Annotated in this window: 103 protein-coding genes and 6 tRNA genes (1 of these 109 only partly in view); 30 read left to right on the top strand and 79 right to left on the bottom strand. The window is 63.7% G+C overall.

The window, feature by feature from the left end; all coding sequences use genetic code 11:
- The 3 genes in view from C2L66_RS06400 to tsaB are tightly spaced (each overlapping or abutting the next) and all read right to left on the bottom strand, a layout consistent with a single transcriptional unit that may run on beyond the window.
- Positions 1-744 carry the 5' portion of a uracil-DNA glycosylase gene (locus C2L66_RS06400; protein ID WP_060601301.1) on the bottom strand. 282 nt of this gene lie to the left of the window's left edge, so only the first 744 of its 1,026 coding nucleotides appear in the window; the start codon lies at positions 742-744; the stop codon falls past the left edge of the window.
- Complete coding sequence (gene rimI, locus C2L66_RS06395; RefSeq protein ID WP_054934449.1) at positions 731-1,225, bottom strand: ribosomal protein S18-alanine N-acetyltransferase; 495 nt, start codon at positions 1,223-1,225, stop codon at positions 731-733. The genes C2L66_RS06400 and rimI overlap by 14 nt, the downstream gene beginning before the upstream one ends.
- Complete coding sequence (tsaB, locus tag C2L66_RS06390; protein ID WP_060601310.1) at positions 1,222-2,112, bottom strand: tRNA (adenosine(37)-N6)-threonylcarbamoyltransferase complex dimerization subunit type 1 TsaB; 891 nt, start codon at positions 2,110-2,112, stop codon at positions 1,222-1,224. The genes rimI and tsaB overlap by 4 nt, the downstream gene beginning before the upstream one ends.
- A 157-nt stretch (positions 2,113-2,269) precedes the next feature.
- Between tsaB and C2L66_RS06385 the strand changes: the two genes are divergently transcribed.
- The 3 genes from C2L66_RS06385 to aceA all read left to right on the top strand — a co-directional run bounded on the left by C2L66_RS06385 (position 2,270) and on the right by aceA (position 6,342).
- Positions 2,270-2,539 (top strand): acyl-CoA-binding protein, encoded by a 270-nt coding sequence (locus C2L66_RS06385; protein WP_035991348.1) that lies wholly within the window; start codon positions 2,270-2,272, stop codon positions 2,537-2,539.
- Between the two features lie 421 nt (positions 2,540-2,960).
- Positions 2,961-4,640, top strand: coding sequence for a DEAD/DEAH box helicase (locus C2L66_RS06380; protein WP_060601313.1), 1,680 nt, complete (start codon positions 2,961-2,963; stop codon positions 4,638-4,640).
- 394 nt (positions 4,641-5,034) lie between these two features.
- On the top strand, positions 5,035-6,342 hold the full coding sequence (gene aceA / locus C2L66_RS06370; protein WP_060601316.1) for an isocitrate lyase: 1,308 nt from the start codon (positions 5,035-5,037) through the stop codon (positions 6,340-6,342).
- A 314-nt stretch (positions 6,343-6,656) separates the two neighbouring features.
- On the opposite strand, the gene C2L66_RS06365 is transcribed toward aceA, so the two are convergent.
- Positions 6,657-7,091, bottom strand: a complete 435-nt coding sequence (locus tag C2L66_RS06365) for a universal stress protein (protein WP_007580518.1) — start codon at positions 7,089-7,091, stop codon at positions 6,657-6,659.
- A 252-nt stretch (positions 7,092-7,343) separates the two neighbouring features.
- Positions 7,344-8,246, bottom strand: a complete 903-nt coding sequence (locus C2L66_RS06360) for a LysR family transcriptional regulator (RefSeq protein WP_060601318.1) — start codon at positions 8,244-8,246, stop codon at positions 7,344-7,346.
- A gap of 151 nt (positions 8,247-8,397) precedes the next feature.
- Between C2L66_RS06360 and C2L66_RS06355 the strand changes: the two genes are divergently transcribed.
- Positions 8,398-9,186: a haloacid dehalogenase type II gene (locus C2L66_RS06355; protein WP_060602716.1), complete on the top strand. Its 789-nt coding sequence runs from the start codon at positions 8,398-8,400 to the stop codon at positions 9,184-9,186.
- Between the two features lie 73 nt (positions 9,187-9,259).
- Positions 9,260-10,852, top strand: a complete 1,593-nt coding sequence (gene aceB / locus C2L66_RS06350) for a malate synthase A (protein ID WP_054934442.1) — start codon at positions 9,260-9,262, stop codon at positions 10,850-10,852.
- 105 nt (positions 10,853-10,957) lie between these two features.
- Here aceB and C2L66_RS06345 read toward each other — a convergent pair whose 3' ends face one another.
- On the bottom strand, positions 10,958-11,365 hold the full coding sequence (locus tag C2L66_RS06345; protein WP_060601320.1) for a gamma-glutamylcyclotransferase family protein: 408 nt from the start codon (positions 11,363-11,365) through the stop codon (positions 10,958-10,960).
- Between the two features lie 48 nt (positions 11,366-11,413).
- Positions 11,414-11,908: a ribonuclease E activity regulator RraA gene (gene rraA / locus C2L66_RS06340; protein ID WP_054934440.1), complete on the bottom strand. Its 495-nt coding sequence runs from the start codon at positions 11,906-11,908 to the stop codon at positions 11,414-11,416.
- A gap of 217 nt (positions 11,909-12,125) precedes the next feature.
- Between rraA and C2L66_RS06335 the strand changes: the two genes are divergently transcribed.
- Positions 12,126-12,965, top strand: coding sequence for an AraC family transcriptional regulator (locus C2L66_RS06335; protein WP_054934439.1), 840 nt, complete (start codon positions 12,126-12,128; stop codon positions 12,963-12,965).
- Positions 12,966-13,020: 55 nt separating this feature from the next.
- On the opposite strand, the gene C2L66_RS06330 is transcribed toward C2L66_RS06335, so the two are convergent.
- The 7 genes from C2L66_RS06330 to gltX all read right to left on the bottom strand — a co-directional run bounded on the left by C2L66_RS06330 (position 13,021) and on the right by gltX (position 15,940).
- On the bottom strand, positions 13,021-13,485 hold the full coding sequence (locus C2L66_RS06330; RefSeq protein WP_035990767.1) for a GNAT family N-acetyltransferase: 465 nt from the start codon (positions 13,483-13,485) through the stop codon (positions 13,021-13,023).
- 181 nt (positions 13,486-13,666) lie between these two features.
- A tRNA-Asp gene (locus tag C2L66_RS06325) sits at positions 13,667-13,743 on the bottom strand.
- 77 nt (positions 13,744-13,820) lie between these two features.
- Positions 13,821-13,896: transfer RNA gene (locus C2L66_RS06320), tRNA-Glu, on the bottom strand.
- Positions 13,897-13,962: 66 nt separating this feature from the next.
- A tRNA-Asp gene (locus tag C2L66_RS06315) sits at positions 13,963-14,039 on the bottom strand.
- Positions 14,040-14,116: 77 nt separating this feature from the next.
- A tRNA-Glu gene (locus C2L66_RS06310) sits at positions 14,117-14,192 on the bottom strand.
- A 142-nt stretch (positions 14,193-14,334) separates the two neighbouring features.
- Positions 14,335-14,410 (bottom strand) — tRNA-Ala (locus C2L66_RS06305).
- Between the two features lie 120 nt (positions 14,411-14,530).
- Positions 14,531-15,940, bottom strand: a complete 1,410-nt coding sequence (gltX, locus tag C2L66_RS06300) for a glutamate--tRNA ligase (RefSeq protein ID WP_054934438.1) — start codon at positions 15,938-15,940, stop codon at positions 14,531-14,533.
- 375 nt (positions 15,941-16,315) lie between these two features.
- Between gltX and C2L66_RS06295 the strand changes: the two genes are divergently transcribed.
- Positions 16,316-17,332, top strand: coding sequence for a patatin-like phospholipase family protein (locus C2L66_RS06295; protein WP_409372580.1), 1,017 nt, complete (start codon positions 16,316-16,318; stop codon positions 17,330-17,332).
- A gap of 100 nt (positions 17,333-17,432) precedes the next feature.
- Here the strand turns inward: C2L66_RS06295 and C2L66_RS06290 are convergent, their stop codons facing one another.
- From C2L66_RS06290 to C2L66_RS06270, 5 genes are all read right to left on the bottom strand, one after another.
- Positions 17,433-18,104 carry a C40 family peptidase gene (locus C2L66_RS06290; protein ID WP_060601321.1) on the bottom strand — a complete coding sequence of 224 codons (672 nt, stop codon included), beginning with the start codon at positions 18,102-18,104 and terminating at the stop codon, positions 17,433-17,435.
- 162 nt (positions 18,105-18,266) lie between these two features.
- The gene (locus C2L66_RS06285) at positions 18,267-19,886 is read right to left on the bottom strand and encodes an ABC transporter ATP-binding protein (RefSeq protein WP_054934436.1); all 1,620 of its coding nucleotides are present in this window, start codon (positions 19,884-19,886) and stop codon (positions 18,267-18,269) included.
- Positions 19,883-21,034 carry an ABC transporter permease gene (locus C2L66_RS06280; RefSeq protein WP_405083823.1) on the bottom strand — a complete coding sequence of 384 codons (1,152 nt, stop codon included), beginning with the start codon at positions 21,032-21,034 and terminating at the stop codon, positions 19,883-19,885. The genes C2L66_RS06285 and C2L66_RS06280 overlap by 4 nt, the downstream gene beginning before the upstream one ends.
- Entirely contained in the window at positions 20,988-22,028 is a 1,041-nt protein-coding gene (locus tag C2L66_RS06275) for a microcin C ABC transporter permease YejB (protein WP_035990757.1), read from the bottom strand. Before C2L66_RS06275 ends, C2L66_RS06280 begins: the two co-directional genes overlap by 47 nt.
- A 50-nt stretch (positions 22,029-22,078) precedes the next feature.
- A complete protein-coding gene (locus C2L66_RS06270) occupies positions 22,079-24,013 on the bottom strand; it encodes an extracellular solute-binding protein (RefSeq protein ID WP_060601324.1) in 1,935 nt (644 codons plus the stop codon).
- 109 nt (positions 24,014-24,122) lie between these two features.
- Between C2L66_RS06270 and fabI the strand changes: the two genes are divergently transcribed.
- Positions 24,123-24,914 carry an enoyl-ACP reductase FabI gene (gene fabI, locus C2L66_RS06265; protein ID WP_035990752.1) on the top strand — a complete coding sequence of 264 codons (792 nt, stop codon included), beginning with the start codon at positions 24,123-24,125 and terminating at the stop codon, positions 24,912-24,914.
- A gap of 103 nt (positions 24,915-25,017) precedes the next feature.
- Here fabI and C2L66_RS06260 read toward each other — a convergent pair whose 3' ends face one another.
- From C2L66_RS06260 to cysS, 7 genes are all read right to left on the bottom strand, one after another.
- Positions 25,018-25,377, bottom strand: coding sequence for a hypothetical protein (locus C2L66_RS06260; RefSeq protein WP_054934435.1), 360 nt, complete (start codon positions 25,375-25,377; stop codon positions 25,018-25,020).
- Between the two features lie 453 nt (positions 25,378-25,830).
- Positions 25,831-25,924, bottom strand: a tRNA-Ser gene (locus C2L66_RS06255).
- 208 nt (positions 25,925-26,132) lie between these two features.
- Positions 26,133-27,383, bottom strand: coding sequence for an aspartate kinase (locus C2L66_RS06250; RefSeq protein ID WP_054934434.1), 1,251 nt, complete (start codon positions 27,381-27,383; stop codon positions 26,133-26,135).
- A 487-nt stretch (positions 27,384-27,870) separates the two neighbouring features.
- Entirely contained in the window at positions 27,871-29,289 is a 1,419-nt protein-coding gene (gene tilS / locus C2L66_RS06245; RefSeq protein ID WP_060601326.1) for a tRNA lysidine(34) synthetase TilS, read from the bottom strand.
- Positions 29,290-29,341: 52 nt separating this feature from the next.
- Positions 29,342-30,313, bottom strand: a complete 972-nt coding sequence (locus C2L66_RS06240) for an acetyl-CoA carboxylase carboxyltransferase subunit alpha (protein ID WP_054934431.1) — start codon at positions 30,311-30,313, stop codon at positions 29,342-29,344.
- A gap of 136 nt (positions 30,314-30,449) precedes the next feature.
- Positions 30,450-31,499: a DNA-3-methyladenine glycosylase family protein gene (locus C2L66_RS06235; RefSeq protein WP_060601330.1), complete on the bottom strand. Its 1,050-nt coding sequence runs from the start codon at positions 31,497-31,499 to the stop codon at positions 30,450-30,452.
- 47 nt (positions 31,500-31,546) lie between these two features.
- On the bottom strand, positions 31,547-32,944 hold the full coding sequence (gene cysS, locus C2L66_RS06230; protein WP_060601333.1) for a cysteine--tRNA ligase: 1,398 nt from the start codon (positions 32,942-32,944) through the stop codon (positions 31,547-31,549).
- A 250-nt stretch (positions 32,945-33,194) separates the two neighbouring features.
- Here cysS and C2L66_RS06225 point away from each other — a divergent pair, with 250 nt between their 5' ends.
- From C2L66_RS06225 to C2L66_RS06210, 4 genes are all read left to right on the top strand, one after another.
- Positions 33,195-34,016, top strand: a complete 822-nt coding sequence (locus C2L66_RS06225) for a tetratricopeptide repeat protein (RefSeq protein WP_054934428.1) — start codon at positions 33,195-33,197, stop codon at positions 34,014-34,016.
- Between the two features lie 82 nt (positions 34,017-34,098).
- Complete coding sequence (locus C2L66_RS06220) at positions 34,099-34,680, top strand: peptidylprolyl isomerase (protein ID WP_035990737.1); 582 nt, start codon at positions 34,099-34,101, stop codon at positions 34,678-34,680.
- A 239-nt stretch (positions 34,681-34,919) separates the two neighbouring features.
- On the top strand, positions 34,920-35,414 hold the full coding sequence (locus C2L66_RS06215; protein ID WP_035990735.1) for a peptidylprolyl isomerase: 495 nt from the start codon (positions 34,920-34,922) through the stop codon (positions 35,412-35,414).
- A 65-nt stretch (positions 35,415-35,479) separates the two neighbouring features.
- Positions 35,480-36,280, top strand: a complete 801-nt coding sequence (locus tag C2L66_RS06210) for a UDP-2,3-diacylglucosamine diphosphatase (RefSeq protein WP_035990733.1) — start codon at positions 35,480-35,482, stop codon at positions 36,278-36,280.
- 48 nt (positions 36,281-36,328) lie between these two features.
- Here the strand turns inward: C2L66_RS06210 and cysE are convergent, their stop codons facing one another.
- Both cysE and C2L66_RS06200 read right to left on the bottom strand, forming a co-directional pair.
- Entirely contained in the window at positions 36,329-37,141 is an 813-nt protein-coding gene (gene cysE / locus C2L66_RS06205; protein WP_060601336.1) for a serine O-acetyltransferase, read from the bottom strand.
- Positions 37,142-37,404: 263 nt separating this feature from the next.
- Entirely contained in the window at positions 37,405-38,223 is an 819-nt protein-coding gene (locus C2L66_RS06200) for an RNA methyltransferase (RefSeq protein ID WP_176052555.1), read from the bottom strand.
- A gap of 364 nt (positions 38,224-38,587) precedes the next feature.
- On the opposite strand from C2L66_RS06200, the gene C2L66_RS06195 reads away from it, so the two are divergent.
- The 4 genes from C2L66_RS06195 (at position 38,588) to C2L66_RS06180 (ending at position 44,838) form a co-directional block, all read left to right on the top strand.
- Complete coding sequence (locus C2L66_RS06195; RefSeq protein ID WP_054934426.1) at positions 38,588-39,391, top strand: inositol monophosphatase family protein; 804 nt, start codon at positions 38,588-38,590, stop codon at positions 39,389-39,391.
- A 138-nt stretch (positions 39,392-39,529) separates the two neighbouring features.
- The gene (lplT, locus tag C2L66_RS06190) at positions 39,530-40,828 is read left to right on the top strand and encodes a lysophospholipid transporter LplT (RefSeq protein ID WP_060601339.1); all 1,299 of its coding nucleotides are present in this window, start codon (positions 39,530-39,532) and stop codon (positions 40,826-40,828) included.
- A gap of 115 nt (positions 40,829-40,943) precedes the next feature.
- Positions 40,944-43,622: a DNA mismatch repair protein MutS gene (mutS, locus tag C2L66_RS06185; protein WP_060601343.1), complete on the top strand. Its 2,679-nt coding sequence runs from the start codon at positions 40,944-40,946 to the stop codon at positions 43,620-43,622.
- A complete protein-coding gene (locus C2L66_RS06180; RefSeq protein WP_054934424.1) occupies positions 43,609-44,838 on the top strand; it encodes a hypothetical protein in 1,230 nt (409 codons plus the stop codon). The genes mutS and C2L66_RS06180 overlap by 14 nt, the downstream gene beginning before the upstream one ends.
- Positions 44,839-44,963: 125 nt before the next feature.
- On the opposite strand, the gene C2L66_RS06175 is transcribed toward C2L66_RS06180, so the two are convergent.
- On the bottom strand, positions 44,964-45,515 hold the full coding sequence (locus C2L66_RS06175) for an FKBP-type peptidyl-prolyl cis-trans isomerase (protein ID WP_054934423.1): 552 nt from the start codon (positions 45,513-45,515) through the stop codon (positions 44,964-44,966).
- A gap of 32 nt (positions 45,516-45,547) precedes the next feature.
- Here C2L66_RS06175 and C2L66_RS06170 point away from each other — a divergent pair, with 32 nt between their 5' ends.
- A complete protein-coding gene (locus tag C2L66_RS06170) occupies positions 45,548-46,795 on the top strand; it encodes a cupin domain-containing protein (protein ID WP_060601346.1) in 1,248 nt (415 codons plus the stop codon).
- Between the two features lie 231 nt (positions 46,796-47,026).
- On the top strand, positions 47,027-47,302 hold the full coding sequence (locus C2L66_RS06160) for a hypothetical protein (protein WP_079482153.1): 276 nt from the start codon (positions 47,027-47,029) through the stop codon (positions 47,300-47,302).
- A gap of 271 nt (positions 47,303-47,573) precedes the next feature.
- On the opposite strand, the gene C2L66_RS06155 is transcribed toward C2L66_RS06160, so the two are convergent.
- From C2L66_RS06155 to C2L66_RS06145, 3 genes are all read right to left on the bottom strand, one after another.
- Positions 47,574-49,835: an ATP-dependent DNA helicase gene (locus C2L66_RS06155; RefSeq protein WP_060601347.1), complete on the bottom strand. Its 2,262-nt coding sequence runs from the start codon at positions 49,833-49,835 to the stop codon at positions 47,574-47,576.
- A 69-nt stretch (positions 49,836-49,904) separates the two neighbouring features.
- Positions 49,905-50,123 carry a DUF465 domain-containing protein gene (locus tag C2L66_RS06150; RefSeq protein ID WP_035990715.1) on the bottom strand — a complete coding sequence of 73 codons (219 nt, stop codon included), beginning with the start codon at positions 50,121-50,123 and terminating at the stop codon, positions 49,905-49,907.
- A gap of 102 nt (positions 50,124-50,225) precedes the next feature.
- Positions 50,226-51,224 (bottom strand): colicin transporter, encoded by a 999-nt coding sequence (locus C2L66_RS06145; RefSeq protein ID WP_082670350.1) that lies wholly within the window; start codon positions 51,222-51,224, stop codon positions 50,226-50,228.
- A 162-nt stretch (positions 51,225-51,386) separates the two neighbouring features.
- Here C2L66_RS06145 and C2L66_RS06140 point away from each other — a divergent pair, with 162 nt between their 5' ends.
- Both C2L66_RS06140 and tnpC read left to right on the top strand, forming a co-directional pair.
- Positions 51,387-53,723, top strand: coding sequence for a Tex family protein (locus C2L66_RS06140; RefSeq protein WP_060601351.1), 2,337 nt, complete (start codon positions 51,387-51,389; stop codon positions 53,721-53,723).
- 290 nt (positions 53,724-54,013) lie between these two features.
- A complete protein-coding gene (gene tnpC, locus C2L66_RS06135) occupies positions 54,014-55,435 on the top strand; it encodes an IS66 family transposase (protein WP_060601355.1) in 1,422 nt (473 codons plus the stop codon).
- A gap of 666 nt (positions 55,436-56,101) precedes the next feature.
- On the opposite strand, the gene C2L66_RS06130 is transcribed toward tnpC, so the two are convergent.
- From C2L66_RS06130 to ndk, 18 genes are all read right to left on the bottom strand, one after another.
- On the bottom strand, positions 56,102-57,988 hold the full coding sequence (locus tag C2L66_RS06130) for a potassium transporter Kup (RefSeq protein ID WP_054934415.1): 1,887 nt from the start codon (positions 57,986-57,988) through the stop codon (positions 56,102-56,104).
- Positions 57,989-58,034: 46 nt separating this feature from the next.
- A complete protein-coding gene (locus C2L66_RS06125; RefSeq protein WP_054934414.1) occupies positions 58,035-58,262 on the bottom strand; it encodes a hypothetical protein in 228 nt (75 codons plus the stop codon).
- 25 nt (positions 58,263-58,287) lie between these two features.
- The gene (locus C2L66_RS06120) at positions 58,288-58,872 is read right to left on the bottom strand and encodes a phosphoribosyltransferase (protein ID WP_035990707.1); all 585 of its coding nucleotides are present in this window, start codon (positions 58,870-58,872) and stop codon (positions 58,288-58,290) included.
- Between the two features lie 2 nt (positions 58,873-58,874).
- Positions 58,875-60,221: an adenylosuccinate synthase gene (locus C2L66_RS06115; protein WP_054934413.1), complete on the bottom strand. Its 1,347-nt coding sequence runs from the start codon at positions 60,219-60,221 to the stop codon at positions 58,875-58,877.
- Positions 60,222-60,441: 220 nt separating this feature from the next.
- Complete coding sequence (locus tag C2L66_RS06110; protein WP_054934412.1) at positions 60,442-61,605, bottom strand: ATP phosphoribosyltransferase regulatory subunit; 1,164 nt, start codon at positions 61,603-61,605, stop codon at positions 60,442-60,444.
- 249 nt (positions 61,606-61,854) lie between these two features.
- Positions 61,855-62,046 (bottom strand): DUF2065 domain-containing protein, encoded by a 192-nt coding sequence (locus tag C2L66_RS06105; protein ID WP_007580434.1) that lies wholly within the window; start codon positions 62,044-62,046, stop codon positions 61,855-61,857.
- A gap of 43 nt (positions 62,047-62,089) precedes the next feature.
- The gene (gene hflC, locus C2L66_RS06100; protein WP_054934411.1) at positions 62,090-63,007 is read right to left on the bottom strand and encodes a protease modulator HflC; all 918 of its coding nucleotides are present in this window, start codon (positions 63,005-63,007) and stop codon (positions 62,090-62,092) included.
- Between the two features lie 11 nt (positions 63,008-63,018).
- Positions 63,019-64,407: an FtsH protease activity modulator HflK gene (hflK, locus tag C2L66_RS06095; RefSeq protein ID WP_060601359.1), complete on the bottom strand. Its 1,389-nt coding sequence runs from the start codon at positions 64,405-64,407 to the stop codon at positions 63,019-63,021.
- Between the two features lie 30 nt (positions 64,408-64,437).
- Complete coding sequence (hflX, locus tag C2L66_RS06090) at positions 64,438-65,682, bottom strand: GTPase HflX (protein ID WP_082434031.1); 1,245 nt, start codon at positions 65,680-65,682, stop codon at positions 64,438-64,440.
- A gap of 58 nt (positions 65,683-65,740) precedes the next feature.
- Entirely contained in the window at positions 65,741-65,977 is a 237-nt protein-coding gene (gene hfq, locus C2L66_RS06085; protein ID WP_007580427.1) for an RNA chaperone Hfq, read from the bottom strand.
- Positions 65,978-66,167: 190 nt separating this feature from the next.
- Positions 66,168-67,508: a ribosome biogenesis GTPase Der gene (gene der / locus C2L66_RS06080; RefSeq protein ID WP_054934408.1), complete on the bottom strand. Its 1,341-nt coding sequence runs from the start codon at positions 67,506-67,508 to the stop codon at positions 66,168-66,170.
- Between the two features lie 397 nt (positions 67,509-67,905).
- A complete protein-coding gene (gene bamB, locus C2L66_RS06075; protein WP_054934407.1) occupies positions 67,906-69,051 on the bottom strand; it encodes an outer membrane protein assembly factor BamB in 1,146 nt (381 codons plus the stop codon).
- 68 nt (positions 69,052-69,119) lie between these two features.
- Positions 69,120-69,746: a tetratricopeptide repeat protein gene (locus tag C2L66_RS06070; RefSeq protein ID WP_060601362.1), complete on the bottom strand. Its 627-nt coding sequence runs from the start codon at positions 69,744-69,746 to the stop codon at positions 69,120-69,122.
- 76 nt (positions 69,747-69,822) lie between these two features.
- On the bottom strand, positions 69,823-71,166 hold the full coding sequence (hisS, locus tag C2L66_RS06065; protein ID WP_060601366.1) for a histidine--tRNA ligase: 1,344 nt from the start codon (positions 71,164-71,166) through the stop codon (positions 69,823-69,825).
- A gap of 31 nt (positions 71,167-71,197) precedes the next feature.
- Positions 71,198-72,499 carry a flavodoxin-dependent (E)-4-hydroxy-3-methylbut-2-enyl-diphosphate synthase gene (gene ispG / locus C2L66_RS06060; protein ID WP_060601368.1) on the bottom strand — a complete coding sequence of 434 codons (1,302 nt, stop codon included), beginning with the start codon at positions 72,497-72,499 and terminating at the stop codon, positions 71,198-71,200.
- 124 nt (positions 72,500-72,623) lie between these two features.
- Positions 72,624-73,721 carry a helix-turn-helix domain-containing protein gene (locus C2L66_RS06055; protein ID WP_060601371.1) on the bottom strand — a complete coding sequence of 366 codons (1,098 nt, stop codon included), beginning with the start codon at positions 73,719-73,721 and terminating at the stop codon, positions 72,624-72,626.
- Between the two features lie 209 nt (positions 73,722-73,930).
- On the bottom strand, positions 73,931-75,079 hold the full coding sequence (gene rlmN / locus C2L66_RS06050) for a 23S rRNA (adenine(2503)-C(2))-methyltransferase RlmN (RefSeq protein WP_054934402.1): 1,149 nt from the start codon (positions 75,077-75,079) through the stop codon (positions 73,931-73,933).
- A 108-nt stretch (positions 75,080-75,187) separates the two neighbouring features.
- Positions 75,188-75,613 carry a nucleoside-diphosphate kinase gene (gene ndk / locus C2L66_RS06045; protein WP_054934401.1) on the bottom strand — a complete coding sequence of 142 codons (426 nt, stop codon included), beginning with the start codon at positions 75,611-75,613 and terminating at the stop codon, positions 75,188-75,190.
- A gap of 314 nt (positions 75,614-75,927) precedes the next feature.
- Here ndk and C2L66_RS06040 point away from each other — a divergent pair, with 314 nt between their 5' ends.
- Positions 75,928-76,626 carry a Bax inhibitor-1/YccA family protein gene (locus C2L66_RS06040; RefSeq protein WP_035990678.1) on the top strand — a complete coding sequence of 233 codons (699 nt, stop codon included), beginning with the start codon at positions 75,928-75,930 and terminating at the stop codon, positions 76,624-76,626.
- Between the two features lie 92 nt (positions 76,627-76,718).
- Here C2L66_RS06040 and C2L66_RS06035 read toward each other — a convergent pair whose 3' ends face one another.
- From C2L66_RS06035 to C2L66_RS05990, 10 genes are all read right to left on the bottom strand, one after another.
- Positions 76,719-77,492: an MBL fold metallo-hydrolase gene (locus C2L66_RS06035; protein ID WP_054934400.1), complete on the bottom strand. Its 774-nt coding sequence runs from the start codon at positions 77,490-77,492 to the stop codon at positions 76,719-76,721.
- Positions 77,493-77,500: 8 nt separating this feature from the next.
- A complete protein-coding gene (gene bamC, locus C2L66_RS06030) occupies positions 77,501-78,649 on the bottom strand; it encodes an outer membrane protein assembly factor BamC (protein ID WP_035990674.1) in 1,149 nt (382 codons plus the stop codon).
- 104 nt (positions 78,650-78,753) lie between these two features.
- On the bottom strand, positions 78,754-79,662 hold the full coding sequence (gene dapA, locus C2L66_RS06025; protein WP_060601374.1) for a 4-hydroxy-tetrahydrodipicolinate synthase: 909 nt from the start codon (positions 79,660-79,662) through the stop codon (positions 78,754-78,756).
- Positions 79,663-79,704: 42 nt separating this feature from the next.
- The gene (locus C2L66_RS06020) at positions 79,705-80,322 is read right to left on the bottom strand and encodes a class I SAM-dependent methyltransferase (protein ID WP_060601376.1); all 618 of its coding nucleotides are present in this window, start codon (positions 80,320-80,322) and stop codon (positions 79,705-79,707) included.
- On the bottom strand, positions 80,322-81,524 hold the full coding sequence (locus tag C2L66_RS06015; RefSeq protein WP_054934397.1) for a tryptophan--tRNA ligase: 1,203 nt from the start codon (positions 81,522-81,524) through the stop codon (positions 80,322-80,324). The genes C2L66_RS06020 and C2L66_RS06015 overlap by 1 nt, the downstream gene beginning before the upstream one ends.
- Positions 81,525-81,533: 9 nt before the next feature.
- Positions 81,534-82,196 (bottom strand): site-2 protease family protein, encoded by a 663-nt coding sequence (locus C2L66_RS06010; RefSeq protein ID WP_054934396.1) that lies wholly within the window; start codon positions 82,194-82,196, stop codon positions 81,534-81,536.
- A gap of 47 nt (positions 82,197-82,243) precedes the next feature.
- Positions 82,244-82,879 carry an L-threonylcarbamoyladenylate synthase gene (locus C2L66_RS06005; RefSeq protein ID WP_054934395.1) on the bottom strand — a complete coding sequence of 212 codons (636 nt, stop codon included), beginning with the start codon at positions 82,877-82,879 and terminating at the stop codon, positions 82,244-82,246.
- Between the two features lie 86 nt (positions 82,880-82,965).
- On the bottom strand, positions 82,966-83,796 hold the full coding sequence (locus tag C2L66_RS06000; RefSeq protein ID WP_054934394.1) for a 3',5'-nucleoside bisphosphate phosphatase: 831 nt from the start codon (positions 83,794-83,796) through the stop codon (positions 82,966-82,968).
- Between the two features lie 87 nt (positions 83,797-83,883).
- Positions 83,884-84,780 (bottom strand): alpha/beta fold hydrolase, encoded by an 897-nt coding sequence (locus C2L66_RS05995; protein WP_060601379.1) that lies wholly within the window; start codon positions 84,778-84,780, stop codon positions 83,884-83,886.
- 79 nt (positions 84,781-84,859) lie between these two features.
- Positions 84,860-85,714, bottom strand: coding sequence for a ferritin-like domain-containing protein (locus C2L66_RS05990; RefSeq protein WP_060601382.1), 855 nt, complete (start codon positions 85,712-85,714; stop codon positions 84,860-84,862).
- A 235-nt stretch (positions 85,715-85,949) separates the two neighbouring features.
- On the opposite strand from C2L66_RS05990, the gene C2L66_RS05985 reads away from it, so the two are divergent.
- The 3 genes from C2L66_RS05985 to C2L66_RS05975 all read left to right on the top strand — a co-directional run bounded on the left by C2L66_RS05985 (position 85,950) and on the right by C2L66_RS05975 (position 88,000).
- The gene (locus tag C2L66_RS05985) at positions 85,950-86,474 is read left to right on the top strand and encodes a gamma carbonic anhydrase family protein (RefSeq protein WP_054934391.1); all 525 of its coding nucleotides are present in this window, start codon (positions 85,950-85,952) and stop codon (positions 86,472-86,474) included.
- 62 nt (positions 86,475-86,536) lie between these two features.
- Positions 86,537-87,487, top strand: coding sequence for an Hsp33 family molecular chaperone HslO (hslO, locus tag C2L66_RS05980; RefSeq protein ID WP_054934390.1), 951 nt, complete (start codon positions 86,537-86,539; stop codon positions 87,485-87,487).
- A gap of 129 nt (positions 87,488-87,616) precedes the next feature.
- A complete protein-coding gene (locus C2L66_RS05975; RefSeq protein ID WP_054934418.1) occupies positions 87,617-88,000 on the top strand; it encodes a hypothetical protein in 384 nt (127 codons plus the stop codon).
- Positions 88,001-88,125: 125 nt separating this feature from the next.
- Here the strand turns inward: C2L66_RS05975 and ftsB are convergent, their stop codons facing one another.
- From ftsB to C2L66_RS05930, 9 genes are all read right to left on the bottom strand, one after another.
- Positions 88,126-88,554, bottom strand: coding sequence for a cell division protein FtsB (gene ftsB, locus C2L66_RS05970; protein WP_035990653.1), 429 nt, complete (start codon positions 88,552-88,554; stop codon positions 88,126-88,128).
- 157 nt (positions 88,555-88,711) lie between these two features.
- Positions 88,712-89,995 (bottom strand): phosphopyruvate hydratase, encoded by a 1,284-nt coding sequence (gene eno, locus C2L66_RS05965; RefSeq protein WP_035990651.1) that lies wholly within the window; start codon positions 89,993-89,995, stop codon positions 88,712-88,714.
- 138 nt (positions 89,996-90,133) lie between these two features.
- On the bottom strand, positions 90,134-90,988 hold the full coding sequence (kdsA, locus tag C2L66_RS05960; RefSeq protein ID WP_054934389.1) for a 3-deoxy-8-phosphooctulonate synthase: 855 nt from the start codon (positions 90,986-90,988) through the stop codon (positions 90,134-90,136).
- Positions 90,985-92,646 (bottom strand): CTP synthase, encoded by a 1,662-nt coding sequence (locus tag C2L66_RS05955; protein WP_054934388.1) that lies wholly within the window; start codon positions 92,644-92,646, stop codon positions 90,985-90,987. The genes kdsA and C2L66_RS05955 overlap by 4 nt, the downstream gene beginning before the upstream one ends.
- A 251-nt stretch (positions 92,647-92,897) precedes the next feature.
- Entirely contained in the window at positions 92,898-93,692 is a 795-nt protein-coding gene (locus C2L66_RS05950; RefSeq protein WP_060601385.1) for an alpha/beta fold hydrolase, read from the bottom strand.
- Between the two features lie 50 nt (positions 93,693-93,742).
- Positions 93,743-96,265: a DNA internalization-related competence protein ComEC/Rec2 gene (locus C2L66_RS05945; RefSeq protein WP_060601388.1), complete on the bottom strand. Its 2,523-nt coding sequence runs from the start codon at positions 96,263-96,265 to the stop codon at positions 93,743-93,745.
- A 97-nt stretch (positions 96,266-96,362) separates the two neighbouring features.
- Positions 96,363-97,151, bottom strand: coding sequence for a TatD family hydrolase (locus C2L66_RS05940; RefSeq protein WP_054934386.1), 789 nt, complete (start codon positions 97,149-97,151; stop codon positions 96,363-96,365).
- A gap of 34 nt (positions 97,152-97,185) precedes the next feature.
- Entirely contained in the window at positions 97,186-97,929 is a 744-nt protein-coding gene (gene lolD / locus C2L66_RS05935; RefSeq protein ID WP_054934385.1) for a lipoprotein-releasing ABC transporter ATP-binding protein LolD, read from the bottom strand.
- Positions 97,922-99,175: a lipoprotein-releasing ABC transporter permease subunit gene (locus C2L66_RS05930; protein WP_054934384.1), complete on the bottom strand. Its 1,254-nt coding sequence runs from the start codon at positions 99,173-99,175 to the stop codon at positions 97,922-97,924. Before C2L66_RS05930 ends, lolD begins: the two co-directional genes overlap by 8 nt.
- 327 nt (positions 99,176-99,502) lie before the next feature.
- Between C2L66_RS05930 and C2L66_RS05920 the strand changes: the two genes are divergently transcribed.
- The 5 genes from C2L66_RS05920 to C2L66_RS05900 all read left to right on the top strand — a co-directional run bounded on the left by C2L66_RS05920 (position 99,503) and on the right by C2L66_RS05900 (position 107,094).
- On the top strand, positions 99,503-100,603 hold the full coding sequence (locus C2L66_RS05920) for a hypothetical protein (protein ID WP_060601393.1): 1,101 nt from the start codon (positions 99,503-99,505) through the stop codon (positions 100,601-100,603).
- A gap of 28 nt (positions 100,604-100,631) precedes the next feature.
- Positions 100,632-102,338 carry a single-stranded-DNA-specific exonuclease RecJ gene (gene recJ, locus C2L66_RS05915; RefSeq protein WP_060601395.1) on the top strand — a complete coding sequence of 569 codons (1,707 nt, stop codon included), beginning with the start codon at positions 100,632-100,634 and terminating at the stop codon, positions 102,336-102,338.
- A 915-nt stretch (positions 102,339-103,253) separates the two neighbouring features.
- Positions 103,254-104,358, top strand: a protein-coding gene (prfB, locus tag C2L66_RS05910; RefSeq protein WP_098021540.1) for a peptide chain release factor 2 whose coding sequence is annotated in 2 segments (ribosomal slippage) — positions 103,254-103,334 and positions 103,336-104,358 — 1,104 coding nt in all. Because the reading frame shifts where the segments join, the coding sequence is not laid out codon by codon here.
- Between the two features lie 103 nt (positions 104,359-104,461).
- A complete protein-coding gene (lysS, locus tag C2L66_RS05905; RefSeq protein ID WP_035990631.1) occupies positions 104,462-106,003 on the top strand; it encodes a lysine--tRNA ligase in 1,542 nt (513 codons plus the stop codon).
- A 326-nt stretch (positions 106,004-106,329) separates the two neighbouring features.
- Entirely contained in the window at positions 106,330-107,094 is a 765-nt protein-coding gene (locus C2L66_RS05900; protein WP_060601396.1) for a glycine zipper 2TM domain-containing protein, read from the top strand.
- A 130-nt stretch (positions 107,095-107,224) separates the two neighbouring features.
- Here the strand turns inward: C2L66_RS05900 and iscX are convergent, their stop codons facing one another.
- The 10 genes from iscX to C2L66_RS05850 all read right to left on the bottom strand — a co-directional run bounded on the left by iscX (position 107,225) and on the right by C2L66_RS05850 (position 114,291).
- A complete protein-coding gene (gene iscX / locus C2L66_RS05895) occupies positions 107,225-107,422 on the bottom strand; it encodes a Fe-S cluster assembly protein IscX (protein WP_007586799.1) in 198 nt (65 codons plus the stop codon).
- Positions 107,423-107,437: 15 nt separating this feature from the next.
- Positions 107,438-107,779 carry an ISC system 2Fe-2S type ferredoxin gene (fdx, locus tag C2L66_RS05890; protein ID WP_054934380.1) on the bottom strand — a complete coding sequence of 114 codons (342 nt, stop codon included), beginning with the start codon at positions 107,777-107,779 and terminating at the stop codon, positions 107,438-107,440.
- A gap of 176 nt (positions 107,780-107,955) precedes the next feature.
- Positions 107,956-109,827, bottom strand: coding sequence for a Fe-S protein assembly chaperone HscA (hscA, locus tag C2L66_RS05885; RefSeq protein WP_060601399.1), 1,872 nt, complete (start codon positions 109,825-109,827; stop codon positions 107,956-107,958).
- A 103-nt stretch (positions 109,828-109,930) separates the two neighbouring features.
- Positions 109,931-110,458: a Fe-S protein assembly co-chaperone HscB gene (gene hscB / locus C2L66_RS05880; RefSeq protein ID WP_054934378.1), complete on the bottom strand. Its 528-nt coding sequence runs from the start codon at positions 110,456-110,458 to the stop codon at positions 109,931-109,933.
- A gap of 112 nt (positions 110,459-110,570) precedes the next feature.
- Positions 110,571-110,894 (bottom strand): iron-sulfur cluster assembly protein IscA, encoded by a 324-nt coding sequence (gene iscA, locus C2L66_RS05875; RefSeq protein ID WP_007586809.1) that lies wholly within the window; start codon positions 110,892-110,894, stop codon positions 110,571-110,573.
- A gap of 148 nt (positions 110,895-111,042) precedes the next feature.
- Positions 111,043-111,459, bottom strand: a complete 417-nt coding sequence (gene iscU / locus C2L66_RS05870) for a Fe-S cluster assembly scaffold IscU (RefSeq protein WP_054934377.1) — start codon at positions 111,457-111,459, stop codon at positions 111,043-111,045.
- Positions 111,460-111,518: 59 nt separating this feature from the next.
- Positions 111,519-112,742 (bottom strand): IscS subfamily cysteine desulfurase, encoded by a 1,224-nt coding sequence (locus C2L66_RS05865; RefSeq protein WP_035990621.1) that lies wholly within the window; start codon positions 112,740-112,742, stop codon positions 111,519-111,521.
- Positions 112,743-112,809: 67 nt separating this feature from the next.
- Positions 112,810-113,334, bottom strand: a complete 525-nt coding sequence (iscR, locus tag C2L66_RS05860; protein WP_007586816.1) for a Fe-S cluster assembly transcriptional regulator IscR — start codon at positions 113,332-113,334, stop codon at positions 112,810-112,812.
- Between the two features lie 110 nt (positions 113,335-113,444).
- A complete protein-coding gene (locus C2L66_RS05855) occupies positions 113,445-113,972 on the bottom strand; it encodes a low molecular weight protein-tyrosine-phosphatase (protein ID WP_060601402.1) in 528 nt (175 codons plus the stop codon).
- A 106-nt stretch (positions 113,973-114,078) separates the two neighbouring features.
- The gene (locus tag C2L66_RS05850; RefSeq protein ID WP_054934375.1) at positions 114,079-114,291 is read right to left on the bottom strand and encodes a hypothetical protein; all 213 of its coding nucleotides are present in this window, start codon (positions 114,289-114,291) and stop codon (positions 114,079-114,081) included.
- Between the two features lie 274 nt (positions 114,292-114,565).
- On the opposite strand from C2L66_RS05850, the gene C2L66_RS05845 reads away from it, so the two are divergent.
- Positions 114,566-115,108: a hypothetical protein gene (locus C2L66_RS05845; RefSeq protein WP_060601404.1), complete on the top strand. Its 543-nt coding sequence runs from the start codon at positions 114,566-114,568 to the stop codon at positions 115,106-115,108.
- Positions 115,109-115,111 lie beyond the last annotated feature (3 nt).

Here is a 115,111-nt window from a genome sequence, read left to right as displayed (position 1 = left end):
GACCTCGTCCGGTTCCGGATTGCGGTTGCCAGGCGGCCGGCACTTGATCACATTGGCGATGTAGACGTTCGTGCCGCGCGCGAGATCGAGCGATTGCAGCATGTTGTCGAGCAGCTTGCCCGCCTGACCGACGAACGGTTCGCCCTGCTTGTCCTCGTTCTCGCCTGGCGCCTCGCCGATCAGCATCCAGTCGGCTTCGCGATCGCCGACGCCGAACACCGTGTTCGTGCGCCGCTCGCATAGACGGCAGCGTTCGCATGCCGACACGCGGGCTTCGAGCGCGGGCCAGTCGAGCGTATCGATGGCGGGCTGCGCGGGGCTGTCCGCTCTGGCTTCGACCTCGGACGCAGGCGACGGCGGTTCGGCGGGAAGGTCGTCGAACCAGGCGAAGTCGTCGTCGGCCGGCGGCGATGGCGTGTCGGCTGCGGGCGGCGGCGCGCGGCGGGATTGGGGTGCATGCGCCCCTTGCGCTTCGGCTCGCGCAACGGGTTTGATTGCAGGCTCAACGATGTCACCCGGCATTGCAGTGTCCGATTGCGCTTCGATCGGACCCGTTGCTTCCGCGCGAACCGCCTGGTTGCTATCAGCCGCCTCCCTATCGGCGCGCGCAAGCGGCGCTTGGCTCGCCACGGCATCGGCGGAGATTACGGGTGGAGGCTGGTCTGCCGCGCCTTGCGTGATCCCGCGACGCACCCACATCGGCGCCAGGCCGAGTTCTTCCATTGCAGATTCATGCAGCGCCATCTGCGCCCTCCTTTGCGAAACTGAAACGCATGACGATGGCGTCCTCCCGGCTGCGATGCCGCGCCGGATAATAGTTCTTGCGACGGCCAATCGACGTGAAGCCAAAGCGCTCGTACAGCTTGATCGCGCGATGGTTCGACGGCCGCACTTCGAGCAGCATGCCCGCGAGCTTCTCGCCGCGCGTGATGCGCACGGCTTCGCGCAGCAGTGCGAGCCCCGCGCCCGCATGCTGCGCCACGGGCGCGACACACAGGTTCAGCAGATGCATTTCATCGACGACGGGCATCAGCACGCAATAGCCGATCAGCGTACCCGTCACGTGCCGCAGGCACATGCCAAAGTAACCGTTGCGTAGCGAGTCTTCGAAGTTGCCCCGGCTCCATGGAAATTCATACGCGAGCTTTTCGACGGCGGCGACCTCATCGAGATCGCCCTCCGTCATTGGCGACATGTAGCGGTCCGCCAGCAACACACCACTCATCGCGTGCCCTCGTCGTGCGCGGTTTGGGCCGACCGGCCCGTTTTATCCGTTTTACCCGATTGATCTGCTTTACCCGGCTGGGACTCGTTGCCCGGCTGACCCGTCAGCGCTGCCGCGGCCCGCACTTGCGCCGCTTTCGCGGCCATGCGCTCTTCCGTGGTCTGCGCGACCTTGTCGCGGATGTATTCCGGCGCGGCCTGGTCGGCGGGTAGCGTGCGGCCCGCGCGGAACGCCCGCAGCGCGGCGAACGCAACCGGCAAGGCGTGCGGCACGGCTTCCCGATCGACGCTGCGCGCCGCCGACGCCGCCGTCAGTCGCTCGCCGAACGCAGCTGCGGCATTGCCCGCGAGCGTGAACGGCTGATCCGGCAACGTCAGCGCATCCGGCGCGCCAAGCGACGCGGGATGAACCGTGCGCCATTCGCCCGCGCCGTCGTCCCACGCGTAGTCGGCCCAATAGACCTCGTCCATGCGGGCGTCGAGCGCGGCAAGCACGCGCGTCACCGACGGATCGCGCAGCCGCGCGCTTTCGGCACACGCGAGCAACGTGCCGACGGGCACCACCGGGCAGTCCAGCCCGAACGCGAGGCCCTGCGCGACGCCCGTCGCGGTGCGCAGACCCGTGAACGAGCCGGGACCAGCACCGAACCCGATCGCGTCGCAATCGGCGAGCGCGAGGCCCGCTTCGTCGAACAGTTCGCGGATCGCGGGAAGAAGCCGTGCGCTGGAGACCGCGCCCGTCGCCTCGTGGCGAGTCCACACACGCGGCGCGGACGCAGGCGCGCGCGGACCGGCCGGTGACGCAGCGTCGGCGGATTCGGCGGACAGGAGTGCGACCGAGCAGAATTCGGTCGAAGTATCGAGGGCAAGCAGCACGGTTTTCGTCATGACCGCTATTGTAATGCGGCACCCTGCGTCGCCGGATGCGAACAAAAGCCCATCCGCGCCCGGCGTTTGGAAGGATCGCTCCATCCCCGCGTGACCGCGCGCCGCGCGTCGCTTGTTATGATCGACGCCCTATCTCGAATAAAGCATGGAGAATCTGATGAGCGACGTGGACGGTCTCTTCGCCAAGGCACAGGAAGACGTGAAGCAACTGCCGGAGCGTCCGGGCAATCTCACGCTGCTGCGCCTGTACGCGCTCTTCAAGCAGGCCACCGACGGCGACGTGCACGGCGACAAGCCCGGCTTTACGGATATCGTCGGCAAATACAAATACGACGCGTGGGCCGCGCTGCAGGGCACGCCGCAGGAAACCGCGCGCCAGCAATATGTCGAGCTGGTCGAGTCGCTGAAAAACGGCACGGCGGCCTGATACGGCTCGCATTGAAGGCACGGCTGAGCATCTATTCGTCCCACGAATCAGCCATCTTCGTTCAGAAAGTTCTTAATGGTGGCGCGGTGCAGCAAAATTCGGTACAATGCTGACTGCGCTTCACCGCTTATGTCCGGCCTGTTCCGGCGACGCTGCGGAAAAGCGTCTCGTAGCGTTTTGCTCCAATCCAGTTTAGAACCTGTCCCCTCCTGCATGGCCCTACGGGCCGTCAAGTCCAGGCTGGCGGCACGCCAATTCCGGCATGTCGCATTCGATACAGCTTCTAACGAGAAACTCGCCTTCATTGTTGCGAGTTGCCCCCGTTTTTCGATTTGCTCGCTGATTTTTTGCTCGCTGAATCCGACGACTTGGGTATGCCGATTGGCGCCGACGTGTTATTTCCCATGTTTCAAGGATTCTCATGACTTCGAGCAATACCACCAGCCCGCTGAACGCCATCGCCGAACAAGCCCTCGGTCTCGACACGCCGGAAACGGCCGTGCAAGCCGTTGAAGCTGAAGGCCCGACGTTCGCTGAGCTGGGTCTGTCGGCGGATATCGTCTCTGCGCTGACGGCAGCCGGCTACAAGACGCCGACGCCCGTCCAGCAGCGCGCCATCCCCGCCGGCATCGCGGGCCGCGATCTGCTGGTCTCGAGCCCGACGGGTTCGGGCAAGACGGCGGCGTTCATGCTGCCCGCCATCGAGCGTTTCGCACAGCTGCAAAAAGCCCAGGCCAGCCAACCGCGCGAGCCGCGCAGCGACAGCGCCGCGGGTGGCCGTGGCCGCCGTCCGATGCCCGTCGCGCGTCCGGGCCTGCTCGTCCTCACGCCGACTCGCGAACTCGCGATGCAGGTGACGACGGCAGCGTCCACGTACGGCAAGCACCTCAAGCGCCTGCGCACCGTCAGCATTCTGGGCGGCGTCGCCTACGGCCAGCAGCTGATGCTGCTGGCGAAGAACCCCGAAATCCTGGTCGCCACGCCGGGCCGTCTGCTCGACCATCTGGAGCGCGGCCGCATCGACCTGTCGCAACTGCAGATGCTCGTGCTCGACGAAGCCGACCGCATGCTCGACATGGGCTTCATCGACGACATCGAGACGATCGTCGCCGCGACGCCCGCGACGCGTCAAACCATGCTGTTCTCGGCCACGCTCGACGGCAAGATCGGTTCGCTGACGGGCCGTCTGCTGAAGGATCCGGAGCGTATCGAGATCGTCCAGCGCATGGAACAGCGCACGAACATCGCGCAAACCGTGCACTACGTCGACGACCGCGATCACAAGGATCGTCTGCTCGACCATCTGCTGCGCGCCGACGGCCTCGACCAGGCCATCGTCTTCACGGCGACCAAGAGCGACGCCGACTCGCTGGCCGGCCGTCTGGCCGATGCCGGTTTCGAATCGGCTGCGCTGCACGGCGACCTGCCGCAAGGCGCGCGTAACCGCACGATCCGCGCGCTGCGCGAGCGCCGCGTGCGCGTGCTGGTGGCTACCGACGTCGCTGCGCGCGGCATCGACATCCCCGGCATCACCCACGTGTTCAACTACGACCTGCCGAAGTTCGCCGAAGACTACGTGCACCGTATCGGCCGTACGGGCCGCGCGGGCCGGTCGGGCATCGCGGTGAGCCTCGTGCATCACGCGGAACAGGGCGCGCTGAAGCGCATCGAGCGTTTCGTGCGTTCGCCGCTGCCCGTCAACGTCGTCGAAGGCTTCGAGCCGCGTAAGTCACCGCCGGCCAACGGTCGCGGCGGTTTCGGCGGCGGCCGTGGCCGTCCGGGCGGCGGCAATGGCGGCCGACGCTTCGGCAGCGGCGGCGGCAAGCCGGGCTACGCTGGTTCGCGTGACGGCAACGGCGGCGGCTATGGCGCCCGTGAAGGCGGTAATGGCGGCGGCTTCGGCGCGCCGCGCGAAGCCGGCAGCGGGGGTGGCCGCAGCTGGGGCAACAAGCCGGCAGGCGGTTCGCGTGAAGGCGGCTTCGGCGGCGGTAACCGCGAAGGCGGCTATCGCGGCGGCAATCGCGAAGGCGGTTTCTCGCGCGACGGCGGTTACGGCGCTCGCCGCAACGACGGCCCGCGCAACACGCGCCGCGGCGACTGATTGTCCGCACGGGCGCCCTCACGGCGCCCGGTACGCACTGGCGAAAATCTGCTGCATCCCGAAAAACCGACGTTCCGGCGTCGGTTTTTTTTCGTCCCGGCCGTTATTTCACGATGCGAAAAATTTTTTTGCGTCGTAAAAAATCGTGTTGCACGGCACAACAAGCGCTGTTGCAACATGGAAAATTTCATTTCTTATTGTGAAATAACTAACGTAACCCGTTGAAAAACATCAAATAAAAAACACCGAAAAAGCTTCGATGGTGTCTGGCCCACCCAATGCCTTTTGCCTAGACTCTTATATAAGACTTCACGAAACGGAACGCCACCGGCGGTCTCGCCTCGCGGAGGTCACGAGTCCAGCGAACCCTCTTACAAGGCAAAAGGAGCACACCATGACGCGCAACGAACAGGCACAGCAGCTTCAACAGCAATGGGAAACGGACAACCGCTGGAAAGGCATCAAGCGCGGCTTCACGGCGGACGACGTGGTGCGCCTGCGTGGCTCGCTGCAAGCCGAACACACCATCGCCCGCCGCGGTGCTGAAAAGCTGTGGAATGACATGCACGAGCAGCCGTTCGTCAACGCGCTCGGCGCGCTGACGGGCAACCAGGCGATGCAGCAGGTCAAGGCCGGCCTGAAGGCGATCTATCTGTCGGGCTGGCAGGTCGCTGGCGACGCCAACGTGGCAGGCGAAATGTATCCTGACCAGTCGCTGTATCCGGCGAACTCGGTGCCGCTCGTCGTGAAGCGCATCAACAACACGCTCACACGCGCTGACCAGATTCAATGGTCGGAAGGCAAGAATCCCGGCGACGAAGGGTATATCGATTACTTCGCGCCGATCGTCGCGGACGCGGAAGCCGGTTTCGGCGGCGTGCTGAACGCGTTCGAACTGATGAAGGCGATGATCGAAGCGGGCGCGGCCGGTGTGCACTTCGAAGACCAGTTGGCGTCCGTCAAGAAATGCGGCCACATGGGCGGCAAGGTGCTCGTGCCCACCCGCGAAAACGTCGCGAAGCTGACGGCCGCGCGTCTGGCCGCCGACGTCTGCGGCGTGCCGACCGTGCTGATCGCCCGCACCGACGCGGAAGCCGCCGATCTGATCACGTCGGACGTCGATGACAACGACAAGCCGTTCCTCACGGGCGAACGCACGGTGGAAGGCTTCTTCCGCACCAAGCCGGGCCTCGAGCAAGCCGTATCGCGCGGTCTCGCCTATGCGCCGTACGCCGACCTGATCTGGTGCGAGACGGGCAAACCCGATCTCGAATACGCGAAGAAATTCGCCGAAGCGATCCACAAGCAGTTCCCCGGCAAGATGCTGTCGTACAACTGCTCGCCGTCGTTCAACTGGAAGAAGAACCTCGACGACGCGACGATCGCCAAGTTCCAGAAGGAACTCGGCGCGATGGGCTACAAGTTCCAGTTCATCACGCTGGCGGGCTTCCACGCGCTGAACTACTCGATGTTCAACCTCGCCCACGGCTATGCGCGCCAGCAGATGAGCGCGTTCGTCGAACTGCAGCAGGCCGAGTTCGCCGCCGCCGAAAAGGGCTTCACGGCCGTGAAACATCAGCGCGAAGTCGGTACGGGCTACTTCGACGCCGTCACGCAGACGGTTGAGCGCGATGCGTCGACGACGGCCCTGCACGGTTCGACGGAAGACGAACAGTTCTTCGACAACAAGAAGGTCGCCTGAAACGTCTGCCGTCCTCCGACGTCGACGGGTGTCAGCGGCAAGAAGATACGCGCTTCTCACTCGCAGCATCGTAAAAAACGGCCCCGAAGAGGGCCGGTTTCCAATACTTCCAGGGAGGAAGTTCGGGTGGTCTGTCCATGACGCCCGATATGAATGAGACGAATCTGAGAGAACCGAAAGGACGCATTCGTCGGTCAGCCCGATCAAGGCTGCCGACGTCATGAATTCGCGCGCCGGCGATCCGCTGGCGCGCGTTTTTCAGACACACCGGGCGAAGACCCGGCATCCACAAAGACGACGGCCGAGAGCGCCGATCACCGATACACAATCACGGGAATTTTCGTATGTGTGAGCACGCGCTGCGTCTCGCTGCCGATCAGCAGACTCCCGAGCCCCCGCCGCCCATGCGACGCCATGAAGATCACGTCACAGCCGCCCGACTCGGCCGCTTCGATGATGCCCAGATACGGCGACGGATGCACGCTCGTCTGGCTCGTGCATTCGACACCCGCACCGCGCGCGGCCTCCTCGACTTCCTGCAGATGCTGGCGCGCTTCGCGCTCGCTGCGGTCCTGGAAGTCCACGGGCGGCTCGATCACGACTTCGGAAAACGGCGAGTACGGATATTGCGGCAGGCACGCGTACGCAGTCACGCGCGCGCCGACGGCCTGGGCGAGATCGATCGCCCCGTCGATCGCCTTCTTCGACAGGTCCGAACCATCCGTCGGAACGAGGATGTGCTTGAACATGGTGCCCTCCGTCGTCGACTGCAGGTGTGGAATGCGCGCGCATGCGATTCGCGTCTCGCGGCCTGGCAAGCAGGAACGCGAATACCGGTATGCGCGTGCAACCGCCTGCGCCGCAGCGGTCGCGATGCCGCGCGGCGGGCCGTCAAAACGATTGTAGTGCGCCGAAAAGTCGCGCAAGCGGCGCGTGCGGGCATGTCCGCATATCGGAAACCCGCGCGCCATCTGGGCTTCGCAGCACGGCGCGCGCCGCGCTCAGCCCCAATACGCGGGATTGCCGTACGTATGCTTGAGGAAATCGAGAAAAAGACGCACGCGCAGCGGCAGATGCCGCCGTTGCGGGAACACCGCGTGAATGCCGATGGGCGGCGCGGCGAATTCGTCGAGCACGCTGACGAGGCGCCCCGCCGCGATGTCCATGCCGACTTCCCACCACGAGCGCCACGCGAGCCCATAGCCTTCCAGACACCATTCGTGAAGCACCGCGCCGTCCGAGCATTCCATCGTGCCCGACACCTTGATCGTGACGACCTTGTCCCCCTGCTGGAACACCCAGCCGCGCTGCTGGTTCGCGCTTGCGCCGAGCGCGAGACAGTTGTGATGCGCGAGATCGGCGAGCGTCTGCGGCGCCGCGCGGTGCGCAAGGTAAGTCGGCGATGCCACGCATACGCGCTTGTTCTCACCGAGTCTCAACGAGACAAGCGACGAGTCAGGCAATTCGCCGAGCCGTATCGCGCAGTCGAATCCTTCGTTAACGAGATCGACCATGCGATCGGACAGATCGAGAGAAATCGACACGTCGGGATGCGCGACGGTGAACGCGGGCACGAGCGGCGCGACATGCCGCCGCCCAAATCCTGCCGGTGCCGACACGCGCAGATGGCCGCTCGCCTTCACGCCGCCCGCCGACACGCTCGCCTCGGCATTCTGCATGTCGTGAATGATGCGCTGACAGTCTTCGAGAAACGCCGAGCCTTCGTAGGTCAGCGTGATACGGCGCGTGGTGCGCACCAGCAACTTGACGCCCAGCCGCTCCTCGAGCGCGTCGATGCGACGCCCAATGATGGCAGGTGCGACGCCTTCGGACTGGGCCGCCGCCGACAGGCTGCCACGCGCCGCGACGGTCACGAAGGTCTCGATCTGTTTGAATCGGTCCACGGCGGATGATGGCGCGCGTCGATCGCGCACGAATAAGAAGTGGCGTCAGATTAGGTTGATGAAAGTAAAAGATCAAGTGATCTTTAGAGTCTTTTTTAGCACAAGCCGTCACGAATAGAATCGATCCTGACCTCTGATGGAGCGCAAGGCAATGTCGGCCACAACGACACTCTTACCCAAGGCAGTGATTTTCGACGCATACGGCACGCTGTTCGACGTGCATTCCGTCGTCGCTGCCGCGGAGCAGATGTTTCCGGGCCACGGCGATGCGCTTTCGCAGTTGTGGCGGCAAAAACAGATCGAATACACGCAGCTGCGCACGGCCTCCGATCCCGCCGGCGCACGCTACCAGCCGTTCTGGAACATCACGCTCGACGCGCTCCGTTTCTCCGCGCGCAAGCTCGGCCTCGCGCTGAACGCGGCGGGTGAAAAACGCCTGATGGACGAATACGCGTGCCTGTCGGCATTTCCCGACGTGCTGCCCGCGTTGCGCCAATTGCGCGACGCGCGCACGGCGGGACGCCACGCGCCGATCGGTCTCGCGATCCTGTCGAACGGCAACCCGCAAATGCTCGACATCGCGGTGAAGAGCGCAGGCATGTCGGGACTGTTCGATCACGTGCTGTCGGTCGACGCCGTGCGCGCATTCAAGCCTGCGCCCGCGACCTATGCGCTCGGCACGCAGGCGTTCGGCGTGGCCGCGCGCGAGATCGTATTCGTGTCGTCGAACGGCTGGGACGCGAGCGGTGCGAACTGGTTCGGCTACACCGTGTTCTGGTTGAACCGCCAGGGCGCGCCCGCCGAAGAACTCGGCGTCACGCCGCACGGCACAGGCACGAGCATGAGCGATCTGATGACGTTTATCGAGCACCAGACGCCGCCCGCAAAACCAGCGAAACGGGGGGCAAGCCGCCCCGCGCGCCACAGCCCTGGCACGTGACGGCAGCCAACCCCGTGAAGCAACGCAGTGGCATCACCACGCATTTTTGAAACTGACCGACCAAGGAGAAATCATGGCGAACACGTTGTCGCTCCCGCAGGGCATGAAAATTACCGGTGAGATCAAGCCCGGCTTCGAAGCGATTCTGACGCCGCAAGCGCTCGAGCTCGTTGCCAGCCTGCACCGGACGTTCGAGCCGCGTCGCCAGCAACTGTTGAAGGCGCGCGCCGAGCGGGCCCAGCGTCTCGACGCGGGCGAGCGCCCCGATTTCCTCGCGGAAACGAAGAACATCCGCGAAGCCGACTGGACGATCGCCCCGCTGCCGCAGGACCTGCAATGCCGCCGCGTCGAGATCACGGGTCCCGTCGACCGCAAGATGATCATCAACGCGCTGAACTCGGGCGCGGACTCCTACATGACCGACTTCGAGGATTCGAATGCGCCGAGCTGGGACAACCAGATCACCGGCCATATCAACCTGAAGGAAGCCGTGCGCCGCACGATCGCGCTGGAACAGAACGGCAAGTCGTACCAGCTGAACGACAAAATCGCGACGCTGATCGTTCGGCCGCGCGGCTGGCACCTCGACGAGAAGCATGTGAGCGTCGATGGTCAGCGCGTGTCGGGCGGCATCTTCGACTTCGCGTTGTTCCTGCATCACAACGCGAAGGAGCAACTGTCGCGCGGCACCGGCCCCTACTTCTATCTGCCGAAGCTGGAGAGTCATCTCGAAGCGCGCCTGTGGAACGATATCTTCGTCGCCGCTCAGGAAGCCGTGGGGGTGCCGCGCGGCACGATCCGAGCGACTGTGCTGATCGAAACGATCCTCGCTGCGTTCGAAATGGATGAGATCCTGTACGAACTCCGTGAACACAGCTCGGGTCTGAACGCTGGGCGTTGGGACTACATCTTCTCTGCAATCAAGAAGTTCAAGAACGACAAGGACTTCTGCCTGGCTGACCGTTCGCAGATCACGATGACCGTGCCTTTTATGCGCGCGTACGCGTTGCAACTTCTGAAGACGTGCCACCGCCGCAAAGCGCCTGCCATCGGCGGCATGAGCGCGCTGATTCCGATCAAAAGCGATGCGGCCGCGAACGACAAGGCGATGGCAGGCGTACGCTCGGACAAGGCACGCGACGCGACGGACGGCTACGACGGCGGCTGGGTTGCGCACCCGGGACTCGTGCCCATCGCGATGGAAGAATTCGTGAAGGTGCTCGGCGACAAGCCGAACCAGATCGGCAAGCAACGCGTCGACGTCCAGGTGACGGGCAAGGATCTGCTCGATTTCCGTCCGGAAGCGCCCATCACCGAGGCAGGACTGCGCAACAACATCAACGTCGGCATCCACTACCTCGGCTCGTGGCTCGCGGGCAATGGCTGCGTCCCCATTCACAACCTGATGGAAGACGCGGCGACGGCGGAAATCTCGCGCTCGCAGGTCTGGCAGTGGATCCGCTCGCCGAAGGGTAAGCTCGACGATGGCCGCAAGGTGACGGCCGGACTCGTGCGCGAACTGACGGCGCAGGAACTCGACAAGGTCAAGGCCGCGATTACTGGCGATACGAAGCCGTACGATCGCGCCGCGCAGATCTTCAGCGACATGTCGACGTCGGAGAATTTCACCGAGTTCCTGACGCTGCCGCTTTACGAAGAACTCTGAGCAGCACCACTGCTCGATGGTTGACCGACCGGGATGGCCTGGCGGGCGTCATGCCTGCTGGGCCATTCTTTTATCGACTGCGTCCTGCCGATTGCGGCGCGGCCCTTAGCGCCCGTTCGAACGCCGATGCTCGACCCAATCGCCGCTGCGTATCTCCGGCAGTCCTTTGACAGCGTCCCGCTGCACGGGATAGTAACGGCACGTGACGGGCGTGCCTTGGACGTCGACGGTCACTTCACGCGGCATGAACAGCCCCTCGATGCCCGGATACACCTGCTCGATCTCATCGAGCACGGCGACGAGTTCGTCGTCGATCGCGTAGACGTCGCCGCGCACGTGCACGCCGGCGTCATCGGGCACCAGGCCCGGGTACGCGCCGAAATCGAACAAACGACCGCGCAAGGTCGCCGGGCCGACCAGCGTCGGCGAAGCGATGTCGTTACGCGCCGCCGCCGCGCCAATGTCATTGATCTCACCGGCACGCAACGTGCCATATACAAAGACGTTTTGCATCAGTTCACTACTCTCCGTTCAGACACCATCCATTCATGACGCGACGCCTTACATGAGCGGTGCGCTCGCCGCCAGCACCCCGTCGCCGTCGGCATACACCCATTCGCCCGGCCGCACGGCCGAGCCGGGCAAACGCACGGGCACATCGCGCTCTCCGCCGCCGCGCTTCTCGCTGCGCTGCGGATGGGTCGCGAGAGCGACGATGCCGATGTTGCATTCGTTCAGTTCGAGCACGTCGCGCACGCAACCGAACACGACGATGCCTGCCCAGCCATTCTTCTCGGCAAGCTTGCCCAGATTGCCGCCGACCAGCGCGCAACGCAGACTGCCGCCTCCGTCGATCACCAGCACACGGCCTGCGCCCTTTTCTTCGAGCGTGGCGCGCACCAGCGTGTTGTCTTCGAACACCTTGAGCGTGACAGCCTCGCCGCCGAAACATGACGCGCGCCCGAAACGGCTGAAGACGGGATCGAGCACGCGCAACGTGCCGGCGGCGAGCTGATCTTCGTGCGCGTCGCACAAGTCGGCTGTGGCAAAGTTCATGAGCTTCTCCCGTTGACGAAAGGAATCGGGAGCATTATGCCGTGCCATCTTTTCGATGTCGCATCGTCCATTCGGCCAATGTTCGGATGACCTGCACGACCCTACAATGACAAGCGTCATACGGCAGATTCGCTGCCGCCCACTCCGCTACGCCATGACTGAAGCCGCCCCATCCACTACCCGCGCGACGCCGCCCGCCATAAATGCGTCCGCCGAAATGTCGACACGCGTCGATTTCGCCGACATTCCGCCGGAGTTCGCGCCCACCCCGACGCATCCTATCCGCGTGCGCTCGCGGCCCATGCCGGCTGGCGTGCGCATCGCGCGGCACACCCACGCGTGGGCGCAAGTCGCGTATGCGTCGCGCGGCGTACTGCGGGTGGGCACGTCCGGCACGACGTGGATGGTGCCGCCGTCGCGCGCAATCTGGGTGCCGCCGTACGTGCTGCACGAAGTGACCATCGTCGAAGAGGCCTTTCTGCGCACGCTTTATGTCAACGAGACGGTCGTGCCGCCGGGACTGGACGCGTGCCGGGTCGTCGAAGTCTCGGGGCTGCTGCGCGAGGTCATTGCCTCGCTGGACACGCCCGGCTTGCCACCCGACCGCGAACGCCTGCTCGGCTCGCTGGCGCTCGACGAAATCACCCGGTCGCAGCCTCTGCCGCTATCCGTGCCCATGCCGACGGAAAAACGTCTGCGTGCGTTGTGCGAGGCGGTGCTGGCCGATCCCGCGAATACGGAGTCACTGGAGCGATGGGCGTCGACGGCGGGTGCGAGCACGCGCACCATCGCGCGGCTTTTTCGTCAGGAACTTGGGGTGAGCTTTTCGCAATGGCGTCAGCAAGCCGTGCTGGCTCGCGCGATCCCCTTGCTCAGTCAGGGGCGGCCGCTGTCGCACGTCGCGCGGGAGCTGGGCTACCAGAGTCAGAGTGCGTTTTCCGCGATGTTCCGGCGCGCGTTCGGCGAAAGTCCACGGGCATTCATGGTGCGAGGCGCGGAGCATAGGCGTGACGAACGGGAGCGGGACGAAGACGACGATCAGGACGAACAGCGTTGATCAAATGGGCTGCCGCGACGAGCGGAAGTACGCAGTCGATGCGCCCGCAACGTCCTCAGACGCGCCGGGCCATGTGCCGGATCGAGCCGAGCTGCGCGAGTCGTGGGCCGGCGAGCCGGTAGCCCATCCGTTGATAGAGTCGCGCCGCAGGGTTGTCGACGAATACGCGCAGTTGCAGTTCGGAGAGACCGCGGGCGCGCGCCCAACGGTGCGAGGTATTCAGCAGATAGGTTCCCGCGCCGCGCCGCCGATGCCCCTCGGCGATCTGCACGTCGCGGATATGCAGCGAGTCACCCTCTTCGGTGATGCGCAACACGCCGATCCGCTCGCCGTCCGCTTCGAGAATGAAATTTTCCGACTCCCGCCAGCTCGCCAGAAACAGATCGCTGCGCCACACGAGGTGATGCCGGCGGTAGTACCCGCCCATGTTGTTGCGCGTCAGCGCCTCGGCGAACGAGAAGTCGTCCATGCTGGCCTTGCGCAAATGGAAGGGAGATGGATCGTCAGTCGGGTCGAGCATCGTGCAAGGACGAAAGAGTCGGTCCGCTCAACGTTAAGACACGCGGACCTCGCTGGCAATGGCTGTTTGCCCCACGGCGGCGCACCCGGCGACCTGGCTGCCTTTGCAAGCGGTGTCGAATGGTAAGCAAGATAAGCGCAAAACAAAAAGCCCGCTGACAATTCAGCGGGCTTCTTATTTCTGGCGGAGCGGACGGGACTCGAACCCGCGACCCCCGGCGTGACAGGCCGGTATTCTAACCGACTGAACTACCGCTCCAGTCTTGCTACCTGACTTGCGAGCGTCGGTTACTTCTCGCAAGCGCATTACCTGAATTTCAAGCAACGCCAGTATTTTGGCGTCCCCTAGGGGATTCGAACCCCTGTACTCACCGTGAAAGGGTGATGTCCTAGGCCTCTAGACGAAGGGGACAACATACTTCATATGCTACTGCTTACACCTTTAACGAAAAAGCCCGCTCACCGAACGGGCTTAATCTGGCGGAGTGGACGGGACTCGAACCCGCGACCCCCGGCGTGACAGGCCGGTATTCTAACCGACTGAACTACCACTCCAGTCTTGCTACCTGACTTGCGAGCGTCGGTTACTTCTCGCAAGCGCATTACTTGAATCTCAAGCAACGCCAGTATTTTGGCGTCCCCTAGGGGATTCGAACCCCTGTACTCACCGTGAAAGGGTGATGTCCTAGGCCTCTAGACGAAGGGGACATAATCTTTTCAGATCTGTCTCGTTCTTGCAGCTAACTTCATTCATCAGCAGCGAAGACCGCCATTCTAACAACTTTACTACCGTTTGTGAAGTCTTTTTTCTACAACTTCCGGCTAACCGGAAGACTTCACTCTGCTCTGATGGTGGAGGTAAGCGGGATCGAACCGCTGACCTCTTGCATGCCATGCAAGCGCTCTCCCAGCTGAGCTATACCCCCTTGCAGAACAGAAGCGAGATTGTAGTGAGCAAATTTCGCTTTGTAAATACCTCTTGAGTCGCTTTCTACAATTTTTTTGCGAGGCCGCGCAACGATCTCCGGCGGCCCCGCTTCGCCTGTTCAGGCAAGCGCCTTTTCGATGCGGCTCACGACCACGTCGCGACCGAACAGCATCAGCACGCTATCGATGGACGGCGTATGCGTCGTGCCTGCCACCAGCAGACGCACGGGCATCGCGAGCTGCGGCATCTTCAGTTTGTGCGCGCCGAGCGTCGCCTTCAACGAGGCGGCGATACCCTCCTTCGTCCACTCGCAGGTCTTCAATGCCGTAGCGAGATCGGCGAGCGCGGGACGCACGACGTCCGTCACATGCTGTGCGAGCGCGTCGGCATCAGGATTCGGTTCGCGATAAAACATCGCGGCGTTGTCCACGATCTCCTTCACCGTCGACGCGCGATCCTTCATCAGCCCGATCACCGCCGCCAGATCCGCGCCCTTCGCGAGCGTCGCTTCGTCGATGCCGAGCGCCGCGAAGAACGGCTTGCTCAGATCGGCGAGACGCGCGTTGTCCGCTTCCTTGATGTAGTGGTTGTTCAGCCAGTTGAGCTTGGCGTGGTCGTACTGAGCCGGCGACTTACCGAGGTGCTCGAGATCGAACCATTCGATCAGTTGCTCGCGCGAAAAAATCTCCGCGTCGCCATGCGACCAGCCCAGACGCGCGAGATAGTTCAACACGGCCTCAGGCAGATAGCCCGCGTCGCGGTAGCCCATCACGCTCATCGCGCCATGCCGTTTGCTCATCTTCTCGCCCTGCTCGTTCAGCACGGTCGGCAGGTGCGCGTAGACAGGCGGCTCGGCGCCGAGCGCACGCAGGATATTGATCTGGCGCGGCGTGTTGTTCACGTGGTCGTCACCGCGAATCACGTGCGTGATCTTCATGTCGAGATCGTCGACGACCACGCAGAAGTTATAGGTCGGCGTGCCGTCCGGACGCGCGATCACGAGATCGTCGAGTTCTTCGTTCGAGATTTCGACGCGGCCCTTCACGGCATCGTCCCACGCGACCACACCCGTCAGCGGATTACGGAAACGCAGCACGGGTTCCACGCCGGCGGGCGGCTCGGGCAGCACTTTCCCCGGCTCGGGACGCCACGTGCCGTCATAGCGCGGCTTTTCGCCCGCGGCACGCTGACGCTCGCGCAACGCGTCGAGTTCTTCCGTCGACATGTAGCAGGGATACACGAGCCCCTGCTCCTGCATCTGCTTGAGCACCTCGCGATAACGGTCCATGCGCTGCATCTGGTAGAACGGACCTTCGTCGTAGTCGAGGCCGAGCCATTGCATGCCTTCGAGAATCGCGTCGACGGATTGCTCGGTCGAGCGCTCGACGTCGGTATCCTCGATACGCAGCACGAACACGCCCTTCGTTTTGCGCGCAAACGCCCACGGATACAGCGCAGAGCGAATGTTGCCGAGGTGAATGAAGCCGGTGGGGCTCGGTGCGAAGCGGGTGCGAACGGGAGTGGTCATGTGCGGTAACTCGGAGGCAGACGCCTGCGCCGGCGAACATCGAAGCCAGGCGCGGCAACGGAAACGGATCGCGCCCGGCGACGGTGACAACGCCTGCCGACGGCGCGAACGCGATTGAAAAAGAGAGACGAATTATACCCGTCGAATACTGACAACATGGGTTTGCAGGCGCGTCCGGCAGCGCGCCGGAAGGCATAAGCCGAAACATCGGACCGAGGATGCCGTCGGTACACGAGACTGACCACTGCACATGTAGACGGTTTCCTCAACCGTTTGTCGCCCCATGTCTGCTTTGCATTATGATGTGCGCGCGCTGCCGTCCTGCTCTCCGCCGGCTCCGTGCAGCGCACCAAGGATCGCCGCCGGCGATCGCTTTTGCATGACCCGCGGCACGACACTTCCGCCTGGACGTCGGCGCCGTCGCTGGAGAATTCGTTGAAACCGTCATCGCCACGCTTGTCCCGCCGCACGTTCTCGATTGCCGCGGCCTCCGCTGTTCTCTCCGCCTGCGCGTCGACGGGCAACAAGCCCGACACGGTCACGCCCACGCCCACGCCCAGCACCGCGTCCATCCCGCCGACGCCGACCGTCAAGCCAGAACGGCCGCTGCGCATCGGGCTCGCGCTCGGCGGCGGCGCGGCGCGCGGCTTTGCGCATATCGGCGTGATCAAGGCACTGGAGGCGCGCAACATCCGGATCGATCTGGTGTGCGGGACGAGCGCCGGGTCGGTGGTCGGCGCGCTGTATGCGTCGGGCCTGAACGGTTTCGCGCTCAACAAGCTCGCGCTGACGATGGACGAAGCGTCGATCAGCGACTGGGCGATGCCGTTTCGCACACGCGGCTTTCTGCAAGGCGTCGCGCTACAGAACTATCTGAACAAGACGCTCGACAATCGCCCGATCGAAAAGATGGCGAAGCCGCTCGGCGTCGTCGCGACGGATCTGAAAACGGGCCAGCCGATTCTTTTTCAGCGCGGCAACACGGGCATCGCGGTGCGCGCGTCGTCGAGCGTGCCGTCGGTGTTCGAGCCGGTGAAAATCGGCGGGCACGAATATGTCGACGGCGGTCTCGTCAGCCCGGTGCCGGCGTCGTTCGCGCGCAAGATGGGCGCGGACTTCGTGATCGCCGTCGATATTTCCGCGCGACCCGAAACGGCGCTCACCGAAAGCTCGTTCGACGTGCTGATGCAGACGTTTACCATCATGGGTCAGACGATCAAGGCATATGAGCTAGACAAATACGCCGATGTCGTGATCCGTCCGAATCTGAACGCGATGAGCGGCACCGACTTCGGACAACGCAATGCGGCGATTCTGGCGGGCGAGGAAGCCGCCGCCCGTATCGCGCCGGAACTGCTGCGCAAGCTGGCGGCGGCGCGCGCGACCGCCTGAGCGGCGGCGGCCTCATACGCGAAAACGGGCGCGGCAAAACAAAAGGCCCGCTTCAGATGAAGCGGGCCCTTCTTTTGAAACCAGTCAACCGACGATCGTCTTAGTTGCTGCCACCGATCGTCGCGCTCACGCGTTGGCGCAGCTCCTGCTGCTGCGGCACCGTCGATTCGATACGACGCGCGCCCGTGAAGCGCTTTTCCCAGTAACCGTCATCCATGTCGTCGACGCGGATCGTGCTGCCTGTAGAAGGCGAATGCACGAACTTGTTGTCGCCGATGTAAATGCCGACGTGCGAGAACGTACGGCGCATCGTGTTGAAGAACACGAGGTCGCCCGGCTTCAGGTCGGAAACCCGAACCTTCTCGCCGACCCGGCTCATTTCTTCTGCGCGGCGCGGCAGTGCCATGCCCAGCGTGTCCTGGAACACGTAGCGCACGAAGCCACTGCAATCGAGGCCGGAATCCGGCGTGTCGCCACCCCAGCGGTAACGCACGCCAATCATGTTGAGGGCGCCGACCACGACATCACCCGCCTTGCCGGCCATGCCGGACAAAAACGAACGAGCGCCACTCTCGGAATTCGAGGCAGCGCTTCGCGTGCTTTGTGTGGTGGAGGACACGGAACTCGACCCGGAAGAGGTCGAGAATGAGGCATTCTGGTTAAAGCTGCTTACTTCATCGGCGAAAGCGCCGGGAGCTGCGGCCATCAGTACGCCAATGAACATCCCGGCGACGACGCGCGTGCAAGCCTGGGTTAGGTTTTGGTGCTGCATTGGTCTGGTGGTTGGTCTTGGTTAGGGCTTGGGGTGCGGCGGTAGTTTTTGCCTGAAAATCAACAGGCTAGGAAAAAAGTTTGGTCGATACTAGCCAGTAAGTATTCCAATGTCAAAACAAATAGAAAAAAACAATGACTCGTCGCACCCAATTGGTGAATGTCAAGTCGTCAAGGCCGCTTTCAACAGCTTACGTGTGTAAGGGTGACTCGGTTCCGCAAAGATCCGCTCGACCTCGCCCGTCTCCACGATCGCCCCGTTCTGCATCACCGCGACGCGATGCGCCATGGCGCCGATCACGGCCAGATCGTGGCTGATGAACACGAACCCCAGGTTGTATTTGCGTTGCAAACCCGCGAGCAGCTTCAAAACCTGTTGCTGGATCGAGACGTCCAGCGCGCTCGTCGGCTCGTCGAGAATCAGGATGCGTGGCTCCAGCACCAGCGCACGCGCAATCGCAATGCGCTGCCGCTGTCCGCCGGAGAATTCGTGCGGATACCGCTGCAGCGCCGTCCGGTCGATGCCCACTTCGCGCAGCACGCCGATCACCTTGTCGCGCCGCGCCTCGGCATTCAGCTGCGGGCGATGCAGCGCGAGCCCTTCGCCGACGATCCGTTCGATCGTCTGCCGGGGTGAAAGTGAACTAAACGGGTCCTGAAAGACGACCTGCATATTCGAGCGCAGCGTCGTCTGCTCGCGCCCCCGATAGCTGCCGAGCGCCCTGCCCTGAAAATCGATTGCGCCGTGTGAGGTTCTTTGCAGGCCGAGCAGAGCCATCGCAAGCGTCGATTTTCCCGAGCCCGACTCGCCGACGATACCCAGGGTTTCGCCCTGCCGCACCGACACCGTCGCGTCGTTTACCGCACGAAAGCGCCCCGAATGGAACCAGCCGGCGATGCCCGGCAGTTTCGTCCTGAAATCGACGCACACGTCGCGCGCGTCGAGCAGCACGGGGGCGATCGGCAGCACGGGCACGACGGTGCGCTCCGGGCGGCTGCGCAACAGCCGCTCGGTGTACGGATGCTGCGGCGATGCGAACAGGGTGTCGACCGGCCCGCTCTCGACGAGCACGCCCTTCTCCATCACCGCGACGCGTTGCGCGAAGTGGCGTACGAGGTTCAGATCGTGCGTGATCAGCAGCACGGCCATGCCGCGCTTTTCGGCTTCCTCGCGCTGCAGTTCGAGCAGCAGTTCGACGATCTGCGCACGGATCGTCACGTCGAGTGCCGTAGTCGGCTCGTCGGCGAGCAGCAGGCGCGGACGGCACGCGAGCGCCATCGCGATCATCGCGCGTTGGCGCTGGCCGCCCGACAACTGGTGCGGATAGCTGTTCACGCGCTTGCCCGGCTCCGTGATGCCCGTGCGGTCGAGCAGCGCCACGGCGCGCTTGCGCGCCTCATTGGCGCTGACGCCGTCGTGCAGCACGATGGTTTCCGCGATCTGGTCGCCGACCGTGTAGAGCGGATTGAGCGCCGTCATCGGCTCCTGAAAGATCATCGCGATATCGGAGCCGCGCATTCCGCGCATTTCGCGCTCGCTCTTCGCGAGCAGATCTTCACCGTCGAAGCGCACCACGCCGCTCGTCTGCGCATCGTTCAACAGACGGAGGATAGACAGCGCCGTCACGCTCTTTCCGGAGCCCGACTCGCCGACCAGCGCGACGCGCTCGCCACGGCCGATCGTGAGCGACACATCGTCGACGGCCACCGTGTCGCCGAAGGTCACGCGCAGATGTTCGAGTTCGAGCAGAGGCCCGTCGTGTTTCGTCGCGCCTGGCCTCACTGGTTGCCTCCCGCCTTCATCGCATCGGAGATACGCGTGTCGAGCGCGTTGCGCAGCGCGTCGCCCATGAACGTCAACAACAGCAGCGTGACAACCAGCACGCCGAACGTCCACATCGAGATCCACCATGCATCGAGGTTCGCCTTGCCTTGCGCGAGCAGTTCGCCGAGGCTGGGCGTCGGCGGCGGCACGCCGAGACCGAGAAAATCGAGGCTTGTCAGCGCGAGGATCGCGCCGCTCATGCGAAACGGCAGGAACGTGATGACGGGCGTCAGACTGTTGGGCAGTACATGCCGCCAGATGATCTGCCAGTTCGACAGGCCCATGGCACGTGCGGCGCGCACGTAGTCCTGCTGCCGGTTGCGCAGAAACTCGGCGCGCACGTAGTCGGCAAGGCCGATCCAGCCGAACAGCGACAACAGCACGATCAGCAGGATGAAGCCCGGCTCGAAGATCGACGCGAAGATGATCAGCAGATACAGCTCCGGCATCGCGCTCCAGATTTCGATCAGACGCTGCCCGAAGATGTCCGTCTTGCCGCCGAAGTAACCCTGCACGGCGCCCGCCAGCACGCCGAGCACCGTGCCGATAAAAGTCAGCACCAGCGCGAACTCCACCGACACGCGAAAGCCGTACACGAGACGCGCGAACAGATCGCGGCCCCGGTCGTCGGTGCCGAGCCAGTTGTCGCGCGAAGGCGGCGCCGGATTCGGCCGCTTCGAAAAATAGTTGAGCGTGTCGTAGTAGTAGCGGTTCAGCGGATAGATCGCGAAGTTGCCCGGCGCGTCGATGCGCTGCTTGACGTACGGATCGAGATAGTCGGCGGGCGTCGGGAAGTCGCCGCCGAAGGTCGTCTCCGCGTAGTCCTTCACGAGCGGGAAATAGTAGTGGCCGTCGTAGCGCACGACGACCGGCTTGTCGTTCGACCACAGCGGCGCGGCAAGGCTCGCCGCGAAGGCGACGACGAACACGATCAGACTCCAGTAGCCAAGCCGCTGCTGCCGGAAACGCAGCCACACCCGGCGTGCCGGCGACGGCGATACGAACGCGCGCACCGGCTGCGCGCGCGACACTTCGGCATCTGTACGAACGCGGCTCAAATCAGCGCTCCAGTTGTTCGAATTGAATGCGTGGATCGACCCACACATAGCAGAGATCGGAGACGAGCTTGGTCGCGAGTCCGATCAATGTGAAGAGATAGAGCGTGCCGAGCACGACGGGATAATCGCGCCGCACGACCGACTCGTACGACAGCAGCCCGAGGCCGTCGAGCGAGAACAGCGTTTCGATCAGCAGGCTGCCCGTGAAGAACGCGCCGATGAACGCGGCCGGAAAACCAACGATCAACGGCAGCAGCGCGTTGCGGAACACGTGCTTCCATAGCACGCGCCGCTCGGACAGCCCTTTCGCGCGCGCGGTCAACACATACTGCTTGCGGATTTCGTCGAGGAACGCGTTCTTGGTGAGCATCGTGACGACGGCAAAACTGCCGACCACGGAAGCCACGATCGGCAACGTGATGTGCCACAGGTAATCGAGAATCTTGCCGAAGAAGCTCAGCTGATCCCAGTTGTCGGACGTGAGATTGCGCAGCGGAAACAGTTGCAGGAACGAGCCGCCGCCGAACAGCACGAGCAGCAGCACGCCGAGCACGAAGCCGGGAATCGCATAGCCGATCAGCACGACGAGGCTAGTCGCGACGTCGAAGCGCGAGCCGTTGCGCACCGCCTTCGCGATGCCGAGCGGCACCGATATCAGATACGTGAGGAAGAACGTCCACAACCCGATGCTGATCGATACGGGCAACTTCGACACGATCAGCGACCACACGCTTTGATGCCGGAAATAGCTTTGCCCAAGATCGAAGTGAGAGAAGCGCTTGAGCATCAGCCAGTAGCGTTCGAGCGGCGGTTTGTCGAAGCCATACAGTGCCTTGAGTTGTGCGATCTGCTGCGCGTCGACACCGCTATGGGCGCGCAGGCCGAATGGCGCGCCGCCTTCGGCGGTACTGCGCCGCAACTCGTGCACCGCCTGCTCGACGGGCCCGCCCGGCACGAACTGGATCACGACGAAAGTCAGCGTGAGGACGCCGATCAACGTCGGGATCATCAATAGCAGACGTTTGAGGATGTAGCTCCACATGGCGGCCGTCCAGAATCAGAAGTACATGTTGGGGTACGCGGTCAGCGCGCTCATTGCGGCGTGGCGAACCACCACATCGAGGTGATCCATCCCTCCGCCGTATAGTACAGCGGCAAGGTCGACGGCCACGCCATGCCGCGCTTGAACGCCACGCGATGCGTCGCGCTGTACCAGTGCGGGACCATGTAGTAACCATTGATCAGCACGCGATCGAGCGCGTGCGTGGCATCGACGAGTTGTTCGCGGGTTTGCGCGCCGACCAGCGCGCGCAGGATCGCGTCGACGGCGGGCGATTTCAACCCGATCAGATTGCCCGAGCCCGGTTCGCCCGCAGCCTTGCTGCCGAACCGGTCGATCATGTCCGCGCCCGGCACTTGCACGTCGGGAAAACGGATGGTCGTGACGTCGAAATCGAACGCGTCGAGGCGCTTCTGGTACACCGCGAAGTCCGCCGTACGCGTGCGCGCATCGATACCGAGCTTCTTCAGATTGCGGATGTAGGTGGCGTAGACCGGGTCGAACGTAGACGACGAGCCCGAGTCGTCGAGTATCTCGAACACGAACGGCTCGCCCTTCGCGTTGCGCAACGCGCCGTCGCGATACGTCCAACCGGCCTGCGCGAGCAGCGCGCGCGCTTCGAGCAGATTCGCGCGCAACGAACCGGGCGGGTCCGTGTCGGGTTGTTTCGGCGGCACGCCGAACACGCCCGGCTCGAGCTGCGCGCGCCATGGTTCGAGCAGTTTCAGTTCGCCCGGCGACGGCAGACCTTTAGCTTGCAGATCCGTATTGACGAAGTAGCTGTCGATCCGCCTGTACTGGCTGTAAAACAGTTGCCGGTTGAGCCACTGGAAGTCGAGCGCGAGATCGAGCGCCTTGCGCACGCGCACGTCCGAGAAAAGCGGCCGGCGCTGGTTCAGGATGAAGCCCTGCATCCCTGTGCCGTTATGTTGCGGAAACTCGCGCTTGATCAGTTCGCCGCTGTCGAATCTCTTGCCCACGTCGCGGCGCACCCAGTTACGCGCGACGTACTCGACGAGCGCATCGTATTCGCCCGCCTTGAACGCTTCGAGGCGCGCCGTCGTATCCGAGTAGAGCTTGTAGTTGATACGCTCGAAGTTATACATGCCGACGCGCACGGGCAGCTTGTCGCCCCAGTACTTCGGATCGCGCTTATACGTAATCGTGCGGCCGTTGTCGTAGCTCTCGATCAGATACGGCCCGCTGCCGATCGGCTTTTCGAACGCGAGCTGGTCGAACGCCGTGCGGCGGCCGTCCGGCTTCATGCCCCACTTGCGCGAGAACACGGGCATGCCGCCCGCGAGCAGTGGCAACTCGCGATCGTGCTGCTTGAATTCGAAGCGCACCGTCGCCGGATCGACGATCACGACGCGCGCGATCTCTGCGAAATACGCGGCGAATTGCGGCGCGGCCTGCGGGCTCTTCAACGTATCGAACGAGAACTTCACGTCTTCGGCCGTGACAGGATCGCCGTTCGAAAAACGCGCGCGCGGATTGATGTGGAAAGTCGTGGACAGGCCGTCCGGCGCGACGGCGACGTCGTCTGCCAGCAGGCCGTAGGCGGACGCGACTTCGTCGGCGCTGCCCGTCGTCAGGCTCTCGAACAGCAGGCCGATGCCGGGCGCCGCGCTGCCGCGCATCGTGAACGGATTGAACTTGTCGAAGCTGGTCGAGCGGTCGGGATTCGCGAGCACCAGCGTGCCGCCGCGCGGGGCGTCGGGATTGACGTAGTCGAAGTGCTTGAAGCCGGGCGGATACTTCGGATTGCCGTACTGCGCGATCGCATACGCTGCCTGCGCATGCTGCGCCGTCACGGACGACAAGGCGAGCAGCGAGGCGACACACGCGGCGAGCACGGCGCGCGGCGTCGCATCGCAACGGATACGCGGGAGGGAACGCAACAGCGGACGAATCAGAGTGCGCCATCTCCGGCGTGGCGCTTCAACCCGTCGCGTGCCTGCGGTCATAGGTGCCTTGTTGGTCGGTGGGCAGTTGCAATGTGAGAGAATTCTACCCAAAATCCCGCGCGTTCCCGCACTCTGTCATCGCGGCGCACTGACCTCATTAGGAGAATCCATGGGCATCCTCGCTGGTAAACGAATCTTGCTGACGGGCCTGCTGTCGAACCGTTCGATCGCGTACGGTATCGCGCAGGCCTGCAAGCGCGAAGGCGCAGAACTCGCGTTCACGTATGTCGGCGACCGCTTCAAGGATCGCATCACCGAATTCGCGAACGAATTCGGCAGCAATCTGATCTTCCCGTGCGACGTCGCCGACGATGCGCAAATCGACGCGCTGTTCACGTCGCTGAAAACACACTGGGACAGCCTCGACGGCCTCGTTCATTCGATCGGCTTCGCGCCGCGCGAAGCGATCGCCGGCGATTTCCTCGACGGCATGACGCGCGAAAACTTCCGCATCGCGCACGACATCTCCGCCTACAGCTTCCCCGCTCTCGCGAAGGCTGCGCTGCCCATGCTGTCGAACGACGCGGCGCTGCTCACGCTGTCGTACCTCGGCGCAGAAAAAGCCATCCCGAACTACAACACGATGGGCCTCGCGAAGGCATCGCTCGAAGCGAGCGTGCGTTATCTCGCCGTGTCGCTGGGCGGCAAGGGCATTCGCGTGAACGGCATTTCGGCAGGCCCGATCAAGACGCTCGCGGCAAGCGGCATCAAGGGCTTCGGCAAGATTCTGGATTTCGTCGAGGGCAATGCGCCGCTCAAGCGCAATGTCACGATCGAACAGGTCGGCAATGCAGCCGCATTCCTGATGTCGGATCTCGCTGCCGGCGTGACGGCTGAGATCATGCACGTCGATAGCGGCTTCAGCGCCGTGGTCGGCGGGATGGCCGCCGTCGCCGAGTAAGCACGCGCGCTGATGCGCGTGCACGCGTCGTTGCGCGTGCAACCAGAAAAAAAACCGCCCCTCGGGGCGGTTTTTTGTTGGGCGCATGCGACCCAGTGCGGGATCAATGCCAGCCGTTGTGACGGCCGTTGTCCCAGTGGTCGTGACCATGGCCACGATCGTAGCCGCCGTGATGACGATAGTAGTCGTCGCGGCCCCAGTAGCGGCGGCCATCCCAGTAACGATCGCCGTGCCAGCCGATCACGATGGCAGGTCCAGCCACGACGGGCACCGGCTGATACGGCTGATACACGACGGGCGGCGGCGGGGGCGGCGGAGGCGCATACACAGGCGCCGGCGCGACGTAAACGGGAGCGGGAATACCGATGTTGACACCGACGTTCAGTCCCCCAGCCATCGCCGCACTCGACGCGCTAATCGCGAGCACGCCAGCGATCAACGGGATAAGACGCGTGGACTTCATGGTTTCACCTTTCTTTGCGGGAGTTGTGTTTATCGACTGCTTGATTCGAATATAACAAAGCGACGCTTAACGCGTATTTCAACTTTGTAATAACTGATGCATAACTTCGCGTCGCAAGGCGCTTCGTAACGTACTGTTACATGCGATGGTATTTGGTGATATGCCCAGCGCTTGCACTGTTGCGTGCACGCACATTTCGCGCGCTCTTTGTCGGTTTCTTTGCGATTTGCAAACGGCAGACAGTTCGTTTGGTTATCCCAAACAAAAAGACATCCCACGTAAATCGCGTGAATGGCGCATTCATCGCGAACGCAATTCACCAATACCGATGTTTACGGGCAATGGAATGAAAAGTTGAGCCTGAACGGAGAAAATCACGCAGGCAAATGAAACAGGCGCGCAAAAAACAAAACCCCGCAGAGCCGCAGCTCTACGGGGTTCCACCGCCATTTCTGGCGGAGACGGAGGGATTCGAACCCTCGATCCAGGTTTTGGCCCAGATGCTCCCTTAGCAGGGGAGTGCCTTCGACCTCTCGGCCACGTCTCCCAAACTTTCGCTTGCGCCAGGGAGGCAGCGCAACGAAGCCAAGATAATAGCGGGTTCGAAGGCCCAGGTCAATTTTTACTTCACACTTTTTGTGCCTGAAACGTCATTTCGATGACATCTCAAAGACCCGGCGCAACAACACCCGCTTCACCTTCACCAACCTTCACACACATGCCCTTCGCCGCAGCGAACGGACATGTCGTGCACATCACGCCTGGTCGAGTTCGAATGCCTTATGCAGCGCGCGCACGGCGAGCTCCATGTACTTCTCGTCGATCAGCACCGAGATCTTGATTTCCGACGTCGAGATCATCTGAATGTTGATGCCCTCTTCCGACAACGTGCGGAACATCTTGCTTGCGATGCCCACGTGCGAACGCATGCCGACGCCGACCACCGACACCTTCGACACCTTCGGATCGCCAAGCACCTGCTCCGCACTCACGTGACCCTTCACCTGGTTCGTGAGGATCTCCATGGCGCGCTGATAATCGCCGCGACCGACCGTGAACGTGAACGCCGTTTTGCCTTCGACGCTCTGGTTCTGGATGATCATGTCGACATCGATATTCGCATCGGCAACCGGGCCGAGGATCTGATATGCGATGCCCGGCTTGTCGGGCACACCCATCACGGCGATACGGGCTTCGTCACGCTGAAACGCGATTCCCGAGATGACTGCTTTTTCCATGGTTTCGTCTTCTTCAAAAGTAATCAGGGTGCCCGACTTCATTTCTTCGTCGAGCGACATCAGCGGATCGGTCAGGCTGGACAGCACGCGCGTCTTCACCTGATATTTGCCGGCGAATTCCACCGAGCGGATCTGCAGCACCTTCGAACCGAGGCTGGCCATTTCCAGCATTTCCTCGAACGTCACGCGATCCAGACGGCGCGCTTCTTCGACCACGCGCGGGTCCGTCGTGTACACGCCGTCGACGTCCGTATAGATCAGGCATTCGTCCGCTTTCAGTGCCGCGGCAACCGCGACGGCCGACGTGTCCGAGCCGCCACGGCCGAGCGTCGTGATGTGGCCTTCGGGGTCGATGCCCTGGAAGCCCGTGATGACGACGACCTTGCCTTCGTCGAGATCGCGCAGCACGCGTTCGCCGTCGATGTCGCTGATACGCGCTTTCGTGAATGCGCTATCCGTTTTGACGGGCACTTGCCAGCCGGTATAGCTGACGGCATCGACGCCTGCGTCATGCAGCGCGATGGACAGCAGGCCGACGCTGACCTGTTCGCCCGTCGACGCGATCATGTCGAGTTCGCGCGGGCTGGGCTGGGGCGAAATCTCTTTCGCGAGACCCAGCAGGCGGTTCGTTTCGCCGGACATCGCCGAAGGCACGACGACCATCTTGTGGCCTGCCTTGTGCCATTTCGCGACGCGCTTCGCGACGTTCTTGATGCGCTCGACCGAGCCCATCGATGTGCCGCCGTATTTGTGTACGATGAGTGCCATTGTCGTTCTGAACTGAAGGGAAACTGATACGCCAACCGGCGCGCGCCGGGCGCGCTGGAGACGGCCGCACATGAAAGCACAGGGCACAACGTTCGGGAACGACGGCGCAGTGTGGCGGCGCAGATGCAGCGTGCGTAGGGTACGCGCGGATTTGCCGGGTTTGCTTTTTTCCGGCCCTGCCGAAACCTGCCGGTAAACAGGGCTGACGGACGCTAACGGGGTGGCTAACGGCTTGGAGCGCGCCCCGGATGTCCGCGTAAGAACAGCCAGGTAACACGACAAAAAGCGAGTCGGGCAAACAAGTTACCCTACCTGATCGGCAATAAAAAGACAAGCCGCAATCCGGGCAAAGGCCGTTGCAAATGCTTGTCGTAGAAGGATTTGCGGCGATTGTTGCGCGCGCATGACAATGTCCGTCCGGCCGGTCGGGCGTCGGCCGCGGGCGACGCGGAGGTCCGTCAAACGGAATGCGCGCCTAACGCGCGCGTTACGCGAGCGTCAGATCCTCGCGCCAGTCGATCCGGATGTAACGCGCGCCCGCAGGCTGAGCCGGGTCGAAGCGCGCGGCGCGGTTGACGCCGATCAGCGGCACGAACAGCAGTGCGTCACCGGCGAAAAGCAATGGCACGTCGCGCTTCCACGACGGCACGCCGCGCTCCTGAAACAGATTCTTCAACGTGCGGCTCGGGCCGTTCGCGACGCAGCGCAGCCGTTCGCCGCCGCGGCGCGAGCGCGCAATGAGCGGCGCGCGCGTGAGCGCATCGGCGGGAATCGCGTCGGGCGAATCGGCGCTCGCATCGCCGAACACAAACGTGCCGCGCCACTGCGGCAAACGCCACACGCTTTGCCCTTGCCATACGAGCACGCTTTCGGCGCGTTCGACGAGTGCCGTTTCGTCGGCGGGATCGGCGCTGTCGCCCGCTTCCCAATAGACCTGCCCGCGATAGCTGCGCAATGCCTGGCCGGCGTGATCGACTCGCAAGCTGTGTGCATCGCCGATCGCGCGCAACTGCCGCAGCGCATCCGTCAGACGCGCAGTCGATGCAGCGGGCAAGGCGAGCGTGCGCATCCAGTAACGCAGCAGATTCGCCGCGCGATCGTCGTCGAGCGCGAGCAGCGCGTCGCGCGACAATGCGCCCTCTTCTTCGCCACGAGCCGTTTGCAGATCGATGCGCGCAAGCTCGTCGAGCAGGCGCTGCGCCGAAGCCGCGTGCGCCGCCGTGCGGGCGAGCGCATCGCGGAAGCCCGGAAAATGGACGGCGAGCGACGGCAGCACATCGTGACGCAGCGCGTTTCGCGCGTAGCGCGTGTCGGTGTTCGACTCGTCGTCGATCCAGCGCAGATCGCGCGCGTGTGCGTATTGCTCCAGTTGCGCGCGCAGCAGATGCAGCAGCGGACGCACCCTTGGAACGGACGCGCCGGACGGCAGATATTCCGGCGCCATCGCCGCCAGCCCCGCAAGCCCTGCTCCGCGCAGCAGTTGCAGCAGCACGGTCTCCGCCTGATCGTCGGCATGCTGCGCGAGCCACAGCGTGCGCACGTCATGCTGCGCGCAAAGCGCATCGAGCGCACGATAACGCGCGTCGCGCGCCGTGGCTTCGAGGCTCAGACCGCTCGCGCGTGATACGTCGACATGAAGCGACGCAAACTCGACACTGCGTTCCCGCGCAAACGCGTCGCAATGGGCAAGCCATGCGTCGGCATTGGCGCTCAGACCGTGATGAACATGAAACGCGAGGCAGCGCGACGCACCAGCGACACGCACTGCGGCATCGAGCAACACCGTCGAATCGACGCCGCCGCTAAACGCAATCGCGATGCGCGCATCGTCGGGCAAGGCAGCAAACGCAACGCCGACCGCATCGAGAACGAGGCGGTCGGCGGGCGTGTCAGCGGAGGGAGTCACGGTGTGACGGCGCTTGCGGTACGCAAGGCGCCTTCGAAAGAGAACGCAAGGCTTACGCGCCCGGCGTCGTTTCCTTGAACTTGCCGTAGGCCATCAGGCGTTCAAAGCGGCGTTGACGCAGATCGTTCGTGCTCATGCCCTGGAACTGGCGCAGCGAATCGGCGAGCGCGCGGCGCAGCAACGCCGCCATGCCCTTCGGATCGCGATGCGCGCCGCCGAGCGGCTCATTCACGATCTTGTCGATCAGGTTCAGCGCCTTCAGCCGATGTGCAGTCAAGCCCAGCGCTTCCGCCGCTTCCGGCGCTTTCGCGGCGCTCTTCCACAGAATCGACGCGCAGCCTTCCGGCGAGATCACCGAGTACGTCGAGAACTGCAGCATCAGCACGCTATCCGCGACGGCGACGGCCAATGCGCCGCCCGAACCGCCTTCGCCGATGATCGTCGAGATGATGGGCGTCTTCAATTCGGCCATCACATACAGATTGCGGCCGATCGCTTCGGACTGGCCGCGTTCTTCCGCGCCGATGCCGGGATACGCGCCCGGCGTGTCGATGAACGTGAAGAGCGGCAGGCCGAACTTCTCGGCGAGACGCATCAGACGTTCAGCCTTGCGATAGCCTTCGGGGCGCGGCATGCCGAAATTGCGCAGCGCGCGCTCTTTCGTGTCGCGGCCCTTCTGATGACCGATCACCATGCACGGCTGGCCGTTGAAACGCGCGAGGCCGCCGACGATCGACAGGTCGTCCGCATACGAGCGGTCGCCATGCAGTTCGTGGAAATCGGTGAACAGTTCGTTGATGTAGTCCTGCGTGTACGGACGCTGCGGATGACGCGCAATCTGCGAAACCTGCCACGGCGTCAGGTTGGTATACAGATCTTTCGTGAGCTGCTGGCTTTTCTTCGACAGCCGCTCGATCTCTTCCGAAATATCGACGGCCGAATCGTCCTGCACGAAGCGCAATTCTTCGATTTTCGCTTCGAGCTCCGCGATCGGCTGCTCGAAATCCAGAAAGGTGGTCTTCATTGGTTTTTAATCCTTCGACTTACCGGCAGCGCGTATTCTAACCGCGCGCGCCCATGTCAAAACCGTCTCGAATCTATCAATTTTACCAAATCGATAGATTCCGACGGTTTTTGCCTTCTTGCTTCAATGCTTCGCTTCAGCCGCCGGCCGGCGCGGGATCGAGGCTGCGCCACATGTACCAGGTCGCGACGGTGCGCCACGGCTCCCAGTTCGCGGCGACTTCACGCGCTTCGCTGCGCGTCACCGGCTCACCGCTGAAATAGTTCTGGCTGATCGCGTGGATCAGATTCGGGTCGTCGAGCGGCAGCACGTCCGGACGCGACAGATCGAAAATCAGGAACATTTCGGCCGTCCAGCGGCTGATGCCGCGAATCTGCGTCAGTTCGGCGATCACGTCCTCGTCTTCCATCGACGTCCACTTGCCGACGTGTAATGCACCCGAGACGAAGTGATGCGCGAGATCGAGAATGTACTCGGCCTTGCGCTTCGAGACGCCGCAGCTCATCAGATTGTCCTGGCCGAGCTTGATGATCTGTTGCGGCACGAGCTTCGGACAGGCGGCGACGATGCGCTGCCACATCGACTGCGCGGACGCGACGGAAATCTGCTGGCCGATCACCGAGCGCGCGAGCGTGACGAACGGATCGGCGCGGCTCGACAGATGCACGGGACCGAACTTCGGGATGAGCTTCTTCAGAATGCGGTCGCGCTTGACGAGATCGGCACAGGCCTTGTCCCAATACGCCGGACGCGTGACGACGGACGACTGCGGGTCGCCCTGCACGGCCTGTTCGCTTTCCGCCGACGGCACGGCCGCGCGCAGCTTGCGCACCGTTTCGCCCTCGCGGGTTTCGTGCGCGAGCTCCTGCAGATCGCCTGCGAGTTCCGCTGGCAGCGACCCGTTGCCCTTCGCGTGCGCGGCCCGCGCGCGCGACGGCTTCACAGCGGTTGCTTCGGGCAGGTCCGCGCCGTTGGGCAGGTGTCGGGACGACGACTGCTTTGCCAGCGCGCCGTGCGAACCCGTCGTTTTGCGCGGGCCATGCAAACCCGCCTTGGCGCCTTTCGCCGACGCCGATTTCACCGCCACCTTCGCTGCGCCGCTTCGCGCCCGTACTGCCTTTACCTTAGCTGCCGCGTTTGATTGAGACGTGGCCCGTTTAGCCGGCGTCTTCGTGGCCGTTGCCATCCTGCCTCCTGCCTGGCGAGTCGATCAGTGGGAAGTGCGAGGTGCGCTCAAACGCGCCGCCACTCGGTCAACCCGCCCGGTTTGTCTTCGAGCGCAACACCGGCATCCAGCAATTCCTTGCGGATCCGGTCTGCCTCGGCGTAGTCCTTTGCCTGCTTTGCGGCGACGCGCGCGGCGATCTTCGATTCGATCGCTGCGACATCGAGCGCACCCTCGCTTTCGCTGCCCGCCGCCTGCTGCAAATAGGCGCGCGGTTCGCGCCTGAGCAATCCGAGCACCAGCGCCAGACCGTGCAACTGACGGGCCAGCGCGGCATCACGCGTGCGGTTCACTTCGCTCGCCAGCTCGAACAGCACCGACACGGCAACAGGCGTATTGAAGTCGTCGTTCATCGCCGCGCGAAAACGCTGCGCGTGCGCTTCGTCCCAGTCGATCTCGCCCGCTTCCGGCGGCGTGTCCTTCAGCGCGGTATACAGACGCGCAAGCGCGCTGCGCGCATCGTCGAGATGCGTGTCGCTGTAGTTCAGCGGCGAGCGGTAATGCGCGCGCGCAATGAAGAACCGCACGACTTCGGCATCGTACTTCGCGAGCACCTCGCGGATCGTGAAGAAGTTGCCGAGCGACTTCGACATCTTCTCATTGTCGATCTGCACGTAGCCGTTGTGCATCCAGTAATTGACGAAGGTTTGATGTGTCGCGCCTTCACTTTGCGCGATTTCGTTTTCGTGGTGCGGAAACTGCAGGTCCTGGCCGCCGCCATGAATGTCGAAATGTTCGCCGAGCAGCGTGCAGCCCATCGCCGAGCACTCGATGTGCCAGCCAGGACGGCCGCGCCCGTACTTCGAATCCCAACCGGTGTCGGCGGGCTCGTCGGGCTTCGACTGCTTCCACAGCACGAAGTCGAGCGGGTCCTGCTTCGCGTCGTTGGCGGCGACGCGCTCGCCCGCGCGCAGGTCCTCGAGCGACTTGCCCGACAGCGCGCCATAGTTCGCGAACTTGCGCACCGCGTAGTTCACGTCGCCGTCGGCGGCCTGATACGCGTAGCCGTTCTGCTCGAGCTTCTCGATCATGCCGAGCATCTGCGGAATGAAGTCCGTCGCGCGCGGCTCGAGATCGGGCCGCTCGATGCCGAGCGCGTCCGCATCCTCGTGCAGCGCCGCGATGAAGCGGTCCGTCAGCGCGCGGATCGACTCGCCGTTCTCGACTGCGCGACGAATGATCTTGTCTTCGATGTCGGTGATATTGCGCACGTAGGTGACCTTGTAGCCGAGCGTGCGCAGCCAGCGCTGCACGATGTCGAATACGACCATCACCCGCGCATGGCCCACGTGACAGTAGTCGTACACCGTCATCCCGCAGACATACATACGCACTTCGCCTTCATGAAGCGGCACGAAATTTTGCTTGTCACGCGCGAGCGTGTTGTAAATGCGCAGAGATTCCATAGAGACGATGCGTGGGCCGAAAGAAATCCGCTTGGTCTTCGTTCATACCGCGCCCGAAGCAATCATGCAACTGCATGCTGTACGAACACGGGCGGTGCGGCATGACTGACAGCCGTCGCGCAACGGCGCGGGATCAGGCTGACGTCAAGGCGGAGACGACCACGAGTGGCGAAAAGACAGTCTGTGGTTCGACGGAACGCGCAGACCTTTTGTTAGAATGGGTCGGAGTATAACATCCCGACCTGAGCCTATGAAACACTCCAGCGGCCGCGCGCGAGGCGCCACGCCCCTCTTCGCGACGGCGCTCCGCTCGACGCTACGCCCGATTTCCGGCATCTCGTTCCGTGCGGGTGCCCGTCCGGGTTTGCTCGCGGCGCTGAGCACGGCAGCGGGCGCGACCTGCTGCGGCCTCGCCCTCATGGTCCTGCCTGCCGCGCCCGCCTTCGCGCAGAAAACGCCGACCGTCGCACACGGTCCGGCCGTGCGCGACGCGACACCCGACGCCGACGCGTCGATCCAGCAGAAGAACTGGACGGCCGCGCTCACGCAGCTCGATGCGCGCATCGCGACGAATCCGCGCGACGCGCAAGCCAAGTTCAAGCGCGCCACCGTGCTTGCGCGTCTGAACCGCGACGACGAAGCGATCGCCGCATTCACTGAACTCACCGAGACATTCCCCGAACTGCCCGAACCGTACAACAACCTCGCTGCGCTCTACGCGAAGCAGGGCCGCTATACGGAAGCGCGCGCCGCGCTGGAAACGGCCGTCAAGGCGAGCCCCGGCTACGGCCTCGCGTACGAGAATCTCGGCGACCTCTATCTGCGCATGGCGGATCAGGCGTATCGCCGCGCACAAAATCTGGGCGCAGGCAACGGCACGACAACGCAGCGCATCGCCGACATCGAGAAAATCGTCACGCCGCGCAAGACGCCCGTGACGAAGACCAGCCAGCCGGCTGATACCGGCTACACGAATCGCGCCATGCAGAACGTTACCGAGACGCCCGGTTTCACGTTCGGCGGCCCGAACGGTTCGCTCGCGACGCCGCCGTACGTTGCACCATCGCAGTGAGCGCCGGCACGCATGCCTTCAGGCAGCGCGCCTGTCGACGTCTTTCATCTGAGTTCACCCTGTTTTCACCCCGAGGATTTACATGAAATGGTTGATGTTGGCGCTCGGCAGCGCCGCCCTGATCGCGAACGCACCGGCTTTTGCGCAAAACGGATCACAGGCTGCGCATCCGTCCGTTCTCTTGAAGACGTCGGAAGGCGATATCCGCGTCGAGTTGTATCCTGAGAAAGCGCCGAAGACGGTTGCCAATTTCCTCGACTACGTGAAATCCGGTCAATATAACGGGACGATCTTCCATCGCGTGATTCCCGGCTTCATGGTCCAGGGCGGCGGCTACACGACGAGCTATGCGGAAAAACCGACGCGCGCGCCGATTCCGCTCGAAAGCCGCAACGGCCTGAAGAACATGACGGGCACGATCGCGATGGCACGCACGAGCGACCCGAATTCTGCCACCGCGCAGTTCTTCATCAACACGGTCGACAATGCGGGCCTCGACTATCCGAATCCGGACGGCAACGGCTACGCGGTGTTCGGCAAGGTCACGTCGGGCATGGACGTCGTGAAGAAGATCGAGGGCACGCCGACCACCTCGCGCGGCCCGATGAGCGATGTGCCGCAAAAGCAGATCGTGCTCCAGTCGGCGACAATCGTCGGTAAGTAACCCGGCAATAAGCCAGGAACAGAATTTGGCAATGAAGCGGCCCTGCGGACCGCGAGAAGGCGCTCGGTAGCACACGGGCAAACGAAGCATTTGCAAACAGGGTGACGCGCACGCCGCCGGCAACTCGATGCACGGCGCCAGCGCGGCACCGAACTAACCATGCCACGGGCGCAGGCCGATGGCCGCACAGACGGCGATGCACCGCGCCCTCCACTCACCTAGACCCAAAGGAAATCATCATGGTTGAACTGCACACGAACCACGGCGTCATCAAGCTGGAACTGGACGCAGAGAAGGCGCCGAAGTCGGTTGAAAACTTCCTCGCCTACGTGAAGGCCGGCCACTACGACAACACGGTGTTCCATCGCGTGATCGACGGCTTCATGATCCAGGGCGGCGGTTTCGAGCCCGGCATGACGCAGAAGCCGACCAGCACGCCGATCGCCAACGAAGCGAACAACGGTCTGAAGAACGTGAAGGGTTCGATCGCGATGGCGCGCACGAACGACCCGCACTCGGCGACGGCTCAGTTCTTCATCAACGTCAACGACAACGACTTCCTGAACCACTCGTCGCCGACGCCGCAAGGCTGGGGCTACGCGGTGTTCGGCAAGGTCGTCGAAGGCCTCGAAGTCGTCGACGCGATCCGCAAGGTGAAGACGGGCTCGAAGGGCTTCCACCAGGACGTGCCCGTCGACGACGTGATCATTGAAAAGGCCGTTGTCGTCGAGTAAGAGAATTACTCATACGAACAGCCTATTCTTTAAGAAGCGCTGAGCAACTAGAGAAGCACACTTCCATGCTGCAAGAGACGCCGCTGCGAAGCGTCGCTGCGGGCGTGCCTGGCGAGGGCAAACGCCCGCACGCGGCGCGCCCGTTTTTCTTTATCGCCGACCTGCATCTGAGCGAGGCGATCCCACAGACGGTCCACGCGTTCGAGCATTTCATCCGCGTGACGGCCGAGCATGCGGATTCCGTTTTTATTCTCGGCGACCTGTTCGAATACTGGATCGGCGACGACATGCTCGCCGAACCTTTTCCCGCCCGCATGGCCGCGCTGATGCACACGCTCTCGGAGCGCGGCATCGCGCTCTACATCATGCACGGCAATCGCGACTTCCTTCTGGGCAAGCGCTTCATGAAAGCGGCGGGTGCCATCTGGCTGCCCGATCCGTTCGTCATCACCGCGTTCGGCACGAAAATCGCGCTCACCCACGGCGACGCGCAATGCACGTCGGACCGCAAATATCAGCGCTTTCGCGGCTTCGCGCGCAACCATTTCGCGCAGTGGCTGTTTCTTGTGTGGCCGTATCGCTGGCGTAAGGCTCTGGCGGAAAAAATGCGCAGGTCGAGTGAAGCGGGACGCCAGCGCCCCGTATCGCCGCGTTACGACGTGACGTCGGAAGGCATCGCCGCGCTCTTCAAGAAGACGAAGACGGCCACCATCATTCACGGCCATACCCACAGGCCAGCGCTGCATCATGAAAAAGGCGGTATGCGCTGGGTGTTGCCCGACTGGGATCTCGACCACGGCGAGCGTCGCGGCGGTTATGTACGCATCGATTCCGAAGGGATCAAGGCGCTGCGGCTGGACAAGTAGTCGTTTTCACCCTCTTTCCCCTCCCCGCACCCTTCGATCTGGCGCCGCTCAGCGCGCCGTTTCCTCGACCTTCCCCTCGATCGCCGCCGACAGACGGCGCAGATCGAGCAATGCCGCGTCCGCGCCATGCAGCGCTTCAAGGCTGGCGCCGAGCCGCTCGAGCGCCGCGACGACTTCGTCGATGCGCTGCGATTGCGTCGACGCGTGATTGACCAGCCCATGAATGGCAAGCGAGACGGGATCGTCGGCATTCGGCGTGATGCCGTACGCGCAGAACCCCGGGCGAGCCGTCGTCGCCTTGCCGTCGGCGCCCGCGGGTGCGGGAGCCGACGTCACCGACGCCGTCGCCGGCATGATCACGCGCGCCGGATTGCCGACGGCCGTGCCGCCTGCCGGCACCGGCTTCACGACGACCGCGTTCGAGCCGATCTTCGCGTCCGCGCCAATCGTGAAGCCGCCGAGCACCTTTGCACCCGCGCCGACGATCACGCCGCGCTCCAGCGTTGGATGGCGTTTCGCGCCGCGCGTGAGCGACGTGCCGCCTAGCGTGACGCCCTGATAGATCGTGCAGTCGTCGCCGATTTCCGCCGTCTCGCCGATCACGACGCCCATGCCGTGGTCGATGAATACACGCCGCCCGACTGTCGCGCCCGGGTGAATCTCGATCCCGGTCATGAACCGGCCGAACTGCGACACGAAACGCGCGATCCAGCGGCGGTTGGCGCGCCAGCAGGCATGCGCGACACGGTGGAATATCAGCGCGTGCAGGCCCGGGTAACACGTGAGGACTTCCCAGGCGCTGCGGGCGGCGGGATCGCGCTCGCGGATCGTGGCGATGTCTTCGCGGAGTCTCGTGAACATGGCAGTGAGGCTGTCGTAGGGATTGATCGCCGCCGCGCATTGCGCGGGGAGCGGGCCGCCGGTGCGTGCGCCGTCGCGTCCGCGGTTACGGGCGCGATCATGTGCATTCCAGCCGGCAAGCTTTGCTTATGACGTTTCGGGCCATTGTAGGGCGAATGCGCGGAACCTGCCGGAAGCCCACGCGGACGACAAGGTTTGCGCTTTCGCGGAAAGCGAAGGCCGCCGCGCACGCGGCTGCGCCCGGCATGAGACGCGCGCGCCGCTCAACGCTCGTCGCCGTCGCGCCCTTTCGCCTTCAGCAGAATGTGCTTCGCAATTCCACGCACGATGTTGACCTCTTCACGCTCCAGACCCGAACGCGCGAACAGCCGCCGCAAGCGCGACATCAGTTTTTTCGGGTTGCCGGGATCGAGAAAGTCGAGCGCGATCAGCGCGTTTTCGAGGTGCACGTACATGCGCTCGATTTCGTCGCTCGCGGCGAGCGTGCCCGCGCCGCCCGCCACCGGCTCCGATCCGTCGCTGTCGACCAGATAGGCCATGCGCAGTTCGTACGACAGGACCTGAATGGCCTGCGACAGATTCAGCGAGCTGTACGCAGGATTGGCGGGAATATGGGCGAGCGCGCTGCACCGCTCGACGTCTTCGTTGGACAGCCCCGTGCGCTCGTTGCCGAACACCAGCGCGATATCGCCATGCACGGCGTGTTCGCGCGCCTGGGTCGCGGCCGCGCGCGGCGCGAGCTGGGGCGGCCCGTATTCGCGCGCGCGCGCCGTCAGCGCCAACGACCAGTGCGCGCCCGACAGCGCATCGGCGAGCGTCGGCACGACATGGGCGGACGCGAGCACGTCGTCCGCGCCGGAGGCCATCGCGATCGCCTCGGGGTCGTTTTTCACGTCCGCCACGCGCGGCGACACGAGAACGAGCCGTGAAAAGCCCATGGTCTTCAACGCGCGCGCCGCCGCGCCGACGTTGCCGGGATGACTCGGCTCGACGAGCACGAAACGCGTCGACGTGAAACCGCCGCCGATGCTGGAACTGTCGGAAGCGATACTGGAGGAAGGCGAAGCAGGGGTTTGAACCACGATGAGCTTTGGAAACGAGGAAACAGTAATGTTAGCGCCAACCCGCCGCCTCTTTCCATCTGCCGACCGGCCGATGCCGTACCGGGCGAACGTCATAGGCCCGGTTGCCTGCGCGCGGGTCCGCCCCAACCGCCTCGAAACGGCGAGACTCAGGTAAAATCCCGATATTCGCGCCGTGCCACATTGTCTCTCACGGGGACATCGGCCACGGCGCACCGCTCTTCTTCAATTTGTCTCCGTCGACGGAATGTGCTGCCAGATTTCGACTCAATCGTGTCGGGCGCCCGTTTCGCATGATTAACAGCTTATTTTCAGCTCAACACCGGGCAGCCGCCGTGCGCGTCCGGCACAAGGATCCAGACTCATGCATCCCATGCTCAATATCGCTGTCAAGGCCGCTCGCCGCGCCGGGCAGATCATCAACCGCGCGTCGCTCGATCTCGACCTCGTGCAGGTCAGCAAGAAGCAGCACAACGATTTCGTCACGGAGGTCGACAAGGCGTCCGAAGCCGCCATCATCGAAACGCTGACCACCGCCTACCCCGATCACGCAATCCTCGCCGAAGAGTCCGGCGAATCGGGCAACGAGTCCGAATTCCAGTGGATCATCGATCCCCTCGACGGCACCACGAACTTCATCCACGGCTTCCAGTATTACTGCGTGTCGATCGCGCTTGCGCACAAGGGCATCATCACGCAGGCAGTCGTCTACGACCCGACGCGCAACGACCTGTTCACGGCCTCGCGCGGCCGCGGCGCGTATCTGAACGACCGGCGCATCCGCGTCGGCCGCCGCGACCGGCTCGCCGACAGCCTGATCGGCACGGGCTTCCCGTTCCGCGAAAAAGACACGCTCGAAGCGTACACGCAGCTCTTCGCCGACATGACGAAGGCTTGCGCGGGCCTGCGCCGCCCGGGCGCCGCAGCGCTCGATCTGGCGAACGTCGCGGCGGGACGCCTCGACGGTTTCTTCGAGCAAGGCATCAGCGCGTGGGACATGGCGGCGGGCAGTCTGCTCGTCACGGAAGCGGGCGGCCTGGTCGGCAATTACACGGGCGACTCGGACTTCCTGCATCTGCATGAGATCGTCGCCGGCAACCCGAAGGTGTATGCGCAGATGATTCCGATTCTGTCGCGTTACACCAAGACGAAAGAGCAGGCAGCTTAAGACGCTGCGTGCGGTTGAAAGCGGCCTCGGCCGCTTTTTTCTTTTTGGGCTCGCGACTCGCGATACATCGCGCACCTCATCGGCACACCCGCATCACATCCACGGCAAAATTGCGGGCGCTGTGTTTCAATCGGGACCATGAAGAAAGGTTTCTACACGATCATCGCGGCGCAGTTCGTGTCGTCGCTCGCCGATAACGCGCTGCTGATCGCGGCCATTGCGCTGCTCACCGAGATCCGTTCGGCTGCGTGGATCACGCCGCTGCTGCAGATCTTCTTCACGATTTCCTACGTGCTGCTCGCGCCGTTCGTCGGCGCATTCGCCGACGCGCTGCAAAAGCGCCACGTGATGTTCATCTCGAACGCGCTGAAGGCGTGCGGCTGCCTGCTGATGATCGGCGGCGTGCATCCGATGATCGCGTACGGCGTGGTCGGCTTCGGCGCAGCCGCGTACTCGCCCGCGAAGTACGGCATTCTCACCGAGCTGCTGCCCGCCGACCGGCTCGTCGCCGCGAATGCGTGGCTCGAATCGGCGACCGTGCTGTCGACCATCGTCGGCACGATGCTGGGCGGCGCGCTGATCAGCACTTACGCGTCGCGTTTCGTGCAGCACGCGCATTGGCCGCTGATCCATTCCGCCGCGGACCTCGCGATGCTCGCCGTGATGATCACCTATGCGATCGCGGCCGCGCTCAATGTCGGCATTCCCGACACGGGCGCGCGCTATCCGAACCGGTTGACGGAGCCGGGCGAACTGGTCGGCGAATTCGTGCGCTGCTTCAACGTGCTGTGGGCCGACCGTCTCGCGCAGATCGCGCTGTGGGTCACGACGCTGCTGTGGGGCGGCGCGGTCACGCTGCAACTGCTGGTGCTCAAATGGGCCGACGCGAATCTCGGGCTGTCGCTGTCGAAAGCGGCCGTCATGCAGGGTGTGGCCGGCCTTGGCATCGCCGTGGGTGCCGCCGCCGCCGCCGCGTGGATTCCGTTGCGCGCGTCGCTCAAAGTGTTGCCCGTCGGTCTGATCATGGGTGCCGTGACCGTCGCGATGGCCTTCTACAACAAGAACCTGTTTCCGCCCGGCGCGGGTCTGCGCGTCGGTGAACTCTTTGCGCCCGCGTACATCATCTTCGCGTATCCGCTGATGGTGCTGCTCGGCGCGCTGTCAGGCTTTTTCATCGTGCCGATGAACGCGATTCTCCAGCATCGCGGCGCAACCCTCCTCACTGCCGGCCACTCGATCGCCGTGCAGAACTTCAACCAGAATCTCGCCGTGCTGCTGATGCTCGGCGCGTACGCAATCCTGCTGACGGCGAAGATGCCCGTGCAGTGGATCATCACCGTGTTCGGCGTGTTCATCACGGGCATGATGTGGCTTGCGCAGCGGCGCAGCGCCGCGAACGCGCACAAGGTCGACATGCGCGCGCTGATCGAAGAATGAACGAAGCGTACGCGCGTCTGTCAGGCGACGGCAACCTGGCCATCCGGCCAGGTTCGCTCGGCGCGTCGGCGGGTTAAACTCACGCCCTGAACAGTCACGCAAGAAAGACACGAGGATGGGCACTCAAACCGCAGCCGCAAGCGACAACGCGCAACACACCCCCATGATGCAGCAGTATTTGCGCATTAAAGGGGAGCATCCGGGCACGCTCGTGTTCTACCGGATGGGCGACTTCTATGAACTGTTCTTCGACGACGCCGAAAAGGCCGCGCGCCTGCTCGATCTGACGCTCACGCAGCGCGGCGCGTCGGGCGGCAATCCGATCAAGATGGCGGGCGTGCCGCATCACGCCGTCGAACAGTATCTGGCGAAGCTCGTCAAGCTCGGAGAATCGGTCGCGATCTGCGAGCAGATCGGCGATCCCGCGACCTCGAAGGGCCCCGTCGAGCGCAAGGTCGTGCGCGTGGTGACGCCTGGCACGCTGACGGACGCCGCGCTGCTGTCCGACAAGAACGACACGTATCTGCTTGCCGTGTGCGCAGGCCACAACCGGCGCGGCGTCGTGAACACGATCGGCCTTGCATGGCTCAATCTGGCAAGCGGCGCGCTGCGCCTCGCGGAAGTCGCGCCCGATCAGGTCGCGGCCGCCCTCGAGCGCATCCGCCCTGCTGAAATTCTCGTTGCCGACGCGCCGTCGTCAAACGATGCGAACGCGTGGACAGTGCCCACCGGTTTCGGCGCGACGACGCGCGTGCCCGTCTGGCACTTCGACGTCGCCTCGGGCACGCAGCGGCTGTGCGATCAACTGGAAGTGGCGGGCCTCGACGGCTTCGGCGCGCATTCGCTGTCGAGCGCGTGTGGCGCGGCGGGCGCGCTGCTGCTGTACGCGGCGGCGACCCAAGGCCAGCAGTTGCGCCATGTGCGCAGCCTGAAAGTCGAATACGAATCGGAGTACATCGGCCTCGATCCGTCCACGCGCCGCAATCTCGAACTGACGGAAACACTGCGCGGCACGGATTCGCCCACGCTCTGCTCGCTGCTCGATACCTGCTGCACGACCATGGGCAGCCGTCTGCTGCGTCACTGGCTGCACCACCCGCCGCGCGACGCGTCGTTCGCGCAGGCGCGTCAGCAGGCGATCGGCGCACTGCTCGACGCGCCGCCTCAAGCCAGCCTCGACGGGCTGCGCAGCGCGCTGCGGCAAATCTCGGATATCGAACGGATCACCGGGCGGCTCGCGTTGCTGTCGGCACGTCCGCGCGATCTGTCGAGCCTGCGCGACACGTTCATCGCGCTGCCCGAACTGCGCGCGCAACTCGCCGCCGTGACGGCCGCTGCCGATTCGCTCGCGCGCATCGATACGGCGCTGGTGCCGCCCGCCGACTGCGTTGACCTGCTGAAGCGCGCAGTCGCGCAAGAACCCGCTGCGATGGTGCGCGACGGCGGCGTGATCGCACGCGGTTACGATGCGGAACTCGATGAACTACGAGATATTTCGGAGAACTGCGGACAGTTCCTGATCGATCTCGAAACGCGCGAACGTGCGCGCACGGGCATCGGCAATCTGCGCGTCGAATACAACAAGGTGCATGGCTTCTATATCGAAGTGACGCGCGGCCAGACGGACAAGGTACCCGACGACTATCGCCGCCGCCAGACGCTGAAGAACGCCGAGCGCTACATTACGCCCGAGCTGAAAACCTTCGAGGACAAGGCGCTGTCCGCGCAGGAACGCGCACTGTCGCGTGAGAAAGCGCTGTACGACGCGCTGCTGCAATCGTTGCTGCCGTTTATCGCCGACTGCCAGCGCGTTGCGTTGGCGCTCGCCGAGCTCGATCTGCTCGCCGCCTTCGCCGAGCGCGCCCGCGCGCTCGACTGGGTTGCGCCGAGCTTCACGCCGACGGGCGGTATCGATATCGAACAGGGCCGGCACCCCGTGGTCGAAGCGCAGGTCGAGCAGTTCATCGCCAACGACTGCGTGCTCAACGCCGAACGCAAGCTGCTGTTGATCACCGGCCCGAACATGGGCGGTAAATCGACGTTCATGCGTCAGACCGCGTTGATCGCGCTGATGGCCTACGTGGGCAGCTACGTGCCTGCGCGGCGCGCGTCGTTTGGTCCGATCGACCGCATTTTCACGCGCATCGGCGCAGCCGACGACCTGGCGGGCGGCCGCTCCACCTTCATGGTTGAGATGACGGAAGCCGCCGCCATCCTGAACGACGCAACGCCGCAAAGCCTCGTGCTGATGGACGAAATCGGGCGCGGCACGTCGACCTTCGACGGCCTGGCGCTTGCGTGGGCGATCGCGCGGCATCTGCTTGCGCACAACAACTGCCACACGCTGTTCGCAACGCACTATTTCGAACTGACGCAATTGCCTGCCGAATTTCCCCATGCGGCGAACGTGCATCTGTCGGCAGTTGAGCATGGGCACGGCATCGTGTTCCTGCACGCCGTCAACGAAGGTCCCGCTAACCAGAGCTACGGCCTGCAGGTCGCGCAACTGGCGGGCGTGCCGAACGCGGTGATTCGCGCGGCGCGCAAGCACCTCGCCTATCTGGAGCAGCAGTCGGCGGCGCAGCCCGCGCCGCAACTCGATCTGTTCGCGGCGCCCCTTGCGGTACTCGAAGATGCCGACGACGAGCCGCCCGCGCCGGCAATCGATCCCGCCACGCAGGCGCTCGTCGAACGCCTGCGCGAGATCGACCCGAACGACCTGCGCCCGCGCGACGCGCTCGACCTGCTGTTCGAACTGCATGAACTGGCCAAGTCGCCAGATGCGCGACACTGACGCGCGCGATCGCCACGCGCCGCCCCGCCTTCGCCGCCGCTCGCGCAACGCAGCGCGCGCGATCGCGTTGGTGGTCGCGCACGCGGTCGCGCTCTCGCTCGCGGCGCCCGCGCGCGTGTCGTTCGCCAGGGAACCCGCGCCGCCTTACGCGTTCGCGGTCATCGGCGGCACGCTGCAAAGTCCCGCCGACGAAGCGCTCACGCAGCGGCTGCTCGACGCGATCGGCCGCGATTCCGACGTGTCGTTCATCGTCTATGACGGCAACCTGAAAAGCAGCAAGGAAGCCTGCCGCGATTCGCTGTTCGAGACGCGCCATACCCTGCTCGAAACTTCGAAGCCCGCGCTCGTCTTCATTCCCGGCCAGCACGACTGGACCGATTGCGGCACCGCCGAGGCAGGCGGCTACGATCCCGTCGAGCGGCTCGATCTGCTGCGGCAGACGCTCTTCGCCGATGCATCGTCGATGGGACAAAATCCGATTCCGCTCGCTCGCGAAAGCGAAGTGTCGCGGTTTCGGCCGTATCGCGAGAATGTGCGCTGGCTCGTTGGCGATACGGTGTTCGTCGGACTGAACGTGCCGGGCCCGAACAATCATTTTCTGTATGCGGGCGGGCGCAACGGCGAGTTCGAAGACCGTGTGATCGCGAATGCGTTCTGGCTCGATCACGCCGCCGAGTACGCAAAGCGCCGCGGCGCGCGTGCAATCGTCGTGCTGGTTCAGGGCGACTTCGATCCCGAGCGTTACGAGCGCCCCGAGCGCTTCGCGTGGCTGCGCTTCGGGCATCGCTCGAAGCGCGATGGATTCATGGAATTCAAGCGCAGTCTGGTGAAGCTGGCCGAGACGTTTCGCGGCCCGGTCGTCGTGATTCATCAGGATGACGACAGATCGCATACCGGCTTCATGATCGACCAGCCGCTGCGCAACGATAAGGGCGATCTGGTGACGAATCTGACGCGTATCGCATTCGCGCCGCGCAGCCCTCAGAACCAGTGGATACAGATCGATGTCGATCTGCAGAAGCGGCCTCCGTTTCGCGTGACCGTGCGGGATGTGCCGAAGAATCTGCCGCTGCCCGCCGCGCCCACCATGCCGTCGCACAACGAAAACGCCGTACCGCCGATGCCACCGTCGATGCCCGCCGTGCCCGACTCCGCACCCGCTTCCGAGCTGCCGCCCATCCTGCCCGAACCGTCGCGCACGACGCCGCCGGATTAGGGCAACGGCATCAGATACCACGGTACGGCGCTGCGGCACCGCAGATGCGACAACGGGCGCTTACGCGCCCGTTTCGTGAACTGCTTCGCCGCCCGCCCTCGACCCGGGAGCCGACACCTGCAAGCTCAGTGTAGCGTGGGCCGGGACGGTTCCGCGTCGTCGCCGTCGTCTTCATCATCGTCTTCGTCGACGATTTCGAGGCCGCTCGCACCGTGTGCATGCTCGTGCTGGATTTCGTCTTCCGTCGCTTCGCGCACGTCCTTCACGGTCAGGCTGAAACGCAGCGCCATGCCCGCGAGCGGGTGATTGCCGTCGAGCACGACCTTGTCTTCGGCTACGTCGGTGACCGTGTAGATCAGCGAGTCCAGGTCTTCGTCACCCTCTTCCGGCGTGCCTTCGAACTGCATGCCGACTTCGAGCGGCTCGGGGAAACGGCTGCGCGGCTCGATCTTCACGAGTTCAGGATCGTATTCGCCGAACGCGTCGCCCGGTTCCAGCTGGATCTGGGTTTCGAAGCCGGGCTCATGGCCGTCAAGCTCTTCCTCGATCTTGGGGAACGTGCCATCATAGCCGCCGTGCAGATAAACCATCGGCTCGTCGCTTTCCTCAATCAGATTGTCTTGCGCATCCGACAGTTTGTAAGCGACCGATACGACGGTGTTCTTTGCGATTTTCATTCGATTCTCCAGATTACGACTCACATTATACGATGCCCGTGCGGCCCCCTGACTACACCGCTGGCAAAGCTGCAGCGCGTTCCTCTTCGACTCCCGTCTCCGCTTCTTCCGCGCCTGCGCCCGATCAGCCCGCGTCGTTGCTGGGCAATCTGACGCCCTCGCAATTCATGCGGCGCTACTGGCAGAAAAAGCCGTTGCTGATCCGCCAGGCCATCGCGGATATCGCCGCGCCGCTCACGCGCGACGAACTGTTCGAACTGGCCGATCAGGACGAAGTCGAGTCGCGCCTAATCACGCACTTCCGCAAAAAATGGCAGCTCGAACATGGTCCATTTGCTGCAGACGAATTGCCTTCCGTCAAACAGCGTGCGTGGACCTTGCTCGTGCAAGGCGTCGATCTGCATAACGACCGCGCGCGCGCACTACTTGACCGTTTTCGCTTTGTGCCCGACGCGCGCCTCGACGATCTGATGATCTCGTACGCGACCGACGGCGGCGGCGTCGGTCCTCACTTCGACTCTTACGATGTCTTCCTGTTGCAGGTTCATGGCAAGCGTCGCTGGCGCATCGGCGCGCAACGCGATCTCTCGTTGCAGCCCGGCCTGCCCCTGAAAGTTCTACAACGCTTCGAGCCAGAAGAGGAATGGGTACTGGAGCCGGGCGACATGCTCTACCTGCCGCCCCACATCGCCCACGACGGCGTGGCCGAAGGGGAATGCATGACGTGCTCGATCGGCTTTCGCGCACCGTCGACGGCCGAACTCGCCGCGCAGTTCCTGTATTACCTTGCGGAGCGCGGCGAAGCGGCCGGCTCGCCGGAAGGCGCCGCGCTCTATCGCGATCCGCAGCAGCCGGCCGTCGCGACGCCCGCGGCACTGCCCGCCGCGCTCGTCGACCGGGTGGGCGCGATCCTTGCTAAGATCGACTGGACCGAGAAGGACGTGTCGTCGTTCCTCGGTACGTATCTGAGCGAGCCGAAGCCAAGCGTCGTGTTCGATCCGCCCGCGCGACCGCTCGATGAAGCGCGTTTCGTCAAGCGCGCAAGCAACGAAGGCGTGCGCCTGGATCGCAAGACTGTGCTGCTTTACGACAGTCGTGCTTACTACCTGAATGGAGAAGAAAGCAGGCTGTCGGGAGTAAAAAACGCGGTGATTGAACTCGCCGACAACCGCTATCTGAGTGCGAAACGCTTTGTAACACTCTCGGGGCAATCGTCGGTGACAGCACTACTTCACGAGTGGTATCGTGCGGGCTGGATACAGATGGGTGAACTGAGATAAGATTCGCTCCGCTGTCATACCGTATAGCGAAAAATTGTCTGAGAAAGACAACGTATTGGCCCCGGATTTGTCGACGGTCGATACGAAAGTGCATATAATTTCCGCCCAAGCCGTAGGGAAGATTCACGCTCATGAAGTGCGGTCTCCACCAGCGGCCCAGGTCGGTGTTGGAGCACATTACCGGTATTATTTTGCGCTGTTGCTTACCTTTAACCATAAAAGGACGTGATCATGAAGAAATCCCTCCTCGTAGCATCCCTGTTGGCAGCTGTGGCACTGGCTGCATGCAACAAGAGCAGCGACCAGGCAGCTGCCCCGGCTAGCGACGCTGCTGCCGCTTCGGCACCGGCTGCTGCTGCTTCGGATTCGGCTGCTGCTGCTTCGGGCGCTGCTGCTGCTGCGAGCGACGCTGCTGCTTCGGCTACGACGGCTGCTTCGGACGCAGGCGCTGCTGCTTCGGACGCTGCTGCGTCGGCAGCTGCTCCGGCTTCGGGCGCAAGCCAGTAAGCTGTAGCACAGGGTTCGCCCTCCGGGCGAAAACTGCAACGGGAAGTCCGAGGGCTTCCCGGGCAAAAAGCAAAACGCCACGAATTCAAACTCGTGGCGTTTTGCTTTATGCGCTGTTATTAATCGCGATTATTCGGCTTGCATGTATTCGATGCATTTTGGTCAATTCATGTCGTTAAGCCACACCATGTAGTCCGGCCTTAAAAACAGAATGATTTGCCTGCTGCATCGCAAGCCTGTGTTGTCGATGTAGCTGTAGCGGGCGTCTTTCTCAAGCTTGCGCTTTCTCTTCGAAGAACTCGCGCACCACGTCGATTTCACGCGTGCGCTTGAATGGCGGCAGGCTCTGCCATATCCGGCGCCCATACGGTTTGTCGACGAGCCGCGTGTCGCAGATCATCAGCACGCCGCGATCGGTCTCCGAGCGAATCAGACGTCCTGCGCCCTGCTTCAGCGTAATGACCGCCTGCGGCAGCTGATGCACGGCAAACGGACTCAAGCCCTTCTTCGTCAGCGCATCGAGCCGCGCGGACAGCACGGGGTCGTCGGGCGGTGCGAACGGCAGCTTGTCGATGACGACGAGCGACAGCGCATCGCCGCGCACATCGACGCCTTCCCAGAAACTCTGGCTGCCGACGAGAATCGCGTTGCCATACGAGCGGAACCGGTCGAGCAGTTCAGTACGGCTCGCATCGCCCTGCACGAGTAACGGCATGTTCCAGCCACGCGACTCGATCACGTCGCGCAGCTTGTTGGCGATGCGATCGACGGCGCGCAGCGTCGTGCACAGCATGAACACACCGCCGCCCGATGCTTCGATCGCAGGCAGCGCGGCATCGAATACGGCATCGGTGAACGCCGGCGACGACGGCTGCGGCAGATTGCGCGGCACGTAAAGCAGGCCCTGCGTGCCGTAGTCGAACGGGCTGGGCAGTGTCATCGAGCGACGCGAATTGAGGCCCATCTGCGCTGCATAGTGCGCGAAGTCCCCACGCACCGACAACGTCGCCGACGTGAAGACCCACGCACGCGGCACGCCCGCGCGCTGCTTCGCGAAAATAGGCGCGACGGATAGCGGCGTCTCATGGAGTTGCACGGTATGCGAGAACACTTCGATCCAGCGGACCTTCTCGTTCGGATCGCTTTTCTCCGCTGCTTTCGCGGCATCGCTTGCCGCGTCGCGTTCGGTTTCCGTGGGCGGCGTGGTCCAGCCCGACAGCACCTCCTGCAACTCGCGCGCGCGCCGGACCAGCGCAGCCAGCGACTCGGCACGCTCCGACTGTCCAGCGAGCGCGCTTGCGAGCGCATCGAGTTCGGTTTCGACGGCTTCGAGCGCGGGGAACAGCGGATGGTCGTCGGGTAACTGGCCAATCGACAGCCGCACCGAATCTTCCTTGAATGCGAGCCGCACGTCGCGCGCCGAGCGTTCGAGCGCTGCGCCGAGCTTTACCCAGTCGACTGCATCGCGCGCGTGGCCAAGGCCTTCCGCGACCGAATCGCGCGCGAGTTCGAGAAACTGCGTGGTCGACAGCGTCTCGCCGAAAAACAGCGTCGCGGTTTCGGGCAGTTGATGCGCTTCATCGAAAATCACGGTGTTCGCCGTCGGCAACAGCTCGGCCATGCCCGTGTCGCGCAGCATGATGTCGGCGAAGAACAGATGGTGATTGACCACCACGATATCGGCCTGCTGCGCCTCGCGGCGCGCCTGCATCACGAAGCAGTCCTTGTAGTGCGGACATTCCTGACCGAGGCAGTTGTCGCGCGTCGACGTCACCATCGACCACACAGCCGCCGTCTCCGGCACGCTTGCAAGCTCGGCCTTGTCGCCCGTGCGCGTGATCTTCGCGAAACGGATGATGTCCTGCAGATACGACGTTTCCTGCCGCGACGGCAGGCGGCCATTGTCGGCCGTGCGTTGCAGATAGTAGTGACACAGATAGTTCGCGCGGCCCTTGAGCATCGCCACGGACACAGGTACCGCGAGCGCGTCGCGCACGGTCGGAATGTCGCGCTGGAAGAGCTGGTCCTGCAAGTGCTTGGTGCCCGTCGAGACGACCACCTTGCCGCCCCACAGCATGGCCGGCACGAGGTACGCGTAGGTCTTGCCCGTACCCGTGCCTGCTTCGACGATCAGCGTGTTCTCGCCGCCTTCGGAATTGCCGTCTGCGGTCGCTGCGTCTTCAGATTCGGACTGCGCCGCCGATGCCGATTGCTGCAAACGCCGCGCCGGACGCTTTTGCGCCTCGAACATCGCGGGCTCCGGCATCGCGCGACCCGATGCTTCCATCGCGGCGGCCACGGCGCGCGCCATCTCGATCTGCGACGCGCGCGGCCGGTAGCCCTCTATCTGGCGCGCGAGCAGCCCGTCGGCGGCGAAGATGTCGGCGAGTTCGGATGATCGCTTGTGACTCAGCGACGCGGCCAGCGCGCCGCCACCCGACGCGGGCTTTGCCGCGCGCTCGTCGGCGAGCGTCGCGGCGGCGTCCGTAGCACCCGCCGACGCAGCGGAAGAAGATTGAAGCGATGAATTCAAGGCAAGCGATTCCTGCAAAGTCCGGCGCGCCACAGGCTGAACGGGGCCGGCGCCTGGCTGGCCGCTGCGTCAGTTGCGTGCTTCCGGTTCAAGCTGCAATTGCAGCAAGATGATGGTGTCCTTGACCTTGAGCTTGCGCTTTTTCAGGCGCTGGATCTCGAGGTCGTCGATGCCGGGTTCCTCGGACATTCTGTCGATCAACCGATCAAGTCCACTATGCTCCGATTCCAGTTGCAGAATGCGGTCGCGCAGTGTGTCCGAATTGACGACGCGATGATGGTCGCGCATGCTCGCCTCCTCTTTCGAAAGGGCGAAGGCCGCGCTGTGCGGTCGCTCCGCTCGAGGTTGCTGTCCGGCCTGAAACGCGTTACGGCTGTTGCTGATTGATGCTCACTGCTGCTGTTGCTGCTTTTGTTGCTGCTCGAGCTGCTGTTGCTGCTTCGCCTGCTCTTCCTGCTTCTGCCTGGCCTTATCGGCCGCCTGCTTCTGACGCGCTTCGACGTCGGCCTTATGCTGCGCCGCTTCCGACTGCTTCTGCTGGAAACGCTGCTGCTTCTCCGTGCGCTCCTGAGCTTTCTGGGCGGCCTGCTGGTGCGCCTCGTCGAGCTTGCGCTGGAAGTCGGCCTGCTTCGCATCGTAGGCCTTCTGGTTCGCGGCCGCTTGCGAAGGCGAAATGCCGCGCTGCGCCTGGTCGATGGCGTGCTGTTGCTGCTTCTGCTGGAACGCCTGCTCGTTCGCGGCGCGCTGCGGCGCTTCCGCGGCGCGCTGCGCCTGACTCAACTGATGCTGACGCTGCTTGTCTTCGTACGCCTGCGCGTTGCGCTCGTCCTGTGCGGCGCGCGCGGGCGCGTCGGCTTCGTATTGCGCGCGCTTGATGGCTGCCTGCTCGTCGCGTTGCCGCGCATGCTCGACGCGCTTTTCGTCGTCGAGCGCGAGTTGCTCCTTGCGAATGTCGGCGGCGACGACGCGCATGTCTTCACGCGCCTTGTTCAGGCAGTGATTGACGAAAAACTTGCTATAACAGTTGTGCTGGGCGACGCCGTAACGGTAGTCGTTCTCCGCCGTACGGGAATCGAGCGTCTTTTGACGCGCGTCAAAATCATTCGCGGCCGGTACGCCAGAAGCCGCATCCGAAGTCGAAGCGACCGACGATGCCGCCCCGGCATTTTCCTGCGCCTGGGCGAGCACGGGCACAAGCGCCGCGCTCGCAACGAACGCCAGCGACGCGGCGAGCGCGAACCGGCGGACAGACCCCGCAGACCAAAAGGCAACGGACGCGGCCTCGGGCCTGAAGACGGGCGATGCGAGCGGAGATCGGCGTGAAGATCCGGGCAGATTTCCGGACGTGAGGCGTGAGGTCGGCAACGTCGTAGATGGGCAGCGGAACATGCCCGAAATTCTATCACCCCGAGCTTGAGCGCTCGGGCATTTATGGCAAAATGCCCCGCTTCAGCAAGCTTTCACGAGCTTTGACGACTTTTCCGCAACCCGGCCGCCGCGTGTTTCGCGCAGCACGGCCACAGTCGAATCCGGCAGGAACATCAAGACCCTATGACGGACACCGTAGCAATCAAGATCGTACAGCGCATCGCCACCGAACTCACCGTCCAGCCGCGCCAGGTCGCGGCCGCGGTGGAACTACTCGATGAAGGAGCGACTGTTCCGTTTATCGCCCGGTACCGGAAGGAAGTCACCGGCAATCTCGACGACACGCAATTGCGCACGCTCGAAGAACGCCTGCTCTATCTGCGCGAGCTGGAAGACCGGCGCGCCGCGATCATCGCCAGCATCGACGAGCAAGGCAAGCTCAGCGACGAACTGCGCGCCGCGATCGAAGGCGCCGACAGCAAGCAGGTTCTCGAAGACCTCTATCTGCCGTACAAACCGAAGCGCCGCACGCGCGCGCAGATCGCCCGCGAAGCCGGCCTGCAGCCGCTCGCCGACGCCCTGCTCGCGAACCCGCTGCTCGATCCGCAGACGGAAGCCGCGCAATACGTCGATGCCGAGAAAGGCGTCGCGGACGTGAAGGCCGCGCTCGACGGCGCGCGCGACATTCTCTCCGAGCAGTTCGGCGAGACGGCCGAAGTGCTCGGCAAGCTGCGCGACTACCTGTTCAATCAGGGCGTCGTGAGTTCGGCGGTGGTCGAAGGCAAGGAAGGCGAAGAAGGCGAGAAATTCCGCGACTACTACGAGTATTCGGAAACGATCCGCACCGTGCCGTCGCACCGCGCGCTCGCCCTGTTCCGCGGCCGCAATGCAGGCGTGCTGATGATCAAGCTGGGACTCGGCGAGGAACTCGACGCACAGGTGCCGCATCCGGGCGAGGCGATGATCGCGCGCCACTTCGGCATCGCGAATCAGGGGCGGCCGGCGGACAAGTGGCTGTCGGATGTGTGCCGCTGGTGCTGGCGCGTGAAGGTGCAGCCGCACATCGAAAACGAACTGCTGACGAATCTGCGCGAAGAAGCCGAAAGCGAAGCGATCCGGGTGTTCGCGCGCAATCTGAAGGATCTGCTGCTGGCCGCGCCGGCGGGCCCGAAGGCCGTGATCGGCCTCGATCCGGGTCTGCGCACGGGCGTGAAGGTGGCCGTCGTCGACCGCACGGGCAAGGTGCTCGCCACGGATACGATTTATCCGCACGAGCCGCGCCGCGACTGGGACGGTTCGATCGCGAAGCTCGCGCGCATCGCCGCGCAGACGCAGGCGGAACTGGTCAGTATCGGTAACGGCACGGCGTCGCGCGAAACGGACAAGCTCGCCAGCGAATTGATGTCGCGTCATCCGGAACTGAAGTTGCAGAAGATCGTCGTGTCGGAAGCGGGCGCTTCCGTGTACTCGGCATCGGAACTCGCGGCCAAGGAATTCCCGGATATGGATGTGTCGCTGCGCGGCGCGGTGTCGATCGCGCGCCGCCTGCAGGACCCGCTCGCCGAACTCGTGAAGATCGAGCCGAAGGCGATTGGCGTCGGACAGTATCAGCATGACGTGAATCAGCGCGATCTCGCGCGTTCGCTCGATGCCGTCGTCGAAGACTGCGTGAATGCTGTCGGCGTGGACGCGAACACGGCTTCCGTTGCGTTGCTCGCGCGCGTGTCCGGCCTGAACGCGACGCTCGCGCGCAATATCGTCGATTATCGCGATGCGAACGGTCCGTTCCCGACGCGTGACCATCTGCGCAAGGTGCCGCGTCTCGGCGACAAGACGTTCGAGCAGGCTGCGGGTTTCTTGCGTATCAATGGCGGCGAGAATCCGCTCGACCGCTCGTCGGTGCACCCGGAAGCGTATCCCGTCGTTGAACGGATGCTGGCGAAGATCAGCAGGAGCATCGGTGATGTGCTGGGTAATCGCGATGCGTTGTCGCGGCTGTCACCTGCCGAGTTCGTGGACGATCGTTTCGGGCTGCCGACTGTGCGGGATATTCTTTCGGAACTTGAAAAGCCAGGGCGCGATCCGCGTCCCGAGTTCAAGACGGCGACTTTCCGCGAAGGCGTGGAGAAGATTTCCGACTTGTCGCCGGGGATGGTGCTCGAAGGTGTCGTGACGAACGTGGCTGCGTTTGGTGCGTTTGTCGATATCGGCGTGCATCAGGATGGGCTTGTGCATGTGTCGGCGATGTCGACGAAATTCATCAAGGACCCGCATGAAGTCGTGAAGGCCGGGCAGATCGTCAAGGTGAAAGTGCTGGAGGTCGACGTCAAGCGTCAGCGGATTTCGTTGACCATGCGGATGGATGATGATGTTGCTGCGGGGGCGCCGCAGGAGCGCTCGGGTGGGCGTTCGGGGGCCGGGTCGGGCGCGGGCGCGGGTGCGGGGCGTTCGCAGCAACGCGGGCGCGCGCCCGAGCCGGTTAATGCTATGGCCGCGGCTTTTGCTAAATTGAAACGGTAAGTGGGGGCGGGGCTTGGCCCCGCGTGCCCCGGGTTTGTGTTGGGACGACGGTTTGGCTTTGTGCTTTGTGCTTTGTGCTTTGAGCGTTGCTCGTTGATGTTCTGGGCTTTGCGCTGGTGTCCGCTATTTGCGTCTTCGCTGGCATCCGCTATTTGCGTCTTCGCTGGCATCCGCGCATTGTTAGCGTACTTCACGCGTCGCCCCTGTGCGGGGCGGCACTTACTTTTCTTTGCCGCCGCGTAACTATTCAGCGCTTGTAAACTGCTACCAGGATGTGCATAGTGAGGGGCATGACGAAGATGCCCGACATCAAGGAGCTGACACCGGAGCAGAAGGACGCACTTATCATTGATCTGGTGAGGCGTCTGAACGAGCTCGAGGCAAAGCTTGAGAAGGACAGTCATAACTCCAGCAAGCCGCCGTCAAGCGATGGTCCGAAGCGCAAGCCAAAGTCATTGCGTAACACGAGCGACGCTAGGCCGCGCGCCCAACCGGGGCACAAAGGCAAGACGCTCAAACGCGTCGCGCAAGCCGATCACATCGAGATTCACCCGGTGGCGCGGGTATGCGATAAATGTGGCAACCGCATCGCGGCAGCCAGCGTGGCCGTGTTGCCCGAAGGCCGCCAGGTGATTGATCTGCCGCCCACGCGCTTTGAGGTGACTGAACATCGCGTGCAGATCGCACAGTGCCGCTGCTGCGGCAAGCAGCATTCGGGGGCATTTCCCAAGGGCGTGAGCCAGGCGGTTCAGTACGGCCCCCAGATTCGCGCCGCAGCCGTCTATCTGACGCAATACCAGCAGTTGCCGGTTGCGCGCACCGCCCAGGCGCTGGAAGACCTGTTCGGTTTGCATGTGAGTACGGGAACCGTCCAGCACAGTATTGATCAGGCCGCGCAGTTACTGGCGCCGTGCGTTGATCAGATCCAGCAGGCGCTACGCGGGCAACCCGTCGTGCATTTCGATGAGAGCTGCATGCGCGTGGGGCGTGAGTCCCACTGGCTGCATGTCGCCTCGACGCACGCGTTGAGCTGGTATGGCGCGCACAGCAAGCGCGGCAGTCAGGCGCTGGACAGCTTCGGCATTCTCCCCGGCTTTACGGGAGTCGCGGTCCATGACGGCTGGCGGCCGTATGCCGGCTATGAGTGTGAGCATGCGCTGTGCAATGCCCATCATCTGCGTGAACTGGTGTTCGTCCTGGAGTCCACGCAGCAACCCTGGGCACAGCAGATGATTGACCTGCTTCGCCAGGCAAAGCGCGAGGTCGAACTCAGTCGGGCTTCAGGAAACAACATGCTGAGCCCGGCGCGCCAACGCTATTACACACGGCGCAGCCGCGCCCTGATCGCCCGGGCGCGCAAGCTCAATCCACAGCAGGCGCGTGAGCCCTTGCGCCAGGAACGTCGCGGCAGGATCAGGCAAAGCTTTACCTGCAACCTGCTCACACGGCTTCACAAGTATGCCGATGAGGTGTGGCGCTTCATTGCCGATCACCGCGTACCGTTCGACAACAATCAGGCCGAACGCGATATCCGCATGCCCAAACTCAAACAGAAGATTTCCGGGTGCTTCCGCTCGGAATCGGGCATGGAGGCGTTCTGCACGATCCGCTCCTACCTTGCCACCTTACGCAAGCAGAACCGTTCGCTGATCAACGCGCTGGCGTTAGGCTTTGCCGGATTCGTCGTTTCACCTCTGGTTACCGCTGAATAGTTACGCCGCCGCAAAGAAAAGTAGGCAAAAGAAAGCGGCTCACACCGCCAATTCTTGACGTTCACCCACGGGCCCCCAGCGTCCCCACACCTCACACGGTAGCGCGCTATTCCTTGCCCGTTGCTAGCGCGCCGAACCATCGCATCACCCACTTCATGCACCCGTACCCGATCAAGCGGCAGCGAATGGCATGGGCCGCCCAGGTGGCAAACTGTGTGTAGGTTGTCGCGTCGTATAGCTTGGCGCTCTTACCGGGTGGGGCGCGTGCGCATTCGGTCTGGAGTGAAGCATGTGGAGCACCGAGGGCCGACACACAGTTTGCCACCTGGGCGGCCGTGGACTATCTGGCGCGGCGTGCCGTGACGCCGGTGCGTGAAGCGGGTGAGGCGCTCTTTCAGAGCGCTTGCAACGAACACGAATGACGTGATTGCCGTGTGAAGCGTAAGACCCTTTGGGGGCCCTCAGGCAAGAATTAGCGCTGGCGGTGTGAGCCGCTTTCTTTTGCCTACTTTTCTTTGCGGCGGCAAAGAAAAGTAGGTGCCGCCCCGCACAGGGGCGACGCGTGGAGCGAGCTAACGCATCGCGGATGCCAGCGCAAAGCCCAGAACACCATCCGGCAACGCACAAAGCTACAAACCACCACCAGCGTCGCAGACAAAAAAAACCTCAAATCTCTATCTTCGTCCCAAGCTCAACAACGCGATTCGCGGGAATACTAAAAAAATCAGTCGGCTTCGCAGCATTCTGATGCATCCATGCAAACACCCGTTCACGCCACACGGACATGCCTGGCAACTGCGTCGGCACGACAGTCTCCCTCGCGAGAAAGAACGACGTGTCCATCAACTCAAACGACATATCGTGCGACACGCTAATCTGCTCGAGCACAGCCTTCACATCAGGCGTCTCATTGAACCCGTACGCTGCCTTGACGAGAAAAAGCCCGCCGCTAACATCCTTCACCGTCAACCGGTCCTTATCCTCGACATAAGGAATATCCCGCGTGATGAACGTCAGAAAGATGGTCCGCTCGTGCAGCACCTTGTTGTGCTTGAGATTATGCAAAAGGCTCACAGGAACGAGGGTCGCGCTCCCCGTCAGATAAATGGCCGTGCCCGACACGCGATGCGGCGGATGCGCAAGCAGTCCTTGCACGAAAGGCATCAACGGAATACCGTCGGCCGCCGTGCGCTCCTTCACGATCATGCGCCCCTTGAACCATGTCATCAGCAGGAAGAACAACAACGCGCCGATGCCGAGCGGCAACCACCCGCCCTCCGCCACTTTCAGCAGATTCGCCCCGAAGAACCCAAGGTCGACCACCAGCAACGCACCAATGATCAGCGCCACGACGCCCTTGTTCCAGTTCCACACCTTCACCATCACGACGCTCGCGAGTATCGTCGTGATCACCATCGTCGCCGTCACGGCAATCCCATAGGCCGCAGCCAGATTGTCCGAGCTCTTGAACGCAATGACGATGCACAGAATGATGAACAGCAGCATCCAGTTGACGACGGGCACATAGATCTGCCCGATCGCCAGCTCCGACGTGTGCAGAATCTTCATGCGCGGCACATAGCCGAGCTGGATCGCCTGGCTCGTCAGCGAATACGCGCCCGAGATCACCGCCTGAGAAGCGATCACCGTCGCAACCGTCGACAGCACGACCAGTGGCAGCAGCGCCCAGTCAGGCGCAAGCAGATAGAACGGATTTTCGATCGCCTGCGGGTTGTGCATCAACAGCGCGCCCTGGCCGAAGTAGTTCAGCACCAGCGACGGCATCACGAGCGAATACCAGGCGCAACGAATCGGCGCGGCGCCGAAGTGCCCCATGTCGGCGTACAGCGCCTCCGCGCCCGTCAGCACCAGCACGACCGAGCCGAGCACCACGTAGGCCTGCAGCAGGTGCGCCGACATGAACGAGAACGCGTAGTACGGATTGAGCGCCTTGATCACTTCCGGCGCCTGCACGATATGCGACAGGCCGAGCACCGCGAGCGTCACGAACCACAACACCATGATCGGGCCGAACAGCCGGCCGACCATCGCCGTCCCGTGACGCTGGATCCAGAACAGCAGCACGAGAATCACCATCGTCAGCGGCAGCACCAGATGCGAGAGCTTCGGCGCGGCAAGCTCCAGACCTTCGACAGCCGACATCACCGAAATGGCCGGCGTGATCACGGCATCGCCGTAGAACATGCAGGCGCCGAAAATGCCGAGCATCATCAGAAGGCCGGCTGCCCGGCTCTTCGTGTCGAACGAACGCAGCGACAACGCCATCAGCGCGAGCACGCCGCCCTCGCCGTTGTTGTCGGCGCGCATCACGAACATCACATACTTGATGCTGACGACCACGATGATCGCCCAGAACAGCAGCGAGATGACGCCGAGAATGGAACTTTCTGTAAGGGGAATGCCGTGGGAGGGGCTGAAGGCTTCTTTCAGCGAATACAGGGGGCTTGTGCCGATATCCCCGAAAACCACGCCGATCGCAGCGACTGCAAGCGAGGGCAACGGCTGCTTGGGGACGTGAGAGTTGTCTGTCATAAACGCGAAAAGAATCCGTTCCTGAGCGGCAAAAACGATCGCTATTCTAAAGAATATAGGCGACAAAGCCCACCATCAGGCCCGTTGTGCAGACGCCACGCGAGCGGGCCGCGCCGCCGCAATGTTGCATCACGCCCTTGGCCAGCATGCGTTTGCCCCTGTCAAGGGCTGATTTGTCAAATTCTTCCGATTTGATCATGCCCGTCAAATAGTCCGGGCGGACATACAAAAACGGAGCCTCGAGGGCTCCGCTTTTATTCGCAGCACCCGCCATCGACACGCGCGACGGCGGCTGGATGCTAGCTGGCGTCCGTCGAACGCTCCTGACCGCGTTTGATCCACGCGCTCAGATTGTGCGGGCGCACCGTGTCCCATTCCTCGAACGGCTGATGGATCCACGGGTTGGTCGCGAGATACTGAACGTGATAGTCCGGCTTCACCTTCGAGCACGCCTTCCACCACAGCACCGCCGAACGCACCGACGTGATCGCGGGATAACGCTCCTTCAGATGCTGCTGCACGCGCGCGAGCGTCACGCCGGAATCGACGAGGTCGTCGACCAGCAATACGTTGCCCGACAGTTCGCCGCGCGTCATCGTGATGTATTGCGCGATATCCAGGTCGCCCTGCTCCGTGCCCGCCGCTTCGCGGTACGAACTCGTCGCGAGAATCGCGAGCGGCAGATCGTAGATGCGCGAAAGCTGATCGCCGACCCGCAGACCGCCGCGCGCGAGGCACAGGATCTTGTCGAACTTCCAGCCCGATTCGTGGACGGTGAGCGCAAGCATCTCGATCAGCCGGTGATATTCGTCCCAGCCGACCCACAGGTTGCGCTCGTCGTTGCGCGGGTCCTTCATTTCAATCATGGGTACACCCTGGATCATGCTTAAACCTTGAACGGGTGACGCAGAAGAATGGTTTCGTCGCGGTCCGGACCCGTCGACACCATGTCGATCGGCACGCCTGCCACTTCCTGCACGCGCGACAGATACGCCTGAGCGTTCGCGGGCAGCTTGTTCCATTCCTTGATACCGACCGTGCTTTCCTGCCAGCCGCCGAACGTTTCGTACACCGGCTCGCAACGCGCGACTTCGGACGCGCCGCGCGGCAGGATATCGGCTTCCTTGCCGTCGATCGTGTAGCCGACGCACAGTTTCACTTCGTCGAGGCCGTCGAGCACGTCGAGCTTCGTGATGCACAGGCCCGACACGCCGTTGATCTGGATCGAGCGGCGCAGCGCGGCGGCGTCGAGCCAGCCGGTGCGGCGCGGGCGGCCCGTGACCGAGCCGAATTCCTTGCCGACCTTCGCCAGCGTCAGGCCGACTTCTTCCTGGCGGTTGGCGTTGTCGGCGTCATACAGTTCGCTCGGGAACGGGCCCGAGCCGACGCGCGTACAGTACGCCTTCGTGATGCCGAGAATGTAGTTCAGCTTCTGCGGACCGATGCCCGCGCCCGCCGTCGCCGCGCCAGCGACGCAGTTGCTCGACGTGACGAACGGGTAGGTGCCGTGGTCGATGTCGAGCAGCGTGCCTTGCGCGCCTTCGAACAGCAGGTTGTTGCCCGCGGCGTTCTCGTCGTACAGACGGCGCGAGACGTCCGTGACCATGGGCTTCAGACGATCCGCGTAGCTCAGCATCATGTCGAGCGTCTGTTGATAGTCGACAGCCGGCGCGCCGAGATATTGCGTGAGCACGAAGTTGTGGAAATCGAGGTTGGCGCGCAGGCGTTCAGCGAAGGCCTTCGGCTCGAACAGGTCTTGCACGCGCAGGCCACGGCGCGCCACCTTGTCTTCGTAGGCCGGGCCAATGCCGCGACCCGTCGTGCCGATCTTGCCGGCGCCGCTGCGTGCTTCGCGGGCCTGGTCGATGGCGACGTGGTACGGGAGGATCAGCGTGGTGGCTTCGGAAATGAAGAGACGCTTTTGCACGTCGACGCCGGCCGATTCCAGCTCTTCGATTTCCTTGAACAGCGCTTCAGGCGACAACACGACGCCATTGCCGATGTAGCACGCGACGCCCGGGCGCATGATGCCCGACGGAATCAGACGCAAGATGGTTTTCTTGCCGCCGATGATGAGCGTATGACCGGCGTTGTGACCGCCCTGGAAACGAACGACGCCTTGCGCGTGGTCCGTCAGCCAGTCAACGATCTTGCCCTTGCCTTCATCACCCCACTGGGTACCCACGACGACGACATTGCGCCCAGGGTTCACATTCACTGCGCTGGCAGACATGTTGTTTCTTAAGCTGGTTAAAAACGTATTTTACCTATGTTCGCGAAAGGTTCCGGATTTTTTCACGGACTGATCCCGGGATTTTTCCCGAAATTTCCTTTTGCACTCAAAGGCATGGGAGCGGCGAGCCGCTGTGGGCCGGCCGCGCGCGGCACGGAGCGGCCACGCGTTCGATGGTTGCGGCGTCACGTTTCACATGACGCGACCGGCCTTCACGGCATCACGACTTCGATTCGACGACCCACTGACCGTTGCGCTCGACCAGCACGCGGTCACACGCGAATTCATCGAGCGCATGGTCGTGGCCCGGCAGCGCCTGGATCACGACTTCGCCCGCATCGCGCAGCGCGGCGACGCTCGTGCGCAACGCATCGTCGTGCTGCCAGGGTGCGAGGATCGCGCTGCTGCGCGCCTCGATGGGCGAGATGCGCGCGACTTCGCGCAAATCCAGCGAAAAGCCCGTTGCCGCGCGGGCGCGGCCGTATGCCTGCCCAACCTTGTCATAACGGCCGCCGCGCGCGACGGCATTCGGCACGCCATCGACGTAGGCCGAAAACATCACGCCGCTGTGATACGCATAGCCGCGCAGGTCGGCCAGATCGATCATGACTTCCGCGCCGTCGACCTGTTGCGCGAGGAACGCGAGGTCGTCGAGCGCCCGCGCGATTTCCGGCGCGTTCGGCAGACGCGCGCGCGCTTCTTCGAGCACGGACGCGTCGCCGTAGAGCGTGGGCAGCGCGCGCAGCGCGTCGCGCGTCACGGGCGTGAGGTTCGCCGTCAGTTCGTTCAGCAGCGGCACGTCCTTGCCCGCGAGCGCTTCGGCGAGCGCTTCGTAACGCGCCTCGCCGAGCGACGAGGCCGCCGGCTCGCCGTCGATCAGCGCGCCAAGCACGGCGGCGTGACACAGATCCAGACGCACGCGGCCCAGTCCCGCGAGATGCAGCGCGTCGAGCATCAGTTGCTGAATTTCCAGATCCGCTTCGAGACCCGCATGACCGTAGATTTCGCCGCCGATCTGGATCTGCTCGCGCGTTGCGTGCAAGCCGCGCGGACGCGTATGCAGCACGTTGCCCGCGTAGCACAGGCGCGTCACGCCCTGGCGGTTCAGCAGATGCGCGTCGATGCGTGCGACCTGCGGCGTGATGTCGGCGCGCAGACCGAGCGTGCGGCCCGATAGCTGATCGACGAGCTTGAAGGTGCGCAGGTTCAGGTCGCTGCCGCCGCCCGTCAGCAGCGATTCCAGGTATTCGAGCAGCGGCGGCATGACCATCTCGTAGCCGTACGCGCGAAAACGGTCGAGCAGCCGGCGACGCAGTTCTTCGATCTTGCGTGCCTCGGACGGCAGCACGTCGGCAATATTCTCGGGGAGTAACCAGGTCGACATCGATACAGTCCTACGACGGTGAATCCGGCGTCATGGCGAACGCCGTTGGAAATTGGGATGATGCGCGGTGCGCGGAATCTCGATGCCCGCTTCGGGCTTCGTCGCGGGAAGCCGGCGACGTATCAGCGCGCCGATCCCACGGCCAGACCAGGCGGCATTCAACGCGCCCGGCGCATCGCGCGTACTGCGCGCAGTGACCGGATAAGGACGTCACCTCGTGAGTGCCGCCCGGTATCGCATGGCGCCCGCTCAGGTCGCGATCAGCAGCAACAGCAACCCGAGCACCATGACGATCAGCCCGCCGATCCGGATGTGGTGCGGCGGGCGCTCCGCTATTCTACGAAACGTGTCGCGCCAGGCGCTCGGAAACACGAACGGGAACATTCCCTCGATGATCAGCATCAGTGCGATCGCGAGCAACAACGAGCCGGCTATGTCCATGCGATGAGGCCGCCGCGATCCGTATGCCGCGGCGTTCCAGTTATCAGTGTTTGCGCGCGCCCGTCGACGCGCCGGAAGACGATTGAACGGCGGCGGCTGCGCCGTCCGGCCCGCGCATGAAGCGGAAGAAATCGTTGCTCGAGTCGACGACCATGACGTCGCCGGGTTTGAAGCTGTTCTTGTACGCCTGCATGCTTTGGTAGAACTGATAGAACTGCGGGTCGCTGCCATACGCCTCGGCGGCAATCGACGCAGCCTTGCCGTCGCCCTCGCCCCTCGTGGCCTGCGCCTGCTTGTAGGCGTCGGCGAGCACCGCCTGCTGCTGTTGCGCAGCGTCCGCCTTGATCCTGTCCGCTTCGGCCGCGCCGTCCGCGCGCTCCTGGTTGGCTACCTGCTGGCGCGCGGCAATCATGCGCTTGTAGACGGAATCGGCCATCGCAGCCGGGAAATCCAGCCGCGTGAACTGCACGTCGACGACGTCGACGCCCAGCGACGCTGCGCCCTTCTTCATGCCGTCGCGCGCCTCAGTCGCGATCGCGTCCTGTTTCGCGAGCGCATCGGTCAGCGAATACTTCGCAAACGCATCGCCGAGCGCGCCGCGCGTGAGCAGCGCGAGCCGGTCAGGCAGGCTTTGCACGTCGCCCCTGGTTTCCGTAACGAGCTTCACGGGGTCGGACACACGGAATTTGACGACGGGATTCACCAGCAGATCCGTTTTATCGGACGTGGTGTAACGGTCTTCGTCGGGTGCATCGAACGACTGGATACGGGCGTCCACCGATGTCACCGTCTGTAGCGGCGGCGGCAGCTTCACGTGCAGACCGGGGCCCGCGAGCGTGGGCGCGGCGTCGCCGCGCGCGGAGACGACGGCCATATGGCGCGGATCAACGACGTATACCATCGACGACGCTGCGAACAGCACGATCACGACGGCCACGACGAGCGCAACGATTTTGTTCATGTTCGCGCTCCTTATTGCAGATCGTCTTCGCGGCCGCGGCTGCGGAACGAATCACGCGAACGGAAGGCGTCGCTCGCGGCGGCCGCCTGACTGGCGCTGCTGACGGGCGCGGCGGGCGGCGTGATGATCGTGGGCGTGTTGCCGCCCTGCGCCGCCGCTTGCGCACCCTGCGCATTCTGCGCGGGCTGCGCAGCCTGCCCCGCCGACGCGGCGCTGGCCGCGGCCGATTCGGCCACGCGCTGACGCGTCTGCTCGACGAGCTTGTCGAGCGGCAGGTACAGCACGTTGCTGCCCGACTTGCTGTCGACGAACACCTTCGTCGTGTTCGAGTAGATTTGCTGCATCGTTTCCAGGTACATACGTTCGCGGATCACGGCAGGCGCCTTCGAATACTGCGCATAGACTTCCTTGAAGCGCTCGGCGTCGCCTTGCGCCTGCGCGACGACGCGTTCGCTGTAGGTCTTCGCGTCGTCGATCATGCGCTCGGCTTCCGCCTTCGTGCGCGGCAGCAATTCGTTCGCGTAGGCCTGCGCGTCGCGCTTGGCGCGCTCGCGATCCTGACGCGCCTTTGCGGCGTCGTCGAACGCGGACTGCACCTGATCGGGCGGCTGCACGCTCTGGATCGTCACGCCCGTGACGGCCAGCCCCGTGCGAGATTCGTCCAGGGAATGCTGGATGGCTTCCGTCAGTTGCGCGCGGATGGCCTCGCGGTCCTGATAGAGGATGTCGTTCGTGCTGCGCGAGCCGACGATCTGCCGCACGGCCGCCTGCGCGGCCTGGGTGACGCTCTGATCAGGGTCGGCGCTGCGGAACAGATAGTCGGTCGGCTTGCGGATCTGGTACTGGACGGCAAAGCGCACGTCGACGATATCGGCGTCGTGCGTGAGCATCGACGCGTCCTTCACGTTCGCGAGACGCACCACGTTGTTGCGGCCGATCTCGACCGAGCGCACCTGGCCGACGTTGACGGTTTCATGGGATTCGAACGGATACGGCAGACGCCAGTGCACGCCCTGCCCGACCGTGCCGCGCAGCTCACCGAGGCGCAGCACCACGGCCGCCTGGTTGTCCTGCACGACGAACACGCCGCTGCCGAGATAGATCGCAATCAGCACGCCGATGATGATGCCGACGCCGATGCGCGCGCCGCGCCCGTTATCCGGACGCGGACCGCCGCCGCCACCCTTGCGGCCGAACATGCGCGACAGACGCCGGTTGAAGTCGCGCCACATTTCGTCGAGATCAGGCGGACCTTCGCTGTCCTTGCCGTTGGGCGGACGCTTCGAATCGTTCAGACGCTGGCGATCGCCATTGCCTTCCCCCCGGCCCCAGCGCGGGTCGTTCAGCGACAACATGCCGCGCAGACGCAGCCAGATACTCCGCTCGTTGTAATCGTTCACCTGTGTTCGTTCACCAGAGTAGACAGCGGGTCAATGCAATTGGAACGGGTCAGCGCCCGTGTCTGGGATCTTGCGGTCTTCGCGGTGGTCTTCGCCTGCATCATCGCGTTGCTCTTGATGAAGTGCCGCCGCTTCCGGGCCTCCCTCCGACAGTAAACCGTCGGACTCCGGCAGATGTTCGGCAGTTGCGATTTCGGCGATGGCAGCGCGCAGTGTGTCCAGCCCTTGCCCCGTGCGCGCGCTCAAAAAGACGCGCGAAATATTACCATACTCGTCCCGCTCGACCGCGTCGCCACGGGCCGCCAGTTCAGGCACGGCGTCGATCTTGTTGAATACCAGCACCTGCCGGATCGTGTCCGCGCCGATCTCGCGCAGCACATCGTTGACCTGATCGATCTGATCGAGCCGCACTGCGCTCGATGCGTCGACCACGTGCAACAGCAGGTCCGCGTGAATGGTTTCCTCCAGCGTGGCGCGGAATGCGGCCACCAGTTGGTGAGGCAACTCGCGGATGAATCCTACGGTGTCCGAGACGACGATCTGCCCGATATCTTCGCCGAGATACACGCGGCGGGAAGTAGTGTCGAGCGTGGCGAACAGCTGGTCGGCGGCATAGGCCTGCGCCTTGGTCAGCGCGTTGAACAGCGTCGACTTGCCCGCGTTCGTGTAACCGACCAGCGACACCGACATCGTGCGATTGCGCGCCCGCGCGCGCCGCTGCGTGCCATGCTGGCGGCGCAGCTTGTCGAGCCGCCCCTTGAGCATCTTGATGCGCTCGCCGATCAGCCGGCGGTCGGTTTCGAGCTGCGTTTCACCGGGGCCGCGCAGGCCGATACCGCCCTTTTGCCGCTCCAGGTGAGTCCACGCGCGAATCAGCCGCGTGGCGAGATATTGCAACTGCGCGAGTTCGACTTGCAGCTTGCCTTCGTGACTGCGCGCACGCTGCGCGAAGATATCGAGAATCAGGCTGGTACGGTCGACCACGCGTCTGTTAAGCGTGCGCTCCAGATTGCGCTGCTGCGCCGGCGCAAGTGCGTGATTGAAGATGACGATGTCGATGTCGTTCGCCTCGCAAGCGAGGCGCAACTCCTCGGCCTTGCCGCTACCGACGAACATGGCGGCATCGGGACTGGCACGGCGACCGGTGAGCGTGACGGCTGGATGGGCACCCGCGCTTTGCGCGAGCAGGCTGAGTTCTTCGAGACTGGCTTCGAAATCGATCTTACCGAAGTCGATGCCGACAAGCGCTGCGTTGATCAAATTGGTGGATGTCAAAATGAAGCGGCCGGGCTGTGTCGCCTGCGGACGACGCTCGACCGGCCGCGACGAGAGGTTAGGACGATTCGGAATCGGGGTGGAAATTCACCGGACGGGCAGGCACGACAGTCGAGATAGCGTGCTTGTAGACCATCTGGGTCACCGTATTCCGGAGCAACACGACGTACTGGTCGAACGATTCAATGTTCCCTTGAAGCTTGATGCCGTTGACCAGATAGATCGAGACCGGCACGTGCTCTTTACGCAGTGCGTTCAAAAACGGGTCTTGTAACAATTGCCCTTTGTTGCTCATAGCAAACTCCGTGTTTTTTTGCAGGTTGACTTTATTGCCGGCGAAGAAAAAGAAATCCGCCGTCAATCGCTACACTATAGCCGATTTTTATTGACCAGCGCTGCGCCTGGCCGTTCGGCCAGGACCCAATGTACATGCGGGTTTCAGCCCGGATTTCAAGCCTGGAACCGGCCTGCGTTGCCGGTCTGATTCAGCCCTTGTCCGCGTACGGATTCGTCGTCGATCGAAACTCTATTCGCAATGGAGTGCCCGTCAGCCCGAAAGTTTCCCGGAAGCGGTTTTCGAGGTAGCGCTTGTACGTATCGGTCACGGCGTCGAGCGCGTTGCCGTGAATCACGATGATCGGCGGATTTTGTCCCCCTTGGTGCGCGTAGCGCAGTTTTGGACGCACGGGACCGCGGCGGCGCGGCTGCTGGAACTCCACGGCTTCGATCAGCGCGCGCGTAAGCTTCGGCGTCGGCAGCTTCGTCATTGCAGCCTTGTAGGCGTCGTCGACGGAGCGCATCAGCGGGCCGATGCCGGTCTTTTCCGCTGCAGAAATGAAATGGAACTTCGCGAAGTCGAGGAATTTTAGCTTGCGCTGAAGATCCGCTTTGGTGCGCTCACGCACATGCGGATCGAGCCCGTCCCACTTGTTCACGCCGACCACGAGCGCCCGCCCCTGCTCGACGACGAAGCCAGCGATGTGCGCGTCCTGTTCCGAAATGTCCTGCCGTGCGTCGAGCAGAAGAATCACGACATTGGCGTCGGAAATCGACTGCAGCGTCTTCACGACCGAGAATTTTTCGATCGCCTCGAACACCTTGCCGCGTTTGCGCAGGCCGGCCGTATCGATCAGCGTGTATTTTTTGCCCTGCCGTTCGAAGTCGATGTAAATCGAGTCGCGCGTGGTGCCCGGCATGTCGAACGCGATCACGCGGTCTTCGCCGATCAGCGTGTTCACGAGCGTCGACTTGCCGACATTCGGCCGCCCGACGATCGCGATCTTCACGCCATGCTGCGCCTTCTCGTCTTCGCTCTCTTCCGGCTGGCCGGCATACGCGACGTCGAGCGCCTCGTTGATCATTTCGGTGACGCCGTCGCCGTGCGCAGAGGAAATCGCGCGCGGGTCGCCGAGGCCCAGCTCGTAGAAGTCGGCGGCCACCGACGAGTATTTCATCCCCTCGGCCTTGTTGACGACGAGGAAGATCGGCCGGCCCGTCTTGCGCAGATAGTCGGCGATCGACTTGTCCTGCGGCGCAAGGCCGTTGCGGCCGTCGACGATGAACACGATGATGTCCGACTCTTCGACTGCCTGGCGCGTCTGCCGCGCCATCTCGTACAGAATGCCGTCCTTCGCGACGGGCTCGAAGCCGCCTGTATCGACGACGAGATACGGGCGCTCGCCGCCGACCCGGCCTTCACCGTAGTGACGGTCGCGCGTTAGGCCGGGCAAATCGGCGACGAGCGCATCGCGCGAACGCGTGAGCCGGTTGAACAGCGTGGATTTCCCCACATTGGGGCGCCCGACGAGGGCAATAACGGGTTTCATCAGATCTTGTTCACAGTGAGGCGCGGGATCGAACGGTCGATCTGCCGCGCTGGCAACGCCATGCGGCCGTTGCACGGCTGCGTTTGACGAAAATTATCACGAATTCGACCCATTTCGAACGCGCGGAGCTTGCGCGTGCGAACGGATTTCAGGTTGGCTGCCTGCGTGGGTCCGCCAGGTGGCTCGCACGGACCCGATCGGCGCCGCGTGGATCGGCGCGTACGGAATGACCGCCTGTGCAGCCCGGCCGGCGGTCCCGATGACGTGGCGGCCTGTTCCAGCCGCGCTCGCGCCCGATCAGGACCGGGACGCCATCAAAAAAGTGCGGCCGGCAAAGCCGGCCAGCATTCACCGCACGACGCGCCGCCCTGGACGCACCGTACAGCCTAACTACGTTTTAACGCGGACGGAACCCGTACAGATCGCCGTCGTGCGTCTGCACGATCAGCGTGTCGCCCGCCAGCACGGGCGCAGCCGTAATTGCGCTGCCGTCCGTCTTCGCACGGGCGACGAAGGTGCCATCGTCGCGCGACAGGAAGTGCACGTAGCCCTGATAGTCGCCGACCACGGCGGCGTGGCCAAGCAGCATCGGCACGCTGACGTCGCGGCTCTTCAGCTGGTCATTGCGCCACAGTTGCTTGCCCGTGTTGGCGTCGAACGCCGACACGATTGCCCAGTCATCGCCCGCGACGACGACACGGTCGTCCTGAGCGAGACCGCTCGTGCTCGAAAATGCCTTTTCCCACAGCGCGCGCCCCGAGTTGGCGTCGAAGCAGCCGAGCTGACCCTGGAACGTGACCGCGCAGGTTTCAGCGCCGACCAGCGTGGGCGGGCCCGTCACGTCGTTGATACGCTCGACTTCCGTCACGCCCTTCGGATACGACACGGGCGTCGTCCAGTAGGCGTCGCCCGTCTGCAGGTTGATCGCCGCGAACTGGCCGCCGGGGAAACCGGCGAGCACGGCCTGGTCGCCGGCGAACGTCATGCCTGCGGACACGCGCAGATTCAGCGGCACCGCACGGTTGCGGTAATTCCACTTCTGTTCGCCCGTTTGCGCGTTGAACGCGGTGATCTGACCGTCCACCGTGCGCACCACCACGAGACCGTTGCCGACGAGCGGCGGCGACAGGATTTCACCCGGCGCAACGCCCTTCCACGACAGCTTGCCGCTCTGGTCGAGCACGAACACCTCCCCCTTCAGGCCGCCGACGGCCGTCAGCGTGCCGTCCGTACCGACGCCGGCCGACAAGTCGCCGTCGACCTTGGTGCGCCACAGATCCTTGCCCGTTTTAGCATCGATCTTCGCGACCGAACCGTTCGCGCCCGCCGCATACACGGCGTCGCCGACCGTCACGGGCGAGAACATGTAGCGTCCGGCCTTGCCGACGCTGGCCGACCACACCTGCTGCACATCGAGCACGGGTTTGAACTCGGTGAGCGGCGTGGGCACGCGGCGCTCGTCTTTCGACGACGAGCAGGCCGTCAAAGCGAGCACGGTCATCGCACAGGCAACGGGCACAGCGTAACGTTTCAGCAGATTCATCGGTGAACGAAGCATGTATGTTGGTTTAATCAAAAATTGTCGGCGGACGTTGCAGCGGCGCGCAACGTTCAGCCGCCCAGCGCGTCGAGCTTGAACTGGATCAGTTGACGGGCCGAGGCATCGTTCTTCGGCAGCGAGTCGAGCGCGAGCTTGTAAGCGGTGCGCGCATCGTCGCGCTTGCCTTGCGCGGCAAGCAGGTCGCCACGGCGATCGGCGACGACGCCCTTGAATGCATCCGAAGGATCGTTGAGCAACGCGAGACCCGCGTCATAGGCTTTTTCATCGAGCAGCAGCGACGCGAGACGCAGCTTCGCAATCTGCTTGAATTCGTCGTCCTTCGCGTGGTCGACGGCCCATTGGAGCTGCGCTTTCGCACCCGGTTCGTCGCCTGCCGCGTACAGCGCCTTCGCAGCGGCGAGCGCCGTCATCTGCGCGTAAGCCGTGCCGCTGAACTTGTCTTCCATGTCGGCCGCGACGCGCGTGATGGCCGCCTTGTCCGTGCCCGCGGTGGCTTGCTGAACCTGGTCGTAGAGCACGGCTGCTTCCGCGGCCTGATGACGCTGCCAGTAATTCCAGCCGTTCCAGCCGGCGGCGGCAACGAGCGCGACCAGCACGATCCACGTGACGGCATTCCCCCACTGCGCCCACCAAGCCTTCAGGCTTTCAAGCGATTCTTGTTCGTCGTGGTAACTCATCGCGACGGGTTTTCCTTTCCTGGTGCTTTATATGAATGGGGCCGCAACCGGTGCGGCCCGTTGCATGACGCCGCGATCAGTCGTCGCCGTCTTCGGTGGACGCAACCATCGCATTGATTAGATATTCGGTCAAGTCTTCGAGCGGCACCGTTTGTTGCTCGCTCTTTCCATTGCTTTGCGAGGTGTCGCGCAGTGCCTTCACGCCCGCCGTGCCGTTCGCGATCTCGTCTTCGCCGAGGATCACGGCGAACGCGGCGCCGCTTGTGTCTGCGCGCTTCATCTGCGACTTGAAGCTCGACGCCTGACCGTCAGGACTGCAATGCAGAATCACGTCGAGGCCCGTGTCGCGCAGACGCTCGGCGACGATGAAAGCCTGCTCGCGTGCCGCATCGCCCTGGTGTGCGACGTACACATCGCAGCCTTCCGCTTCGGGCACCAGATTCTCTTCCTTCAGCAACTCGAGAATGCGTTCGACGCCCATTGCCCAGCCACACGCCGCCGTCGGCTTACCGCCGAGCTGCTCGATCAGCGGATCGTAGCGGCCGCCTGCTGCGACCGTACCTTGCGCGCCGAGCTTGTCGGTGACCCATTCGAACACGGTCAGATTGTAGTAATCCAGACCGCGCACGAGACGCGGATTGATCGTGAACGGAATGTTGTTCGCCTTCAGGATGCGCTGCAGCCCTTCGAAGTGCGCGCGCGATTCCTCGCCGAGAAAATCGATCAGCTTCGGCGCGTTCTGCGCGACTTCCTGCATGGCGGGGTTCTTCGTATCCAGCACGCGCAGCGGATTGGTGTGCAGGCGGCGCTTCGCGTCTTCGTCGAGCACGTCGAGGTGTTTCTCGAGATACGCGATCAGTTCGACGCGGTGCTTGGCACGCTCTTCAGCGAGGCCCAGCGAGTTGATTTCGAGCTTGATGCCCGTCAACCCGAGGTCGTCCCACAGACGCTGGCACATCAGGATAATCTCAGCGTCCGTATCCGGGCCGGCGAAACCGAGCGCCTCGACGCCCACCTGATGGAACTGGCGATAACGCCCACGCTGCGGACGCTCGTGACGGAACATCGGGCCGATGTACCACAGGCGCTTCGGGCCGTCGTACAGCATGTTGTGCTCGATCGACGCGCGCACCACGGCCGCTGTGTTCTCCGGACGCATTGTCAGGTTTTCGCCGTTCAGCGCGTCGGTGAAGCTGTACATCTCTTTTTCGACGATGTCGGTCACTTCGCCGATACCGCGTGTGAAGAGCTGCGTGTGCTCGACGATCGGCGTGCGGATATTCTGGTATCCGTACGAACGCAGCATCGACTTGACGGTCGTTTCGAAAAACTCCCACAGGCCGGCGTCCTGCGGAAGGATGTCGTTCATGCCCTTCACGCCCGACAACTTTTCGAGCTTCTGCTTCTTCTGTTCAGTCATCTGTCTACTTGACGATTGGATGGGGAGCGAATCAGTTTGTCGCTTCGGCGCGACCATAGGTGCGCTCGACGTAATCGCTCACGATCTGCTGGAATTCCTGCGCGATGTGTTCGCCGCGCAGCGTCTTGACCTTCACGCCATCGATAAACACCGGCGCGGCGGGGTTTTCACCCGAGCCCGGCAGGCTGATACCGATGTTCGCGTGCTTCGATTCGCCCGGACCGTTGACGATGCAGCCCATCACGGCCACATTCATCTTCTCGACGCCAGGATAGCTGTCGCGCCACAGCGGCATCTGCGTGCGCAGATACGTCTGGATCTGCGATGCCAGTTCCTGGAACAGCGTGCTCGTCGTGCGGCCGCAGCCAGGGCACGCGATGACCATCGGCGAGAACGAGCGCAGGCCCATGGTCTGCAGGATTTCCTGGCCGACGATCACTTCGCCCGTGCGCGATGCGCCCGGTTCCGGCGTCAGCGAAATACGGATCGTGTCGCCGATACCTTGCTGCAGCAGCACGGACAGCGCCGCCGTCGAAGCGACGATGCCCTTCGACCCCATGCCCGCTTCCGTCAAACCCAGGTGCAGCGCGAAGTCGCAACGGCGCGCGAGTTCCTGGTACACGGCGATCAGATCCTGCACGCCGCTCACCTTGCACGACAGGATGATCTTGTCGCGCCTGAGGCCGAGTTCGACGGCTCGTTCCGCCGAGCCGATCGCCGACTGGATCAGCGCTTCGTACATCACGCTTTGCGCTTCCCACGGTTCGGCGCGCGCGGCGTTTTCGTCCATCATTTTCGCGAGCAGATCCTGATCGAGACTGCCCCAGTTCACGCCGATGCGCACCGGCTTGTCGTACTTCGCGGCCGCTTCGATCATCTGCGCGAACTGCGTGTCGCGCTTCGCGCCCTGGCCGACGTTGCCGGGATTGATCCGGTACTTCGACAGCGATTCGGCGCAGCCCGGATAGTCGCGCAGCAGCAAATGGCCGTTGTAGTGGAAGTCGCCGACCAGCGGCACCGTGACGCCCATGCGGTCGAGCTGCTCGCGAACCGCAGGCACGGCGGCCGCCGCTTCCGGCGTGTTGACCGTGATACGGACGAGTTCCGAGCCCGCCTGCGCGAGTTCCTTGATCTGGATTGCCGTGCCGATTGCGTCTGCCGTATCGGTGTTCGTCATCGACTGCACGCGCACGGGCGCGTCGCCGCCGATCGTCACGAGCTGGCCGCCCCAACGGACGTCGACCGCATGCGAGCGGCGACGCGGCGCGTGACCGCCGAACACCGGCACGGTCGAAACAATCTGACTGCTGGATTTCACTTGATCGGAGTGCATCGATAAACCCGCTTACGCCATCTGCCCACGGCCCGGAAAGTGTCCGGCCCCGTTGAGAAATACGGCGCGTGAATTGAAAAAGCGCCGCGGCCTCGAAGCCGCGACGCACACGATTGAGCTGGCGTCAGGGCACCACGAAGCGTGCCACATTGCCCTTCGCCGACGCATATTTGGCCGGGTCGACCGGCTGGCCGTCCAGCGTGATCGCGTCCAGACCCGCTTTGTTGCCGACCGTCACCTTGAGCGGCGGCATCCCGGTGACTTCCTTGCTTTCACCCGCGTGCACGAGTCCGGAGAATACTTCCTTGCCATCCTTCTGGCGCACGCTGAACCAGCTGTCCTGCTTGACCGAGAGTGCGACCGTCGACGAGCCTTCCGGCGCAATCGACGACTCGCTCGCCGAGGCGGCGGCCGATGCAGCTGTCGCGACCGCCGGCGCCGCGCTCGCGGCCTTCGGCACTGCAGCAGCCGGCGTCGATGCCGATGCGACCGTCGATGCCGGCGCAGCGCCTGCCATCGGCAGCGGCGTGGGCATCGGTGTCGCCGACGCGCCCTCAGCGGCCGCCTGCGTATCCGTTTGCGCCACCGAATCCGACGCGCTGATTTCGCCTGTCACAGCCGAACCGCTTGCGGCCTGTGCCGCCGTCGACGATGCCGTTTCCGTCGTCGCCACGCTGCCGGCCATGCCCTTCAGACGCGCGAGCCACGCAGTCGAATCGCCATTGTTCGTGTGCCACATGGCGAGCGCGATCAGCACGACCACCACAAGCGCGACACCCCAAAGCCATGAACGGCGGCGCGGCGCACCGCCGCCAAGCGAGAGCGATACTTTGCCGCGCGGCAGATCCGTACCAGCCGATGCCGGCATGGTCAGCGCAGGTTCCGGCACGCCCTTTTCGCGACGCAACGCCTGCGTCATCGGCGCGGGATCGGCACCCACCATTTTTGCGTAGCTGCGCAAGACGCCCAGCGCGAACGTGGTGTCCGGCAGCTGAGTGAGATCGCCCGCTTCGAGCCCGCGCAACTTGCCCGGCGACACCTTCAGACGCGCGGACACGTCCTCGACCGACCACCCTTTCGACTCGCGCAACTGCGCAAGCCGCGCGCCGACGGCGCCCAGCGAGTCGAACCCGGTCGACACGGCTGCCGGCGTGACCGCCGGAAGCGGTCGGTCCGAATGCGTATCCATGTCGTGCGGTTGCGGGTGCTGCGGCTCACTCATCCCAAATCCTTTCGCGTCGATTCTTTTTTCACTCATGCGAACGGGCGGCTTATGGCCTCCCCCAGTTTCGCAGACCGTTTATAACAAAATGTGCGGCTGTGCGTGCCGCTTCCGATCGCTTTTGCAAACTTTCTTTTCACTTCACGCGACACGGCGCACCCGAAGGGGCGGCTTGCTGGCATGCCGCCTCTTTTCGCCTGTCGCGCGCCTTACACGGCGCGAACTTCGATGACCTTCGACTTGCCGGTGCGCTCGGCGAGGCGCGTGCGGTCCTTGACCGCGCCTGCCAGTTGACCGCAGGCCGCGTCGATATCGTCGCCGCGCGTCTTGCGCACCGTCGTGACGACCCCTGCGTCGATCAACACCTGCGCGAAACGCTTGATCTGCTCGTTTTTCGAGCGAAACAGCCCCGATTCCGGGAACGGATTGAACGGAATCAGGTTGAATTTGCACGGCACGTCGCGCGTGACGGCCAGCAACTCGCGTGCGTGCGCCTCGCTGTCGTTCACGCCGTCGAGCATGCAGTATTCGAACGTGATGAAGTCGCGCGGTGCGACTTTCAGATACCGCTGGCACGCGGCCATCAGCTCGCGCAGCGGATACTTCTTGTTGAGCGGCACCAGCACGTCGCGCAGCGCGTCGTTCGGCGCGTGCAGCGAAACGGCGAGTGCCACGGGCAGATCGGCGCCGAGCCGGTCCATCATCGGCACAACACCCGAGGTGGACAGCGTGACGCGTCGACGGGACAGGCCATAGGCGTTGTCGTCGAGCATCAGGCGCATGGCGGGCACGACGGCGTCGTAATTGAGCAGCGGCTCGCCCATGCCCATCATCACGACATTCGTGACGACGCGCTCGCCCTTGCCCTCACCGCCCGTCGCGCGCCCGCCGGCCGTGCCGAGCGACGCGCGCAGCGCAAACTCGGCCATGCGAAGCTGGCCAATGATTTCGCCCGTGCTGAGATTGCGTGAGAAACCTTGCTTGCCCGTCGAACAGAAACGGCAGTTGACGGCGCACCCGGCCTGCGACGACACGCACAGCGTGCCACGCGTTTCTTCGGGGATAAAGACGGTTTCAACGGCATTGCCGTTGCCGACGTCGACGAGCCACTTGCGTGTGCCGTCGGTGGAAATGTGGTCGCTGACGATGGGCGGCATCGTGATGGATGCGCGCCCTTTCAGCTTTTCGCGCAAGGACTTCGCGAGATCGGTCATCCCGTCGAAGTCCGCAGCGTTGTACTGGTGTAGCCAGCGCTGCAATTGCTTGGCGCGAAACGGCTTCTCGCCGAGGCTGTCGCAGTACGCGACGAGGCCAGCGGCGTCGAGATCGAGAAGGTTGACGGTGGAACTGCTCGTCATATCGAATCCTGCCATTCAGTGCGAGACCGCGTTCATGCAACAAGCTGCATGAACGCGTATGCCGCTCGCGCCCGCTCCTGCTGCTATTACTGCTGTCTTACGAAGCGCTTAGCGCGAGTAGACGTTGACTTCCGGGAAGAAGAACGCGATTTCGCCGCGTGCCGTTTCCACTGCGTCCGAACCGTGAACTGCGTTCGCGTCGATGCTGTCGGCGAAGTCAGCACGGATCGTGCCCTTCTCCGCCTTCTTCGGGTCCGTTGCACCCATCAGGTCGCGGTTCTTCAGGATGGCGCCTTCGCCTTCCAGAACTTGAACCTGCACCGGGCCGGAGATCATGAATTCAACCAGATCCTTAAAGAACGGGCGCTCTGCGTGCACCGCGTAGAACTTCTCAGCGTCAGCGCGCGACAGATGAACCATGCGCGATGCCACGATCTTCAGGCCAGCGTTTTCGAAGCGGCTGTAGATCTGGCCGATCACGTTCTTGGCCACTGCGTCCGGCTTGATAATCGACAGGGTGCGTTCGATCGCCATAAAAACTCCAGAAAATTAAGAGGTTACAGATTTAAATGAATCCGCTATTGTAGCATGTTCCAGTGTATGATTGCGATTGAACCCTTACGATACTGTAAGGTCGAAGTTGAAGTCGCCCAAAGCCTTTTAAGACAGCGCTAAGAATGGGGTAACACAATGTAATCGCACGGTGTTGTGCGCTGCATTGAAACTCCGGGCTACGCCGCTAATCTTAAGGTTGTGGGTTCGCGTGACGGCGGCAACCGCCAGCCGGCACCGTACAAAAAACCGTTGCAAGCCACGTCGCAACACTGCGTCTGACGCAAGGAGAAACCATGAACGAATATCCCTATAACTTCGGCCGGGGCGGCAGCGTCACCACGGCCGAGACGCGCAACCGGGTACTGCGCAACACCTACTGGCTGCTCGCGCTGTCGATGGTGCCGACCGTGCTCGGCGCGTGGGTGGGCGTCGCCACCGGCTTCTCGCTGTTCGCCGCCACCAGCCCGGCAATGAGCATGCTGGCGTTCTTCGCCATCGCGTTCGGCTTCATGTTCGCGATCCAGAAGACGAAAGACAGCTCCGCGGGCGTGTTCGTGCTGCTCGGCTTCACGTTCTTCATGGGCCTGATGCTGTCGCGCCTGTTGAGCTTCATCCTGGGCTTTTCGAACGGACCGCAGCTGATCATGCTCGCCTTCGGTGGCACTGGTGTGATCTTCGCCGCGATGGCGACCATCGCCACGGTCAGCAAGCGTGACTTCTCGGGCCTCGGCAAATGGCTGTTCGTCGGCGTGATCGTGCTGCTGCTGGCCATGGTCGCGAACGTGTTTCTGCAACTGCCTGCGCTGATGCTGACGGTGTCGGTACTCGCGATCGTGATCTTCTCGGCGTACATGCTGTTCGACGTGCAGCGCGTCGTGAACGGCGGCGAGACGAACTACATCACGGCCACGCTCGCGATCTATCTCGACCTGTACAACGTGTTCGTGAACCTGCTGTCGCTCCTCGGCATTTTCGGCGGCAACCGGAACTGATCGACGCTGATCGCTAGCCAAGGCAAAACGCCCGTGACGAGCAATCGTCACGGGCGTTTTTCATTTCCGGCACCCCACACGGGCGCCAACACTCACAGACCCAACCAGCCGAACCCCTCGCTTTGCGTCGCCACCACCACTTCCGTTGCCGCCGCGCCTAGCACGGCCGCCATCGCCGCCTGGGCCAGTTCAGGCAAGTTGTTCTGCTGACTCAGATGCGCCGCCACCAGATGCCTCAACTTCGAGCGATCGAGCGACGCGAGAATATCCGCCGCCGCGTCATTGTTCAGATGCCCATGATTACCGCCGATCCGCGCTTTCAGCGACGGCGGATAGCGCGAAGCCGCCAGCATCTGCACATCGTGATTGCATTCCAGCACGAGCGCGTCGCAACCGCTCAGCACCGCGCTGATATGTGGCGTCGACGTGCCGACGTCGGTCAGCACACCCAGGCGCGACGCGCCATCGGAGAACAGGTATTGCAGCGGCTCGCGCGCGTCGTGCGGCACGGTGTACGGCAGCACGCTCAGATCGCCGATCGCGACGGCTTCGTCGCCCCACAGCACGTGGAGATCGACATCGGCTTCGTCGGCGCCCACGGCGCGCGCCGTGCCCCAGCTCATGTACAACGGAATGGAGAGCTTGCGCGCCAGAGTGAGCGCGCTGCCGATGTGATCACTGTGTTCGTGCGTGATGAGAATGGCGTCGAGTTCGTCGACGCCTGTGCCCAGCCGCTCCAGCCGCCGGGCTATTTCCTTGCCCGAAAAGCCGCAGTCCAGCAGGATGCGCGTGGTCGTGACACCGCTTTGGGCTTGGACCAGCAATGCATTGCCTTCACTGCCGCTTCCCAGACTGGCGAATTGCACGACCCGCCTTAGTTCAGTTGCGCATGCAGCAGCGACACGATGCGCTGCGCGTCCGACGACGTATCCACCTGGCCATTCGAGTCGACGACGGCAACCTGCGTCATCGCGTCGCCCTTCGAACGCACATTGACGAGGAATTCGTGACTGTCTTTCTTCGCGCTCTTGTCGCTGTAGAACAGCTTGCCGAACAGGCCGTCGCGCTTGAGCTCCTGCATCGAATCCGCGTAGCGCACGTAGTAGATGCCCTTTTCGCGGTCGCGGTTGTCGACGGTGAAGTTCGTGCGGTCGAGCGCAAGGCCGACGCGCAGCCACGCACGATCGAACGATTCAGGCAGGTCGAGCGTCGCGCCGCCCGCGCTCTTGTCCAGTTGCGCCTGCGCGGTGGACGGACGCGCATCCGTCAGCAGTTGCTTCGATTGCGCGTCGGTGAGGCCGAACTTCTGCATCAGCTTGGCGAGGAACTCGGCTTCCAGCGCGGGATCGCGCGGACGCTCGACCCAGCGCGACGAGGTCTTGTCCTGGCCCGTCAGCACTTCTTCCATCGCCGAATGCGTGATCGAGATATCCGTTGCGCCGCTCGGGTCGCGCGAAACCAGCGTGCGGAAGCTGTCACGCGTGCCCGACGAGTACGCGAAATCGACGACCTTGCCAATTGTGCGACGGAACCAGTCATCCGGAATGTTGGCGCGATTTTCCGCCCAATCGGTCGACATGATGCCCGTGGTCGGCGCGTCCGTCTTCAGCGAGAAACCGTTCTCGGTCCAGAATTCCTGCAACTGCGGCCACAGCTGTTCCGGCGAGCGGCCGTTCACGACCAGCCAGCGGCGGTCGCCGTCGCGCTCGATATGCATGCCCAGCGGGTCTTGCGCGGTCGGCACGCCTTCCGTCAGGTTGCCCGCCGCTGTCTTCGCGCGTTGCGGCGCGCCGCCAAGCGCGGCGCCTGCAGGCGGCGCGACGTAGCGCTGGTCGATCTGCGCTGCGGACAGGTCGCTCGGCACGGCGAGCGGCGGCGCACTCGCAGTTGCCTTGTAGTTCACTTTGTCCGACGCGAGCATGTCGTTCAGCGACTCGCAGCCAGAAAGCGACGCGATCGCGCCAGCCGCAAGCGTCAGCGCCGCCAGGCGCGTTGCGTGGAGGGATAGTGCGGAACGTTTCATGGGGTCCTTCGTGAAGCTAAACGCGCTGCCTGGAACGGTGCGGACCGTGGGCGATATCGACGTCAGTTGAAAAAATGCCGGGAGGCGCCTGAAATGTCAGACGCTCAGCCGAGCAGCCCAGCCTCGCGCAGCGCCGCGCGAACCACGTCGTGGTAACGCGCGTCGAGCGGCGTCAGAGGCAGACGGATGCCGCCCTTGACGCGGCCCAGTTGCTGCAACGCCCACTTGGCGGGAATCGGATTCGATTCGATGAAGAGGTTCTTGTGCAGCGAGAGAAGTTTCAGATGGATTTCACGCGCCGTCCTCGCGTCGGCTGCGAGCGCGGCCTTGCACAGGTCGCTCATCAGGCGCGGCGCGACGTTCGCCGTCACCGAGATATTGCCGTGGCCGCCCAGCAGCATCAGCGCGATCGCGGTCGGATCGTCGCCGCTGTAGATGCCGAAGTGCGCCGGCGCCGACTTGATCAGATGCGCAGCGCGGTCGATGTTGCCCGTCGCTTCCTTCACGCCGATGATGCCCGGCACGTTCGCGAGACGCAGGATGGTCTCGTTCGACATGTCCGCGACCGTGCGGCCCGGCACGTTGTACAGGATCACCGGAAGATCCACCGTTTCGGCGATTTTCGAGAAATGGCGGTAGATGCCTTCCTGCGTCGGCTTGTTGTAGTACGGCACGACCTGAAGCGTGGCATCGGCACCCACTTTCTTCGCCTGCTCGGTGAGCTCGATGGCTTCCGTCGTCGAATTGGCGCCCGCGCCCGCGATCACGGGGATGCGGCCGGCAGCCTGCTCGACGGCCGTCCGGACCATCAGCACGTGTTCCTCGACCGACAGCGTGGCGGACTCGCCGCTCGTGCCGACCACGACCAGACCGTTCGTGCCCTCTTCGATGTGCCAGTCGATCAGTTTGCGGAAGGCGGGGAGATCGAGACTGCCGTCTTCGAGCATCGGAGTGATGATGGCGGGAATGCTGCCGCGAATCGCGACGCCGTCTTGCTGAGTGCCGTTAGCCATGAAACGCCATGAATTTGTTCGATAAACTGCGATTGTAGCGGATTAACCGGTCAGATCGTAACGTGGGGGAACACCCGTATCTTTCCTTTCAACCGACCCGTCCGGCTCGCGCACCGCACAAATGCGCTGTACGTAGGCGGGACGTGGCTCCGCGAGGAATCCATCTTGAAATGCAACGACACGTAACAGTGCACGCACCGCGTCGAGCAGCTCGCCGGGCGCGAGCAGAAAAGCGGGGTTCGAGGGCCTGCCGACCGTTTCGTTGCCCTGCGCGAAGGTTTCGTAGATCAGCACGCCGCCGGGTGCGAGCGCGCGCAGCAACTGGGGGAAGAGCGGACGGTGCAGATAGTTCGTGACGACGACGGCCGCGAATTGCGCCTGCGCCGGCAGCGGCCACGGACCGTTTTCGATATCGGCGGCGACGGTCGTAAGGCCGTCCACGCCGTGAATCGACGCCAGAGCGGCGGCATCGCGGTCGATCGCCGTCACAGGATGGCCGCGCGCTGCGAAAAACCGCGCGTGCCGCCCCGTTCCCGATGCCACATCGAGCACCGCGCCGCCCGCTTCGACCAGGTGCGCCCAGCGCTGCACCCAGCGCGACGGCTCGCCGGTCGGCGCATGGCTCGCGGCCGATGCGCCCGGGCTCAGGCTGTCCGTCATCAGGTGTACGACAGGCCCATCGCTTCGCGCACGTCGCGCATCGTCTCCGACGCGAAACGGCGCGCCTTGTCGCAACCGTCGGCAACGATCGCGCGCAGCAGCGACGGGTCGTCCATGTATTTCTGCGCGCGCTCGAGCATCGGCTGCTGTTCGCGCAGGATGCCTTCGATCACCGGCTGCTTGCACTCCAGACACCCAATGCCCGCCGTGCGGCAGCCCTTCTGCACCCACTCGTGCGTGTCGGCGTCGGTGTAGACCTGATGCAGCTGCCATACCGGGCACTTGTCCGGATCGCCCGGATCGGTGCGGCGCACGCGCGCCGGGTCCGTCGGCATGGTGCGGACCTTCTTCGTGATGGTTTCCGCGTCTTCGCGCAGGCCGATCGTGTTGCCGTACGACTTCGACATCTTCTGGCCGTCGAGACCCGGCATGCGCGACGCTTCCGTCAACAGCACCTGCGGCTCCGGCAGGATGATCTTGCGCGAGCCTTCGAGGTAACCGAACAGGCGCTCGCGATCGCTCATCGACAGGCTTTGCGACTCCGACAGCATCGCGCGCGCCTTTTCGAGCGCCTCTTCGTGACCTTCCTGCTGATACGCGATGCGCAGTTCGTGATAAAGCTTCGAGCGCTTGCCGCCGAGCTTCTTCGCGGCCTCGTTCGCCTTTTCCTCGAAACCGGGTTCGCGCCCGTACATGTAGTTGAAGCGCCGCGCCATTTCGCGCGCCATTTCGACGTGCGGCACCTGGTCCTCGCCGACGGGCACGAGCGACGCGCGGTACAGCAGGATGTCGGCGGCCATCAGCACGGGATAACCGAGGAAGCCGTACGTGCCGAGGTCCTTGTCGCGCAGCTTCTCGATCTGTTCCTTGTAGGTCGGCACGCGTTCGAGCCAGCTGAGCGGCGTGCTCATGCCGAGCAGCAGCGCGAGTTCGGCGTGCTCCGGCACGCGGCTCTGGATGAACAGCGTCGCCTGCGCCGGATCGATGCCCGAAGCAAGCCAGTCGATCAGCACATCCCAGACGTTCTTCTCGATGACTTCCGGCGTTTCATAGTGAGTGGTCAGCGCATGCCAGTCGACCACGCAGAAGAAACACGGGTACTCGGACTGCAGACGCACCCAGTTTTTCAGCACGCCGTGATAGTGGCCGAGGTGCAGCGAGCCGGTAGGCCGCATGCCGGAGAAGATACGGTCGGGGTACATGGTTTTGATTTATAGAAGCGAAACGAGAGGTGTCAGGATAACCGTCACGGCCTCATAGCCGATATTCACGAGCGGACGCAGCCAGAAGCGCGTCAACGTGCCCGTCATGACGAGCGCCATCACAATGAAGAAACCGTAAGGCTCGATGCGCGCGAGGGCCATTGCCGGACGCACGGGCAACAGCGCCGTCAGCACGCGGCCGCCGTCGAGCGGCGGCAACGGGAAGAGATTCAGCACGCCGAGCACCAGGTTCACGCCGACGCCCGCACCCGCCATACGCGTGAAGAACGGCTCGTCGATATTCATCGCCGCGAGCGCGACACCGAATATGCCCCACACCAGCGCCTGAGCGAAATTGCACAGCGGCCCTGCCAGCGCGACCCACAGCGAGCCCCAGCGCGGATTGCGCAGGTTGCCGAACGCGACGGGCACGGGCTTGGCGTAGCCGAACATGAACGCGCCGCTCGTGGCGAAGTACAGCACGAGCGGAATTACGATCGTGCCGATCGGGTCGATGTGCCGCATCGGATTGAACGACACGCGGCCGAGCACGTACGCGGTGTTGTCGCCGAGCATGCGTGCGACGTAGCCGTGAGCCGCCTCGTGCAGCGTGATCGCGAAGATTACCGGTAATGCGTAGACGACGATGGTCTGTATCAGGGAGGAATCCATATCGCTCTATTGTAACAACGGCGCCTTGCGGCTCTGTCGGCTTTCGTTCATGCCGTCTCTTCGAGACCGAACGGCGCGAGCGAGCCACGCCCCGGCCGCACCAGCACGGGTTCGTCGCCCGTCAGGTCGATGACTGTCGACGGCTCGCACGGACACGCGCCGCCGTCGATCACCAGATCGAGCTGCTTTTCCAGCTTTTCGCGAATTTCTTCCGGATCGTTCAGCGGTTGTGTTTCGCCCGGCAGGATCAAGGTCGAGCCGAGCAGCGGCTGGCCGAGCTCTTCGAGGATGGCGAGCGTGATCGCGTGGTCGGGCACGCGCAGGCCGATCGTCTTGCGCGACGGATGCGACAAGCGTCGCGGCACTTCCTTGGTCGCCTGCAACACGAACACGTACGGACCCGGCGTTACGGATTTGATCAGACGGTATTGGCGGTTGTCGACGAGCGCGAAGTTCGCCAGTTCGGACAGATCGCGCACGAGCAGCGACAGCAATTGGCGTTCGTCGAGGCCGCGAATGCGCCGCACGCGGTCGACGGCGTTCTTGTTGTCGAGCTGGCAGGCGAGCGCATAGCTCGAATCCGTCGGCAGCGCGACCACGCCGCCGCCTTCGATGATCTGCGCCGCCTGCTTGATCAGCCGCGGCTGCGGATTGTCCGGGTGAAGCCGAAAATATTGGGACATGGTGTCGGTCAGAAGGTCGGGAATCAGCAGACGGCAAGCTACGGCTCATGCAGCGGGCATGCCCGCGCAACACGCGAAACCAGAGCTTACAGCCAGCGTTCCCAGACTGGCTTCAGATCGGACGGCAGCGGCGGCAGACTGCCGAGTTCGACGCGGCCTTCGCCCGCCGCATGAAAGTCGGAACCGCGCGATGCCTCGAAGCCGAAGCGGCGCGCAACGTCCGCATACTCGCGATACTGGTCGGGCGTGTGGCTGCCCGTTACGACTTCAATTGCCTTGCCGCCGAGATCGATGAATTCCGCGAACAGCGCGTCGAACTCGGTCGGCGTGTACGCATAGCGGCCCGGATGCGCGATCACCGCTTCGCCGCCCGACACCCGAATCCATTTGACGGCGTCGGCGAGCTTCGACCAGCGATGCGCCACGTAGCCGGGCTTGCCGTCGCCGAGAAAGCGGTTGAACACGTCCTGCGTGTTTTCCGCGTAGCCGCTCTCGACCATGAAGCGCGCGAAGTGCGTGCGCGAAATCATGTCGGGATTCGACACGAACTTCAGTGCGCCTTCGTACGCGTCGGGAATGCCGAGCGTGGCCAACTGCTCGCCGATCGCTTCTGCCCGCGCGGCGCGGCCATTGCGCGTGCGCTCGAGCCCTTCGACGAGATCCTTGCAGGCAGGATCGACATGCAGGCCGACCACGTGAATGGTGCGCGACGCCCATGTCACCGAAATTTCGACGCCGCTCAGATATTGCATGCCGAGCGCCTCGGCCGCTTCGCGCGCTTCGACCTGACCGGCGATTTCATCGTGATCGGTGAGCGCCCACAGCGTCACGCCGCCCGCATGCGCGCGGCGCGCGACATCGGCGGGCGCGAAAGCGCCGTCGGAAACGGTGGAATGGCAATGCAGATCGGCGTTCATCGTTTTAGGGATAGCGTGATCCGACCATTTTACTGCAACGCAGTAAGCACACGCAGAGGATTCGTCGAGACAAATATAGAACGCACACTACGCGCAGAACGCTTCGATCAGCGCTGCGATCTGCTCCGGCTGATCGTGGTGAACCATGTGGCCCGCATCGTCGATGATGACTTCGCGCCAATCGGGGAACGCCTGGAAGCGCGCCTTGAATTCGTCGAGCGGAACGTTGCCCGCGAGCGCCGCGAGGGTCGGCGATGCGGCGGCCTCCACGTGCAGCACCTTGGCGCGTACGTTCGCCCAGACGGCCATCACCTCGTCGAGCCGGTACAGCAGCGGGCCGCGAATCTTGTGTGCGGGATCGGCGAGCAACATGTAGCCGCCCTCGCCGTCCGGCTTCGACCAGTGCTGCGCAAGAAAACGCGCGCGCTGCGGGGCCAGTCGTTCGTTGGTCTTGATGAGGCGCGCGGCGACGTCGTCGAGCGTCGCGTAGCGGCGCAGCGTCGGCGGCTCGCGCAGTTCGTCGAGCCACGACGCGATCCGGCGAGGCAACTGTGCGGGCTTCGACGCGGGGAGCCCGAAGCCCTCCAGATCGACGACGCGGCGCACGCGCTCGGGCCTTGCGCCGGCATACAGGCAGACGACGTTCGCGCCCATGCTGTGCCCGACGAGGTTCACTTCGCCCGTTGGCGCGTAGTGGTCGAGCAGCGCATCGAGGTCGGCCAGATATTCGTGGAACCAGTAATGTCCGCCATTCTGCTGCGCAACCGGCCAGTCGGACAAACCGAAGCCGCGCGCATCGGGCGCGATCACCTGCCAGTCGTTCGCGAGCGCGTCGACGACAAACTGGAACGACGCGGCGACGTCCATCCAGCCGTGCAGCATGAAGAGCGTCGGTGCATCGGGATTGCCCCAGCGACGCACGTGCAGGCGCACGCCGCGCACGCTCACGAATTCGGAGACGGAAGGCTGGAGCGTAGTGTTCATGTGCGAGCGGACAAAACGAATGATCGTTCGATTATATCGAGATAACCGGGCCGCTGCTTGATCTGGGCCCTCGACTGGCTCAGTCGCCCACTCGCTGCTGGACGTCCAGACCCGCGAGCGCGGCGAGCTCCTCTTCCTCGAAACCAGCGTCGCGGCGCGCTTCGAAATTGAACGGTCCGCGCAGCTTCGGCGCGTGGTACTCGTCGGAAAGACGCAAGTAGGTGGGATGCGCGTCGATGCCCGCCTCGTCGCATAGATGCCGGAACCAGCGGTTGCCGATCAGCACATGCCCGATTTCGTCGCGCAGGATGACGTCCAGAATCGCCGCCGACGCCTGATCGCCCGCCTGTTGCAGGCGCGCGCGGATCGGCGGCGAAGCGTCCAGCCCGCGCGCCTCCAGGGTGCGCGGCACCAGCGCCATGCGCGCGAGCACGTCGCCGCGCGTGCGCTCGCACATGTCCCACAGGCCGTCGTGCGCCGGAAAGTCGCCGTACGCACGGCCGAATTCCGCCAGACGCGCCGACAGCAGCGAAAAGTGATGCGCTTCTTCGGACGCGACCTTTAGCCAGTCGATGTAAAACGCCTCGGGCATGCCGCCGAAACGCCATACGGCATCGAGCGCGAGATTGATCGCGTTGAACTCGATATGCGCGAGCGCGTGCAGCAATACCGCACGGCCTTCCGGCGACTGCATGCTGCGCCGTCCGAGTTTGCGCGGCTCGACGAGTTCAGGCCGCGCCGGGCGCCCGGGCAAATCCCCCGGCTCGTCCAGCACGCGTTCCGGCGAAACGACCGCCTCGCCTGCCAGTACCCGCGCGTAAAGCGCCTGCGCCCCGGCGGCTTTTGCAGCGGGAACACGCGCTGTCAGCACGGCGAGCGCTTCGGAACGGGCGCAGATGATTGGATGGGGACGGGTCGACTCGGGAGCATGCATCGCGAAATGAGAACCAGCAGGGGAATCAGCAAAAAAGGACAAAAACGAGCGATTCTGACACGGCGTTGCCTGCGCGCATGCTTCGCACGGGTCAATGGCACAACCGTTTACAATACGCGATTCGACCATGCCGCGCGGGATGCCGCCATTTCGCGCAACGTGCCTCGCCGCCTGCCCGGCGGCGCACCGCGTCCATCGCGCAGCAACCGTCTTGCATGAGACCAGAGGAGACACTGTGGCAATCTACAAGCTTGGCGACGCCGCCCCGACCATCCACGAAAGCGTGTTCATCGCGGACACGGCGACCATCATCGGCAAGGTGACCGTCGAAGAAAACGCGAGCGTCTGGTTCGGCGCGTCGATTCGCGGCGACAACGAGCCGATCACCGTCGGCAAGGGCACTAACATACAGGAAGGCGCCGTCCTGCACGCCGATCCGGGCTTCCCGCTGACGCTCGAAGCCGGCGTGACGGTCGGCCATCAGGCGATGCTGCACGGCTGCACGGTCAAGGAAGGCGCGTTGATCGGCATTCAGGCCGTGGTCTTGAATGGAGCGGTAATCGGCCGCAATTGTCTGGTTGGCGCAGGCGCCGTCGTTACCGAGGGCAAGGTTTTTCCTGACAATTCCCTGATTCTCGGATCGCCCGCAAAGGTTGTCCGGGAACTGACTGAAGCAGATATCAAAGGCCTGAAGCGCGCTGCGGACATCTACGTGGAGCGCAGGGATTATTTCAAGGCGCAACTCGTGCGCATCGGCTAGGGCCGACCGCACGGCGCGCCACGCGCGGCCTTCCCACCGCGCGGTTCGACCGAGGAAAAGTTGTGAGTGACCAGTTGCAGAAATTCATGTTCAGCGCGGCGCCCGTTCGCGGCGAGATCGTTTCGCTGAGCAACACGTGGCAGGAAGTCCTGACGCGCAGAAGCTATCCGGCGCCCGTGCGCAACGTGCTCGGCGAGATGATGGCGGCGTGCGCGCTGCTGTCGGCGAATCTGAAGTTCGACGGCACGCTGATCATGCAGATCTTCGGCGACGGCCCCGTGAAGATGCTCGTCGTGCAGTGCAATTCGGACCTGTCGATGCGTGCCACGGCCAAGTTCTCCGGCGATGCCGCCCACCTGATCGCCGACGACCTGACGCTGGTCGATCTCGTCAATCCGGGCGGCCACGGCCGTTGCGTGATCACGCTCGATCCGAAGAACAAGGTTCCCGGTCAGCAGCCTTATCAGGGCATCGTGCCGCTTTCTGACGAAAACGGGCCGCTCAGGTCGATGGCGCAAGTGCTCGAGCACTACATGCATCATTCGGAGCAGCTCGACACGCGTATGTGGCTTGCTGCGAACAATGAGCGCGCGGTCGGCATGCTGCTGCAGAAGCTCCCCGGCGACGGCGGCATCGTCCCGCATCCGGGCGAGATCGACGCCGATACGTGGGATCGCCTGTGCACGCTCGGCAGCACGCTGTCACAGGACGAAATGCTCGCGGAAGACCCGAATACGCTGTTCCGGCGCCTGTTCTGGCAGGAAAACGTCCAGCATTTCGAGCCGACGCGAACCCGCTTCGAGTGCACGTGCTCGCGTGCGCGGGTCGGCAATATGCTGAAAATGCTGGGCCGCGAAGAAGTGGACAGCGTGATCGAAGAGCGTGGCCACGTCGAAATTCACTGCGAGTATTGCAATCAGCGCTATGAATTCGACCCGGTCGACGTGGCGCAACTTTTTGTCGCGAGCGGGCTCTCACAGGGAGTGGCGCCCGCTGCCGAACAGCGGCACTGAAGCCGGAACGTCCGCGTCGCTTTGCCCGCCGCTGCGGGCGGGCGACGACGGCGCGGTATCATCGGATACTGGCGGCCGCGTGATTTCCGGCCAACGATTTGCTTAGGTATCCGACCGATGGAGGTCGATATGAATGCCCCTTCGCTGTTCCAACCTGCACACCGCATAGCGGCGCTCGTTCTCGTTGCGGGCGCGGCGGCGCTGTCGGGCTGCATGATGGACCCGCCCGGCCCATCGCCCATTTACAGCCGCCTTCCTGCGGATCAGTCGGGCATCGCCACGACGGCGCAGCCGCTCACACCGGAAGAACGCGCCCGCTACGACGCGATCGACAGGCAGGTGATGGCCGAGCAGAACCAGGCCATGGCCGCCGACGCCGCCGCGCAGGCGTATTCGCGCTACGCCGCGCCGCCCGTCTCCGTGTACGGCAGCTACTACAGCGGCGGATGGGGGCACGGCTGGGGCACGGGCATCGGCTACGGCTATGCGCCGGGCTGGGGTTGGGGCTGGTGAGCATCACCCGGGCCTGACTGCCCGAACGGCCGCCCGCGTTTCGTCCCGCCAAATAAAAAGGCGCGGTTCATTTCGAACCGCGCCTTTTTCATGAGCCTGCCCAACTGGCACCTCTGCACCAGCCGTCAACCCGGCTTCTTCTCCTTCGCATCCTTTTTCGCGTGCTTGCGATCCGGCTTCGCGCGCGATTCCGGATTGGGCACCACCCGCAACGGCGCGCCCGTGATCTGCCCGCGTGTCGACGTGTTCGACTGCGGCGCGTTCGCCGCCGGCGACGGCGCGTTCGGCGACACGAACTGCACGAACACCTCGCTGTCCTTGACCATGCCCATTTCGTAGCGCGCGCGCTCTTCGACGGCGGCCGTGCCGTTCTGCAGATCCTGCACCTCACCCTGGATGCGCTCGTTGCGCTCCTTCGCGTCCGCGTTCTTTTTCAGTTGCTGCGCCAGTTCCTGCTGCAATTCGTGCACGCGCAGCCAGCCGCCATGGCCCCACCATAGAGGGTATTGGATCAGCACCAGCAGGACGAGCAGAACGACGGTGACAAGCCGCATGAAGTGAATTGCAGGGTTGAATGTGCGCCGCCCTGCGCTTTACGCAGGGCGGTAGGGTGAATCAGTAGCGAAGCATAACCGGTTTAACGGTTATTGAGACGGGTTTGTTGACATCAAGCGTCACTTACTCGCGTCAATCCGGCTCATTCGAGGGCGTTCAACGCAGGTTGTAGAACGCCGACTTGCCCGGATAGCTGGCGATATCGCCGAGATCTTCCTCGATGCGCAGCAGCTGGTTGTACTTCGAGATACGGTCCGAGCGCGACAGCGAGCCCGTCTTGATCTGACCCGCGTTGAGACCGACCGCGATGTCTGCGATGGTCGAGTCTTCCGTTTCGCCCGAGCGGTGCGAGATCACGGCCGTGTAGCCCGCGCGCTTGGCCATTTCGATCGCTGCGAAGGTTTCCGTCAGCGTGCCGATCTGGTTGATCTTGATCAGGATCGAATTCGCGATGCCCTTTTCGATGCCTTCCTTCAGGATGCGCGTGTTCGTCACGAACAGATCGTCGCCGACCAGTTGGATTTTCTTGCCGAGCTTGTCGGTGAGAATCTTCCAGCCTTCCCAGTCGCTTTCGTGCATGCCGTCTTCGATCGACACGATCGGGAATTTATCCGCGAGCGCGCCGAGGTAATCGGCAAATTCCGACGACGACAGTTGCAGGCCTTCGCCCGCGAGCTGGTACTTGCCGTCGTGGTAGAACTCGCTGGCGGCGCAGTCGAGCGCGAGCAGCACGTCTTCACCAGCGCGGTAGCCGGCTTTTTCGATGGCTTGCAGGATGGTCGACAGGCATTCGTCGTTGCTGCCGAAGTTCGGCGCGAAGCCGCCTTCGTCGCCCACGGCCGTGCTCATGCCGCGATCCGACAGGATCTTCTTCAGCGCGTGGAACACTTCGGCGCCGCAGCGCAGCGCTTCGCGGAACGTCGGCTGGCTGACGGGGACGATCATGAATTCCTGGATGTCCAGGCTGTTGTTCGCGTGCGCGCCGCCGTTGACGATGTTCATCATCGGCACGGGCAGTTGCATCGCGCCCGAACCGCCGAAGTAGCGGTACAGCGGCAGGCCGGCTTCTTCAGCCGCCGCCTTCGCGACGGCCATCGAGACAGCCAGCATCGCGTTCGCGCCGAGGCGCGACTTGTTGTCGGTGCCGTCGAGTTCGAGCAGCGTCTTGTCGAGGAAGGCCTGCTCGGAAGCGTCGAGGCCCATGATCGCTTCGGAGATTTCGGTGTTGATGTGCTCGACGGCCTTCAGCACGCCCTTGCCGCTGTAGCGGCCAGCTTCGCCGTCGCGCAGTTCGATCGCTTCCCGCGAGCCCGTGGATGCGCCCGACGGCACAGCCGCGCGGCCCATCGTGCCCGATTCGAGCAGCACGTCGCATTCGACGGTGGGGTTGCCTCGCGAATCGAGAATCTCGCGACCGATGATATCTACGATAGCACTCATGGTTTCCTCTGAAATGACGATGAATTCTTAAGTTGAGACGTCCGGCTCACTTCGACAGCACGCGTCCGGACGCGTTCGACGACCATCGGGTTGGAGCACGCGCGCACGCCGGACAGCGGCGAAGCGCGCGTGGCTGCATCAGTTGAAATCGTTCTCGAGGAACGGCGTGCGCTTCACGGCCTGATCGAGGGTCAACAGCGTCTCGAGCAGATCGGCCATGCGATGCAATGGCACGGCATTGGGACCGTCCGACTTCGCCTCAGCCGGATTCGGATGGGTTTCCATGAACAGACCCGCGATGCCCGTGGCGACGGCGGCACGCGCCAGCACCGGGACGAATTCGCGCTGGCCGCCCGAACTCGTGCCCTGCCCGCCCGGCAACTGCACCGAGTGGGTCGCGTCGAACACGACGGGCGCGCCCGTTTCACGCATGATCGCGAGCGAGCGCATGTCGGACACGAGGTTGTTATAGCCGAACGACACGCCGCGCTCGCACGCCATGAAGCGGTCTTCCGACAGACCCGCTTCACGCGCGGCGTCACGCGCCTTGTCGATCACGTTCTTCATGTCGTGCGGCGCGAGGAACTGGCCCTTCTTGATGTTGACGGGCTTGCCCGAACGCGCGCACGCGTGGATGAAGTCCGTCTGGCGGCACAGGAACGCAGGCGTTTGCAGCACGTCGACCACGGAGGCCACCTGCTCGATCTCGTGTTCGCTGTGAACGTCGGTCAGAACGGGCAGGCCGAGTTGACGCTTCACTTCGGACAGAATGCGCAAACCCTCATCCATTCCCAAGCCACGGAACGACTTGCCGCTGCTGCGATTGGCCTTGTCGTAAGAAGACTTGTAGATGAACGGAATTTTCAGCTTCGCGCAGATTTCCTTCAGCTTGCCGGCCGTGTCGATCGTCATCTGTTCAGACTCGACGACGCAGGTGCCAGCGATCAGGAAAAACGGCCTGTCGAGGCCGATTTCGAAATCGCCCAGTTTCATACTTTCTCCTCGACGCTCGCTTCGCGATGGGCGCGCGCCGCTTCGACGAATGCCTTGAAGAGCGGGTGTCCGTCGCGCGGCGTCGACGTGAATTCGGGGTGGAACTGAACGCCGACGAACCACGGGTGCATCGAACGCGGCAGTTCCATCATTTCCGGTAGATCTTCGCTCGGAGTACGGGCGCTGATGATAAGGCCGCCCGCTTCGAGCTGGGGCACGAAGCGGTTATTGACTTCATAACGGTGACGGTGACGCTCGTTCACATCCTTGCCGTAGATCTCTTCAGCCATCGTGCCCGGCTTGATCGGGCAGCGCTGCGAACCGAGGCGCATCGTACCGCCCAGATCAGATTCTTCCGTACGCTTCTCGACCTTACCGTCGCGGTCGTACCACTCGGTAATCAGCGCGACCACGCGATTCGGCGTTTCCGGGTCGAATTCCGTGCTGTTCGCATCCTTCAGGCCAACCACGTCGCGCGCGAATTCGATCACGGCGAGCTGCATGCCGAGACAGATGCCGAGATACGGCACCTTCGCTTCGCGTGCGTAGCGGATCGCCTTGATCTTGCCTTCCGTGCCGCGACGGCCGAAACCGCCCGGCACCAGCACGGCATCCAGATGCTTGAGGCTGTCGACGCCGTGTTCTTCCACCTCTTCGGAATCGATGTATTCGATGTTGACCTTGGTCGACGTGTGGATCGACGCATGGCGCAACGCTTCGATCAGCGACTTGTACGACTCCGTCAATTCGACGTACTTGCCGACCATGCCGATCGTCACTTCGCTCTTCGGGTTTTCGAGCTTCTCGACGAGGCCCGACCACATCGACAGATCTGCCGGCTTGGCCGTCAGCTTCAGCTCTTCGCAGATCAGTTCGTCGAGGCCCTGGTCGTGCAGCATCTGCGGAATCTTGTAGATGCTGTCGACGTCCCACACCGAGATCACGGCGTCTTCCGGGACGTTCGAGAACATCGAGATTTTCGCGCGCTCGTCGTCGGGAATACGGCGGTCGGCGCGGCACAGCAGTACGTTCGGATAGATACCGATTTCGCGCAGCTTCTGCACGCTGTGCTGCGTCGGCTTGGTCTTCAGTTCGCCCGCGGTGGCGATGAACGGCACCAGCGTCAGGTGCACGAAGCACGCGCTGTTACGGCCCATGCGCAGGCTCATCTGACGCGCGGCTTCGAGGAACGGCAGCGATTCGATGTCACCGACCGTGCCCCCCACTTCGACGATGGCGACATCCGGCTCGCCGCACGTCGCGGATGCCGCGCCGCGCTCGACGAATGCCTGGATTTCGTTCGTGATGTGCGGAATGACCTGCACCGTCTTGCCGAGATAATCGCCGCGGCGTTCCTTGCGGATCACCGATTCGTAAATCTGGCCCGTGGTGAAGTTGTTGGCCTTGCGCATCTTCGTGCTGATGAAGCGCTCATAGTGGCCAAGGTCGAGGTCGGTCTCCGCGCCGTCTTCCGTCACGAACACTTCGCCGTGTTGAAACGGGCTCATCGTGCCGGGGTCGACGTTGATGTAGGGGTCTAGCTTGAGGAGGGTGACTTTCAGACCGCGCGATTCGAGGATCGCGGCGAGGGAAGCGGCGGCAATACCCTTGCCGAGGGAAGAAACTACGCCGCCGGTGACGAAAACATATTTGGTCATCGCTGGATGCTCGCGGGAAAAACGGATTATACCCGAACGTGTGCATCCAGCCCATACCTGGGGCGGCTCGTTCGCGACGATCGAGCGTTCTATTTGAGCATCCGCAGGGCCGCTTTTCGCATGGATGCAGGATGGATTTCTGTTCGCGAGTTGCGTGCGTCAAATCCGCCACGGGTTTGTTGCGGGTTTATGTCGCAGCGCACCCGGGCGTTTCATTTATTCGCGAACGGGGATGCCGTCACGGGGGAAAATCATTCGAGCCCGCGCAGTATTCTCTGCACGGCGCGTGCCGTTTCGATGGGCCGTTCCATCGGATACAGATGGCTTCCTTCCATCCACTCGAAATGCTCGCCCGCGATGCGCCGGGTGGCGTGCAGTCCCGCCTGCCGCACTTCCCGCGAGCGCGTCCCGGCGACGAAGCCGACGGGCACGGGCGCGCCGCGCGCGAGCCGGCCGCCGAAGGTATGCGGCAAGGTCTTGTAGATCCGGTACTCGGTCTGCCGGTCGAACGCGAGTTCCCGCGTGCCGTCGGCGCCCGCTTGCGGAATGCCGAAGTCGATGTAGTCGGACAGGACCCGCTCGTCCCAGCGCGCGAACGCGGCCTTCGCGTGGAAGTGCCGCCATGCCTCGTCGCGGCTGCCCCAGCGTGTGCGCCGCGTGCGCGTCGCCGCCGCGGGCGACAGCCGCTCGTCCAGCCCCGTCCACTGCGACACACGCAGCATGTTGCTGCGCCAGCCCGCGATGACGGGCGAATCGAGCATCACCACGCCGCGCACCCATTGCGGCTTCTTCAGCGCCGCCATCAGCGAGAGATAACCGCCGAGCGAATGCCCGACCAGCCACACCGGGTTCTCGTAAGCACGCCCGATATCATCCAGCAACTCGTCGACCAGATGCGGCCAGTCGCGCGTCACGGGGTAGCGCGCGTCATGGCCGATCCGCTCGATGAAACGCATGTCGTAGTCGTCGGAGAGTTCGGCGAAGATCGTCCGATAGGTGGACGCCGGGAAGCCGTTCGCATGCGAGTAATGAATGATGTTCTTCAAGCGCTCGGTCTCCGTTCTGATTTGTTCTTACTTGCGCTGCAGGTGTTTCGTTACGGCTCCATCCAGTAGCGGCGATGTGTCTGCCGGAAGCGCTCGAGCGACACGCTCGCGCCACCTGCCTCGATGCGCGCGGCGCCGTCTTCGTCGCTGCGCGAAAGCTCGATGCCGCGCGCCCGATACCGTTCGTACACGCCCGCGTACGGATGATGAAACCGGTTGCGATAGCCTACCTGAAATACCGCGATGGACGGCTCGATAGAGTCGAGGAACGGCTCGGTCGACGAAGTCTTGCTGCCGTGATGCGGCACGAGCAGAATCTGCGCGCGCAATGCGGCAGGCTCGCGCGCGAGCAGCGTGCGTTCGACGGGCGCTTCGATGTCCGCGGCCAGCAAGGCGACGACGGGCGTCGGCTTGCCGGCCTGCGTTTGAATCCGGGAGCCGCTCGCGGGAACGCCCGCCGTGCTCACGCGCAGCACGCAGCAGTGCGCGTTGGGCTTGCCTTCCAAGGGACCGGGGTCGGGCCAGAGTATCGCGAAGTCGACACCGTCCCACTGCCAGCGCTGGCCCGCCGCGCAGCGGACCGTTTGTGCGCCCTTCCCGGCCGCCTCGCGCCAGAGCGCGTGGCCTGTTGGAAGCCCCGCCAGCAGTTGCCTCACTTCGATTGCTTCCAGCACGGCGGGCGCGCCGCCCGAATGGTCGGAGTCGGCGTGACTGACGATCAGCGTATCGAGCGTGGCGATGCCCGCCGCCTGCAGATAAGGCACGACGATCCGCTCGCCCGCGTGCGTCGATTCGGGCCCGGGCCCGGCATCGAACAGCAGCGTGTGATGCGCGGTTTCGACGACGATCGACGAGCCTTGCCCGATGTCGAGCGCCGTGAGCCGGAACGCGCCTTCGGCGGGCGCGGCCGATGCCGGCGCGAGCAGCGGCAGCCACGTCAGCGGCGCGGCCCAGCGCAACGGCCAGCCGGCAGGCGCAAGACACCACGCGGCGCCGACGGCCGCAAACGCCATCGCCCATGCATCGGGCTGCGGCAACTGCCAGACCGTCCATGCCGGGCCGGACAGCAGTTGCAGACCGGCTGCGAGCAGGTCCAGCAACTGATGCGCGAAGCGAAAAGCGAACGCATCGAGCGGCGCGGGCAATGCGATGCCGGCTATCACTGCAGGCGTCACGAAGACGCTGACCCATGGGATCGCGAACGCATTGGCCACGGGACCGATCAGCGGAATCTGCGAGAAGAAGCACACCGTCAGCGGCGCGAGCGCGATCGTCACCGCGAACTGGACGCGCGCACCGCTGCGCACGCGCCCGATCAACGCGCCGATCCGCGAGCGCAACACATCGGCGCAGCGCCTCACTAGCGAGCGTTCGCCGGGCGCCTCATCTAGCGAGCCGGGCGCTCCGCTTCGCGTGACGCGCACCGCTCCCGACATCGCGAACAGGATCGCGCCAACCGCCACAAACGACAGCCAGAACCCCGCCGACACCACCGCCCACGGATCGACCAGCAGCACGAGCCCCAGCGCCCACGCGATCACGACGGAAGGCGCGACGCGCCGTCCGCCGGCATAGGCGAGCGCGACGACGCCCGCCATCCACAACGCCCGTTGCGCGGGCACATTGAAACCGGCAAGGGCCGCATGAAAAGCGGCGAACAGCGCACCGCTCACGATCGCCACTTTCTGGGCGGGCACGAGCAACGGCAAGCCGCGTCCGATCAAGAACGAATGCCGCCATAACGACCCGATCAACCATCCTGCGAACCCCGCGACAAAGCCAATGTGCAAACCGGAAATCGCCACCAGGTGGCTCGTGCCCGTGCGCCGCATCAGCAGCCAGTCGGCGGCGCTGACGGCGTCCTGCGCGCCGATCGCCAGTGCGACGACGATTCCCGTGTGCGGCGCATCGCCGAGCACGGCGGCAATACGGGCGCGGATCGCCGATCGCCAGCCGTCGATCAGCACGCCCGCTCCGCCTGCCCTCCCCGCAAGCCGCACCGCGCGCGAAGGCGCGCTCACATAGCCCGTCGCCCGAACATCGCGCGCGAGCAACACGGCTTGTGCGTCGCGCACGCCCCAGTTCGCGTTTCCATGAGCACGCTTGAGCCGCACCTCCAAACGCCAGCGTGAACCCGGTTCGAGCACAGGCGGCGGCGCGTCATCTGCGATCCACGATAGTTGCAGCGTGCGCGGAAACCGAGGGACGACCGCATCAGCGGATTCAACGACGAACAGAAAACGCACACGGTCCGCGCTGCGCGCCGGCAAACCTTTGACCCAGCCGCTCACGGCGATATCGCGCCCCTCCCACGCATGCGGCAATTCAAACGCAAGCCGCGCCTGCGCGCGCCACGCCGCATAACCGAAGCCACAGCACGCCGCCGCACACAGCACGGCGCACCAGCCCGCGCGCGTGGACCACGCGCTGCCGCGCCGCAAGCCCGTCCACGCCACCAGACTCAGCGCGCAGGCGCTGGCGACCGACACGAGCCAACCCGGCCCGCCCGGCAACGAGGACTGCTGCTGCAACCACACGACGCCCAACGCAAAACCGCACCACACTGCCCGCATGCCGCCTCCGCAACCGACGCCCGCGCCGCCCGATCACATGATTCATCAGGAAGCCGAATCAATATGCGCGCCACTACAAACGCGAGCCGAACAGTGATTATGCAGAGTAAAGCGCGAGTCGCGGCAATGCGGCGTGCGCATTAGCCGTTGTGCCTATCGCCAGCGTGTTTTTGTCGATGCCGCGCTGCCCGGCGAGGATCGCGCCGATCGCGGGAATCTGGTCCGGCGTGTTGCGCTGCCTGTAGAGCCACGACGGGGCGATATCGGGGGCGTCGGTTTCGACGACGAGCGCGTCGAGCGGCAACTGCGCCGCGAGCCGCCGGATCTGCAACGCGCGCTCGAAGGTCACGTTGCCGCCGAAACCGAGGTGCATGCCGTGATCGATGAACGCCTGCGCCTGCTGGAAACTGCCGTTGAACGCATGCGCGATGCCGCGATTGACGTGATTGCGCCGCAGGCCCTTCAGCACCTGATCCTGCGACTTGCGCACGTGGCAGATCACGGGCAGATCGAATTCGCGCGCGAGCTTGAGTTGCTCGTTGTAGTAGAACTGCTGCGTCTCGTCGTCGAGACCCGGCACGAAATAGTCGAGGCCGATCTCACCGAGACCGACGAACCGCGGATCGTCGAGACTCGCCTCGATTTCCATGCGCAGCACGTCGAGATCGGACGGCTGCGCCTGCGGCGTGAAAAGCGGGTGAATGCCGAGCGCGTACGCCCCGCCCTGCACACGGTGCGCCAGTTCGCGCACCGTCGAAAAGTTGCTGCGCGCAATACCCGGAATCACGATCCGGCTCACGCCCGCTTCGAGCGCGGCGCTCGCGACGGCGTCGCGGTCCGCGTCGAATTCCGAAGCGTCGAGATGACAGTGCGTATCGATCCACATGCGCGCAGCCTCGTGTCGAATGGAAGCGCCGGCCTCAGACGGGCACGGTCGGCTCCTCGTACAGCACGCCGTCGCGCAGACGCATCGTGCGGTCGCAGCGCGCGGCCAGGTCGGGATCGTGCGTGACGATCACGAAGCTCGTCGACAGCGTGTTCGACAACTCCAGCATCAGGTTGAACACCGTATCCGCCGTGCCGCCGTCGAGATTGCCCGTCGGCTCGTCGGCGAGCACGCAGGCGGGCTTCGTGACCAGCGCGCGCGCAATCGCCACGCGCTGGCGTTCGCCGCCCGACAATTCGCCCGGACGATGCTTCGCGCGATGCGCGAGCCCCACCCGTTCGAGCATGTCATGGGCCTGCTTGCGTGCGTCTTCCGTCGTCATGCGGCGGATGCGCAGCGGCATCGCGACGTTGTCCAGCGCGGTGAATTCCGGCAGCAGATGATGGAACTGATAGACGAAGCCGAGCGCGCGGTTGCGCAGATCGTTGCGCTCGCGCTCGGAGAGCTTCGTGAACGGCTTGCCCATCACCTCGACATGCCCGGTGCTCGGATCGTCCAGGCCGCCCAGCACGTGCAGCAGCGTGCTCTTGCCGGAGCCGGACGCGCCGACGATCGCGAGCTTCTCGCCGCGCCGCACGGAAAGCTGCGTGTTGTTGAGCACCTGCACGTTCAGGCCGCCCTGAACGAACGCCTTCGAAATGCCCGTTGCTTCGAGCACGTACGGATGCAAACCAGTTTCGTCGGCGGTCATGAGGGTGTTGTTCGGACGATCATTCATAACGCAGCGCCTCCGCCGGACGCACCTTGGCGCCGCGCCAGCTCGGATACAGCGTCGCGAGGCACGACAGCAGGAACGCGATCACGCCGATCTTGACCACGTCGCCGGGGACCAGTTCGGACGGCAGTTCGCTGATGAAGTACACCGACGGCGGCAGAAACTGCACGTGCAGCAGATGCTCGATCATCGGCACGAGCCACGGAATGCTCCACGCGATCAGGCAACCGAGCGCGACGCCGATCGCCGTGCCGACGAAGCCGATCGTCATGCCCTGGATGACGAAGATCTTCATGATCGAGCCGGGCTGCGCGCCGAGCGTGCGCAAGATCGCGATATCGGCCTGTTTGTTGGTGACCGTCATCACCAGCGACGACACCAGGTTGAACGCCGCCACCGCGATGATCAGCGTCAGGATGATGAACATCATGCGCTTCTCGATCTGCACGGCCGAGAACCAGGTCTTGTTCTGCTGCGTCCAGTCGCGGATATACAGATCGCCCGACAACGTGCGCGCCAGCTGATGCGCGACTTCCGGCGCGCGCTGCATGTCCTTCAGCCGCAGCCGCACGCCCGTCGGCGCGGGCAGCCGGAACAGCGCCTCCGCGTCCTTGATATTGATCAGCGCGAGCGTGCTGTCGTACTCGTAGTGGCCGGACTCGAACACGCCGACCACCGTGAACTGCTTGAGACGCGGCAGCAGGCCGGCGGGCGTCATCGTGCCTTCGGGCGCGACGAGCGTAATCTTGTCGCCCGCCGTCACGCCGAGGCTCCCGGCCAGATCGCCGCCGAGCACGATGCCGAACTCGCCGGGCTTCAGCTCGTTCAGGCTGCCCGCCTTCATCTCCTTGCCGATGTCCGACACTTCCGGTTCCAGCGAAGGCTCCACGCCGCGCAGCGCGACGCCGCTCACGGCGTCCTGGCGCGTGAGCAGCGCCTGCGCTTCGACATACGGCGCCGCGCCGATCACTTCCTTGTTCTGCTTCGCCTCTTGTGCCGTCAGTTGCCAGTTCGGCATCGAGCCCGTCGGCGAAAAGATCTCGACGTGCGCGAGCACCGACAGCATGCGGTCGCGCACCTCCTTCTGGAAGCCGTTCATCACCGACAGCACGACGATCAGCGCTGCCACGCCGAGCGCGATGCCCGACATCGACACGAGCGCGATGAACGAGATGAAGCCGTTACCCGTGGTGCGTTTGCCGGCGCGCGTGTAGCGCCAGCCTATCTGCCATTCGTATGGAAGTTTCAAGCGAGTCCTTTTTCAGCGTGATTGCGCTGTGTTCTGCATTTGCCTGCCGCGGCGCCCGCGCGCTGGTCGAAAAAACCTGTCGGGCGCACGAAAGCCGTGTCGATTGGGCGCGAATTCCGGCCGATGGTTCCAGAACACCGGCTTGCGGCGCTTTCCTCATACGGCGCGCGGGCTGCCATGCTGCGCGACGACGCGCACGACACCGTCCGGTGCGCAATCGTTGCGTGAATTGTACGCACTGGCGCACAAGCGACGGATTTCCGTCCGGCCGAACCGGCCGCCATTTCGCCCGCCATCGCGGATCAACGGGGCGAAGTTTGCCATACAATGCGCAGCATCATGAATGCCAACCGACTGCATCTCCTTCTACCTTTCGCGCTGCCCGCCGCAGCCGACGCATCCACGGCGCTGTACTCCCTCGACATTCCCGCCCTCGACAAACTGATCGCCCGCGCGACGCTGGTCGAACGCGTGATCGGCGAAGACTTCCAGCGCACGCTGCCGCACGAGCGCTGGGTGGCGCGCAGTTTCGGCGCGGTGCCCGCCGGCACGGCCGCCGCCGACGAGGCGCCGCTCGCGCCCTACATGTTGCTCGCCGACGGCGGCAACCCTGGCGACGCGACATGGGCGTGCGTGCAGCCGGTGCATGTGCGGATCGCGCACGACCATCTGGTGCTGATCGATCCCGCGTCGCTGGAACTCGCGGACGACGACGCGCGTGCGCTGTTCGACGTCGCGCGTCCGCTGATCGAGGAACTGGGCGTGCGGATCGAGGCGCCGCAGCCGTCGCGCTGGTATCTGTCGAGCGACGCGTTCGGCACGCTGGCGGGCGCGTCGCCGCTGCGCGCGAGCGGGCGCAACATCGAAATCTGGCTGCCGCACGAGGCGCACACGGGCGAGCGCTCGCGCGCCTGGATGAAGCTGCAGAACGAAGTGCAGATGGCGTGGTTCGAGCATCCCGTGAACGAGGCGCGCGAGGCGCGCGGCCTGCCCGCCGTCAACTCGATCTGGTTTCATGCGCAAGGCGCAGCGCAGCCGGTCAGGAGCGACTTTGCACGCGTGCTGTCCGATGCAGCGGCGACGCGCGGTCTCGCGCTCGCCGCGCGGGCGGCCACAGCCGCGCCGCCTGTGACATACGACGCCTGGCGTGCGGACAGCGCGAACGGCAGCGCCGCCGCGACGCTGGTCGAAATCGACCCGTTTTCCGCACCGTTCATCGAACAGGACTGGGGCCGCTGGAACGCCGCATTCGCCGCGCTGGAGCGCGACTGGCTCGCGCCCGCGCTCGCCGCGTTGCAGGCGGGCGAGCTCGGCGCGCTCGGTCTCACGCTGTGCGGCGACACGGGCTCGGTGACACTCAATATCACGCGCGGCGATCTGCGCAAATTCTGGCGACGGCGTCTGTTCGCGTCGCTCTTCATCGAATGAACTGTTCTTTTGCTCCAGGTTTTGCCGCATGACTCGAATCGTTACGCGCCCTTGCTCTCCCGCCGACGCCGAAGCGCTGATCCGGCACGGCCTGCACCCCGTGCTCGCGCGCCTTTATGCATCGCGCGGCGTGTGCCTGCCCGATGAACTCGAGACGGGACTCGCGCGCCTGACGCCGCCCGCCTCGCTCAAGGGCTGCGATGCCGCCGCCGCGCTGCTCGCCGATGCCATCGAAGGCGGGCGCCGCATGCTGGTCGTCGCGGACTACGACTGCGACGGCGCGACGGCTTGCGCTGTCGCGGTGCGCGGTTTGCGGATGTTCGGCGCGCAGATCGACTATCTGGTGCCGAACCGCTTCGAGTACGGCTACGGGCTCACGCCCGAAATCGTCGCGCTGGCCGCGCAACGGCCGGGCGGCAAGCCCGACCTGCTGATTACCGTCGACAACGGCATTGCGAGCGTCGATGGGGTGGAGGCGGCGAACGCGCTCGGCATCGACGTGCTCGTCACCGATCACCATTTGCCCGGCGACGACCTGCCCGCCGCGCGCGCGATCGTCAATCCGAACCAGCCGGGCTGTACGTTCCCGAGCAAGTGCATCGCGGGCGTCGGCGTGATGTTCTATGTGCTGCTCGCGCTGCGCGCCGAACTGCGCCGCCGTGGCGCCTTCGGCGAGACGCGTCCGGAGCCGCGCCTGGATGGGCTGCTCGATCTCGTCGCGCTCGGCACGGTCGCTGACGTCGTGAAGCTCGACGGCAACAATCGCGTGCTGGTGGCGCAGGGCTTGCAGCGTATCCGCAACGGCCGCATGCAGCCGGGCATCGCCGCCCTGTTTCGCGCCGCGGGCCGCGATGCACGCAGCGCGTCGGGCTTCGATCTCGGCTTCGCGCTGGGCCCGCGACTGAATGCGGCGGGACGGCTGTCGGACATGTCGCTGGGCATCGACTGCCTGACGACGGACGACGTCGGGCGCGCCTGGGAACTCGCGCAGCAGCTCGACACGATGAACCGCGAGCGGCGCGAAATCGAAGCGGGCATGCAGCAGCAGGCGCTCGACGACCTGTCGACGTTCGATCCTGCCGGCTCGACGACGATCACGCTGTTCAACGCGAGCTGGCACCAGGGCGTGATCGGCATCGTGGCCGGGCGGCTGAAGGAGAAATTCCACCGGCCGTCGTTCACGTTCGCGCTGGCCGACGACGGCGGCGCCACCGTCAAGGGCTCGGGCCGCTCGATTCCGGGCTTCCATCTGCGCGATGCGCTCGATCTCGTGTCGAAGCGCGAGCCGGGGCTGATCGCCAAATTCGGCGGCCACGCGATGGCGGCGGGCCTGACGATCGCCACGGCCGATATTCCGCGCTTCACGGCGGCGTTCGAGCGGGTTGGGCGCGAGTGGCTGACGCAGGAGGTGCTGGCGCGGACGGTCGAGACGGATGGCGATCTGGAAGATGCGTATTTCACACCGCAATTCGTCGAGATGATCGATGCGGCTGTCTGGGGACAGGGGTTTCCGGCGCCTGTTTTTTCGGGCGAGTTCGAGGTGATGTCGCAGGCGCTGGTGAAGGATAAGCATCTGAAGCTGCAGTTGATGCGCGGGCGCCAGCGGTTCAATGCGATCTGGTTCAATCACACGGATCCCTTGCCGGCGAGGACGACGGTGGCCTATCGGTTGTCGGCGGATACGTGGAATGGCGTTGCACGTGTGCAACTGATCGTTGAGCATGCAGTGCTCTAGGCTGGGGGCGCCCAGCCCTGGCGCTTTGATCCGCTATAATTTTGGTTTTTCGCTGGAAGGGGTGTGGTTGGCCTTTTTTCGGTTTTGGGTTTGGTTTTGGTTTGGGTTGGGTTTGCTCGCATCCGCGATTTGCGCTTGAACTGGCATCCGCGATTTGCCTTCGTACTTCAGGCGTCGCCCCTGTGCGGGGCGGCACCTACTTTTCTTTGCCGCCGCAAAGAAAAGTAGGCAAAAGAAAGCGGCTCACACCGCCAGTGACAGTTCTTGCCTGAGGGCCCCCAGCGGGTCTTATGCTTCACACGGCAACGTCTCCGTCGGCGCATGTTGCCAACGCTTCGGATGAGCGCCTCACCCGCTTCGCATTCCCATGCGCGAGCAAGCGGCAGCGAACGGTTGGCGCCGCCCAGGTGGCAAACTGTGTGCAGGCTTTCGCGTCGTACGCGCACCACTCCGAACTGTGAAGCAGGGTTGGTGTTTCTGGTAAGAGCGCTTTCTGTGCGGTGCGACAACCTACACACAGTTTGCCACCTGGGCGGCGGTGGACTATCTGGCGCGGCATGCTGGAATGTGGGTGTGTGAAGCGGGTGAGGCGCTCATTCGAAGCGTTGGCAACGGGCGTGCGTCCCGTGATTGTCGTGTGAAGTGTAAGGCCCTGTGGGGGCCCTCAGGCAGGAAGAAATGTTGGCGGTTTGAGCCGCTTTCTTTTGCCTACTTTTCTTTGCGGCGGCAAAGAAAAGTAGGTGCCGCCCCGCACAGGGGCGACGCCTGAAGCACGCTAACAATGCGCGGATGCCAGCGCAAAGGCGAATCGCAGATGCCACCGCCAAACCAAACCAAACCAACAACGCAACCCAAAACCCAAACCCCAACAGCGTCGCAGACAAAAAACCCCCATCTATTTGAAACTGGATCGACATGGAAGCGGAACGCCTCAACGCAATCGAATCCTCCCTTGCGGACCTGCGCACACGCGCAGGCGAGCTCCGGGGGTATCTTTGACTACGATGCAAAGTCGGTACGACTGATCGAAGTCAATAAGGAACTCGAAGACCCGAACGTCTGGAACGACTCGAAGCACGCCCAGGCGCTCGGCAAGGAAAAGAAGCTGCTCGAAGGCGTCGTCGACGTGCTGAGCGCGCTCGATAACGATCTGCGCGACACGCAAGACCTGTTCGACATGGCGCGCGAGGAAAACGACGAAGACACGCTCGTCGCGGTCGAAGAGGACGTCGCGAAACTCGAAGCGCGCGTCGCCGATATGGAATTCCGCCGGATGTTCTCGAACCCGGCCGACCCGAACAACGCGTTCATCGACATCCAGGCGGGCGCAGGCGGCACGGAAGCGTGCGACTGGGCGGCGATGCTGTTGCGTCAGTACCTGCGCTACTGCGAGCGCAAGGGCTTCAAGACGGAAGTGCTCGAAGAATCCGAAGGCGATGTCGCCGGCATCAAGAGCGCCACCGTCAAGGTCGAAGGCGAATACGCATACGGCTTCCTGCGTACCGAAACAGGCATTCACCGCCTCGTGCGCAAGTCGCCGTTCGACTCGTCAGGCGGCCGTCATACGTCATTCTCGTCGGTGTTCGTCTATCCGGAAATCGATGAATCGTTCGAGATCGAAGTCAATCCGGCCGACCTGCGCATCGATACCTACCGTGCTTCGGGCGCGGGCGGTCAGCACATCAACAAGACCGACTCCGCGGTGCGTATCACGCACGTCCCGTCAGGTATCGTCGTGCAGTGCCAGAACGACCGCTCGCAGCACCGTAACCGCGCCGAAGCCATGGCCATGCTGAAATCGCGCCTGTACGAAGCCGAAATGCGCAAGCGCCAGTCGGAACAGGACAAGCTCGAAGCGGGCAAATCGGACGTGGGCTGGGGCCACCAGATCCGTTCGTACGTGCTCGACAACAGCCGCATCAAGGATCTGCGCACCAACGTCGAAATCAGCAACACGAAGAGCGTGCTCGACGGCGATCTCGACGCGTTCATCAGCGCGAGCCTGAAACAGGGCATCTAAAGCGCATCCGGCGCGGCACGCTTCGCCGCGCCGCATTTTTTTCACCGCCCGTGCGCCACAGTCGAACGCGCGCACGAGGCATCGGACACTGAACATCATCACCATGACCGAACCGATCCAGCGGGATGCCGCCCAGCAGAATGCAGTCGCCGAGTTGGACGACAACCAGATCATCGCCGAGCGCCGCGAAAAGCTGCGCGCGCTGCGCGAGCAAGGCGTCGCCTACCCGAACGACTTCCGCCCGACCCACCACGCCGCCGATCTCCAGTCCGACTACGCGGACAAGGACAAGGACGCGCTCGAAGCGACCGCGCTTCAAGTCGCGCTAGCCGGCCGCATGATGCTCAAGCGCGTGATGGGCAAGGCCAGCTTCGCGACGGTGCGCGACGGCTCGGGTCAGATCCAGTTCTTCATCACGCCCGCCGACGTCGGCGAAGCAACGTACGAAGCGTTCAAGAAGTGGGACCTGGGCGACATCGTCGCCGCGAAAGGCGTGCTGTTCCGCACGAACAAGGGCGAGCTCTCCGTGCGCTGCACGGAACTGCGCCTGCTGTCGAAGGCGCTGCGTCCGCTGCCCGACAAGTTCCATGGTCTGGCCGACCAGGAAATGCGCTATCGCCAGCGCTACGTCGACCTGATCGTCACGGACGAAGCGCGCAAGACCTTCGTCGCGCGCACCAAGGCCGTGTCGTCGATCCGCAAGTTCATGGCCGACGCCGACTTCATGGAAGTCGAAACGCCGATGCTCCACCCGATCCCGGGCGGCGCGGCGGCCAAGCCGTTCGTCACGCATCACAACGCGCTGGATATGCAGATGTTCCTGCGTATCGCGCCTGAGCTGTACCTGAAGCGCCTCGTGGTCGGCGGCTTCGAGCGCGTGTTCGAGATCAACCGGAATTTCCGTAACGAGGGCGTGTCGCCGCGTCACAATCCGGAATTCACGATGATGGAGTTCTACGCCGCGTACACCGACTACAAGTGGCTGATGGACTTCACCGAACAACTGATCCGCCAGGCCGCCGTCGATGCCCTCGGCAACGCGACGATCACCTATCAGGGCCGCGAACTGGATCTGTCGAAGCCGTTCCATCGCCTGACGATCACGCAGGCCATCCAGAAGTACGCACCGCAATACACGGACGCGCAACTGGCGGACGGCGCGTTCCTGCGCACGGAACTGAAGAAGTTCGGCGTCGACGCCACGCAGCCGCAGTTCCTGAACGCGGGTATCGGCGCGCTGCAACTGGCGCTCTTCGAGGAAACGGCGGAATCGCAGCTGTGGGAGCCGACCTTCATCATCGACTACCCGATCGAAGTGTCGCCGCTCGCGCGCGCATCGGATAGCGTGGACGGCATCACCGAGCGCTTCGAGCTGTTCATCACGGGCCGTGAGATCGCCAATGGTTTCTCGGAACTGAACGATCCGGAAGACCAGGCTGCGCGCTTCAAGAAACAGGTCGACCAGAAGGACGCCGGCGACGAAGAAGCGATGTACTACGACGCCGACTACATCCGCGCGCTCGAATACGGCATGCCGCCTGCCGGCGGCTGCGGGATCGGCATCGACCGTCTGGTCATGCTGCTCACCGACAGCCCGAGCATCCGCGACGTCATCCTGTTCCCGCATCTGCGCCGCGAAGACTGATCTTCCCCGCCGATATCGCAGTCCCCGCGCACGGCCGTTTCCCGCCGTGCGCGGCTTCCCGCCCCTCGCCGTTCTTTCCGAAGCGCACGTACCGTTTGTAACTATCGGTAAAAGCTGCGCAATTCGATCCCGTCCGCCTTCCTCTTCATCCCGTCGAAACGCAATTACGGCGCGGCTTTTGGCTTTTGGTGCGGTTCTTGCGTCAGTGGTGGGCAACTTCCGGCTCGCTCGCGGTTACAAATTGAAACCCCGCCCAGATCGGCATGTCAGACACTGATACCGCTACTCTTACAGGTCAAACTCTGCAAAGCTGGAGGCCTACCACCATGGATAACCCAAACAATTCACCGCGCCGCCTTCATCCCCTTATTGCCGTGGCGGCGGGCGCCGTCATCGTCGCCAGTCTGGTGGCGACGGCGGCCGTGACGGGACTGTTCCCGAAAGCTTCGAGCAACGGCGAGCAAAGCGATCAGGTGCAATCGGCGGCCGTCGCGCAGCAACAGCAGCCTGTCGTCGATACCGCACAACCGGCTAACCTGAGCGCGCAACAACAAGCAGCAGCGCAACGGCAAGCCGAACAGCAAGCCGAGCAGCAAGCTGCGCAGCAGCAGGCTGAGGCACAGCAGGCCCAGCAACAGGCGCGGGCCCAGCAGGCACAACAGCAAGCTGCGCAGCAAGCGCCCCAGGCACCCGCGCCGGCCCCGCAATATGCGCAACAGCCGCAATACGCGCAACAGCAACCCGCGCGACCCGCCTACTGTTCGACGTGCGGCACGGTCGAAGCGATTTCGGCGGTGCGCCAGGAGGGCCACGGAACCGGGATTGGCGCCGTGGGCGGCGCGGTGGCGGGCGGTGTCGTCGGCAACCAGTTCGGCAGTGGCGGCGGCCGCACGGCGATGACGCTGCTCGGCGCGCTCGGCGGCGGCCTCGCGGGTAACTCGGTCGAAAAGCATCTGCGCAGCTCGACCAGTTACTCGGTGCGCGTGCATATGGAAAACGGCAAGACGCGCTACTTCACGTATCACGAAGCGCCGCCGTTTCAGCAAGGCCAGCGCGTGCGCGTGGAGAACGGGACGCTCGTCGCGGGCTGATCTTTAACGGACGCTAACGAACGTTAAGGGACGCCCACGCTCGCCAGGCTTCGAGCATTAAAAAAGGCGACTTCCACGGAAGTCGCCTTTGTCTTTGTTGCGCCTCGAAGCGCCACTAAACGCGCCGCACTCAGTAATCCGCGTCTTCGATCCATGCCGCCTGAATCGCTTCAAGGATCTTTTCGTTCGAGCGGTTCGGATCGTCGTCGAAACCGTCCAGTTCCATCACCCAGCGGTGAAGATCGGTGAAGCGCACTTGTTGCGGATCGATCTCCGGGTGCTTGTCGGTCAAGGCCATCGCGATATCTTGCGTGTCGGTCCACTTCATGGCTGCTCGCTCCTGTTAGTGATTTTCCTTCGCGTGGTTGATCGAATAACGCGGAATCTCGACCACGAGATCGTCGCCTTCAGGCATGAGCGCCTGGCACGACAACCGCGATTCGCGTTCGAGACCCCATGCCTTGTCGAGCAGATCGTCCTCGTCTTCTTCCGACGGCGTCAACGCGTCGAAACCCTCACGCACGATCACGTGGCAGGTCGTGCACGCGCAAGACTTCTCGCATGCGTGCTCGATTTCGATGCCGTGTTCGAGCAGATTGTCGCAGATGCTCTTACCCGGCACGGCGTCGATGACCGCGCCTTCCGGACACAGTTCGACGTGAGGCAGCACAACGATTTGAGGCATACAAATTCCGTTCTGGTCTGTGAGGCACGGACACCGCCCTTCAGGCACCGTACCATTTTACTGGTGGCGCGGCCGTTTTTGGCACGCGCCGCGTGATTCAGCGGCGACGCGTGAATCATCGATTCACGACATCGCCCTGGTTGCGTCCACCGCGCCGGCTGAAGACTGGCGCGCCGTCAGATCTCGTCGAGCTTGCGGCCCGCAAGCGCGCGGCGAATGCTCTTGTCCATCCGGCGCGCGGCGAATTCGTCGGTGCCTTCGGCGAGTGTCTTCGTCGCGGCTTCGATTGCGTCGGTATCGTCGCTGGGCGCGATTGCGCGCAGCGCGGCGACGAGATCTTCGAGCGCGCTGCGCTCGTCGGCGTCGAGCAGTTCGCCGTCGGCCGCGAGCGCCGCTTCCGTCGCCTCGATCAGCCGCTGCGCTTCGACCTGCGCCTCGCGCAACGCCCGCGCGCGCATATCGACTTCCGCCGTCTTGAAGCTGTCTTCGAGCATGCGCGCGACGTCGTCGTCGGCGAGGCCGTACGACGGCTTCACGACCACCGACGCCTCCACGCCCGAATGCTGCTCGCGCGCAAACACGGACAGCAGACCGTCCGCATCGACCTGGTAGGTGACGCGGATACGCGCCGCGCCCGCTGCCATCGGCGGAATGCCGCGCAACTCGAAACGCGCCAGCGAACGGCAGTCGGATACGAGCTCGCGCTCGCCCTGGACGACGTGAATCGCCATCGCCGTCTGACCGTCCTTGAAGGTGGTGAATTCCTGTGCACGCGCGACGGGAATGGTCGAATTGCGCGGGATGATCTTCTCGGCGAGACCGCCCATCGTTTCGACGCCGAGCGACAGCGGAATCACGTCGAGCAGCAGCCAGTCGTCGCCGTCGGCGCCGCGGTTGCCCGCGAGCAGATCGGCCTGGATGGCCGCGCCGAGCGCGACGACCTGATCCGGGTCCAGATTGGTCAGCGGCGGCTGGCCGAAGAAGTTTTCGACTGCGCGGCGGATCACCGGCATGCGCGTCGCGCCGCCGACGAGCACGACGCCGTTGATATCGGCCGCCGTCAATTTCGCGTCGCGCAGCGCTTTTTTCGTCGGGCCGAGCGTGCGCTGCACGAGCGCCTGCGTAATCGTTTCGAATGCCGCTTCATCGACGGTGACGTCGATCTTTGCGCCGCTGGCGAGCGTTACCTGGACGGCAGCGTCCGGCGCCGACGACAGCGCTTCCTTCGCGACGCGCACGGCGTCGAGCAGCAGCCGCACGTCTTCCGGCGTCAGCGACGCGGCGGGAACATTCGCCTTCTCCAAAACATGGCGGTACAGCGCGTGATCGAAGTCGTCGCCGCCGAGCGCAGAATCGCCGCCCGCCGCGAGCACTTCGAAAACACCCTTCGTGAGCTTCAGGACGGACAGATCGAAGGTGCCGCCGCCCAGGTCGTACACCGCGTACAGACCCTCCGCGCCGTTGTCGAGACCGTACGCAATCGCGGCCGCCGTCGGCTCGTTCAGCAGGCGCAGCACATTCAGGCCGGCCAGACGCGCGGCATCCTTGGTTGCCTGGCGCTGCGCTTCGTCGAAATACGCCGGCACCGTGATCACCGCACCGACCAGCTCGTCGCCGAGCGTGTCTTCCGCGCGATAACGCAGCGTCGCGAGAATTTCCGCGGACACCTCGACGGGACTCTTCACGCCGTCGACGGTACGGATCTGCACCATGCCCGGCGCATCGACAAAGTCGTAGGGCGCGTTTTCCGCGTGCTCGACTTCGCTCTTGCCGCGCCCCATGAAGCGTTTGACCGAGACGATCGTGTTGCGGGGATCGGTGGCGGCTTCCGCTTTCGCCACGCGGCCAATGCGGCGGCCGCCCTTCTCCAGATACCGCACGACGGACGGCAGCAGATAGTGGCCTTCGTCGTCGGGCAATACGTCGGGCACGCCGCTGCGCACCGCCGCGACGAGAGAGTTGGTCGTGCCGAGGTCGATGCCGACCGCGAGACGCCGCTGATGCGGCGCGGGCGCCATGCCGGGTTCAGAAATTTGCAGTAAAGCCATCTGGAATCTTCTTCGGGGCTTGCTTCGCCCCGGTCCTGATCGTGTTGGTTCGCGTGGTGATTGGGCGGGTTCATCGAACCGCGTCGTGCTGCGACAGGCGGCCTCAGACGTCGAGCCGCTCGATCTGCGTGCCGATCTCCGCAGCCACGCGCTCGATGAACATCAGTTGCCGTACGGCTTCGCCCGCTGCCTGATTCGAGCCGCTGTCGAGCAATGCCGCGAGCTTCGTGAAGCGCAGCTTTTCCTCTTCGCGCAACTCGGCGAGCAATGCATCAAGCGCATCGATGTTCTTCGCCGCCGACGCATCCTCGATGCTCTCGCGCCATTCCATTTGCTGCATCAGGAACGCCGGCTCCATCGCCGTGTTGTTCTCCGCGCCGACATCGATGCCGCGCAGCGTTAGCAGGTAGCGCGCGCGCTTCAGCGGATCGCGCAGCGTCTGATACGCCTCGTTCGTGCGCGTGGCCCACTGCATCGCGATGCGCTTTTGCGCGTCGCCCGCAGCGGCGAAACGGTCGGGATGCACCTGCGCCTGCACCGTGCGATACGCGTGATCCAATGCGGACGTATCGAGCGCGAATTGCTCGGGCAGGTTGAAGAGTTCGAAGTGACTGTCGTTCAGCGAAGCCATCAGGTTACTTTGTCCATGCAATGCGCGCCGGGCAGCGCCGAAGCGCACACCAGGTGCGCGGCGAAATTGAAAAAAGGCGGCACAGGCCGCCTTTTCAGCATGACTCGCGCGCTTACACGCGGAACGATTCGCCGCAGCCGCACTCGTCCTTCACGTTCGGGTTGTTGAACCTGAAGCCTTCGTTCAACCCTTCGCGTGCGAAGTCGAGTTCCGTGCCGTCGATATAAGCGAGGCTCTTCGGGTCCACCACGATCTTCACGCCCTTGCATTCGAACACTTCGTCTTCGGGCGCGAGTTCGTCGACGTACTCGAGCTTATACGCGAGGCCCGAGCAACCCGTCGTGCGCACACCGAGCCGCAGCCCGACGCCCTTGCCGCGCCGGATCAGATATTTCTGCACGTGTTGTGCTGCCTTTTCGGTCAACGTAATTGCCATAGCGTTTCTCAATGTGCGGCACGCCGACGCTCCTCGCGAAGCGTGTCGCGACCCTGCCTGCTTCCCAAATCGTTCCGGCGCGCGCCGATAGCAACCACCACTACCGACGCGTCGCCGTGCCACTCCGACGCACTGAACCGCGCCGTCTTCAAGCCGATTGCTCAGCCTTCGCTGCGTCAGCCGTTTCGCCGTGACGCTGCTTGTAGTCGGCAACGGCCGCCTTGATCGCGTCTTCCGCGAGGATCGAGCAGTGGATCTTCACGGGCGGCAGCGCCAGCTCTTCGGCGATCTGCGTGTTCTTGATCGACAGCGCCTGATCCAGCGTCTTGCCCTTCACCCATTCCGTGACGAGCGAGCTCGACGCGATGGCCGAACCGCAGCCGTACGTCTTGAACTTTGCGTCTTCGATCACGCCGTCTGCGCCAACGCGAATCTGCAGCTTCATCACGTCGCCGCAAGCGGGCGCGCCGACCATGCCAGTGCCGACCGTGTCGTCGTCCTTCGAGAACGAACCGACGTTGCGCGGGTTTTCGTAGTGATCCAGAACCTTGTCGCTATATGCCATTTTGTGACTCCTTGATTCGATTCAACCTGCGTGCGTGTATCGACTGATTTCAGGCGCGCTCAGTGCGCGGCCCATTGAATCGTCGACAGATCGATGCCGTCCTTGTGCATTTCCCACAGCGGCGACAGATCGCGCAGCTTCGCAATCTTGCTCTTCAGCAGGTTGATGACGTAATCGACGTCCTGCTCCGTCGTGAAGCGGCCGACCGTGAAGCGGATCGAGCTGTGCGCCAGTTCGTCGTTGCGGCCGAGCGCGCGCAGCACATACGACGGCTCCAGCGACGCCGACGTACACGCCGATCCCGACGACACCGCGACGTCCTTCACCGCCATGATCAGCGACTCGCCTTCGACGAAGTTGAAGCTGATGTTCAGGTTGTGCGGGACACGCTTTTCCATGTCGCCGTTCACATACGTTTCTTCGATCTCTTGCAGGCCGCGCAGCAGCTTGTCGCGCAGCATGCGGATGCGTTCGTTTTCGGTCGCCATTTCTTCACGCGCGATACGGAACGCTTCGCCCATGCCGACGATCTGGTGCGTCGCCAGCGTGCCCGAACGCATGCCGCGCTCGTGACCGCCGCCGTGCATCTGCGCTTCGATGCGCACGCGCGGCTTGCGGCGCACATACAGCGCGCCAATGCCCTTCGGGCCATATGTCTTGTGCGCCGAAAACGACATCAGGTCGACCTTCAGCTTCTGCAGGTCGATTTCGACCTTGCCGGTAGCCTGCGCCGCGTCGACGTGGAAAATGATGCCCTTCTCGCGGCAGATCTCGCCGATCGTCTCGATGTCCTGCACGACACCGATCTCGTTGTTCACGTGCATCACCGAAACGAGGATCGTGTCCGGACGCAGTGCGGCCTTGAACACGTCGAGGTCGATCAGACCGTCGTCCTTCACATCGAGGTACGTGACTTCGTAGCCTTCGCGCTCCAGCTCACGCGTGGTGTCGAGCACAGCCTTGTGCTCGGTCTTCACCGTGATGATGTGCTTGCCCTTGCCTTTGTAGAAGTGCGCCGCACCCTTGATGGCGAGGTTGTCCGATTCCGTCGCGCCTGAAGTCCAGATGATTTCGCGCGGGTCGGCGTTGACGAGCGCCGCGACGTTCTCGCGCGCTTCCTCGACGGCACGTTCCGCGTCCCAGCCGTATGCGTGGCTGCGCGATGCCGGGTTACCGAACTGCTCGCGCAGGTACGGAATCATCTTGTCCACCACGCGCGGGTCGACGGGTGTCGTCGCGCTGTAGTCCATGTAAATGGGCAGGTGGGGAATGTCGTTATTCATCAATCGCTCCGGGGACATCAGTGCTTATGGCTTCATGGTTCTGGCGTTCGCGTCTTGGCGCGTTCTGTCAGCCGGCCATGTTGAAAACGGAATTCGGCCCTTTCGGCACCGCGCGCGGCTCCACGGCTGGCGCTTCCGTACGCCGGTCGCGCAGCACAGCCGTCGAGCCTTCGCGCGAACGCTGCTGGTCGACCAGGTCTTTCAGAGAAACGGAGTCGAGATACTCGACCATCTTCTGGTTCAGCGTCGACCACAGTTCATGCGTCATGCAGTGGCCGTCGTGATGCTTCGTGCCTTCGCACGAACCCTTGCCGCCGCATTGGGTGGCATCGAGCGGTTCGTCGACAGCGATGATGATGTCCGCGACCGTCACATCCTCTGCGCGACGCGCGAGGTTGTAGCCGCCGCCCGGCCCGCGCACGGATTCGACGATCTCGTGACGGCGCAGCTTGCCAAACAGCTGCTCGAGGTAGGACAGGGAGATATGTTGGCGCTGGCTGATACCCGCAAGCGTCACCGGGCCCTGCTCCTGGCGCAATGCCAGGTCGATCATCGCCGTGACGGCGAAACGGCCTTTCGTGGTGAGTCTCATATGTGGTGGGAACCGCAATTCTCGACAAGTTTGGTCAAGTATAAATACATGACGGATTTAGTCAAGTATCCCTATCTCGATTTGGGTCATTTACTTAACGAAAAACCTGTCTACGGGGTCAATTGGGGCCGCAGTGCCGCGATCAGGCCACGACAGGCGGCTTCGCACTGGTCCAGCACGATTTCGAAGCCTTCGCCACCGCCGAAGTACGGATCGACGACCTCGCGCGCATCGAAACCTGGCGCGAGTCTTTCCGCGCCACTTGCGTCCGGCGCACCCGCGTCAGCCGCAAATTCCATCAGCAGACGAATCTTGTCGCGCTGCCCGGCCGGACAGATTTGTCTAAGCGCGGCGATATTTTTGTCGTCCATCGCGATGATCAGGTCGAAGCGCTGGAAATCGTCCGCGGTGATCTGACGGCCGCGAAATATCGACAAATCGTAACCGCGATTTTTTGCAGCCCGCTGCGCGCGTTCATCCGGCGCTTCGCCGATGTGCCAGTCGCCCGTACCCGCCGAATCCACGATCACGCGATCCGCCAGCTTCGCTTCTGCCAGCAGGTGCCGCATGACGCCTTCCGCGGTCGGGGAACGGCAAATGTTCCCAAGGCACACGAAGCAGATGGCGACGGTTTTCATCAGTGGCTGAGCGGCTCAGCCGCAAGTGTCATATGTGGTGAAACTGTGCCGCGATTATACAAAGCCATGCAAAATCACGCCGGCGGCGCGCCAGCAGCGATGCCGATTACATCGGCTGTGCGGACATGCGTGCCGTCGCGGGCATGACAGCCTCGCCACCGACGAATCCATACGAAACGGTACGAGCAAGTTCAGCCGACACGCGCTCGGCGGCGAGCGGCGACTGCGCGGCTGCGCCGTTATACAGATGCAGGTAAGCAACGGCCGCAAGCGGCACAACGATGGCTAATGGCCAATACACCGATATTTTCTTTTTCATGATGTGGTTCTCTTTAAGCGGGCCCTAGTGACAGACGCACTTTGCCCAGTCGAAATGGTAGCCGAGGACGCAATCCGGAAAAACCCGCCCCGCCGGAACACAGCGTTGCATCCCGATGAACAGTCGGGATCGCGAAGCGATTTCGCAAAGTGCCGACGCCAGTCTTTCGACCGCCGAAAGATATCCTTACAAAAGCACACACAGGTAATACTCGGCAGGCGGTACAACTAGCTACATGGATAGACACGCATCTCTCGCTTGTCTTAACACTCAAATGAAACGTCTTATTCCTTCTTTCCTTCCTGCCGCCGTTGCACTCTGCGCGGTCGCCACGCTCGGCGGATGTGCCGCGTATCCGTACGGCGGCCCGCCGGCGGGCTACGGCTACAACGACGGGTATTACGATGGCTACGGCGTCCCCGCGTATGGCTACGCCGAGCCGCCCGTTCAATCGAGCCTTTTCCTGGGCTTCGGCGGATACTCGGGGCCCGACTATGACCGCCGCTATTGGGGCGGACGCGGCTATGACCACGGCAATTACGGCAATTACAATCGCGGCGACCGTGGCAACTGGAACGGTAATGGCCGGGGCGGCAATGGCAACAACGGCGGCCCGCCGCGCGGCCAGCCACCACAGGCGGGCAATCCGCCGCCGCAGAACCCCGGCGGCAATTCGGGCGGCGGCTACCATGGCAATCGGCCGCCCGTGCAGGCGGGCGCGGGTCAGCAGCAAGGCGGGGGCAATCGCGGCGGCGGCGGTAGTCGCGGCGGTGGCGGCGGACAGGCATGGAACAACGAAGGCGGCAGGCCGCACTGATTG

It is taken from the genome of Paraburkholderia caribensis (assembly GCF_002902945.1).
Taxonomy (GTDB): Bacteria; Pseudomonadota; Gammaproteobacteria; order Burkholderiales; family Burkholderiaceae; genus Paraburkholderia; species Paraburkholderia caribensis.
Note: the sequence above shows the minus strand (reverse complement) of the source record. Positions and strands in the feature narration are given on the sequence as shown.

What these genes read in the sequence shown, in the direction of transcription:
- rimI (WP_054934449.1), bottom strand. Translation starts at nt 1,225, where the DNA reads ATGAGTGGTGTGTTGCTGGCGGACCGCTACATGTCGCCAATGACGGAG.
- tsaB (WP_060601310.1), bottom strand. Translation starts at nt 2,112, where the DNA reads ATGACGAAAACCGTGCTGCTTGCCCTCGATACTTCGACCGAATTCTGC.
- C2L66_RS06385 (WP_035991348.1), top strand. Translation starts at nt 2,270, where the DNA reads ATGAGCGACGTGGACGGTCTCTTCGCCAAGGCACAGGAAGACGTGAAG.
- C2L66_RS06380 (WP_060601313.1), top strand. Translation starts at nt 2,961, where the DNA reads ATGACTTCGAGCAATACCACCAGCCCGCTGAACGCCATCGCCGAACAA.
- aceA (WP_060601316.1), top strand. Translation starts at nt 5,035, where the DNA reads ATGACGCGCAACGAACAGGCACAGCAGCTTCAACAGCAATGGGAAACG.
- C2L66_RS06365 (WP_007580518.1), bottom strand. Translation starts at nt 7,091, where the DNA reads ATGTTCAAGCACATCCTCGTTCCGACGGATGGTTCGGACCTGTCGAAG.
- C2L66_RS06355 (WP_060602716.1), top strand. Translation starts at nt 8,398, where the DNA reads ATGTCGGCCACAACGACACTCTTACCCAAGGCAGTGATTTTCGACGCA.
- aceB (WP_054934442.1), top strand. Translation starts at nt 9,260, where the DNA reads ATGGCGAACACGTTGTCGCTCCCGCAGGGCATGAAAATTACCGGTGAG.
- C2L66_RS06345 (WP_060601320.1), bottom strand. Translation starts at nt 11,365, where the DNA reads ATGCAAAACGTCTTTGTATATGGCACGTTGCGTGCCGGTGAGATCAAT.
- rraA (WP_054934440.1), bottom strand. Translation starts at nt 11,908, where the DNA reads ATGAACTTTGCCACAGCCGACTTGTGCGACGCGCACGAAGATCAGCTC.
- C2L66_RS06335 (WP_054934439.1), top strand. Translation starts at nt 12,126, where the DNA reads ATGTCGACACGCGTCGATTTCGCCGACATTCCGCCGGAGTTCGCGCCC.
- C2L66_RS06330 (WP_035990767.1), bottom strand. Translation starts at nt 13,485, where the DNA reads ATGCTCGACCCGACTGACGATCCATCTCCCTTCCATTTGCGCAAGGCC.
- gltX (WP_054934438.1), bottom strand. Translation starts at nt 15,940, where the DNA reads ATGACCACTCCCGTTCGCACCCGCTTCGCACCGAGCCCCACCGGCTTC.
- C2L66_RS06290 (WP_060601321.1), bottom strand. Translation starts at nt 18,104, where the DNA reads ATGCAGCACCAAAACCTAACCCAGGCTTGCACGCGCGTCGTCGCCGGG.
- C2L66_RS06280 (WP_405083823.1), bottom strand. Translation starts at nt 21,034, where the DNA reads ATGTGTGGGTCGATCCACGCATTCAATTCGAACAACTGGAGCGCTGAT.
- C2L66_RS06275 (WP_035990757.1), bottom strand. Translation starts at nt 22,028, where the DNA reads ATGTGGAGCTACATCCTCAAACGTCTGCTATTGATGATCCCGACGTTG.
- C2L66_RS06270 (WP_060601324.1), bottom strand. Translation starts at nt 24,013, where the DNA reads ATGACCGCAGGCACGCGACGGGTTGAAGCGCCACGCCGGAGATGGCGC.
- fabI (WP_035990752.1), top strand. Translation starts at nt 24,123, where the DNA reads ATGGGCATCCTCGCTGGTAAACGAATCTTGCTGACGGGCCTGCTGTCG.
- C2L66_RS06260 (WP_054934435.1), bottom strand. Translation starts at nt 25,377, where the DNA reads ATGAAGTCCACGCGTCTTATCCCGTTGATCGCTGGCGTGCTCGCGATT.
- C2L66_RS06250 (WP_054934434.1), bottom strand. Translation starts at nt 27,383, where the DNA reads ATGGCACTCATCGTACACAAATACGGCGGCACATCGATGGGCTCGGTC.
- C2L66_RS06240 (WP_054934431.1), bottom strand. Translation starts at nt 30,313, where the DNA reads ATGAAGACCACCTTTCTGGATTTCGAGCAGCCGATCGCGGAGCTCGAA.
- C2L66_RS06235 (WP_060601330.1), bottom strand. Translation starts at nt 31,499, where the DNA reads ATGGCAACGGCCACGAAGACGCCGGCTAAACGGGCCACGTCTCAATCA.
- cysS (WP_060601333.1), bottom strand. Translation starts at nt 32,944, where the DNA reads ATGGAATCTCTGCGCATTTACAACACGCTCGCGCGTGACAAGCAAAAT.
- C2L66_RS06225 (WP_054934428.1), top strand. Translation starts at nt 33,195, where the DNA reads ATGAAACACTCCAGCGGCCGCGCGCGAGGCGCCACGCCCCTCTTCGCG.
- C2L66_RS06220 (WP_035990737.1), top strand. Translation starts at nt 34,099, where the DNA reads ATGAAATGGTTGATGTTGGCGCTCGGCAGCGCCGCCCTGATCGCGAAC.
- C2L66_RS06215 (WP_035990735.1), top strand. Translation starts at nt 34,920, where the DNA reads ATGGTTGAACTGCACACGAACCACGGCGTCATCAAGCTGGAACTGGAC.
- C2L66_RS06210 (WP_035990733.1), top strand. Translation starts at nt 35,480, where the DNA reads ATGCTGCAAGAGACGCCGCTGCGAAGCGTCGCTGCGGGCGTGCCTGGC.
- cysE (WP_060601336.1), bottom strand. Translation starts at nt 37,141, where the DNA reads ATGTTCACGAGACTCCGCGAAGACATCGCCACGATCCGCGAGCGCGAT.
- C2L66_RS06195 (WP_054934426.1), top strand. Translation starts at nt 38,588, where the DNA reads ATGCATCCCATGCTCAATATCGCTGTCAAGGCCGCTCGCCGCGCCGGG.
- lplT (WP_060601339.1), top strand. Translation starts at nt 39,530, where the DNA reads ATGAAGAAAGGTTTCTACACGATCATCGCGGCGCAGTTCGTGTCGTCG.
- mutS (WP_060601343.1), top strand. Translation starts at nt 40,944, where the DNA reads ATGGGCACTCAAACCGCAGCCGCAAGCGACAACGCGCAACACACCCCC.
- C2L66_RS06180 (WP_054934424.1), top strand. Translation starts at nt 43,609, where the DNA reads ATGCGCGACACTGACGCGCGCGATCGCCACGCGCCGCCCCGCCTTCGC.
- C2L66_RS06175 (WP_054934423.1), bottom strand. Translation starts at nt 45,515, where the DNA reads ATGAAAATCGCAAAGAACACCGTCGTATCGGTCGCTTACAAACTGTCG.
- C2L66_RS06170 (WP_060601346.1), top strand. Translation starts at nt 45,548, where the DNA reads ATGCCCGTGCGGCCCCCTGACTACACCGCTGGCAAAGCTGCAGCGCGT.
- C2L66_RS06160 (WP_079482153.1), top strand. Translation starts at nt 47,027, where the DNA reads ATGAAGAAATCCCTCCTCGTAGCATCCCTGTTGGCAGCTGTGGCACTG.
- C2L66_RS06150 (WP_035990715.1), bottom strand. Translation starts at nt 50,123, where the DNA reads ATGCGCGACCATCATCGCGTCGTCAATTCGGACACACTGCGCGACCGC.
- C2L66_RS06145 (WP_082670350.1), bottom strand. Translation starts at nt 51,224, where the DNA reads ATGTTCCGCTGCCCATCTACGACGTTGCCGACCTCACGCCTCACGTCC.
- C2L66_RS06140 (WP_060601351.1), top strand. Translation starts at nt 51,387, where the DNA reads ATGACGGACACCGTAGCAATCAAGATCGTACAGCGCATCGCCACCGAA.
- tnpC (WP_060601355.1), top strand. Translation starts at nt 54,014, where the DNA reads ATGACGAAGATGCCCGACATCAAGGAGCTGACACCGGAGCAGAAGGAC.
- C2L66_RS06130 (WP_054934415.1), bottom strand. Translation starts at nt 57,988, where the DNA reads ATGACAGACAACTCTCACGTCCCCAAGCAGCCGTTGCCCTCGCTTGCA.
- C2L66_RS06125 (WP_054934414.1), bottom strand. Translation starts at nt 58,262, where the DNA reads ATGGCGGGTGCTGCGAATAAAAGCGGAGCCCTCGAGGCTCCGTTTTTG.
- C2L66_RS06120 (WP_035990707.1), bottom strand. Translation starts at nt 58,872, where the DNA reads ATGATCCAGGGTGTACCCATGATTGAAATGAAGGACCCGCGCAACGAC.
- C2L66_RS06115 (WP_054934413.1), bottom strand. Translation starts at nt 60,221, where the DNA reads ATGTCTGCCAGCGCAGTGAATGTGAACCCTGGGCGCAATGTCGTCGTC.
- C2L66_RS06110 (WP_054934412.1), bottom strand. Translation starts at nt 61,605, where the DNA reads ATGTCGACCTGGTTACTCCCCGAGAATATTGCCGACGTGCTGCCGTCC.
- C2L66_RS06105 (WP_007580434.1), bottom strand. Translation starts at nt 62,046, where the DNA reads ATGGACATAGCCGGCTCGTTGTTGCTCGCGATCGCACTGATGCTGATC.
- hflC (WP_054934411.1), bottom strand. Translation starts at nt 63,007, where the DNA reads ATGAACAAAATCGTTGCGCTCGTCGTGGCCGTCGTGATCGTGCTGTTC.
- hfq (WP_007580427.1), bottom strand. Translation starts at nt 65,977, where the DNA reads ATGAGCAACAAAGGGCAATTGTTACAAGACCCGTTTTTGAACGCACTG.
- der (WP_054934408.1), bottom strand. Translation starts at nt 67,508, where the DNA reads ATGAAACCCGTTATTGCCCTCGTCGGGCGCCCCAATGTGGGGAAATCC.
- bamB (WP_054934407.1), bottom strand. Translation starts at nt 69,051, where the DNA reads ATGAATCTGCTGAAACGTTACGCTGTGCCCGTTGCCTGTGCGATGACC.
- C2L66_RS06070 (WP_060601362.1), bottom strand. Translation starts at nt 69,746, where the DNA reads ATGAGTTACCACGACGAACAAGAATCGCTTGAAAGCCTGAAGGCTTGG.
- hisS (WP_060601366.1), bottom strand. Translation starts at nt 71,166, where the DNA reads ATGACTGAACAGAAGAAGCAGAAGCTCGAAAAGTTGTCGGGCGTGAAG.
- ispG (WP_060601368.1), bottom strand. Translation starts at nt 72,499, where the DNA reads ATGCACTCCGATCAAGTGAAATCCAGCAGTCAGATTGTTTCGACCGTG.
- C2L66_RS06055 (WP_060601371.1), bottom strand. Translation starts at nt 73,721, where the DNA reads ATGAGTGAGCCGCAGCACCCGCAACCGCACGACATGGATACGCATTCG.
- rlmN (WP_054934402.1), bottom strand. Translation starts at nt 75,079, where the DNA reads ATGACGAGCAGTTCCACCGTCAACCTTCTCGATCTCGACGCCGCTGGC.
- ndk (WP_054934401.1), bottom strand. Translation starts at nt 75,613, where the DNA reads ATGGCGATCGAACGCACCCTGTCGATTATCAAGCCGGACGCAGTGGCC.
- C2L66_RS06040 (WP_035990678.1), top strand. Translation starts at nt 75,928, where the DNA reads ATGAACGAATATCCCTATAACTTCGGCCGGGGCGGCAGCGTCACCACG.
- bamC (WP_035990674.1), bottom strand. Translation starts at nt 78,649, where the DNA reads ATGAAACGTTCCGCACTATCCCTCCACGCAACGCGCCTGGCGGCGCTG.
- dapA (WP_060601374.1), bottom strand. Translation starts at nt 79,662, where the DNA reads ATGGCTAACGGCACTCAGCAAGACGGCGTCGCGATTCGCGGCAGCATT.
- C2L66_RS06020 (WP_060601376.1), bottom strand. Translation starts at nt 80,322, where the DNA reads ATGACGGACAGCCTGAGCCCGGGCGCATCGGCCGCGAGCCATGCGCCG.
- C2L66_RS06015 (WP_054934397.1), bottom strand. Translation starts at nt 81,524, where the DNA reads ATGTACCCCGACCGTATCTTCTCCGGCATGCGGCCTACCGGCTCGCTG.
- C2L66_RS06010 (WP_054934396.1), bottom strand. Translation starts at nt 82,196, where the DNA reads ATGGATTCCTCCCTGATACAGACCATCGTCGTCTACGCATTACCGGTA.
- C2L66_RS06005 (WP_054934395.1), bottom strand. Translation starts at nt 82,879, where the DNA reads ATGTCCCAATATTTTCGGCTTCACCCGGACAATCCGCAGCCGCGGCTG.
- C2L66_RS06000 (WP_054934394.1), bottom strand. Translation starts at nt 83,796, where the DNA reads ATGAACGCCGATCTGCATTGCCATTCCACCGTTTCCGACGGCGCTTTC.
- C2L66_RS05995 (WP_060601379.1), bottom strand. Translation starts at nt 84,780, where the DNA reads ATGAACACTACGCTCCAGCCTTCCGTCTCCGAATTCGTGAGCGTGCGC.
- C2L66_RS05990 (WP_060601382.1), bottom strand. Translation starts at nt 85,714, where the DNA reads ATGCATGCTCCCGAGTCGACCCGTCCCCATCCAATCATCTGCGCCCGT.
- C2L66_RS05975 (WP_054934418.1), top strand. Translation starts at nt 87,617, where the DNA reads ATGAATGCCCCTTCGCTGTTCCAACCTGCACACCGCATAGCGGCGCTC.
- ftsB (WP_035990653.1), bottom strand. Translation starts at nt 88,554, where the DNA reads ATGCGGCTTGTCACCGTCGTTCTGCTCGTCCTGCTGGTGCTGATCCAA.
- eno (WP_035990651.1), bottom strand. Translation starts at nt 89,995, where the DNA reads ATGAGTGCTATCGTAGATATCATCGGTCGCGAGATTCTCGATTCGCGA.
- kdsA (WP_054934389.1), bottom strand. Translation starts at nt 90,988, where the DNA reads ATGAAACTGGGCGATTTCGAAATCGGCCTCGACAGGCCGTTTTTCCTG.
- C2L66_RS05955 (WP_054934388.1), bottom strand. Translation starts at nt 92,646, where the DNA reads ATGACCAAATATGTTTTCGTCACCGGCGGCGTAGTTTCTTCCCTCGGC.
- C2L66_RS05945 (WP_060601388.1), bottom strand. Translation starts at nt 96,265, where the DNA reads ATGCGGGCAGTGTGGTGCGGTTTTGCGTTGGGCGTCGTGTGGTTGCAG.
- C2L66_RS05940 (WP_054934386.1), bottom strand. Translation starts at nt 97,151, where the DNA reads ATGTGGATCGATACGCACTGTCATCTCGACGCTTCGGAATTCGACGCG.
- lolD (WP_054934385.1), bottom strand. Translation starts at nt 97,929, where the DNA reads ATGAATGATCGTCCGAACAACACCCTCATGACCGCCGACGAAACTGGT.
- C2L66_RS05920 (WP_060601393.1), top strand. Translation starts at nt 99,503, where the DNA reads ATGCGCAGCATCATGAATGCCAACCGACTGCATCTCCTTCTACCTTTC.
- recJ (WP_060601395.1), top strand. Translation starts at nt 100,632, where the DNA reads ATGACTCGAATCGTTACGCGCCCTTGCTCTCCCGCCGACGCCGAAGCG.
- lysS (WP_035990631.1), top strand. Translation starts at nt 104,462, where the DNA reads ATGACCGAACCGATCCAGCGGGATGCCGCCCAGCAGAATGCAGTCGCC.
- C2L66_RS05900 (WP_060601396.1), top strand. Translation starts at nt 106,330, where the DNA reads ATGGATAACCCAAACAATTCACCGCGCCGCCTTCATCCCCTTATTGCC.
- iscX (WP_007586799.1), bottom strand. Translation starts at nt 107,422, where the DNA reads ATGAAGTGGACCGACACGCAAGATATCGCGATGGCCTTGACCGACAAG.
- fdx (WP_054934380.1), bottom strand. Translation starts at nt 107,779, where the DNA reads ATGCCTCAAATCGTTGTGCTGCCTCACGTCGAACTGTGTCCGGAAGGC.
- hscA (WP_060601399.1), bottom strand. Translation starts at nt 109,827, where the DNA reads ATGGCTTTACTGCAAATTTCTGAACCCGGCATGGCGCCCGCGCCGCAT.
- hscB (WP_054934378.1), bottom strand. Translation starts at nt 110,458, where the DNA reads ATGGCTTCGCTGAACGACAGTCACTTCGAACTCTTCAACCTGCCCGAG.
- iscA (WP_007586809.1), bottom strand. Translation starts at nt 110,894, where the DNA reads ATGGCAATTACGTTGACCGAAAAGGCAGCACAACACGTGCAGAAATAT.
- iscU (WP_054934377.1), bottom strand. Translation starts at nt 111,459, where the DNA reads ATGGCATATAGCGACAAGGTTCTGGATCACTACGAAAACCCGCGCAAC.
- C2L66_RS05865 (WP_035990621.1), bottom strand. Translation starts at nt 112,742, where the DNA reads ATGAATAACGACATTCCCCACCTGCCCATTTACATGGACTACAGCGCG.
- iscR (WP_007586816.1), bottom strand. Translation starts at nt 113,334, where the DNA reads ATGAGACTCACCACGAAAGGCCGTTTCGCCGTCACGGCGATGATCGAC.
- C2L66_RS05855 (WP_060601402.1), bottom strand. Translation starts at nt 113,972, where the DNA reads ATGAAAACCGTCGCCATCTGCTTCGTGTGCCTTGGGAACATTTGCCGT.
- C2L66_RS05850 (WP_054934375.1), bottom strand. Translation starts at nt 114,291, where the DNA reads ATGAAAAAGAAAATATCGGTGTATTGGCCATTAGCCATCGTTGTGCCG.
- C2L66_RS05845 (WP_060601404.1), top strand. Translation starts at nt 114,566, where the DNA reads ATGAAACGTCTTATTCCTTCTTTCCTTCCTGCCGCCGTTGCACTCTGC.